We start from the raw sequence: 92860 nt of genomic DNA, 5'->3' as shown, positions 1-92860 counted from the left end.
TACGTCTCCCCGTACCGCCGCACACATGAGACGTTCCGCGCCTTCCACCTCGACCCCGAGCTGGTACGCGTGCGTGAGGAGCCCCGGCTGCGCGACCCAGCTGGGGCCCCGGGAGAACGACAGGGGGAACAGAATGAGGCAATGATGACGGGTCTGGAACGGATCACCCCATGGTGGGACCGTAGGTTGGTGGCAGGTCTCAGCGTCGTGGCCGTCGCGTCGGCGGCCGTCGCCGGCATCACAGCACTGCCTGAAGTGAGCGTGCTGAAGGTGTCGGCGATCACCAGCGGGCTGTGCCTGATGATCTGGATCGCGCGCGTGCACGTGGTGCCGACCGCGTCCGTGAGCGACTCCGTCCTGAAGGTTCGCAACCTCCACCACACCTACGAGATCCCCTGGCAGCTGCTGACGGGCATCGACTGGGAACCCCGGACGGGCGTGCTCTCCGTCGGGCTGGTCGATGGCCGGAGGGTGCGCGTCGAGGCGTTCAGCCGCTGGCCGTCGTTCGGACGTCACCGGAAGGTGATCGAGACCCTGGAGGAGGGGCGCAGGAGGGCGGAAGGTTCCGCACCCGAGGATCTGCATGAGGCCGAGTCATCGGGGATAACGGAGTTCCTCCTGGCCATCCCTTTGGCGGTCACCCTGGTGGCGCTCGTAGTCGAGGGCATCATCGCGCTCTTGTGACGTACCTGTGTTTACAGGGAGCCGTGCTTGACGCCGCTGACGAACGGCTGCCAGGCCGTTCCGGTCAGGAGCAGGACGGGGCCGGTGGGGTTCTTGCTGTCGCGGACGGGGACGGTGCTGGGGAAGTCGTCGGTGACTTCGAGGCACTCACCCCCCTGTTGGCCGTCGCTGTAGGAGGACTTGCGCCAGCGGGCGGTGCTCAGGTCCCGGGTGACTCGCATGACTCGTATGTCTCCAACATTGTCTCGATCAGCGCTGCGGACTTCTGCGGAGAGAGGGCACAGGCCTTCTTCAGATCGTACTCTCGCGCGTACCGCGTGACGGCTTCCCGGTCGTCGATGATTTCTCCGTACCCAACACCCTCCTGGTACATGGTGGTTGAGTTGTCCGGGAGGGTCAGCAAAATGAGGGTGCCGCTCATCAGGAAGCACACGTCCGCCTCGAACGGGCTTACCTGGATGGTCGTGTGCCGTGTGTGGACCAGTGGCAGCAGCGCCGCGAGTTGCCCGCGCATCGCCGAGGGGCCGCCTACAACTTGTCGCAGCGCCGCTTCCCCGATGATCCACCAGAAGTCTGGTGAGCAGTCCCGCCGCAGGATCTCCTGGCGGCCCAGGCGGTCAGCCACCAGGCCGTCGATCTCCTTGGGACCCATCCCCGGTTCCCCTGCGGTGAACATCGCGCGCATGTATTCCTCGGTCTGAAGCAGCCCAGGGATGATGCTCGCGCCAAAAGCCTGAATCCGCGACGCCTTGGCCTCCAGTTCCAGGCAATGATCAAACCGCCTCGGCGTATGCTCCCGCTTCACTGTTCCCCACAGCCCCTGGAACAACTCCCCCGTCCCGAAAGCCACATCCAGCTTCTCCGAGAGTGGCGGCAGCGGAAGCCGTTCCCCCGTCTCCACCCCATGCAGATGCGTCTTGCTGTAGTTCACGATGTCCGACAGCCGGTCCAACGACAGCCCGGCGGCCTGGCGTTGGCGGCGCAACTCCACCCCGTACAGGTCGCGGGCGGAGTGGGAGGGGTCGAGGTCGCGGGCGGGCTGGGTCATGGTCTGTTCCTCCCGGGACGTGGAACGAGTCGCGCCTCCAGGGTAGTTGCAGATGGTGACGGCGTGGGTGCTATGCGTTGTTCCCTGATCCGGTTCGGAACAGCGTCACCCTGGTTCACCTGTGCCGTCCGCCGGGACGCTCGGAGTGTGAACAGTGAACTGGAGAAGACCCGGCTCCCCATCGGCCAACTCGCCCTCGACGCACGGCTGGAGAGGCGCGGGGTCGTCATGGATCACCAGGACGGGTTCGTGTGGCTGCGTCCGGAGGGTGGCGGGACGGAGTGGACGGCGCGACCCGAGGACGTTCAGCCGTTGGACGTTCGTGAACAGGCGGAGGCCCTGATGTGGGCGCGCGTGGCCAATGCCAATGCCCGTAGTCGAGGGGAGGTTCTTTGATATCGGGAAGGGCCGCGGCTCCTCCGGACGGAGAGGAACCGCGGCCCTGGTCAGGCGGTGTCCGTCAGTAGGACGAGCCGCCCGCGCCCAGTGAACCCGTCGGGTGCCAGACCGTCTTCGTCTCCAGGAACGCCGTCAGCCGGTCGATCCCCGGGGTCGCCGACCAGTCGACCTCATCCACAGGCTGTGGACGGAGAACCCGCTTCAGGTTATCCGCCGCCGCGATCTCCAGCTCCTTGGCCAGAACCTCGTCCGACCCTGCCAGGTCGATCGCGTTGACGTCCTGGTGCGCGGCGAGCGGCGCGGCGAGTTCCGCCGTACGGCCGGACAGGATGTTCACGACACCGCCGGGGACGTCGGAGGTGGCCAGCACCTCGCCCAAGGACAGGGCGGGGAGCGGGGACTTCTCCGACGCGATGACGACCGCCGTGTTGCCCGTCGCGATCACCGGGGCCAGTACCGAGACCAGGCCCAGGAACGACGACTCCTGCGGGGCGACGACCACCACCACTCCCGTCGGCTCCGGCGAGGACAGGTTGAAGTACGGGCCCGCCACCGGGTTCGCGCCGCCGATCACCTGGGCGATCTTGTCGGTCCAGCCCGCGTACCAGACCCAGCGGTCGATCGTCGCGTCGACCTGGTCGGCCGCCTTGGACTTCGACAGGCCTTCCGCCTCGGCCACCTCGCGCACGAACTGCGCCTTGCGGCCCTCCAGCATCTCGGCGACGCGGTAGAGGATCTGGCCGCGGTTGTACGCCGTCGCGCCCGCCCAGCCGCCGAACGCCTTGCGCGCGGCGACCACCGCGTCACGGGCGTCCTTGCGGGACGAAAGGGGCGCGTTCGCCAGCCAGTTGCCCTTCGAGTCCGTCACCTCGTACACCCGGCCGCTCTCGGAACGCGGGAACTTCCCGCCGACGTACAGCTTGTAGGTCTTGAAGACGCTCAGGCGCTCATTACGGTCAGACATCGAGGTACGCCTCCAGGCCGTGCCGACCGCCCTCGCGGCCGAAGCCCGACTCCTTGTAGCCGCCGAACGGCGAGGTCGGGTCGAACTTGTTGAACGTGTTGGACCACACCACGCCTGCGCGCAGCTTGTTGGCCACGGCCAGGATCCGCGAGCCCTTCTCCGTCCAGATGCCCGCCGACAGGCCGTACTGGCTGTTGTTGGCCTTCGCGACCGCCTCGTCGGGGGTGCGGAAGGTCAGGACCGACAGGACCGGGCCGAAGATCTCGTCCCGTGCGATCCGGTGCGCCTGGGTGACGTTCGTGAAGAGCGTCGGGGCGAACCAGTAGCCGGAGGAGGGGAGTTCGCAGGCCGGGGACCAGCGTTCGGCGCCCTCCGCCTCGCCCTGGTCCACCAGGGAGGTGATCCTCGCCAGCTGTTCGGCCGAGTTGATCGCGCCGATGTCCGTGTTCTTGTCCAGCGGGTCGCCGAGGCGGAGCGTCGACAGGCGGCGCTTCAGGGAGTCCAGCAGCTCTTCCTGGATCGACTCCTGGAGCAGCAGGCGGCTGCCCGCGCAGCAGACCTGGCCCTGGTTGAAGAAGATGCCGTTGACGATGCCTTCCACCGCCTGGTCGATCGGGGCGTCGTCGAAGACGATGTTCGCGCCCTTGCCGCCCAGTTCGAGGGTGACCTTCTTCTTCGTGCCCGCCACCTGCCGGGCGATCGCCTTGCCGACCGCTGTGGAGCCGGTGAAGGCCACCTTGTTGACGTCGGGGTGCTCGACGAGGGCGGCGCCCGTGTCGCCGTATCCCGGAAGGATGTTGACGACGCCCTTGGGCAGGCCCGCCTGGCGGCAGATGTCCGCGAAGAAGAGGGCCGAGAGGGGGGTGGTCTCCGCCGGCTTCAGGACGACCGTGTTGCCCGTCGCCAGTGCCGGGGCGATCTTCCACGCCAGCATGAGGAGGGGGAAGTTCCAGGGGATGACCTGGCCCGCCACGCCCAGCGGACGCGGGTTCGCGCCGAAGCCGGCGTGGTCGAGCTTGTCGGCCCAGCCCGCGTAGTAGAAGAAGTGGGCCGCCACCAGGGGGAGGTCGGCGTCCCTCGTCTCCTTGATGGGCTTGCCGTTGTCCAGGGTCTCCAGGACGGCCAGTTCGCGGCTGCGTTCCTGGATGATCCGGGCGATGCGGAACAGGTACTTGGCGCGCTCGGAGCCCGGCAGCGCGGACCACTTCTCGAAGGCCTTGCGGGCGGCCTTCACCGCGCGGTCGACGTCCGCCTCGCCCGCCTGGGCGATCTCGGACAGCACTTCTTCGGTGCTGGGGCTGACGGTCTTGAAGACCTTGCCGTCCGCCGCCTCCACGAACTCGCCGTCGATGAACAGGCCGTAGGAGGGGGCGATGTCGACGACCGAGCGGGACTCGGGCGCCGGGGCGTACTCGAAAGCAGATGCGGATGCCATGGTGATCAGTCCACCGTCACGTAGTCGGGGCCGGAGTAGCGGCCGGTGGCCAGCTTCTGACGCTGCATCAGCAGGTCGTTCAGGAGCGAGGAGGCGCCGAAGCGGAACCAGTGGTTGTCCAGCCAGTCCTCGCCCACGGTCTCGTTGACCAGGACCAGGAACTTGATCGCGTCCTTGGTGGTGCGGATGCCGCCGGCCGGCTTCACGCCCACCTGGATGCCGGTCTGCGCGCGGAAGTCGCGCACGGCCTCCAGCATCAGCAGGGTGTTGGCGGGGGTGGCGTTGACCGCGACCTTGCCCGTGGACGTCTTGATGAAGTCCGCGCCCGCCAGCATGCCGAGCCAGCTCGCGCGCCGGATGTTGTCGTACGTCGACAGCTCGCCGGTCTCGAAGATGACCTTGAGGCGGGCGCTGGTCCCGCAGGCCTCCTTCACGGCGACGATCTCGTCGTACACCTTCATGTAGTGGCCCGCGAGGAACGCCCCGCGGTCGATGACCATGTCGATCTCGTCGGCGCCCGCGGCGACGGCGTCGCGCACGTCGGCCAGCTTCACGGAGAGGGCGGCGCGGCCCGCCGGGAAGGCAGTGGCGACCGAGGCGACCTTCACGGTCGAACCGGCGACGGCCTCCTTGGCGGCGGCCACCATGTCGGGATAGACACAGACGGCCGCGGTCGCGGGGGTCGTACGGTCGGTCGGGTCGGGGTGGACCGCCTTGGCGCCGAGCGCCCGGACCTTGCCCGGGGTGTCCGCGCCTTCCAGCGTCGTCAGGTCGACCATCGAGATGGCGAGGTCGATGGCGTACGCCTTGGCGGTCGTCTTGATGGAACGGGTACCGAGCGAGGCGGCGCGCGCCTCCAGGCCGACCGCGTCGACGCCGGGCAGCCCGTGGAGGAAGCGACGCAGCGTGCTGTCGGACGCGGTGACATCCGTAAGAGCGTGTGCGGTGGGTGCAGTGGTGGGCATGGTCACAAGCCGAGCATATCTACGCGCGTAGCTGCTGTACACCCCAGCTGCTCATCTTCGATAGCGGCACCGCGTATGAGCGTGGGCGGTACCGCGTATGAGCGTCGGCGCCGCCGTCGTGCACAATCGGGCCCATGACGACCAAGGACCGGATCTACCGCTCACCCGCCGGCATCGCCGGAGGCGTCCTGCTGCTGGCCATCGTCCTGTGGCTCGGCATCGACGCCCTGGTCCAGGGCGAGGACCGTACGCCCTGGCTGGCGCTCGCCTCGATGATCCTGGTGATCCCGGCGGTCGTCGCCTTCACCGTGCGCCCCGCCGTCTTCGCCAACGAGGACCGGGTGCGCATCCGCAACCCGTTCCGGCTGATCGTCCTGCCCTGGGGCCAGGCCGCGGCGCTCCGCTCCGGTTACTCCAACGAGATCGTCACCGAGTCCGGCGCCAAGTTCCAGCTGTGGGCCGTACCGGTCTCGCTGCGCGCCCGCAAGAAGGCGGCGCGGCGGACGGCGAGGGCCGAGCGCGGGGGCGGTCGCGGGGCCGGCCGCGCGGGAGGCATCGGAGGGCTCGGGTTCGCCGGTGCCGTCGACCCCGACGAGGGTCCCGCGCGCGCCGAGACCGACAAGGTCATGGACGACCTGCGCGAACTGATGGAGAGCCGGGGCCAGGCGGAGAGCGCGCAGGGCGAGGTGACCGTGCGCTGGGCGTACGAGATCTTCGGGCCGATGGTGGCGGGTGCGCTGCTGCTGGTGATCCTCATCGCGACGGGCTGACGGGCGGCCCTTTTCACAGCTTGGGCCGTCATCATCGGCCCTCACCTCGGTGGAAACGGACCCGAGGACCGCTACCACATACGTGGTCCGAGTGTCTGGGAAACGATGAGTACGAACCCACAGCGGCCCTTGCCGCTGCCCGCGTCCGCGATACCCGACGGCTGCCTTCCCTGGGACGGTGAACAGGCCCGGCGCTGGGCGCAGGCCGCGCCCGCGCGCTGGGTGCCGGTGCGGTTCGACGTGGGTGTGCAGGGCGTGGTGGTCGTGGGCGGGCTGGTGGGCGCGCTCCTGCTGACCCGGCACGCCGATGTGGAGCCGTGGGCCGCCGCCGTGCTCGCGCTGCACGGAGTGTGGCTGGTGATGCGGCCCGAGGTGGTGCGCGTCTCGGTGCCCGTTCTGCTGTTCGTGGGCCCTGCCCAGCAGCCGATGGCCTGGACTGTGAGTGTGCCCGCGCTGGCTGTCCTGCTGCTCGTCTGGGTGGCCGCCATGGCGCGGCTGCTCGCGCGGCGGCGGCAGCGCGAGGCCGCCCTCGCCGCCACCGGCGGGATCACCGCCCCTCTCCCCGACAAGGGCAAGACGTTCCGGCGCGGCAAGCTCCTCGTCTGCCTCGGGGCCGCTGTCGCCGCCGCCGGTGCCGTCATGGTCGTGACACTGCACGGGCAGGTGCCGCTGACGGCCGGTTCCTTCGTGATCGGGCTCGGCCTCACCGCCGTCCTCTCCGGGCTCATCGGCCGAGGGCGCGCCGCCGCCCTGCGCCGCGCCCCCGTCCCCGTTCTGCGCGTCCTGGTCCGGGAGAACACGGACGTCGACGCCGAGGTCTACGCCGCCGACGACCTGGGCGCGCTGCGGCCCCTGTTCACCGTCTCGACGTCCGAGCTGGACGACGAGGGCGAGGGCTTCTTCGAGGACGCCGACGACGAGGACGACGAGGACGACGACTTCGACGAGGAGGCCGCCGAGGCGGAGATGCTGGCCGCCCTCGACCGCCTCGAGAACGAGGAACCCGGCCCCCTCCGCGAGGCCGTCCTCTACGGGCTGCCCTACGACGGCGCCGAGATCCTCCTGGTGAGCGCCGACGAGGAGCCGGGCGAACCGCCCCTGATAGAGCGCTCGCAGGCGCCCGTACGGCCGCTGTCGGACCGGTTCGGGCAGCGCCGGATCGTCGGGGAGAAGCGGGCCGGGACCCGTAAGGAGGCGTACCGGGAGCTGGGCCGGCTGGCAGCCGAGGCGGCGGTCGCCGACCTCCGGTCCGGGGCCGGGGCCGGGGCCGGGTCCGGGTCCGTACGGCGGTGGCGTGCGGGGTGGCTGGACCGGCTCACCGCGGTGGTGCTGGTCTTCTGGTTCGTCCCGATGTTCGCGGGCGAGAGCGGCTGGTTCTGGCGCTACGCCCTCGGCGGCTTCATGGCACTCGTCGGCGCCCTGGTCCTCCCGGACCGGCTCGCCTGGACCGTCACCGCCGACAGCGAGGGCCTGTGGTTCAACGGGTTCCGCCGCGTCCACCACATCGCCTGGGACGACATCCGCGTCGTGCGCTGCAAGGGCACCGAGCTGAAGATCGACAGCCACCGGGCCGCCTTCCCCACCTGGACCATGTACGGCACCCGCTGGCCGAAGATGGAGCTACGGCGCGGCTGGCGCCACCCCTACGAGCGCACCGCCGCCGAGATCACCGCGATGTGGAAGGACCCGGCGCTGCGGCCCACCGTCGCGGCGAGCGAGCGGGAGCGGGGGCGCCCGATGTGGCCCGTCAGCGTGGTTCTGGCCGTCGTCTTCGCGGCGGGGCTGGTCCTTCTCCCGTAGCTCCCGTAGCTCCCGTAGCGGGAGTCACGGCGCTCCCGGCCACACCAGCGCCATGTGCGCCCCCCAGTACACCGAGCCCGCCACCGCCGCCGTCAGGACGACGAACCGGTGGCGGCGGGCCGCTGCGGACAGGCGCAGGGCCAGGGGGAGCAGGAGCGGGAAGGCGGGCAGGAGGTAGCGGGCGCGGGGGAAGTAGACGCCGCCGCTGGTCAGGACGATGAGCAGGGTCACGCCCGTGAAGACCAGCAGGGGGAGGGGCTGGCGGTCCCGTGCCGACAGCGCGAACAGGGCGGCCGCCGCGAGCAGCACCAGCGTCACCATGACCAGGAACAGGTGCGGGCTCGCGTCCCGCACCAGCAGCTGGCGGATCTCGCGCAGGGTCCGTCGGCCGCCGTCCATCTCGTTGCTCCACACCCGCTGTTCGGCGAAGTAGCCGTCCCAGCGGCCCACCCGCAGCCCCACCCAGACGATGAACCCGCACCAGCCGAGCGGGGCGAGGAGAGCGGCTGTCAGCGCGGGTGCGGAGAAGCCGCGGCGCAGGGACAGCAGGGCCGTCACGGTGACCGCGGCCGCCAGCGCGATGCCGGTCGGGCGGGTCAGGCCCGCGAGTACGGCCAGCGCCGCCGCCCAGAGCCAGCGGCGGGCCAGGAGGGCGTACAGGGACCAGGCGGCCAGCGCGGTGAACAGGGACTCGGTGTACGCCATCCACTGCACCAGGCCGACCGGGAACGCCGCCCACAGGGTGGTGAGCAGTACGCCGACCCGGCGGCCGTACAACCGGTCGCCGACAGCGAAGACGCCCCAGGCCGCGAGGAAGGAGGCGGCGACGGCGAGGCACAGGGCGGTGGTGGCGCGGGTGCCGGGGGTGACGGCCGCGACCGCCTTGACGAGGACCGGGTAGAGCGGGAAGAACGCCAGGTTGTTGCCGTTGGGGCCGACTTCGCGGGCGTAACCGTGGTCGGCGATGCCGAGGTACCACTTCGAGTCCCACTGCCGCGCCAGGACCGGCCATAGGCCGTGGTCCTGGTGGTGCGCCCAGAGGGCGAGGAACAGCAGGCCTGCCAGGCGTACGGCGGTGAAGGCGGCCAGCGCCGGGGCCGCGTGCCGCAGGGCGCGGACGGCCGGGTGGCGGGGGCCGTGCGTGGTCCCGGGTCGCCGGCTGCCCGGGATGCTGCCGCCGGGGGCGGTTTCGGGGGCGGTCCAGGACACGGGGCGGCTCCGGGGCTCGGCGGACGGGGATGTCCGTCCACCGTTTCCCGGGGAGGGGGCCGGGGTGCGCAGCGCGCGTCAACCGGCGTTGTGAAATCACCCGTTGGGGTGCCCCGGTCGGTCGGGGCACCCCAACGGCGTTCAGATGCCGGCCGCCGCCGACAGGTCCCGCTTGATCGTCGCCAGCAGGTCCGACGCCTTGGCGTGGGCCGCGGGCAGGTCGGCGTGGGTGGCGACCGGGACGACGACCTCCAGGTAGCACTTGAGCTTGGGCTCGGTGCCGCTGGGCCGGACGATGACCCGGGCGCCGTCGAGCGAGTAGCGCAGCCCGTCCGTGGGCGGCAGCTTGTCCGTGCCCCGAGTGAGGTCCTCGGCCTTGGTGATGGCCAGGCCCGCCAGCTCGGTCGGCGGCTGCTCGCGCAGGCGCCGCATGGCGTCCGCGATGACCGACAGGTCCTCGACACGCACCGAGAGCTGGTCGGTGGCGTGCAGTCCGTGCGTCACGGCGAGGTCGTCGAGGAGGTCCAGCAGGGTGCGGCCCTCCTCCTTCAGCTCGGACGCCAGCTCGGTGATGAGCAGGGCGGCGGTGATGCCGTCCTTGTCCCGTACGCCGTCGGGGTCCACGCAGTAGCCGAGGGCCTCCTCGTAGCCGTAGCGCAGGCCCTCGACACGGGCGATCCACTTGAAGCCGGTGAGGGTCTCCTCGTACGGCAGACCCGCCTTCTCGGCGATCCGGCCGAGGAGGGAGGAGGAGACGATGGACTCGGCGAAGGTGCCCCGCGCGCCGCGCCGGACGAGGTGCTGGGCGAGCAGCGCGCCGACCTCGTCGCCGCGGAGCATGCGCCAGTCGGCACCGTCCTTGACGGCGACGGCACAGCGGTCGGCGTCCGGGTCGTTGGCGATGATCAGGTCGGGGCCGGTCTCGCGGGCCTTCGCGAAGGCGAGGTCCATCGCGCCGGGCTCTTCCGGGTTGGGGAAGGCGACGGTCGGGAAGTCCGGGTCGGGCTCGGCCTGCTCGGCGACGAGGACCGGCTCCGGGAAGCCCGCGCGGGCGAAGGCGGCGAGGAGGACGTCCTTGCCGACGCCGTGCATCGCCGTGTAGACGGTGCGGGCGGTGCGGGGGGAGCCGGCGGCGAGGACGGCGTCCGTGCGGGCCAGGTAGGCGTTCAGGACGGCGTCGTCGAGGGTCTCCCAGCCGGCCTCCGGGCGGGGGACGTCGTCGAGGGAGACGATCGCGTCGATCTCCGCCGCGATCTCCGCGTCGGCGGGCGGGACGATCTGCGAGCCGTCGCCCAGGTAGACCTTGTAGCCGTTGTCGCGCGGCGGGTTGTGGCTGGCCGTGACCTCCACGCCGGCGACCGCGCCGAGGTGCCTTATGGCGTACGCCAGGACGGGGGTCGGGAGCGGGCGGGGGAGGACGACGGCGCGGAGGCCGGCGCCCGTCATCACGGCCGCGGTGTCGCGGGCGAAGTCGGCGGACTTGTACCGGGCGTCGTAGCCGACGACGACCAGGCCGCCCGCCCGGCCCTTCCCCTTGAGGTACGCGGCGAGGCCGGCCGCGGCGCGGATGACGACGCTCCGGTTCATCCGCATGGGGCCCGCGCCGAGTTCGCCGCGCAGTCCCGCCGTGCCGAACTGAAGGGTGCCGCTGAAGCGGGCGGTGAGTTCGGTGACGTCTCCGGCCTCGATGAGCTTGGCGAGTTCGTCACGGGTCTCCGCGTCGGGGTCCTCGGCCAGCCAGGTCTTGGCTCGTGCGATGAGATCGTCGTGCACGTCGGGTCAACCTCTCGTTTCGTTCGTACGGTGGCTAGGGCCTGTCCGGCGGATCAGGTCGCAGGAAATCGGCGGCGCCTCATCAGCGCCGGTGAGCGGGGTCTGGTGCGTGCAGCTGCAAGGCGGAGGAGGGAGTCGACGCGGAGCGTCGGCGAGTGACGACAACGCCGCAGATGTGCGTGCCAGACCCCGCGTCTGCGACAGGATCCGCCGGACAGGCCCTAGGGGGGCCCGGCCCCCCTGGCGGGGCGGTCAGATGCGGCCCAGCACCTGCGCCAGCAGCGCGCCCATCTGCGTCGCCGAGTCACGCCCGGCCTGAAGCACCTCTTCGTGGTTCAGCGGCTCGCCCGTCATGCCCGCCGCGAGGTTGGTCACCAGCGAGATGCCCAGCACCTCGGCGCCCGCCTCACGCGCCGCGATCGCCTCAAGCACCGTCGACATGCCCACCAGGTCCGCGCCGATCACGCGGGCCATGCGGATCTCGGCCGGCGTCTCGTAGTGCGGGCCGGGGAACTGGGCGTAGACGCCCTCCTCCAGCGTGGGGTCGATCTCCTTGCACAGGGCGCGCAGCCGCGGGGAGTACAGGTCCGTGAGGTCCACGAAGTTCGCGCCGACGATCGGGGACGTCGCCGTGAGGTTGATGTGGTCGCTGATCAGGACCGGCTGGCCGGGGCGCATGCCCTCGCGCAGGCCACCGCAGCCGTTGGTCAGCACGATCGTCTTGCAGCCCGCCGCTACGGCCGTACGGACGCCGTGCGAGACCGCCGCCACGCCGCGGCCCTCGTAGTAGTGCGTGCGGCCCAGGAAGACCAGGACGCGCTTCTGGCCGATCTTGTACGAGCGGATCTTGCCGCCGTGGCCCTCTACCGCCGGCGGCGGGAAACCGGGCAGCTCGGTGACCGGGAACTCGGCGTCGGGAGCGCCGAGGGCGTCCACGGCCGGCGCCCAGCCGGAGCCCATCACGAGGGCGACGTCGTGGGTCTCGGCGCCGGTCAGTTCGCGCAGGCGAGCGGCGGCGGCGTCAGCGGCGGCGTGCGGGTCGCCCTGGATGTCGTCCGGAAGAAGAGATGCGTTCACGCGGATGAGCGTAGCTGGTCTGGGCCTACGCGCGTAGATGACAGAGCCAACGGGATAGGGATCGTTGTCTTGTCGTTTCCAACGAGAGGTGTGACGCCCGCTACGCGGAGCGTGACCAGGGACGCTCGCGTCAGCGGGGGCTCTTGAGGGTCTTTTGTGTCAGCAGGGACGCTTGCGCAGTTCCATCACATAGTCGTGCGGCGCGCCCGCCGACTCCGCCGCGTCGGCGATCTCCCCGAGGTATCGCGCCGACGGCAAGCCGCCCTCGTACGCGTCGAGGACGTACAGCCAGACCGACTCCTCGGTCTCCAGGGTGTGCACCCGGACCCGCATCCGGCGGTAGATGCCGAGGCCGACACCCTCCCAGCGGTCCATCGACTCCTCGTCCATCGGCGCGATGTCGTACAGCGCGACGAAGACCTGCGAGAAGGGGTCCTCGACGATCGTCGCGAGCGCCCCGTCCCAGCCCATCTGCTCGCCGCCGAACGTCAGCCGCCACCCGTTCAGCCAGCCGGTCGCGCGCAGCGGCGAGTGCGGTGCGCGGCGGGTCATCAGCCGCGCGTCGAGGTTGCCGGCGTAGGCGGCGTAGAGCGACATGGGGAGAGGGTACGGCAGCGGGATCGGGCGTCACTCCCGTAACAGTGAGGTCCCGGGCGGGCCCCCCGGGCAGTAGCACCTTGAAGCGTGCGGGACAATGGAGTACGTGACTCGGATCGTGATCATCGGTGGCGGACCCGGCGGATACGAAGCCGCGCTGGTAGCGGCGCAGCTCGGCGCGGAGGTGACCGTCGTCGACTGCGACGGTCTGGGCGGAGCGTCGGTGCTGACCGACTGCGTGCCGTCGAAGACCCTTATCGCTACGGCCGAGGTGATGACCACCTTCGACTCGTCGTACGAAGAGCTCGGCATCATCGTGGCCGACGACACGCCACCCCTGGAGCAGGCGGCCCGGGTCGTGGGCGTGGACCTCGGCAAGGTCAACCGGCGAGTCAAGCGGCTCGCCCTCGCCCAGTCCCACGACATCACCGCCTCCGTCACGCGCGCCGGCGCCCGTGTGCTGCGCGGCCGTGGACGCCTTGAGGGCATGCAGGCCCTCGACGGCTCCCGCAAGGTCGTCGTCACCGCCGCCGACGGCACCGAGGAGACCCTCGTCGCCGACGCCGTCCTCCTCGCGACCGGCGGCCACCCGCGCGAGGTCCCCGACGCCCAGCCGGACGGGGAGCGCATCCTCAACTGGACCCAGGTGTACGACCTCACCGAGCTGCCGGAAGAGCTCATCGTGGTCGGTTCGGGTGTGACGGGCGCCGAGTTCGCCGGTGCCTATCAGGCGCTGGGCTCGAAGGTCACCCTCGTGTCGTCCCGTGACCGCGTGCTGCCCGGTGAGGACCCGGACGCCGCCGCCGTCCTGGAGGACGTCTTCCGGCGCCGTGGCATGAACGTCATGGCCCGCTCCCGCGCCGCCGCCGCCAAGCGGGTCGGCGACCGGGTCGAGGTCACGCTCTCCGACGGCCGCGTCATCTCCGGCACCCACTGCCTCATGGCCGTCGGCGCCATCCCCAACAGCGCCGGTCTCGGTCTTGAGGAGGCCGGGGTCAGGGTGCGCGAGTCCGGGCACATCTGGACCGACAAGGTGTCCCGTACGACGGCTCCCGGCGTCTACGCCGCCGGTGACGTGACCGGCGTCTTCGCGCTCGCGTCCGTGGCCGCCATGCAGGGCCGTATCGCCATGTACCACTTCCTGGGCGACGCGGTGGCCCCGCTGAACCTGAAGACCGTCTCGTCGAACGTCTTCACCGACCCCGAGATCGCCACCGTCGGCTACACGCAGGCCGACGTGGACGCGGGCAAGATCGACGCGCGGGTCGTCAAGCTGCCGCTCCTGCGGAACCCCCGCGCGAAGATGCAGGGCATCCGCGACGGCTTCGTCAAGATCTTCTGCCGTCCCGGCACCGGCATCGTCGTCGGCGGTGTGGTCGTCGCGCCGCGCGCTTCGGAACTGATCCATCCGATCTCGATCGCCGTCGACAACAACCTGACCGTCGAACAGATCGCGAACGCGTTCACCGTGTACCCGTCCCTTTCGGGGTCGATCGCGGAGGTCGCGCGTCAGCTCCACACCCGTAAAGAGACCGGCGAAAGCTAGGGCTTGCCGGGCGGCCGAAACCGATTCCCCGCTGGTCACGGGGAGTTGTCGACCATTCGTGCGGCATAGGCACCGGGCGTAGGCTCTATACCACTTACGGCTCTTCTGTGCGAACAACTTCTGTTATTCGGCGCATACTGCTGAAAGCAGACGGTCGTTGGGGTTACTGTCAGTTTCGTGTTCGCTGCAGAACGTCGCCAATTGATCCTCGAAATGGTGCGAGCGAACGGGGCCGTGTCGCTCCGTGAGCTCGCCCGCGTCGTCCAGACCTCCGAAGTGACCGTACGGCGGGACGTGCGCGCACTGGAGGCAGAAGGACTCCTCGACCGCCGACATGGCGGTGCGGTATTGCCGGGCGGGTTTACGCGGGAGTCCGGCTTTCCGCAGAAGTCACATCTCGCGACCGCCGAGAAGACGGCCATCGCCGACCTCGCCGCGAACTTCGTCGAAGAGGGCGAAGCGATCGTGGTCGGGGCGGGTACGACGACACAGGAGCTGGCCCGCCGGCTCGCTCGCGTACCCGGGCTGACCGTCGTCACCAACTCCCTGTTGGTGGCTCAGGCGTTGGCCCATGCCAACCGGGTGGAAGTCGTGATGACCGGCGGCACACTGCGGGGCTCCAACTACGCGCTGGTCGGCTCCGGTGCGGAGCAGTCCCTCCAGGGGCTGCGGGTGTCGCGGGCCTTCCTCTCCGGCAGCGGCCTCACCGCCGAGCGCGGGCTCTCCACGTCCAACATGCTGTCGGCGTCCGTCGACCGGGCGTTGGTGCAGGCCGCGGCGGAGGTCGTCGTGCTCGCCGATCACACCAAGCTCGGTACGGACACCATGTTCCAGACCGTGCCGACGGATGTGATCACCCGGCTGGTGACCGATGAGCCGCCCTCGCATGACGATCGTGCGGGTACGGAGTTGCAGGCGCTGGCCGATCAGGGTGTGCAGATCGCTGTGGCCGGGGCTTCGGGGGGTGATTCCGCCGTCCCCCCGCGTCAACCCCGCCGAGACGTGTCCCTCCCGGGGCCGAGGCGCGGGGTGCCCGGTACGGGACTCAGGGCGACGTCGGTTCTGAGTGAGCCGGGGGCGGGGTCGGAGCAGAGGGCTGCGGCGCGGGTTGCTGATATGCGGCGGCGTTAGGGCTTGTCGCCTATTCGTCGTGGGGGTTCTTGTTGCTGCGCGAGTGCCGGTTGTGTGTGGCTGGTCGCGCAGTTCCCCGCGCCCCTAGGTAAGTCCCCGTAGCGTCAGTCGTAGCAATCTGTCGGCCAAGTCCGGGTCTGTCGGCGTCTCCTCCGCCGCCAGTGCGATGGCGTGGGTGAGTTGTAGTAGGTCGCCGATCTCCACGTCCTTGCGTACCGCGCCCGACTCCTGAGCGCGTGTCAGCAATGCGCCGCCCGCCTCCCTGATCGGGTCGCTGCACCGGGCCAGCGCCGAGGTGTTGTCCGTCGAGACCGACATCAACGCCCTTGCCAAGCCGCGGTACTCGCTCGCCTGGGCGACCATCTCGCGGAGCCAGGTCACCAGGGCCACGCAGGGGTTCGGGTCCGTCAGGAGTTCTCGGGACCGGGCCAGAAGGCCCGCCACCGCGTCCTCGAAGACCGCGCTGAGCAGGGCGTTGCGGTTGGGGAAGTGGCGGTAGAGGGTGCCGATGCCTACGCCCGCGCGGCGGGCCACGTCCTCCAGGGACGCCTCCGCGCCGTGGGCGGCGAAGGCGGTGCGGGCCTCGGTGAGGAGGCGCTCGTAGTTGCGGCGGGCGTCGGCGCGCATGGGTCGTGCCGGCGCTGGTGTCGCCGTGGCCTCACCGTTTCCCATCGCTCCCACCTGCTTTCTCTCACGCCCCCGATGTGCTCCAAGGATGCCATCGCAAGATGTGAGACTGGGCTGCCCGCGGTGGCTGGAAGCCGTACCTTCTACTCGGGGCAGCCTTTCCCGGGCTTTCCCGTACATCTCATGACTTCTCATGGTTCTCAGGCGAGAGCAGCGCCGGGAGTGCACATGGAGATCAGTGTGACGGACGCGCGGCGCGTGCTGATGCTCGCGAGCGACCTCGAAGAGGCCGCCACCGCGCAGGAACTGAGGGTGCGGGCGCTGTCCGCGCTGATGGACATGGTCCCGTGCGACGCGGGGCAGGCGTACCGGCTCTCGGTGGACGGGAGCGGGGTGTCCGCGCTGTCGCTGCCCGAGGACTCCTTCCACGCGGACCCGATGGTGATCTACGACCATCCGCTGGACCACCCGCTCACCGAGATCATGCTGGAGACGCCCACGACCGAGGCCTGGCGGGTCAGCGATGTCGCCGGGGACCGGCAGTGGCAGCGCACCCACTGCTACAACCTGGACTTCCGGCCCTTCGGGCTGCGCCGGCATCTCGTGGCCTCGGCGGGGGCGGCGGGCGGGGCCGTCGAGGGGTACGCGCTCGTGCGCGCCGGTGCCGACTTCACCGAGGAGGACCGGGATCTGCTGGGGTTCGCTCAAGTTCAACTGGCGGCCGTGGAACGGCGGCTGGCCGAGCGGCAGCGGCTCCTCGCGCTCTGTGCCGCCGCCCTTGAGCTGGTCGGGGGTCAGGGGCGCGGGGTCGCGGCGGTCGGGGAGAGCGGCCGGCCCGAACCGCTCAACGCCGTGGCCGCCCACCTGTTGGCCCTCGTGCGCGACGATCCCCGTCTCGGAATCGGGGACTTCACCGCCCGCGATGTCGAGGTCCGGCACATTCCGCCGGCCACCGCCGGACTGCCCGTACTGATCCTGCTCCGCGATCTCGCCCAAGGGCGCGCCGTCGCCCGGCTGTTCGGGATCACCGAGCAGGAGTACCGGACCCTCCGTCACCTCGACCACGGGCGTACGGCGACCGAGACGGCCCGCTTGATGGGGCTGTCGCCGGCCACTGTGCGGGGCTATATCGCAGCCCTGCACCGCAAGTTGGAGGCCGGACACACGGCGGCGCTGCTGCGCAGGGGGCGGGACCTGGGACTGCTGGCCGACTGAGCCCGGCCCCGGCAACCCCCAGAATTGACGTGTGGTCATCAGCCGGGTCCGCTCGGTTCACTGGCCTGAGGCGCTCCGCAAGACGCGACCTCAGGGGGACTCTCATGGCCACTACGTCGTCACACCCGCCCACCACCACCGAGGCGGCGCCCGCCGGGACCGCGCGGTGGCTCGCGGGGCTCGCGGCCGTGCTGGGGCCGCTGCTGCTCGCGGCGGCGTTTCTGATCAGTCCGTACGACACCAATGCCGACGCCGACGAGATCGCCCGGGTCATCGCCGCCCACCAGGGCGCCACGGAGGCGTCCGTGTGGCTGTGGACCGTCGGGACCGTCGTCCTGGCCCCGGGTCTGATCGCCGTCGGACTGCTGGCCACCGCGCGGTCCGCCAAGCTCGGCCTGTGGGGCTCGGTCCTCTTCGGCACCGGGCTGCTCGCGATCACCGCGACCCCGTCGCTGGACACCGTCGCCCTCGGCGCGCTCGACAAGGGTGTCGACGTCGACACCCTGGCGAAGGTCGGGAAGGGCACCAACGACCTGCTCGTGGTGGGTGTGCCGATCCTCTACTTCGTCGCCGCGCACGTCATCGGCGCCATCCTGCTGGGCGTCGCGCTGCTGCGCGGCCGGGCCGTGCCGGTGTGGGCCGCCTGGCTGCTGATCCTGGCCATGCCGTTCAACGTCGCCGGCTACGCGGGCGGCATCGAACCGCTGACCGTCCTGTCGTTCGTGATGCTCGCCGTGCCCTTCGGCTACGCAGCCCTCGCCTTCGTCCGGCACGGCACGGGATGGGTCCGCAGCACCTCGTAGACCATCACCTCGGGGGAAAGGCGGAGCGCCCGGCGGACTGACTGCTCCAGTCCGCCGGGCGCTCCGGGATGTCGTACGGCCTTCTCGGGACCGCTGATCAGTCCTTGATCTCGCAGATCGCCGCGCCCGACGTGATCGACGCGCCGACCTCCGCGGACAGGCCCTTGATGGTGCCGGCCTTGTGCGCGTTGAGGGGCTGCTCCATCTTCATGGCCTCCAGGACGACGACCAGGTCGCCCTCCTTGACCTCCTGGCCCTCCTCGACGGCGATCTTGACGATCGTGCCCTGCATCGGGGAGGCGAGGGTGTCGCCGGAGGCGACGGGGCCGGACTTCTTGGCGGCGCGGCGCTTCGGCTTGGCGCCGGCGGCGAGGCCGGTGCGGGCCAGCGACATGCCGAGGGAGACCGGGAGGGAGACCTCAAGGCGCTTGCCGCCGACCTCGACGACGACCGTCTCGCGGCCCGGCTCCTCGTCCGTCTCCGTGTCCGCGGCGGCCGCGAAGGGCTTGATCTCGTTGACGAACTCGGTCTCGATCCAGCGGGTGTGGACCGTGAAGGGGTCCTCACTGCCGGTCAACTCCGGGGCGAACGCCGGGTCCTTGACGACCGCGCGGTGGAACGGGATGGCCGTCGCCATGCCCTCGACCTGGAACTCCTCCAGGGCACGCGCGGCACGCTGGAGGGCCTGCTCGCGGGTGGCGCCGGTGACGATCAGCTTGGCCAGCAGGGAGTCCCACGCCGGGCCGATGACCGAACCGGACTCGACACCGGCGTCCAGCCGGACACCCGGCCCTGACGGGGCGTCGAACGTGGTGACCGTGCCGGGGGCCGGGAGGAAGTTGCGGCCCGGGTCCTCGCCGTTGATGCGGAACTCGAAGGAGTGGCCGCGCAGTTCGGGGTCGCCGTAGCCGAGCGCCTCGCCGTCGGCGATACGGAACATCTCGCGCACGAGGTCGATGCCGGCGACCTCCTCGGTGACCGGGTGCTCCACCTGGAGACGGGTGTTGACCTCCAGGAAGGAGATCGTGCCGTCCAGGCCGACCAGGAACTCGACCGTGCCGGCGCCGACGTAGCCGGCCTCCTTGAGGATGGCCTTCGAGGAGGAGTACAGCTCGGCGACCTGGGCCTCGGAGAGGAAGGGCGCGGGGGCCTCCTCGACCAGCTTCTGGTGGCGGCGCTGGAGCGAGCAGTCACGCGTCGACACGACCACCACATTGCCGTGGCTGTCGGCCAGGCACTGCGTCTCCACATGCCGCGGCTTGTCCAGGTAACGCTCGACGAAGCACTCACCGCGACCGAACGCGGCGACGGCCTCACGGACCGCCGACTCGTAGAGCTCCGGCACCTCTTCGAGGGTGCGGGCGACCTTCAGACCACGGCCACCGCCACCGAAGGCGGCCTTGATGGCGATCGGCAGGCCGTGCTCCTCGGCGAAGGCGACGACCTCCTCGGCACCGCTCACCGGGTCCGGCGTACCGGCGACCAGCGGGGCACCGGCGCGCTGCGCGATGTGCCGGGCGGCGACCTTGTCACCGAGGTCGCGGATGGCCTGCGGCGGCGGGCCGATCCAGATCAGACCCGCGTCCAGGACCGCCTGGGCGAAGTCGGCGTTCTCCGACAGGAAGCCGTAGCCCGGATGGATGGCGTCGGCACCCGACTCGCGCGCCGCGTTCAGGACCTTCTCGATGTCCAGGTAGCTCGTCGCCGGGGTGTCACCACCCAGGGCGAACGCCTCATCCGCGGCGCGGACATGCAGAGCGTCCCGATCCGGGTCGGCGTAGACGGCCACGCTCGCGATGCCGGCATCCCGGCAGGCCCGGGCCACGCGGACAGCGATTTCGCCACGGTTGGCGATGAGCACCTTGCGCACGATTGAGGCTCCCTCCTTGAAACAAGCCGAGTTTAGGGACTGCCGACACGGCACTTCGACCCGTCCCCAGTGGTGAGCTTGCCCACACGGAGCGTGATTCGAGGCTCGCTCGACCCGCGAAATCCCTTGTCGCACCTCGGTACGCAGGACTCCTCCCGAAAACCCTAGCCCCCCTCTGTGGTCAAGGTCTCTGTGAGAGCGTGCTGCGGACCACTCCGTTTCTTTGTGGAGTCCCTACGAATGGCCCAACGATTCTTTGCTAGCGGTCGAACCCTTGTCCCGGGGTTTACCCGTTAGTAGCGTTCACGGTGTATCGAACGTACTTGGGGTAACAAGGGTTCAGCTTGAGAGTGGGTGGGGACCGGTGGTGCGCAGACCGGTGGCGTGGGTCGTTGCGGTCGTGCTCTTCGTCGAGGCGCTCGGCATCGCGGCGGTGAACTGGTTCCTGGGCGTCGTCGTCGACCGCCAGGACATGTCGCTGGCCGGCCTGGACCCCGACGCGATGTCGATCTCGTCGAAGATCGGCGGGGTCGTCTTCGGCCTCTACTTCGCCCTGTGCGGCCTGGTCGCCCTGCTCGTGGCCCTGCGCAACCGCCCGCCGGCCGGCCTCGGCCGCATCCTGCTGATCAGCGCCGCGGTGGTGCACGCCCTGCTGGGCGCGTTCGCGTGGGGGCTGCTGGGGTGGTCCGAGTTCCTGTTCATGGTCGTCGTGCTGACGCTGATAGTGCTGCTGTTGATGACGTACGACAGTCCGGCGGAGCCGGCCGACGCGGTGCCGACGTCCAAGGACCCCGAGGGGCCCAAGGAGAACGGCGGGAGTTCCAAGGAGAACGGCGGGAGCCCCGTCACGCCTCCGCCGGCGCCCACAACTCCGTGATACCGACGCCCAGTTCGGCCAGCAGCTTCCGTACGAGGGGCAGGCTGATGCCGATCACATTGCCGTGGTCGCCGTCGATGCCCTCGATGAACGGGGCCGAGCGGCCGTCCAGGGTGAACGCCCCGGCGACGTAAAGGGGTTCGCCGGAGGCGACGTACGCCGCGATCTCCGCGTCGGTCGGCTCACCGAAGCGGACGACCGTGGAGGCGACGGCGGAGACATGCCGTCCGCTGACGGTGTCCCAGACGCAGTGCCCCGTCTGCAGCGTGCCCGCGCGGCCGCGCATCGCCTTCCAGCGGGCCGTGGCCTCCTCCGGATCGGCCGGCTTGCCCAGCGCCTCGCCGTCCAGGTCGAGGACCGAGTCGCAGCCGATCACCAGCGCGCCCTTCACCTCGGGCTTCGCCGACACGACGGAGGCCTTCGCCTCGGCCAGGGCGAGTGCCAGATCGGCGGGGGTGGGGGCGCTGACGGCATCCTCGTCGACCCCGCTCACGATCACCTCGGGGGCCAGTCCGGCCTGCCGCAACAGGCCCAGCCGGGCGGGGGACTGGGAGGCGAGCACGAGTCGGCGGTGCGGCTGTCGGGTCATGGGGCCAGGGTATCGGCGGTCGTCAGCCGACGCCGAGCACGATCATCGCGAGCACCATGGCCAACGCCAGGAACAGCCCCAGTCTCCGCAGCATGTTCTGCATGTCGCGCAGTTCCTCGGGCGGTTCGTTCTCGGGGTCGGACCACAGCATGGCTCCAGGGTGCGGGGGTGACCTCGGGCGGCGCCTGAGTACGCGTACTCAACTTCAACAAAAGGGTCTGGAGTTCCGTTAGCCTGTGGGCAGCTAAAGGAACTGTGTTCCCGTTTAGGGATCCCGTTCGGAAGTCCTGCCTGAAGTCCCGCTGAGAAGGGTGTGCTGCCATGTTCACCACCGTCTGGACCGCGTCTCCCCAGCTCCCGAGCGAGGGATTCACCCCCAACTGGTCTCGGGAGGGCTTCTGGCGGCAGTCGCTGCGCCAGGTCGTCCGGCTGAGCGGAGGCGGCGGGAGGGTGCGGATACGGCTGTCCAACGCGTACGGGACGTCGGCGCTGCGGGTCGCGGGCGCGAGCGTGATGGCCTCGGGGTCGCCGGTGAGCCTCACCTTCGGGAGTGAGTGGTCGGCCGAGGTTCCGGCGCGCGGGGAGGTCGTCAGCGACGCCGCCCACCTCGCCGTCTCGGCGGGGGAGTCGGTGACGGTCACGCTCTACTTCGACGCGGCGACCGGGCCCGCGACCTTCCATGCCCAGGCGTTCACGAGCAGTTGGCGGGGGGAGGGGGACCTGCTGGCGTGCACGGGCGGGGAAGGGTTCGACGCGGTGAGCGAGTCCTGGTACTTCCTGAGCGCCGTGGAGGTGGACGCGGGCCGCACGGACGGGATCGCGCTGTTCGGGGACTCCCTCACGGACGGGTTCGGCTCCACGGTGGGCGCGGACCGGCGGTGGTCGGACGTGCTGGCCGAGCTGACCGGGCGGCCCGTGCTGAACGCCGGGATCGGCGGGAACCTGCTGCTCAACGACTCCGCGTGGTACGGGGAGAAGGGGGTTCACCGGCTGCGGCGGGATGTGCTGGAGCGGCCCGGCGTGGACACGCTGGTCGTGTTGCTCGGGCTCAACGACATTGGGTTCAGCGAGACGGACGAGCAGCCGACGTACAAGCCGGCGCCGGTGGTGGAGGCGGATGAACTCATCGCCGGATACCGGGAGTTGATACGACAGGCGCGGGGGCGGGGGGTGAAGGTCATCGGCTGCACCCTGCTGCCGTTCGGGGGGTCGGACCACTGGGGGGAGCATGCGGCGAAGGTGAGTCATGAGGTCAACGAGTGGATTCGCTGCTCGGGGGAGTACGACGCCGTAGTGGATCTGCAACGGGTGATGGCCGATCCGGGGGATCCGGACCGGCTGCGGGCGGCGTATGACTTCGGCGATCACCTGCACCCCAATGATCAGGGGTACGCGGTGATGGCCGAAGCGACGGCGCTGCGCTTGCAAGGCCGCTTGTGACTGCGGGTCCGCTGTGGCTGGTCGCGCAGTTCCCCGCGCCCCTTTCGGGGCGCTCCGGCTAGCTCGGCCAGTAAGTGCGGGCCCATGTGCTTGGCCCCGGCTGTGGCAGGCGGCGTACTGCGATGCGGGACGGGTCCGACCACCCGTCCCGCTGCTGGGGGGCGCCGGGCGGGGTGGAGGCTGCCGCCGCGGCGCGGGCTCGGACCACTGCCAGGGCGGCGGCGAGCTCCTCGGGGGTGGGGTTGCCCCGTACGACTCTGATCGTCACAGCGTCTCCTTACAGGGGGATGTTGCCGTGCTTCTTGGGGGGCAGGGACTCCCGCTTGGTACGGAGCTGGCGCAGACCCCGTACGACATGGCGGCGGGTGTCCGACGGCATGATCACCGAGTCGATGTACCCGCGCTCGGCGGCGATGTAGGGGTTGAGGAGGGTGTCCTCGTACTCCCGGATCAGCCGGGCGCGCACGGCCTCCAGGTCCTCCCCGTTGGCCTCCGCCTCGGCGATCGTGCGGCGGTGCAGGATGTTGACCGCGCCCTGGGCGCCCATGACGGCGATCTGGGCGGTCGGCCAGGCGAGGTTGATGTCGGCGCCGAGGTGCTTGGAGCCCATGACGTCGTAGGCGCCGCCGAAGGCCTTGCGGGTGATGACGGTGATGAGGGGGACGGTGGCCTCGGCGTAGGCGTAGATCAGCTTGGCGCCGCGGCGGATGATGCCGTCGTGCTCCTGGTCGACGCCGGGCAGGAAGCCGGGGACGTCGACGAAGGTGATGACGGGGATGTTGAAGGCGTCGCAGGTGCGGACGAAGCGGGCCGCCTTCTCCGACGCGGTGATGTCGAGGCAACCGGCGAACTGCATCGGCTGGTTGGCGACGATGCCGACGGGCTGGCCCTCGACGCGGCCGAAACCGGTGAGGATGTTCGGCGCGAACAGGGCCTGCGTCTCGAAGAACTCGGCGTCGTCCAGGATGTGTTCGATCACCGTGTGCATGTCGTACGGCTGGTTCGCGCTGTCCGGGACGAGCGTGTCCAGCTCGCGGTCCTCGTCCGTGAGGTCGAGGTCCGCCTCCTCCGGGAACACCGGCGCCTCGGAGAGGTTGTTGGACGGCAGGTACGACAGCAGCTGCTTGACGTACTCGATGGCGTCCTTCTCGTCCCCGGCCATGTGATGCGCCACGCCGGAGGTGGAGTTGTGGGTCCTGGCCCCGCCCAGCTCCTCGAAGCCGACGTCCTCACCGGTGACCGTCTTGATGACGTCAGGGCCGGTGATGAACATGTGCGAGGTCTGGTCGACCATGACCGTGAAGTCGGTGATCGCGGGCGAGTACACGGCACCGCCCGCGCAGGGTCCCACGACCAGGCTGATCTGCGGGATGACCCCGGAGGCGTGGGTGTTGCGGCGGAAGATCTCGCCGTACGCACCGAGGGAGGCGACGCCCTCCTGGATCCTGGCCCCACCGGAGTCATTGATCCCGATGACCGGACAGCCGGTCTTCAGCGCGAAGTCCATCACCTTGACGATCTTCTGCCCGTAGACCTCGCCAAGGGCGCCGCCGAAGACGGTGAAGTCCTGCGAGAACACCGCGACCGGACGCCCGTCGACGGTCCCGTACCCGGTGACGACCCCGTCCCCGTACGGCCGGTTCTTCTCCAGCCCGAAGTTGGTGGAGCGATGCCGTGCGAACTCGTCCAGCTCGACGAACGACCCCTCGTCAAGGAGCAGCTCGATCCGCTCACGGGCCGTCAACTTGCCCTTGGCGTGCTGCTTCTCCACTGCACGTGCGGAGCCGGCGTGCGTCGCCTCGTCGATACGACGCTGGAGATCCGCGAGCTTGCCCGCGGTGGTGTGGATGTCGATCTCTTCCGGCTCGGACATCGCGATGCGGCTCCCTGCCTGCTCAAAAGGGGGGACGGTTACTCATCCGTAGAGTAGTGGGGGGCCTGCGAAACGGCAGGCGGGGCGATGTGTTCTGAGACCAACACCACCAGGTCTGTGAGATGAAGACCACCTCCCGCATCAGGGGCCAATCGGGATCTGTCCGGCCCAACTGGCCGCGGGGCTGCTCGGCGGGAAGCATAACGAGGGCGGGGGGTGACAGCGCGGTGGCGGAGACCGGAGCAGTGGTGCATGCCCGGTACACGTTCCGGCTTCGGGTGTCCTCCACGGCTCGCTCAGCCCTGGTAGCGGAGTGGGACCGGTGTCGGTGGGTGTGGAACGCATGCGTGGCCAAGTCCAAGGCCGTCCACCTGCACAACAAGGCCGTCGGAGAGAGGCTGACGTGCGGACCGGCGCAGTTCGACAAGATGCTGACCCAAGCGCGCAAGGCGACCCCATGGCTGCGCGAGGGCTCCTCGATGCCGCAGCAGCAGATCATCCGCGACTTCGGCAAGTCCCGCGCCAAGGCCCACAAGGACATCAAGGACCGGCTGCCCCCGGCACGCAGGGCCGGGATGCCCAGGTGGAAGACGAAGCGTGAGGCACTGCCCACCCTCAACTACACCCGGCAAGGCTTCCGGTTGAAGGACGGCACGCTGCATCTGACCGGCGAGATTGCCCTGACTGTGGTGTGGTCGCGGGAACTGCCCGCGGCTCCGTCCAGCGTCCGCGTCTACCAGGATGGCATCGGCCATTGGTACGTCAGCTTTGTCGTTCCCGCTGTTGTCGAGCCGCTGCCCGCCACCGGCGCGGTGCTCGGCGTTGACTGGGGCGTGCGGGAGACGGCGACCACCACCAGCGACGTCCATGACCTCCCACATGCTGAGCATGGCAGGAAGGCCCAGCAGAAGCTGACCCGGTACGACCGGATGATGGCCCGCCGTAAGCCGAAGAAGGGCGCCGCTGACGCCGCCATCGGCGCCACCCAAGCGGGCCTTGATCGAGATGGCCCGTAAGCACGGCAGGATCGTGCACCTGGTCCACCCCGCGCACACCACGATGGACTGCGCGCAGTGCGGAGCGAGAGCCAAGCACGCACTGCCGCTGGGGATGCGCACCTACAACTGCACCGCCTGCGGAAGAGCGAGCCCACGGGACAAGAACTCCGCGCAGGTGATGCTCATCCGGGCTGGTCTCAACCCGGCTGGTGTCGAGGGCATAAGACCGCCCGGGGCGCCGCCCCGAGTGGCTGCCTGAGCCAGGAATCCCCTCCATTCGGGGAGGGGAGGATTCAAGCCTAGGGTGGCTTGCATGACGCCGAGAGATGCTTCAGACGACAGTCGTTGGTCCGACCTCGATCGTCCGCCGCTCAGTGCTGCCGCGTTGCGGCGGGGGCTGGTGCGGGACGGGGGGTTGTGGCGTGAGGTGGAGGTCGTGCAGCGGACCGGGTCCACCAACAACGATCTGGTGGGGCTTGCCGTTAAGGGGGCTGCGGGGGAAGGCGCGGTGCTCGTCGCCGAGGAGCAGACCGCCGGGCGGGGGCGGCTCGACCGGCAATGGACGGCGCCGGCTCGGTCCGGGCTCTTCTTCTCCGTGCTGCTCAAGCCCTCTGATGTGCCGGTGGCTCGGTGGGGGTGGTTGCCGTTGCTGACCGGGGTGGCTGTCGCTACGGGGCTGTCGCGGGCCGCCGGTATCGATACGGCACTCAAGTGGCCCAATGACCTGCTGGTCACTGTGGGTGGGGAAGAGCGTAAAGCCGGCGGGATCCTTGCCGAGCGGGCCGGTGAGGACGGGGTCGTGGTGGGGGTCGGGATCAACGTCACGCTGCGTGAGGACGAGCTTCCTGTGCCTCAGGCGGGGTCGTTGGTGCTGGCCGGGGCGATCACCACGGATCGGGATCCGTTGTTGCGGGCTGTGCTGCGGTCGTTGGAGGAGTGGTACGGGCGGTGGCGGTCGGCGGGGGGTGATCCGGGGGTCAGTGGGCTTCAGGAGACGTATGCGGCGGGGTGCGCGACGTTGGGGCGGGTGGTGCGGGCCGAGTTGCCGGGGGATCGGTCGATCACGGGGGAGGCGGTGGCGGTGGATGGTGACGGGCGGCTTGTGATCGCTACGGGGGAGGGGGTGCAGGAGCCGGTGGGGGCCGGGGACATCGTGCACCTGCGGCCCGCGTAGCTGCTTTTCTCGCCCCCGCCGCCCCTACCCGTCCCTCCCCCAGAGAGGGGACCCCCACCAGGGGCGCTGCCCCTTCGACCCCGGGTCCCTGGGGGCTGCGCCCCCAGACCCCGCCTTTTCGGCCCTGAAGGGGCCTCGTCCTCAAACGCCGGACGGGCTGAGATACCTGGGCCGGCGTCGAGAAGCTCAGCCCCCAGCGGGTGGGTGGGGGATCGGGACGGCAAAACCTCGTCCTCGGGTGCCGGACGGGCTGGAATTACCTGGGCCGGCAGCGAGAAGCTCAGCCCCCAGCGGGTGGGTGGGGGATCGGGACGGTGAGACCTCGGCCTCGGACGCCGGGCGGGCTGGGATTACCTGGGCCGGTGTCGAGAAGCTCTGTCGTCAGCGGGTGGGTGGGGGATGGGGGACGGCAGTCCCCCCGGAGTGAGCTACGGCACACCTGCCGTAAAGTGAAGGCCGGTCGATACCTGACCGTGGCAGATCGGAAGGGCAGCAGGCGTGACCGTCGACGACACGGGATCCGACATGGACCCGCAGTCCGCCGAACCCGGCGAGCACCCGCTCGCCGTGCGCCTCGAACAGCTCATCCTCGGTGCCGAGCGGCGGTACACGCCCTTTCAGGCGGCCCGTACGGCCGGGGTGTCCATGGAACTCGCCACCCGGTTCTGGCGGGCCATGGGCTTCGCGGACGTCGGACAGGCCAAGGCGTTCACCGAGGCGGACGTGCTCGCGCTGCGGCGGCTCGCCGGTCTCGTCGAGGCGGGGCTGCTGAGCGAGGCCATGGCCGTGCAGGTGGCCCGGTCCACCGGGCAGACCACCGCCCGCCTTGCCGAGTGGCAGATCGACTCCTTCCTCGAGGGGCTCACCGAGCCGCCCGAGCCCGGCATGACCCGTACCGAGGTGACGTACCCGATCATCGAGCTGCTCCTGCCCGAGCTGGAGGAGTTCCTCGTCTACGTGTGGCGGCGGCAGCTCGCCGCCTCCGCCGGGCGGGTCGTGCAGGCCGCCGACGACGAGGAGATGGTCGATCGGCGGCTCGCTGTCGGGTTCGCCGATCTCGTCGGCTTCACGCGGCTCACCCGGCGGATGGAGGAGGAAGAGCTCGGCGAGCTCGTCGAGGCCTTCGAGACCACCGCCGCCGACCTCGTCGCCGCGCACGGCGGGCGGCTCATCAAGACCCTCGGCGACGAAGTGCTCTACGCCGCCGACGACGCCGGCGTCGCCGCCGAGATCGCGCTCCGGCTCATCGAGACCATGGCGAACGACGAGACCATGCCCGAGCTGCGCGTCGGCATCGCCTTCGGCACGGTCACCACCCGTATGGGCGATGTCTTCGGGACCACCGTGAACCTCGCCTCCCGGCTCACCTCGATAGCTCCCCGCGACGCCGTCCTCGTCGACAGCGCCTTCGCGGAGGAACTGATCCGCACCACCGAGGCCCCCGCCTCCGAGGCGGAGGCCGCCGAGGCCGCGGCCGCCGCCGAGAAGGAGGGCGAGGAGCCGCCGACGTACCGCTTCGCGCTCCAGCCGATGTGGCAGCGGCCGGTGCGTGGGCTGGGGGTCGTCGAGCCGTGGCTGTTGACGCGCCGGTCCGGCGGCGGCAGCAGCACGCCGTAGCCGGGTCTAGCGGGCACCCAGCGGTCCCACGCACAGCCCGATGACGGGCACGCACACACCCCCAGGCTGATTCGGCGCCGGGGCGTTCGTGGTCTGACTCGGTGCGGGAGTGGGGGCCGGCTGCGGGGCCGCGCTGCTCGTCGCCGGTGCGGGGGGTGTGGTCGCGGGCGCAGGTGTGTTCGGTGCCTCGGGGATCGTCGTGGCGACGGGCACAGGAGTCCTACCGGTCGGCGGCGCCGGCAGGACGGTCGTCGGGGACGGCAGGGGTACGAGGGTGCTGCCCGCCGTCGGGGTCGCGCTCACCCCGCCCATCGCTGAGGTCGCCGACGGGCTCACCTTCGGTACCGAGCCGATCGTCGCGGCGGCGTTGGTCGCCCGGTCCGTGCCGGGGTCGTCCAGGTCCAGGCGGGGTTCCGCCTCCGTGGTACCGGTGCCGAGACCGCCGCCGAGGCCCGGCTCCGAGGCCAGTCGTACGAGGCTCAGGGCGCCGGCGGCCAGGGCGAGGCCGCCGGCCGCGAGCAGGACCTTGCGGGGGCGGGGGCGGCGGTGCCGGCCGCGGGGGGCGGTGAAGAGGCGTGGCGGTACCGGCTCGGGAACCTCGGTGATGGCTTGCTCCACCCTTGGTGCGGTGTCCGTCATCGTCGTCATCGCGCTCCCTCCCCCTGCGCTCGCGCCCCCGGTGCGCCGTGGCGGAGCGCACGCTATGCGCTCCTGTGGGCGGTGGGACCCGAGTTGGGCGGGATGTCACCCGAACGGGGAGTCGGGCGGGGATGCGGGAACCGGGAGGTGGGAATCGGGGGGTGGGAATCGGGGGGCGGTCCGGTTCGGCCTTTCGCCTTTCGGGCCGTGCTGCGATGATCGGGGCGGATGGTGTTAACCCGCGTTAACTGGAGGGTGTCATGAGCGAGGACGAGCGGTACGGGGAGTTCGTGCTGGTGCGGCGGCACGGGTACGTCGCGGAGCTCGCCCTCGACCGGCCGAAGGCCATGAACGCCGTGTCGACGGAGATGGCTCGGTCGTTGGGGGCGGCCTGTGCGGCGCTGGGGGCCGACAAGGACGTACGGGTCGTTGTGCTGACGTCCACGCATGAGCGGGCGTTCTGTGTGGGGGCAGATCTCAAGGAGCGGAACTCCTTCAGTGACGCGGATCTGGTGCGGCAGCGTCCGGTGGCTCGGGGGGCGTACACGGGGGTGCTGGAGCTGCCGGTGCCTACCGTCGCCGCGGTGCATGGGTTCGCGTTGGGGGGCGGCTTTGAGCTCGCCCTGTCGTGTGACGTGATCGTGGCCGACCGTACGGCGGTGGTGGGGTTGCCGGAGGTGTCGGTCGGGGTGATTCCGGGGGGTGGGGGGACGCAGTTGCTGCCTCGGCGGGTGGGGGCCGCTCGGGCGGCGGAGCTGATCTTCACCGCGCGGCGGGTGGAGGCGGGGGAGGCTCGGGAGTTGGGTCTTGTGGATGTGCTGGTGGAGGAGGGGCGGGACCGGGAGGAGGCGCTGGGGTTGGGGGCGCGGATCGCCGCGAACTCTCCGGTGGGGTTGCGGGCGGCGAAGAAGGCGTTGCGGGTGGGGTACGGGCTGGATCTTCGGGCTGGGCTGGAGGTCGAGGACGCGGCTTGGAGGTCGGTGGCGTTCTCGGGGGACCGGGCGGAGGGGGTACGGGCGTTCAACGAGAAGCGGACACCTGAGTGGCCCGGGGAGTGAGCCGAGCCGGCGCGGGTGGACCCACCCAGGGGCGCGGGGAACTGCGCGACCAGCCCCCACCTCGCCGCACCCCGCCACGAACCGCAACCCGCCCCCACCCCTCCCCCGCTCACCCGGCAATCCACCGCCCCCCAACACCTGTTCGGCGCATCAATGTCCCCGTTCGTCCGAAACCTCCCTAACCTGGAGTGATGGGTGAGGACAAGCGGCTCGCGGCCGTCGTCGCGTTGGCGCAGGGCATGGCCGCAGCCCACGGTTCACGTGAGGCGTGGCGGGCCGCGGCGAGCGGGGCGTGCCGGGCGCTGGACGGGAGTTTCGCCGCGCTGTCCGTGTGGGAGCGGGAGCTCGGGCGGCTCAGGGTGCTTGTCAATGTCGGGGAGCGGGCGGCTGACGAAGAAGAGTTCCCCGATGCCGAGGCCTACCCCGTCCATCAGTTCCCCGAGATCACCGAGTTCCTGCACGAGCGCTGGGCCGGCGGCGGTGAGCCCAACGCCTGGGTGGAGACGGCGGAGGGCCCGGCCGCCGGTCGTAGACCCGGGTACGTTCACCAGCGCGTCGCCGCCCTCCGCAGGAGAGGCCGCGGGTGTTGCGTCGTCGCGCCCATCGTCCTCAACGGGCGCGCCTGGGGCGAGCTGTACGTCGCCCGCCCCGCCAAGGCGCCCGTCTTCGACCGTGCCGACGCCGACTTCGCCACCGTCCTCGCCTCCGTCGTCGCCGCCGGGATCGCGCAGACCGAGCGGTTGGAGGAGGCGAGACGGCTGGCGTTCACCGACGCGCTGACCGGTCTCGCCAACCGCCGCGCCGTCGACGTACGCCTTGATGAGGCGGTCGAGAGGCACAAGCGGGAAGGGGTGGTCGTCAGTCTCGTCGTGTGTGATCTGAATGGGCTCAAGCGGGTCAATGACACTCAGGGGCATGCTGTCGGTGACCGGCTTCTCGAACGGTTCGGGTCCGTGCTCTCCCTGTGCGGGGCCATGCTGCCCGGTGCGCTCGCCGCGCGGCTCGGGGGTGACGAGTTCTGTCTGCTGGCGGTGGGGCCCAGTGCCGACGAGGTCGTGAAGGCCGCTGACGAACTCTGCCGTCGGGCCGCCGAGTTGGAGATGGGGGACGGGGTCGCCTGCGGGGTCGCGTCGACCGAGGATCCGATCGGGCCCGTACGTTCCGCCCGCCGGCTGTTCCGGCTCGCCGACGCCGCCCAGTACCGCGCCAAGGCCGAGCACGCGGACAAGCCGGTCGTCGCGGGCCGGGAGGGGCCCGACGATCCCGTCGTACGGCTGGCCGACGCGCCCTCGCACGAGGAGCGCCCGGAGCGGCGGCGGTTCCGGGGACGCCGGCTCTGAACGACGTACGCCCCCGGCCTCCGCTTCGGCGTACGCGACGGTAAGGGGTGAACCCCGACCCCACTCGTGACATCTTCGTCTTCAGTGCGTACGCTCCTGAATATGGATATGCACACTGTGGTGGTGGGGACGTCCGGGGTGACCGCGTCCGACGTTCTCGCCGTGGCGCGCGACGGCGCCCGGATCGAGCTCTCCGGCGAGGCGGTCGCGGCGCTGGCCGCCGCCCGCGAGATCGTGGACGCGCTGGCCGCGAAGCCCGACCCCGTCTACGGCGTGAGCACCGGCTTCGGCGCCCTGGCGACCCGGCACATCAGCACCGAGCTCCGTGCGCAGTTGCAGCGCAACATCGTCCGTTCGCACGCCGCCGGCATGGGGCCGCGGGTGGAGCGGGAGGTCGTACGGGCTCTGATGTTCCTGCGGCTCAAGACCGTCTGCTCGGGGCACACCGGGGTCCGGCCCGAGGTCGCGCAGACCATGGCCGACGTCCTCAACGCCGGGATCACCCCGGTCGTGCACGAGTACGGCTCCCTCGGCTGCTCCGGCGACCTCGCGCCCCTGTCCCACTGCGCGCTGACCCTCATGGGCGAGGGCGACGCCGAGGGGCCCGACGGGGTCGTACGGCCCGCCGGTGAGCTGCTCGCCGAGCACGGGATCGCCCCCGTCGAACTGCGCGAGAAGGAGGGGCTCGCCCTTCTCAACGGCACCGACGGCATGCTCGGCATGCTGGTCATGGCTCTCGCCGACCTCGACATGCTCTACAAGTCCGCCGACATCACCGCCGCGCTGTCGATGGAAGGGCTTCTGGGGACCGACAAGGTCCTCGCCCCCGAACTGCATGCCATCCGGCCGCATCCGGGGCAGGGGGCCAGTGCCGCCAACATGCTGGCCGTGCTGAAGGGTTCGCAGCTCACCGGGCATCATCAGGACGACGCGCCGCGCGTCCAGGACGCGTACTCGGTGCGGTGTGCTCCGCAGGTCGCCGGGGCCGGGCGCGACACCATGGCGCACGCGGGGCTCGTCGCCGAGCGGGAGCTGGCCTCCGCCGTCGACAATCCCGTCGTCCTGCCCGACGGGCGGGTCGAGTCCAACGGCAACTTCCATGGCGCGCCCGTCGCCTATGTGCTGGACTTCCTCGCCATCGCCGCCGCCGACCTCGCGTCCATCGCGGAGCGGCGGACGGACCGGCTGCTCGACAAGAACCGGTCGCACGGGCTGCCGCCGTTCCTCGCGGACGACGCCGGTGTGGACTCCGGGCTCATGATCGCCCAGTACACGCAGGCCGCGCTGGTGAGCGAGATGAAGCGGCTCGCGGTGCCCGCCTCCGCCGACTCCATTCCCTCCTCCGCCATGCAGGAGGACCACGTCTCCATGGGGTGGTCCGCGGCGCGCAAGCTGCGGACCGCCGTCGACAACCTGACGCGCGTGATCGCCGTCGAGCTGTACGCCGCCACGCGGGCCGTCGAGCTGCGCGAGGGGCTGGCGCCGGCACCGGCCTCGCGGGCGGTCATCGAGGCCGTGCGGAAGGCCGGGGTGCAGGGGCCGGGGCCCGACCGGTTCCTGGCGCCGGATCTGGCGGCGGCGGACGCGTTCGTGCGCGGCGGGGAGCTGGTGCGGGCGGCGGAGTCGGTGACCGGGCCGCTTCAGTAGGGCGTACGGAGAAGAAGGGCCCCGTCGGATGACGGGGCCCTTCTCTTGTACGGGTCTTATACGGGTCTCATGCCAGCCTTGTGCGGGCTTACTTGAGCTTGGCGACCTGGGCCGTGACGAGCTCGGCCGGGATCTCGGTCTTCGAGCCGTCGGTCAGGGCGGCCAGGTTGACGCTGTAGAACGTGGCCAGGGTGTTGCCCTTGCGGACCACCTCGGTGAGGAAGGTGGCCGTGCCCTCGCCGTCCATGTCGACGGTCTCGGCGAACGCCAGCGACTCGTCGCCGGCGCCGGAGGCCTTCGCCGTGGCGACCTTGGTGACCTTGGTGTTCTCGCCCTCGGCCTTGAGGCCGTAGCCGCTGGAGCAGGCCGTCACGCCGTCGGACAGGGTCTTGAGGGCCTTCTCGGCGCCGTCGGCGTCGTAGGAGGACAGGCCGACGAACGTGATCTTGACGTCGAAGGCGCTCTCGATGTCCGCGGCGTCCTTGCCGGCCGACGCGGCGGGCGCGGCGGTGACGGTGTTGCTGGCGTTCGCGTTCGTGTCGCCGGGGGCCAGCGCGGCCGTGGCCCAGGCCAGCGGGTCGCACGCGGCCTTGTCGGTCTTCACGTCGCTCTTGGACTTGGGGAGGGTGTCGTCGCCCGACTCGACCTCGTAGTCCTTGACGTCGCCCTTGGCGAGCAGCAGCTTCTCCAGCTCGGCGGAGGTCAGTGCCTTCGCGGCCGGGGCCGAGGACGCGGCGGCGGACTCCTTGGAGTCCTTGGCGCCCTTGGTGTCGTCCGAGCCCTCGTCGGAGCAGCCGGTGATGAGGGCGAGCGACAGCGCGCTCAGGGTGAGCGTGGCGGCTATACGAGCCCCCGATGATCTCTTCATGTGCGGACTATGAGGTTTTGGTCAAACGTGCGTCAAGTCGATTCAAAAACCGAGGCGTTCCCGACGTACCGAATAGACCACGAATCCGGCACCGAGCGCGAGGAAGGCGGTGCCGCCGACGACGTACGGGGTGGTGTCGAAGCTGCCGGTGTCGGCGAGTCGCGTGCCGTCCCCGGTCTGGGAGGACTCGGCGGTGGACACGGCGGTGGTCGCCCTGGCCTGCTGTGTGACCTCGGTTCTCGCCGGTTCGTCCTGGGACGCGTTGGCGGAGGGGACGAACCAGAGGGCGCCCAGGAGGGTGCCCGCGGCGGTGGCGGTCAGCAACGGACGGCGAGCGGATGACACGGAATATCGATCCCCTTGTGGCGCTGGCGAATTGGCCGTGTGGGGCGATGTTAATGAAAGGGGCGGGTCACGGGAAAGTCACGGGGACGAAGGGCCGTACTCTCCGGAACATGAGCACTGCAGAGACATCACGTTTTGTACGCCTTCGGGTGGAACTGGTTGTGGAGATCGACGACGAGGGGGCCGTGACCGGGGCCGCGTTGCAGCGGATCGCGGAGGATCCGGAGCTGCCGGCCGATGAGCAGGCGCATGCCGAGAGCGCTGTGACGGAAGACACCGCGGAGGCCCTCGCGTATCTCGTCGATCCGTTCGACCTGGTCAGCGAGGTGCCGGGGGTCGAGCTCGTGCAGGCCTCCTGGTCCAGCGAGCAGATCGACTACGACCCGGATTCGCCGGAGTGGGACCTCGACGAGGATGATGAGGCCGAGGACGCGGAAGAAGAAGTGGTCGGCTGAGCGGTCTTGGGAAAATCGTGACCCCGGACGGCAACCGCCGCCCGGGGTTTCGTCGTCTCAGGGGGCGCACGGACCGATCGCACCACCTGTCACCGTGGACGTGGTGTGCCCCACACCTTCGAAGAATGTGGAACGGGACGAACCGGTCGTAGCGTTGAGGTTTGATCGAGGGGACTCCCGTCCTGCTGGCGGGGACTCTCGGGGTTCTGGGGATTCGGCAACGATGGAGAAGCGTGTGATGACGGTCGGTAAGCGGCGCAAGGGCCTGACGGTCGCGTCCGCACTGCTCGGCGGTGTGCTGGTGCTGACGGCGTGTTCCAGCGGCAGCGACGACGCCTCCGGCGGCAGCGGCAACGACACCTCGCAGGCCAAGGCCGACGAGGCGGCCGCCAAGAAGACGTCCGAGGCGGACATCACGATCACGCCCAAGGACGGCTCGGACAACGCCTCCATCAACAACTCCGCCGCGGTCACCGTGAGCAAGGGCACGCTCACGGACGTCTCCATGACGACCGCCGACGGCACCGAGGTTTCCGGCGCGCTGTCCGCCGACAAGACCAGCTGGAAGCCCAACGCCCAGCTGGAGCGCTCGACCACCTACAAGGTCGCCGCCGAGGCCAAGGACTCCGACGGGCGGGTCGCCCACGAGAACGCCTCGTTCACCACGGTCTCCCCGACCAACAGCTTCATAGGCAACTTCACGCCGGAGAACGGTTCCACCGTCGGCGTGGGCATGCCGGTGTCGATCAACTTCGACAAGGCCATCACCAACAAGGCGGCCGTCCAGAAGGGCATCACCGTCTCCTCCTCCAGCGGCCAGGAGGTCGTCGGGCACTGGTTCAACGCCAACCGCCTCGACTTCCGCCCCGAGAAGTACTGGACCGAGAACTCCACCGTCACGCTGAAGCTCGCGCTCGACGGTGTCGAGGGCGCGGACGGCGTCTACGGCGTCCAGCAGAAGACGGTCACCTTCAAGATCGGCCGTAACCAGGTCTCCTACGTCGACGCGAAGACCAAGCAGATGAAGGTCACGCACAACGGCGAGACGGTCAAGACGATCCCGATCTCCGCCGGTTCGCCGGAGAACAAGACGTACGAAGGCATCATGGTGATGTCGGAGATGTTCAAGGAGACGCGCATGAACGGCGCGACCGTGGGCTTCACCGACAACGACGGCAAGGGCGAGTACGACATCAAGGACGTGCCGCACGCCATCCGTCTGACGAACTCCGGCACCTTCGTGCACGGCAACTACTGGGGCGCCAAGTCCATCTTCGGCAGCGTCAACACCAGCCACGGCTGCGTCGGCCTCTCCGACACCAAGGGCGCCAACGACAAGGGCACGGCGGGTTACTGGTTCTACAGCAACTCGATCATCGGTGACGTCGTGGTCGTCTCCAACACCGGCGACAAGACGGTGGCCCCGGACAACGGCCTCAACGGCTGGAACCTGAGCTGGGCGGACTGGAAGGCGGGCTCGGCGGTCTGACGCCGGGCACCTGACGTAAACCGTTCGAGGGCGGTCACCTGAACAGGTGGCCGCCCTCAACTTTCGCTTCCCGTAAGGGAGTTGCCGGTGGTGTCCGGCATGTGACGCGCCTGCGCTTACCTATGGGACGTCACGCCAGACCAAAACCGACTCTCATGTGTGGCTCACCCGGTTGCTGCCGGAAGCGTGGGCCAAGCATGTGAGGAGGTGGTGGCTCTGGTGGCTCGGCAGGTAGCGGGAGATCCCTACATAAGCTAGGGACCTCCCACCAAAGCTCCTGTTGAGCCGAAGCCCCTGTCACGGTTTTTGTACCTCTACCCGGCCGTGGCGGGGGCTTCTCCAAGGATGTACGCCGTCCGCAGCCCTCCGCAACCCCGACTCGGCCGTTGGATCTCAGTTCGACTTCAGCGCCGCGAGGAAGGGCGCCCGGGCGCCCGGCGGCACAGACGAACGGCCCGCCGGAGGTTTCCCTCCGGCGGGCCGTTCGCCTTATGTGCGGACTACTTGCCGTAGTACGCGTTGTAGATCGAGACCGTCGACTTGTTGCCCTTCTTGTCGGTGATCTTGGCGTGGAAGGAGATGGCCTTGCCCTTCTCCGGGTTCTTCACGGTGATCTTGCCGTCCTTGACCGTGACCTTCTTCCAGGTCTTGCCGTAGTCGTAGGACACGTACACCGTGAGGGACTTGAGGTTCGAGCCCTTGGCCGCGCCCTCGACGGTGAGCGGGATCTTGACCGTCTCGCCGGCCTTGACGCGGCTGTCGAGGCCCGTCTTGGCGTTGAAGCGGACCGTGGAGACCGGCAGCGAGGTGACGTCCGCGGTCTTCTTGGAGCGGAAGGTGAAGCTCGTGTCGATACGGGTCGACGCGGCCGCCACCTTGACGCTCCGCTTCACGGACGACGTCAGCTTGTACGCCGCGTCACCCGCAGGCACCGTGAACGGCTCGCCGAAGAACGGGTCCTTGCTGGAGGCGATCTTCGTGCCGTTGCGGTACAGCTCCGTCTTCACCGAGGTGAAGTCGGACGACCCGGCGTGGCCGTAGCCGTCGGCGAACACCGGCAGATAGCCGTAGAGGTAGTTGCCCTCACGGAAGACGCCGTAGTCCTTGTTGAGGTGCGGACCGAAGACCGCGGTGTTGAAGGTCTTCGAGTACTTCTTGCCCGCCTTGAAGAGCTGCGGGTCGCCCAGCGTGTAGTAGGCGTCCGAGATCGGGAAGCCGTCCGCGTCCTTGCCGGTGATCTGCGCGTAGTCGAACGTCCACTTGATCTTCTCGGTCGTCGAGACGTACACCGTGCGCGTGCTCGGCACCGCCTGCTCGATCGAGGTCCCGAAGACGACGTCCTCGGGGAAGACACCGATCGGGGTGAGCGCGCCCGTCTTGCCGGCCGCGGCCGCACCGAGGTTGTTCTTCACCGTGGCGAGCTCGGACGCCTTGAAGTGGCGGACCTTGTCGCCCTGGATCTTCTTGACCTTCGCGGTGGTGGCCACGTCGTACTCGGTGCCCGCACCCTTGGTCCACTGGCCGCTCCAGGTCTGGGTCAGACCGGTGGAGACCGCCGCGCCGAGGGGCGCCATGCGCAGGTTCTCGAAGGAGTCCACCCCGAGGCCGATGCCGATGGCCGCGGGCTCGTAGAAGTACGAGCTCATGACCGACGCCGGCTTGGCGGCGGCGTCCGGCACCGTGATGTCGGCCGACTTGGTCTTACGGGCGTCGATCGTCACCGAGACGTTCTTGGTGACGCTCAGCTTCGGCTGGACGACCCAGTCGATGCCGCCCTCCAGGTTCACCCAGTCCTTGGCGATCCACGCGTCCAGCAGGTAGTTGCCCTTGGGCAGCCGCATCTTCACGGTGCCCGACTCGTCGATCGTCACCTGGTAGATCCGGTCCGTGGCCAGGCTGGAGTAGCCGGCCAGGATCGTGTTGTAGTCGGCCGTCGGCTTCCCGTCCTTGCCGATGTGCGTGACGGTGACGTCGTACGACTCCACCTCACGGTTGACCGCCGCGGCCGTACGGACCGTCTGGCCGCCGCCCGTCGCCGTCACATACGAGGAGTAGTTGCCGTCGACCGTGCCGCCGAGCTTGCTGTTCACGGTGAAGCCGACGGAGGCCTTGCCGCCCGCCGGGACCGTCACCGAGGTGGCGGCCAGCTTGAAGAAGCCCGCCGGAGCCGCCGCGCCCTTGGGGTTGGTGGCCGTCGAGGACAGCTTCAGCGTGACGTCCTTCGTACCGAGGTTGCGGTACGTCAGCTCCTTGGTGACCGGCTTGTCATCGGTGTGCGGCCACTGCTGCGTACCGAAGCTCACCGACACCGGGTCGGCGATCACGGTCTGCTTGATGGCCTTGTCGACCTGGATCCGGCCCGAACCCTGCTCGAACGGGGTGTACTTGCCGCCCTTCGTGGAGCCCGTGAGGGCGCCCTTCAGTTCGGTGTACGTCCAGTCCGGGTGCTCCTGCTTCAGGATCGCCGCCGCGCCCGCGACATGCGGGGTCGCCATCGACGTACCGGAGATGGTGAGGTAGCCCTCCGGCTTCTCGCCGACCTCCTGGTCGATGACGCTGCCCTTGGCCGCGGCCGCCGTGATGTCCACGCCCGGCGCGGTCACGTCCGGCTTGATGGCGCCGTCGCCGATGCGCGGGCCGGTGGAGGAGAAGAAGGCGAGCTTGTCCTTGTCGTCGACGGCGCCGACGGTGAGCGCGGCGTCCGCGCTGCCCGGCGAACCGACCGACTCCGGACCGGAGTTGCCCGCCGCGATCGCGAAGAGGATGCCCTTCTCGGCGGACAGCTTGTTGACCGCCGCCTCCAGCGGGTCGATCTCCGGGGTGTCCATGCCGCCGAGGCTGAGGTTGACGACGTCGGCGCCCTGCGCGGCCGCCCACTCCATGCCGGCGAGGATGCCGGAGTCGTCACCGGAGCCGTTGTCGTCGAGGACCTTGCCGTTGAGGATCTTCGCCCCGGGCGCGACACCCTTGTACTTGCCGCCCGACTTGGCGCCGGTGCCCGCCGCGATGGACGCGACGTGCGTGCCGTGACCGAAGTGGTCGGTGGCGTCGGCGGCCGTGGAGAAGTTCTTGGCGTCGATCACCTGGTCCTTGAGGTCCGGGTGAGTGGCGTCGACACCGGTGTCCAGGACGGCGATCTTGACGCCCTTGCCGTCGTAGCCGGCCGCCCAGGCCTTCGGGGCGCCGATCTGCGGGACGGACTTGTCGAGGCTGGCCTTGCGGACACCGTCGAGCCAGACGTGCGCGACACCGGCCGCCGTCTTGTCGCCGTTGGTGACCGCGTCCCACAGGTCGGGCGCGTCGGCGGCCGGGGTCTGCACCGCGTCCGCGTTCAGCGTCTTCAGGGTCTGCCGCAGGGTGCCCGCGTCCCGGACGTCGTCCTTGGCCGCGGTGGCCGCGCCCTGGTAACCGACGATGACCTTCAGACCCTTGGCCTGCGACTTACGGGTCGCCGACTTGTTGAGCTCGGTGACGTCGAACAGCCGCTGGTCCAGCTTGCCGGAGGCGACCAGACGGACCGCGTCGGCGGGTATCACCAGGGTGTGGCCGTCCGCCTTGCGGATCTGGAAGGGTATGTGTTCCCGCCCCTTCGCCCGCTCGACACCGACAACGTTCCCCTTGGCGTCGACGGCGACCCGGTCACCCGTGATCAGGGTGATGCGGTGCTGAGCGGTGAACGGCGATGCGGACCAGCCCGCGGGCTGTGCCTGAGCCTCCGGCTTCGCCGACGCCGGGCTGGTCATGCCCGCCGCGAGAGCGACCGCTGCTGCCGTGGCAACGCTGGCAGCACAAACTCTTTTCACTTGTCTGCGCAAGTTTCCCCCTTGCAGAAGGTCCAGGTGAATTTCCCCGTTCACCCGGCCGGGGGCGGTCCCGTACGCCTGCGCGTGCACCCCCCGGAATACGCAGTATGCCGGGGGGTGATCAGGCACCTCAATAGACAGGTGACGCACAGCAAAGGACTGTTACGAGCCGGTCATATACCGGCGCGCGCACGGTCGTCGGAACGCGTTGAAACGCGTCGAAACTACGAACTCGCGTTCTCCTTGACCGTGATCTTCCCCTTGCGGATGGTCGCAAGGCGCGGGGCCTTCTTCGCGATCGCAGAGTCGTGCGTGACCATGATGAAGGTCAGCCCGAGCTCCTTCCACATGCGTTCGAGTACGTCCATGATCTCGTCGCGCATCGACTCGTCGAGGTTGCCCGTGGGCTCGTCGGCGAGCAGCACCTTGGGGTTCTTCACGAGTGCGCGGGCGATCGCGACGCGCTGCTGCTGACCTCCGGACATCTCACCGGGGAGGTGTCCGAGGCGTTCGCCGAGGCCGACGGACTTCAGCGCCTCGGCGGCCCGTTCGCGGCGCTCCTTCACCTTGACGCCGAGCGGTACGAGAGCCGTCTCGACGTTCTCCTGTGCGGTGAGCGTCGGGATGAGATTGAAGGACTGGAAGACGAAACCGATGTTCTCGCTGCGGACCTTGGTGAGCTTGGCCTCGGACAGCTTGGCCAAGTCGGTGCCGTCCAGGACGACTTCGCCGCCGGTGGGGCGGTCGAGGCCGCCGAGCATCTGGAGCAGGGTGGACTTGCCGCCGCCGGTGGGGCCCTGGATGACGAGGCGGTCCCCGTCGGCGATGGTGAGGTCGATGCCGGCGAGGGCGTCTACGGTTTCCTTGCCTCGGGTGTAGCGCTTGGTGACGCTTTTGAGTTCGTACATGGTGGGTGGCTCCTGTTGTTGGTCGGCTGCGGGCCGGCGGGGGCTTGTCGCGCCCACGCGGCGGAGCCGCAAATTGACAAGGCCCCGCGCCCCTTAAAGCCCTCGTGCGGCCGTCGGCCGAAAAAGTGATCGCTACTCGACGCGGCGCAGTGCGTCCGCCGGGCGCAGCCTCGACGCCCGCCAGCCACCGAACGCGCCCGCGATCAGGCCGCCCGCCACCGCGAGCCCCACCGCCGTCGCGATGGTCGTCACACTGACCGGAGCCGTGAGCGCGACCTCCAGGGACTGCGCTGCCTGGCGACCGGGACCGCCGCCCATGCCACCGCCGCCGGGGCCGCCGCCCATACCGCCGCCACCGCCACCGGTGCCACCGCCCAACTGGGCTTCCAGCGTCGGGCTGATCGCGGTGACGACGTACGCCCCCGCGAGTCCGAGCGCGATACCGAGCGCACCGCCGACGAGCCCGTTGACCATCGCCTCGCCGACGACCTGCCGGGTCACCCGGCCCGAACGCCAGCCGAGGGCCTTGAGCGTGCCGAACTCGCGCACGCGGCGGGACACCGCGGAGGAGGTGAGCAGACCGGCGACGAGGAACGCGGCGACGAGCACCGCGATGGACAGCCACTTGCCGACGTTCGTGGCGAGGGAGGAGGCCGTGGAGAGGGAGCCGGAGACGGTGTCCGCGAGGTCGGCGGAGGTCGTCACCGTCGTACCCGAGATGTTCTTCTGGATGGTCGACTTGACGGAGTCGATCTTCTGCGAGTCGGTCGCCTTGACGTAGATCGTGGTGACCTTGTTCTTCGAGTCGCTGAGCGTCTGCGCCTGCTGGAGCGGGATGTAGAGGTTGGCCGCCGCGTCACCGCTGCTGGCGGTGGCGATGCCGATCGCCTTGTACTTGACACTCTTGATGGTGATGGTCGAACCGACCTTGTACTTCTTCTCCTTGGCGTACGCCGAGTCGACCACGACGACCTTGGCGTTGGTCTCGGTGGTCTTGAAGGTACGGCCGCTGGTGATCTTCGAGGAGGTCAGCGGGCCGAGGGCCGGCTCGGTGACGTCGGTGCCGAAGACGGAGTAGTTGTTGACGTCGAAGTTGGCGCCGCCACCCTGTACTTCGCCCTGCGGCTGGCCGGTGCCGCCGCCCGCTCCGCCGGGGCCGCCCTGCTGGCCGCCGTTGTCGTTCTGCTGGAACTGGCCGCGGGTGAACTGACCGCTGACCTTGATGACCTGGAGGCTCAGCCCGCCCACGGCGTCGGACACGCCGGACTGCTTGCCGACCTTGGTGACGGTCGAGGTCGCCAGGGTCTGGAAGCCCTGGACCATCACACGGTCGCTGCTCTGCTCCTCGTCGGAGTCGCTGTCCTGTGCGTCGAAGTTGAAGCGCGGACGCTCGGAGCTGTTGGCGCTGGGCGCCGCGGCCGCCTTGGTGACGGTCATGTCGGTGCCCAGTCCGTACAGCGACTGGAGCACCTTGTCCTGGGCCTTGCCCATGCCGGACGACACGGAACTGACCACGATGACCAGCGCGATACCGAGCGCCAGCCCGGAGGCGACGACGAGGGCCGCCTTTCTGCGGCGGCGCAGCTCGCGCCTCAGGTAGGTGAAGAACATGCCCGCAAGGTAGGGACGGCGCGTGATGACTGGATAAGCCTGAAATAAGAGAACGATGAGAAGGCTGTACGTGGGCCAGGGGCGAGCCCGGATGAGGCTGTCAGCGGGGGTGCGCGTAATGCCCTCAGGGGGATCGGGAACGGGGTCGGTATGGGCAGTTCCGTCAGTCAGATCGTGATCGCGGTACTTGGCATCGGCGGCACCCTCGCCTCCGGCCTCCTCACCCAGCGCAGCGCCAACCGGGCGAGGGACCGCGAGTGGCAGCACACCCGCCAACTCCAGTCCGACGAACGCGAACACGCCGCGCGCCAGACCCGCCTGGAGGCGAGACGTACCTGCTACGGCACCCTCAACGCCGGCACCAGGGACCTCCTCAACGTGATGACGAAAATCCTCCACGCCCTGGAACGCGACGAGGTCACCGACGACCTCCGCGCCGACCTCGACCGGGCCCGCCGCGACCACCGCCTCCGCCACGCCGAGGCCACGATGCAGCTCCCCGACCCCGTGATGGCGGCGGCCAGCACCGCCAACCGCCACCTCGGCGACCTCTACGGCCTCCTCATGCGCCTCGACACGGGCACGGCGGAACAGGGCGAGGACACGGCGTCGGCGCGGGAGCGGATGAACACCGTGTGGGACGCGCTGTGGACCATGCGCCATGTGATGCGCGTGGATCTCGGGATCACGGACGCCGAGTGAGGGCAGGCTGGGGGCCGACAGGTTCTTCGGGTTCTTCGAGCGGCACTGTGAGGATGTGCGAAATGGCAAGCAACCAGGCCGGCTTGGTCTCCCGCCTGCGCGACCGTCGCTTCAACGGCTATCTGGGGGTGAAGCTCCCGCACCCCCTGGACGCCGAGGTCGAAGCCGTCGTCCTCGCTTATATGGGAGGGACCGCCGCCGGACGGGAGGGCATGCTCGATGCGGTGGGCGACCGGACTGCCGGGGTCCTGAGCGCCTACGGACAGCGCATGGCGTCGATGGCGGTTCGCACCGGGGCCCTTACCGATCTGCGGCGCGGGGTTGTCGGCGTAGGCATGGCAGAAGGGCGACTTCAGGACTACCGCGACAACCTGTTCGTGCTCTCCGCCATCAATGACAGCGCCTCTCTGATCGGCACTTCACTCGGCAAGGTCATCGACGGTCTGAAGGATCTCCTGCCACCTGCCGGGCTGGCGGCTCTCCGCGCATTCGATCGGCGCGTAGAGAGGGACAAGTCGCTCGAAGCCTTCGGGCTCGGACGGTCAGGCACCGGAGAGAGCTTCCTCTACGTTTGAACCGCACTTCCGTGCTTGTGTGGGGGCATGACGGCTCACACGGTGGAATACATCCGGTACCGCATCCCTGAAGACCGTTCGGCGGAGTTTCTCGCCGCCTATACGCGGGCCGCCGCGCAGCTCGCGGTGGCGCCGCAGTGTGTGGACTATGAACTGGCGCGCTGTGAGGAGGACTTCGCGCACTACGTCCTGCGTATCACCTGGACCTCTACCGAGGATCATCTGGAAGGGTTCCGGGAGTCGGAGCTGTTTCCCGACTTCCTCGCCGAGATCCGGCCGTACATCGCCGACATCGAGGAGATGCGGCACTACAAGCCGACGACGGTGCGGGGGGAGGGGGCGGCCGTGCCGACGTTGTATGCGTGGGCGGGCGGGGCCGAGGCCTTCGGGCGGTTGACGTCCGTGTTCTACGAGAAGGTGGTCAAGGACGAGCTGCTGGCTCCCGTCTTTGACGGGCTCGCGCCCGAGCATGCCCAGCATGTCGCGCTGTGGCTCGTCGAGGTGTTCGGTGGGCCGCCCGGGTACTCCGAGACGCAGGGCGGGCACGGGCACATGGTCGCCAAGCACATGGGGCGGGGGATCACCGAGGCGCAGCGCCGTCGGTGGGTGAATCTGATCCAGGACGCCGCCGACGAGGCCGGTCTTCCGACCGACGCCGAGTTCCGGTCGGCGTTCCTCGCGTATGTGGAGTGGGGTACGCGGCTCGCCGTGTACTTCTCCGGGCCGGACGCCAAGCCGCCGGCCGAGCAGCCGGTGCCGCGGTGGGGGTGGGGGGCCGCACCGCCGTATCAGGGGTGACGGTCAGCCCTGCGGCGCCGCCGACCCCTTACCCGCCCTGGTCGCGTCCGTGCCCCAGCTCGCCAGCAGGCGGAGCGCCTCCGCCGAGGGGGAGTCGGGTTCCGCGTGGTAGGTGATCAGGGTCTGTTCGCTGTCGTCGGGGAGGCGGAAGGACTCGAAGTGGAGGGAGAGCTCGCCGACCAGGGGGTGGTGGAGGCGTTTGACGCCGTAGCCCTTCTCCTTGACGTCGTGGGTGGCCCACAGGCGCCTGAACTCCTCGCTCTTCACGGAGAGTTCGCCCACCAGCGCGGACAGCCGCGGGTCGTCGGGGTGGCAGCCGGCGTCCATGCGGAGGAAGCTGACGATGTCGGTGGCCTTCTGGTCCCACTCCACGAACAGGTCCCGGTATTCCGGGCGGAGGAAGACCATCCGGGCCCAGTTGCGGTCCTGCGGCGGGAGTTGGGACCAGTCGCCGAAGACCGCCGCGGCCATCCGGTTCCACGCGAGGATGTCCGAGCGCCGGCCGCCGATGTACGCGGGGATGCCGTCCATCGCGTCCAGCAGGTGCAGCAGCGGGCCCCGGGCCTGCTGGCTGCGCCCGGCCGGCTTCTTCTTGTGCTGCTTCGGCTTCGCGAGGTGCGTGAGGTGGGCGTGCTCGGCGTCCGTGAGGCGCAGGGCGCGGGCGATCGAGTCGAGGATCTCCGCGGAGACGTTCCGGCCGTTGCCCTGTTCGAGACGCGTGTAGTACGCCACCGAGACGCCCGCCAGCTGCGCCAGCTCCTCGCGCCGCAGCCCCGGGACCCGGCGGTGCCGCCCGAAGACCGGCAGCCCCACGTCCTCAGGGCGCAGCCGGGCCCGCCGGGTGCGCAGAAACTCGCTGAGCTCGGCACGCCGGTCCAGAGCACCGCCGGGCGTGGGCTCCTGTACGGGTTCGGGGCGTTGGTCCATGCCTCAAGTATTCACGGTCGTACGCTCACCATCCTGACCCCGCCAGTAGTAGGAACAGTGGACGTAGGCAGAGGCGTGACCTGGGTGAACGGCCCCGGCTCCGGCAAGCTGGTCGTCGTACCCGGTCAGAAGGCGGCCGGGTGCGACACCACGCTAGGAGAACCCCGGCATGACCACCGTTGCTGCGTACGCCGACCCCGCCGCGAAGGCTCCGCTGGAGCGCACCACCATCGAGCGACGCCCGGTCGGCGAGTACGACGTCCTGATCGACATCAAGTTCGCCGGTATCTGTCACTCCGACATCCACCAGGCCCGCGAGGGCTGGGGCACCGCCATCTTCCCGATGGTCCCCGGCCACGAGATCGCGGGCATCGTCTCCGAGGTCGGCCCCGGCGTCACCAAGTACGCCGTCGGCGACCGGGTGGGCGTCGGCTGCATGGTCGACTCCTGCCGCGAGTGCGACAACTGCAAGGCCGGCCTCCAGCAGTACTGCACGGGCGGCGGCATGACCGGCACGTACAACGCCGTCGGCAAGGACGGCGAGCCCACGTACGGCGGCTACTCCGAGAAGATCGTCGTGGACGAGAACTACGTCGTCCGCATCCCGGAGGGCCTCTCCCTCGACGAGGCCGCGCCGCTCCTGTGCGCCGGCATCACCACGTACTCCCCGCTCAAGCACTGGAACGCCGGTCCCGGCAAGAAGGTCGCCATCCTCGGCATGGGCGGCCTCGGCCACATGGGCGTCAAGATCGCGCACGCGCTGGGCGCCGAGGTCACCGTCCTCTCCCAGTCGCTGCGCAAGAAGGACGACGGCCTGAAGCTGGGCGCCGACCACTACTACGCCACCAGCGACGAGGAGACCTTCAAGGAGCTCGCGGGCACCTTCGACCTCATCCTGTCCACGGTCTCCGCGCCCCTGAACCTCGACGCCTACCTCTCCCTGCTCAAGACGGACGGTGCCTTCGTCAACGTCGGCGCCCCCGAGGAGCCCGTCAAGCTCAACCTCTTCTCCGTCATCGGCGGCCGCAAGACCCTCGCCGGCTCCGGCATCGGCGGCATCCCGGAGACCCAGGAGATGCTGGACTTCTGCGCCGAGCACGGGTTCGGCGCCGAGATCGAGCTGATCCGCGCCGACGAGATCAACGAGGCGTACGAGCGGGTGCTGGCGAGCGATGTCCGGTACCGGTTCGTGATCGACACGGCGACGATCTGACGCCGACGCCATAAAGCCTGTCCAGCTGGACAGGCCCTGTCACCGAGGGCCCCGGAGCCGCACTGCTCCGGGGCCCTCAGCGTGCCGTCTCCGTGCGGCGGCCCAGCAGCCACAGGAGGTACGGGCCGCCGACGAGGGCCGTGAGGGCGCCGACCGGGATCTCCAGGGGCGGTACGAGGGTGCGGGCCGCGAGGTCGGCGGTGACGAGGATGACGGAGCCTGTCAACGCCGTGTTGAGCAAGGGGAGTTGGGGGGTTCTGGTGAGTCTTCGGGCGAGTTGAGGGGCGGTGAGGGCGATGAAGCCGATGGGGCCGGCGGCTCCGGTCGCGGTGGCGGCGAGGGTGACGCCGAGGACGGTGAGGGCCAGGCGTGTCCGGTCCACCCGTACGCCGAGTGCGGCGGCGGTGTCCGGGGCCAGGCCGAGGGGGCGTATCGCGCGGCTCGCCCAGGTGAGGGCGGGGAGGGACAGGAGGAGTACGGCGGCCAGGGGCCCCGCCTGTTCGTAGCCGCGGCCGTTCAGGCTTCCGGTCAGCCACAGCTTGATCTGCTCGGCCGCCTCCAGCTCGCTGTCCGTGAGGTAGAGCTGGACGACGGCCGACAGCGCCACCCCGATTCCTACGCCGGTGAGGACGAAGCGGCTGGGCTGCATGCCGTGGCGCCAGGCGAGGGCGTAGACGAGCGCGGCGGCCGCGAGTCCGCCGGTGACGGAGATGAGGGGGAGGGAGCCGGGGGTGGTGACGGCCCCGGTGGCCAGGGCCAGCACGGTCGCGGCGGCGGCGCCGTGTCCGACGCCGATCACGTCGGGGCTGGCCAGGGGGTTGCGGGTGACGGTCTGGATCAGGGCTCCCGACAGTCCCAGGGCGGCTCCGACCAGGGCGCCGAGGACGATACGGGGGACGCGGAGTTCTCCTACGACCAGTTCGTGCGGTCCTGTTCCGGTGCGCAGGGTGTGCCAGACCTCGGCGGGGGAGACGTACGTCTGGCCGAGGCAGGCGGAGGCGAGCATGGCTGTCGCCAGGAGCAGGAGGAGTACGACGGCCACGGCGGCGGAGCGGCGGTGGAGGACGAGGGACGTGGTGGGGGTGGGCCGGAGCACGGTCCGTGTCGTCATACGACCGCGCCTCTCCGTCGTACGAGAACCACCAGCACCGGCACCCCGACCAGTGCCGTCATGACCCCGGCCGGTACCTCCGCGGGGGCCCGCACCACCCGGCCCGCCACGTCGGCGCCGAGCAGCAGTGCGGCTCCGAGCAGGGCGGACAGGGGCAGTACGGCGCGATGGCCGCCGCGGACCAGGCGGCGGGCCAGGTGCGGTACCGCGAGGCCGACGAAGGCGATGGGGCCCGCCGCGGCGACCGCCGCCGCCGTCAGCAGCGTCGCGCCGAGTGCCGCGGAGGCCCGTACGAGATGCACTCGGTGGCCCAGCGCGCGGGCCGTCTCGTCGCCGAGGGCCAGGGCGTCGAGGCCGCGTGCGCAGGCCAGTACCAGGACGGCCCCCGTGCACAGGAACGGCAGCATGCGTACGACGGTGTCGGCGTCGCGGCCGCTCAGGGCGCCCACCTGCCAGAAGCGGAACTGGTCGAGGGTGGCTGAGCTGGAGGTGAGGACGACGGTCGTGCCGCCGGCTGTCATCGCCGAGAACGCCGTGCCGGCCAGGGCCAGTTTCACGGGGGAGGCGCCGTCCCGGCCGCGGGCGGCGATGGCGTACACCAGGCAGGCGGCCGTGATGGCTCCGGCGAAGGCGTACCAGACGTAGCCGGAGAAGCCGTTCGCGAGGCCGAGGGCGATGGCGATGACGACGCCGGCCGCCGCGCCCTGGCTCAGGCCGAGGATGCCGGGGTCGGCGAGGGGGTTGCGGGTGACGCCCTGGAGCGCGGCGCCCGCGAGGCCGAGCGCGGCGCCCGCCGTCAGGCCGACCTCGGTGCGGGGGAGGCGCAGGGAGCGTACGACCAGGGCGTCGGGGGAGCCGCCGGCGTGGAGGAGGGCGTCGAGGACGGCGGACGGGGGGATCGGGCGGGTGCCGACGGCGAGGCTGAGGAGCGCCGCGGCGGCGACCGCGAGGACGGCCGCCGGCCAGGCGAGTCGGGCGGTTCGGGTGGTCACTTGCCGATGTGCTCGGCGAGTTGTCGTACGACGAGGCGCGCGGCGGTGGGGCCCGCGTTGAGGTACCAGGGGTCGTCGTCGACCTGCACGGCGTGGCCCGCCTTCACGGCCTTCATGGACTTCCAGAGCGGGCCGGCGAGGATGCTCGCGGCGTCGGTCTTCTTCGCGTCGCCCTGGACGGAGTAGAAGATCCAGTCGCCGTCGGCGGTGTCGACGCTCTCCGGGCCGATGTCCTCCGAAATGGCGTTGAACCGCTGGGACTCGGGGCGGGAGAGGCCCATGTCGACGGCGATCGAGCCGGTGAAGGAGGAGACGCCGAACATACGGGTGCGGTCGGGGGTGAAGCGGACCATGGAGACGGTGGGGGCGGTGTCGGTCGCCTCGCCGTCGATCACGTCACCCTTTTTCTTGGCGTCGGCAACGATGTCATCCAGCAGGGACTGGGCCGCCTGTCCCTTGCCGACCGCGTCTCCGACCAGCAGCAGATCGCGCTTCCAGTTGATGCCGTTGCCGGCGGTGATGACCGTGGGGGCGATCTTCGACAGCTTGGGGTAGAGGTCGCCGAGGGAGTCGTTGGCGAGGATCAGGTCGGGCTTCGCGGCGGCGAGGGATTCGAGGTTGGGGGCCTGGCGGGTGCCCGCGTCGGTCATGGCGGCGAGCTTCGCCTTGTCGGCCGGGAAGGCGTCGGCGAGGTAGTCGGGGACCAGGCCGGCGTTGTCGGCGCGGGTGGTGGCGGTGGGGACGACGCCGAGGGTGAGCAGGTCGTCGAGCTGGCCGGTGCTGAGGACGGCTATCTTCTTCGGCTCGGTCTTCAGGGTGGTCTCGCCCTTGAAGTGGGTGACCGTGCGGGGGAAGGTGCCGTCGGTGTCCTGGTCGGAGCCCATGCCGTCGGTGAGGGTGCTGGGGGCGGCGGAGGGGCCTTGGTCTCCCGAGGCGCCGATGACGTTGTTGCGCGAGCTGTCCTGCTTCTTCGCACTGTCACTGCCACTGTCAGTGGAGGAGCAGCCGACGAGCAGCCCTCCGATGACGGTGGTGGCCAGGAGGGCCTTGATTCTCAGTGCGCGCACGACTGCTCCGGTGGGGGTGCTGTGGGGGGTGTTGCTAAGGCAAGCCTCACCTTATCTGGTGCCGGAGTATGTTGGACCGTGAGGAGGCCCACGATGACCGTCGAGCTGAACCACACGATCGTCTCCGCACACGACAAGCACGCGTCGGCCCAGTTCCTCGCCGACCTCCTGGGACTGAAGGTCAGCCCCCAGTACGGCCCGTTCATCCCGGTGGAGATCCCCAACGGCGTGACCCTCGACTACATGGACACCACCGACCCCATCACCCCGCAGCACTACGCCTTCCTGGTCTCGGAGACCGACTTCGACACGATCTTCGCCCGCGTCCAGGCGCGGGGTCTGACGTACTGGGCGGACCCCTTCCACCGCCACGAGGGCGCCATCAACCACAACGACGGTGGTCGGGGAACCTACTTCGACGACCCGAACGGCCACCGACTGGAGATCCTGACCAGGCCGTACGGCAGCGGGAGTTGAGGTCGGGCGTCAGGCGTCACACGTCGGCGACGCGGTACACCGTCGACCGGCGGGCATGGAAACCGAGCCGCTCGTAGAGCCGGTTCGCCGCTTCCCGGTCCGGCCGTGACGTCAGGTCGACGGTCCGGGCACCCGCCTCGCGGGCGATCCGCAGGGCCTCCTGGATGAGGAGCCCGGCGATGCCCCGGCCGCGCGCGGCATCGTCCACGACGACGTCCTCCACGCGCCCGCGCAGGCCGGACGGCAGCGGCACCAGCACGAGGGTCAGGGTGCCGACGATCCCCTCGGCGGCGCGGGCGACGAGCACGGTGTTCACGTCGCTCGTGACCAGCCGCTCGACGGCGCCCCGGTCGAGCGGATTCGCCGTCGCCGAGAGCTGGGGTAGCAACCGGGCGAAGGCGTCCAGGAGTTCCTGGCTTGCCTGATGTGCGATCTCTACGCGGACGTCCATGCCGGGAGCCTCCGCAGTGATGGGCGCGCTTGTCAAAGACCGCCCTGGGTGGGGGCCTGACCGAATCGGCGCGAGGTGAACTGCAAGGCCCCCGATCCCGTAATGGCCCTGCTCGAACGCGGCTGACGATCTACGCTGCTGCCCGATGCCGAGGTGGGGAACGGGTGGTGCGGGTGGGGGCGATGGTGGGTCGGTGGGCTTGGGGTGGGGTTTCGGTCGGGGTGGTCTCGGGGGTGTTGGTGCTGGCCGGGTGTGGGTCCGGGGGTGACTCCTCGGCCGAGGTGGCCGTGGTGAAGGCGGAGCCGTTGAGTGCGGCGGAGCTTGAGAAGGCGACGGTCGCCTCCTCGGACCTCGCCGGGTACGGCATCGAGAAGGTGCTGTCCGCCACGGCGGCGTCGCGGCGTACCGCTGATCCGGCCGAATGCACGCCCGTCGCCCAGGCGTTGGGGGGAAGCAGTGGGTACGACGCTGTCGCGCGGGTGGGGCGGATGGTCTCCTCGAAGGAGGACAGCGGGTCCGGGGCGCACATGATTCTCTCGTCGCACAGGGACCAGGACGCCGCGAAGGTGATCGCCGAACTCCGTTCCGCCGCTGAGGAGTGCGAGGCCTTCGAGGACGTCACGGCGGAATTCGCCTACGAGGACGTCGAGTTGCGGGACGACCCCGGATACGGTGACGAGTCCGTCTCCGTGCGGCTCACCCAAGTCGTGCCGGACACCGGGGACGAGGAGCCCATCCGGGTTCCCTACACCGTGCTGGCCGTGCGGCAGGGGGCCACCGTCGCCATGTTCACCGAGTTCAACCGGCCGCGTGGGGCGGAGGGTTCGGAGCCGGCCGTCGTGCCGGAGGCGATCGTCGAGGCGCAGGTGAAGAAGCTGACGGACGCCGGGTGAGCGTGATGGGCGGTCGGCGGGGTCAGGGCGCGGCCGGGCCGGTGATGGGGTTGCCCTCGGCGTCGTAGGGCCAGACGTTGGGGACGCAGCCCTTGAGGCCCTTGATCTGCTGCATCATCGCCGGGGCGGGCTTGCCGGGGCCGGGGCAGGTGACGTGGTTGTGGCCGAGGAAGTGGCCTACCTCGTGGTTGATGATCAGGCCGCGGTAGGTGCGGACGTCGTCGGCGTAGTACTTCGTGGCCAGCTCCCAGCGCTTGAGGTTGACCATGACGTTCGTACCCACGCTGCAGTTGTACTCGCCCCCGGTGTCCAGCCCCTGCGTCGCGCAGATCCGGTCGACGGTGCCCGGGGTCGCGACCTTGACGACGAAGTCGGCGGCCCCGGACGAGATCCGCTGGAAGGAGTGGATGCCGTCCGCCGTCCAGCCCCGGGGGTCGGCCAGGATCGCGTCCACCTGTTCGGCCACGTCGGAGGTGGAGAGGGCGAGGCCCGTCTCGACCTCGACGCGGTAGCGGCGCAGGGACTTTCCGGCGCCGACCTTGGGGCTCCCGCCGGACGCGGTGACGAAGGTGCCGGGGCCGTTCGCGGGGATGGTGGGCGTGGAGGTGGAGGAGGGGGAGGAAGAGGGGGACGGGCTGTGGGTGGGGGTCTGGGAGGGAGAGGGGGAGGTGGAGGGGGAAGAGGCGGGGGCGGGTTTGGCGCGCTGGGTGGAGCTGGTCGCGGACGGGGTCTTCCTCTCCCCGGCCCCCGTCTTCTCCCCGGCCTCCGTCTCCGTCTTCACCGGCGACGACGAACGGTCCACGGCCACGAACCCCGCCGCGCCCAGCACGGCCAGCGCGGCCAGGCCCGCCCAGACACGCCCTCGTGGGTGACGGCGGCTGCGGGTGCGCCTACGACCACCGCTACGACGGGATCGGGAGGCTTTTGCTTTGTGCGCGGTCATGGTGGGACAGGTTGTGACCGCCATGTGATCGGACCTGGCCCAGATGATAACGAGACGATAACGAAGGGGCCGATGGAGGCCAGTGTGATCATCCGGTAACAGATTCCCGAACGGACGTATGAAATCCGGATACTGAGCCCATGCCACGAGTTCTGCTCATCGAAGACGACCGCGCCGTACGCGAAGGGGTCGCCCTGGCGCTGCGCCGTCAGGGCCATGAGGTCGCCGCCGCCGCGAGCGGGGAGGACGGCATGGCGCACCTCACCACCTTCCGGCCCGACGTCGTCGTCCTCGATCTGATGCTCCCCGGCATGACCGGCCTCGACGTGTGCCGTGGCATCCGTTCCGTCGACCAGACCCTGCCCATCGTCATGGCGACCGCGCGCGGCGACGACGTCGACATCGTGGTGGGACTGGAGGCGGGCGCCGACGACTACGTCGTCAAGCCGGTGAAAGCCCATGTGCTGAACGCCCGTATCCGGGCCGTACTGCGCCGGGCCGGCGGGACGAACGGAACGGGTGGGGTCGGTGGAGTGGGTGGCGTGGGTGGAGGGGACGGTGGATTGCCCCGGATCGACACCCACGGCGACCTGGCCATCGACCGCGCCGGGCTGACCGTCACCCTCGCCGGTACGCCGGTCGCGCTCGCCCCCTCCGAACTCCGGCTCCTGCTGACCCTCTCCGCCTCGCCGGGGCAGGTCTTCAGCAGACAGCAGCTGCTGGAGGCGGTCTGGGAGCACAGCTATCACGGGGACGCCCGGCTGGTGGACGCCTGCGTCAAGCGACTGCGCGCGAAGATGGGGGATCCGCCGCGCGATCCCCGCTACATCCAGACCGTGCGCGGCTTCGGTTATCGGTTCGCGTCGCGGTGAGGGGTGTACGGCGGCCGGGGTCGGGGATGGGGATGGGGCCGGGGGCACGTACGGGGATGCGGCTGCGGCTTTCGGGGCGGGGGCTTTCGGGGCGAGGGTTGCGCAAGCGGCTCGGGATCCGGATTCCCGTACGTGGCCTGCGGATACGGCTTGTCGTCGCGTTCGGGCTCGTCGCCGTTCTCGCCACCACGACGACCGGCGCCCTGACCTTCAGGGAGGCCCGCAACGGCGTCCTCAAGCAGAGCCAGGACACGGTGATCGCCCAACTCCGGGGCCAGGTCGGCAGGTTGGCGCCCGACCTGAGCTATCCCCCGAGCCGGCCGGCCCTGCGCCAGTTCGCGAGGGACGTGGCGGGCGCCGAGGCGTCGGGGACGTGGCGGGTCATGGTCACGTACGACGACATCGCCGAAACCTCGGTCCCGGGCGACCCGTTCGATGAACTGACGCCGGACGTGCGCGCGGCCGTCGACTCCAAGATGGCCACCGTGTTCCAGCGGGTGCGCCATGACGGACGTACGTCCCTGGTCGTCGGCATGTCGATCCTCTTCGCCGCACCGCCCGGCGGCGCGCCCGTGCAGACCGGGATCCATGTCTTCCTCACCGTGCCGCAGACGAGCGAACAGGCCGCAGTGGACGCCCTGGTCACCGCCGTGGAGCGGGCGACCGTCCCGGCTCTCGGTGTCGCCGTCCTCCTCGCCCTCCTCGCCGCGCGGGGCGTACTGCGGCCGGTCCGGGCCCTGCGCGGCGCGACCCGCAGCATCGCCGAGGGGCATCTCGACACCCGGCTCGACGTCAACGGCTCCGACGAACTCGCCGATCTCTCCCACACGTTCAACGAGACCGCCGCCGCGCTGGAGAAGTCCGTCGCCGAACTGCGCGCCATGGAGGCACGGGCCCGGCGTTTCGTCGCGGACGTCTCCCATGAACTGCGCACCCCGCTCGCCGCGATGTCGGCCGTCACCGACGTCCTCGACGAGGAAGCCGCCCACCTCGACACCGACACGGCCACCGCGGTACGGCTCATCAGCGAGGAGACCGTCAAACTCGCCCGTCTCGTCGAGGACTTGATGGAGATCTCCCGCTTCGACGCGGGCGCGGCGGAACTGCACCTCGACGAGATCGACCTCGCCGAGTCGATACGCCGCACGATCGCGTCCCGCGGGTGGGCGGACGCGGTGGAGACGGAACTGCCGGGGCCGGACGAGCTTCGGGGGCGGGTGGATCCTCGGCGGCTGGATGTGGTCGTGGCGAATCTGGTGGGGAACGCGTTGCGGCATGGGGGGCGGCCGGTGCGGGTGCGGTTGGTGGGGAGTGGCGGGGATTCGGAGGTGGGGTCGGAAGTGGGCTCGATGGCGGGGTCGGCGGTGAGGTCCGTGGTCATCGAGGTGGCGGACAGCGGGCCCGGGATTCCCGAGGACGTGCTGCCGTACGTCTTCGAGCGGTTCTACAAGTCGGACAGCGCGCGGACCCGTACCGAGGGCAGCGGGCTGGGGCTGGCGATCACCGAGGAGAACGTACGGATGCACGGCGGCACGATCCGCGCGGCGAACCGGCCGGCGGGCGGCGCCGTGTTCACCGTAGAACTACCGCTGAGACGTGATGAGTTGACGTCGGAAGGGGTGTCGTGAGACGGGTATCGAGGCGCCCGAGGCGGGTGTGGGTGCGGGTGCTTCGGGTCGGGGCGCTGGCGATCGTGGTGGGGTGTGCGCTCACCTCCTGTGACATCCCCGCGACCGGGGTGGTGGAGGCGGGCGGGCCCGCGAGCGGGGTCCCGGCGACCACGCCGGTCTACTTCGTGCGGGACGGGGCGCTGGTCGTCGTACCGCGGACCGTTGCCCAGGCCGGTGATCTCACGGCGGCCGTCGAGACGCTGTTCCAGGGGCCGACCTCGCAGGAGCGGCGGAAGGGTCTGGGCACGCTGCTGCCCCCACTGCGCCCGGACATATGGAATTCGGCGACGGTCTTGCCGACCCCGGCGGAGGCGGTGGACTCGGCGGAGCCGACGGGGTCGGGGGAGCCGACGGAGTCCGCCAAGGGGGTGGAGGTGACCGGGTGGGACGGTCGGGTGTCGGTCGAGCTTCCCTGGTACGGGTCGTTGTCGTCCCTCGCGGTGCGTCAGGTGATCTGCACCGCCGCGCGGGCGTATCTGCTCAGCCGGCAGGATCTGGACTCGACGACCGTCACGGTGAACGACACGAGGGGGCAGATCGCGAAGGGAACCGACGAGCACTGCCCCGATCTGTAGCGTGCGCAGGTCATTTGGGCGGGCGGCGGGTCCACAGGGTCAGGTCGCTGCTGGTGGCTACGGCGAGGGTCTGTCCGGAGGGGGAGAAGCCGGTCGCGCGGAGTTCGGAGTAGTGGGAGTGGAAGACATGCCACCACCGCTCGCCGTGCGGACCGGGGTGCGGCAGTCCGCTGCCGTGGGAGAGCAGCACCCGCTCGTTGGGCCAGGCCGGGGCGACGACGTCGACGGACCAGCCGTCACCGCTGGTGGAGTTGAGCCCCCCACCGAACAGCCCCGCGACGGCGACCCTGGTGCCGGCCAGCGGCCCCGGCCCCGGGTACGTCAGCTCGGGCGCCGCCCCTTCCGGTCCGTCCTCGGGATAGGGATCGGCGTCCGGCTCCCGGGCGACCCGCTCCCCGGTGACGGCGTCGAAGAGGCCGATCCCGTTGTGGGACACGACCATCACCAGATCATGACCGGTACCGGGGTGCGACCCGAACCCGATCCCGAGGAGACCGCCGACCGGTGCGCAGGGTGCGAAGACCGGCCGCCAGGGTGCGGGGGCGGGCAGTACGGGGACGGCCAGGAGCCGTTCGCGGAGGGCTTGTTGGTAGGGGGAGAGGGCAGCGGGCGTTTTGTCGGTCACGCTTCCATGATCCCTGGGCCTTCGGGCGATCGTTCGGCACGATGGTCCGATGCCGCAGCTGATCAGTCCTGACGTGTCCGTGCAGGTGTCGTTCGTCGAAGCCATGGCCGAGTTCCGGGCCGAGGGGCGGGGCGGTCCCGGTGACGAGTCCGCGGAGGGCCGGTTCCTTCGGGAACACTCCGCCGCGCAGCACGACCCGCTCGCGTTCGCGGCGTACGTCGAGACCGTCCGAGCCGCCCAGGCCCGCGACGACGTCCCGGGCGCCGATGTCCCCCGTACCGACCTCTGGTTCGTCGAGGGCGCTACCTACCTGGGCAGACTCATGATCCGCCATGCCCTGACGCCCGAGTTGGCGGAGTGCGGCGGCCACATCGGCTACAACGTGCGCCCCTCCGCCCGGCTCCGCGGTCATGCCGCCGCGATGCTCCGGGCGGCACTTCCCGTGGCACGCGATCTGGGCGTCACCTCCGCACTGCTCACCTGTGACGCGGACAACCATGCGTCGAGGAAGGTGATCGAGGCGTGCGGAGGTGTCTTCGAGGACGAACGCGCCGGAGTGCTGCGTTTCTGGCTTGCCACGGCGCCTGGCGCTTAGCCGATCGGTCGCTCAGATGCTTACGCGCTTGGGCATTTCGAGGTTCAGGAAGTGGGCATTTCGGGGTTCAGGAAGTGCCCAGCAGTGCCCTGATGGCGAGGATTACCGGTGCTCCCGTTTCTCCGATGACCGTGGCGATTCCGGCGATTCCTCGGAGGAGTTTGTTGAAGCGTTCCTCGGAAGGGCCCTCGTTGAGTTCTTCGACGGAGGCGTCGACCTCGGCTCGGTCGCTCTCGTCGAGATGCGGCCTCAGCTTCTGGATTTCCCTCAGCAGTTCGTCGATCGCGCGGGTGTCGGGCTCCGGGCCCCGCACGTTCTTGCCGCCGGCCACGATGTCTCCGGAGCCGGTGTGCTCGGCCTTGCCGATGCTGCCGGCGCCGTACTGCTGGATGTGGTCGCCGCTCATGACGCCACGATGTTGCCGGAGCCGTTGTGGGTCGCCTTGCCGACGCTTCCGGCGCCGTACTGCTGGATGAGGTCTCCCTGCACGGCGTGCTGCACGTTGTACGTCACCTGGGCGATGTCCGGGTGGCCGATGGCCTTGGTGATCTCGATGACGAGGTGCTCGATCTCGGCGGGGTCGGTGGACCACACGGCGTCGCGCTGCGTACCGGAGGTGTTGAGGACCAGGCCGTACAGGGTCGGCTTGCCGAGGGCGTTGACCAGCCGCCAGACCAGCAGTGCCTCCACCGCGAGCCAGATCAGCGTGCCCGGGGTTCCGCCGCCGGCGGCCATGAAGGAGCCGAACACCAGGAGGATGAGCGTCCGTACGATGAATTTCTTCCAGGCGGCTTTCTTGTCGACTTCCAGCCTGCGTTGTCCGACGTGCGAAATGTTGCGCAGCGGATAGGCCTCGCCGGCCACCCATAGAACGCCTTCGTTCACCCGGACCTGAACCGCTGAGTGTTGTGGTGCCACGGTCATCCCCCTCTGCCTGATATCGACCAGTTCGATATCGGCCTTTCTGGCGTCGGCACAAACAGGCCGACAAGCCGCGACCGTAAGCGGAAGGACAACAACTCCGTGCGCGATGACCGCTTTTAGCTCAAATTGATCAGTCTGAGGTTCATTGCGGTACGGCTTACTTCGCGGAATTTACTGGAGGTGCGCGAGCAGCTCCTCCGCGGTGGGGTAGGGGCGTTCCTGCGGCAGCAGTCGCGTGGCGGATGGAGACTGTCCACGGGGGCTGGAGGCGCAGGTCCGGTGCCCCGGCCTTCCTTCGTGCCCCAGCCGCAGCGACGCACCATCTGGTGCGCCTCTACGCCGCCGGGAAGCGGCCCTCCTGCGTGGCGGGCAGGCCGAGGGCCGGGGAGTACGCCTGACAGACGGTGATCGTGGATTCCGAATGGACCGCACCGATCACGGATCCTGTGTCGCGGTTCTTCCATGGCGTACAGCGCGCATTCCCTGGCATACAGCGTGCGGGCCTGGAATCGCCCGGCACCCTCGTACGTTGAGGGGGGTGGGCCCGCCGTGCCGGTGGTGTGGGGGCGGACGTGGCCCGAGTGATCGAGCAGACTGGAGATGGAGGCCGTGATGGCTGGGCAGACGCAGAGGGCCGTGCTGGCGGGCGGGTGCTTCTGGGGCATGGAGGAGCTGATCCGCCGCCTCCCGGGCGTGACGGCGACCCGGGTCGGCTACACCGGCGGGGATGTGCCGAACGCGACGTACCGCAATCACGGCACGCACGCGGAGGCCATCGAGATCCTCTACGACCCCGCGCAGACCGATTACCGCGCGCTCCTGGAGTTCTTCTTCCAGATCCACGACCCGAGCACCAAGAACCGCCAGGGCAACGACATCGGCCTCAGCTACCGCTCGGCGATCTACTACGTCGACGACGAGCAGAAGCGCATCGCCGAGGACACGATCGCGGACGTCGACGCCTCCGGCCTGTGGCCCGGCAAGGTCGTCACCGAGGTGGAGCCGGTCGGCCCCTTCTGGGAGGCCGAGTCCGAGCACCAGGACTACCTCCAGCGCTACCCCGACGGCTACACCTGCCACTTCCCGCGGCCGGGCTGGCGACTGCCCGCCCGCACCGAGGGCTGAGCCCGACACAGCCGGGGGACCTGAGACACCTCACCCACCTCACCGTGCGTCGCGCAGCTGAAGCAGATACGCCGCGGTCAGCGCGACGGCACGGTCCTCGTCCCGGGACAGCTCCTTGAGGGCACGGGAAGCCGTGCTCCCGGGGATGTCCGCCAGCGCCTGGGTCAGTCGTACGCGGGCGGGTGCCTCCGTGGTGGGGTGGGCCCGGGCGAGACGGTCGACGAGCCCGTCGGCGATCCGGTCCGCCGTCGCGGTCTCGCCCGCCAGCAGGCTCAGCGCATCGGCCGCCTCGGTGTCGTTCCTTCCCGCTACGACCATGTCGAGAAGCCCCGGTACGGCTTCGGCCACGCCACGCGTCCCCAACGCCAGTGCCGCGTGGCCGCGCACCACCGCATCGGGGCCGGCGAGGGCGTCCCGCAGCCGGGCGGTGGCTTCGGCGCCGGGCATCTCGGCGAGGGACCGGACGGCACGCTCGCGCACAGCGGCCACGGGGGAGCCGAGGCTCTCCGCGAGCAGCGCGGTCGCGGTCGCCGCGGCGGTCGCCGTACCGCTCCTGTTCCCGCCCCTGCCCCTGTCTGTGCCTCCGTCCCTGCCCCTGCCCCCGTCGCCTTCGCTGTCCGCGTTGACGGCTCGCACGAGCGCCCAGCGCAGGGCCCCTGCGACATTCGGCTCCGCCTCCCTGAGTACCGCTTCGACCAGGGCCTCCACCGGTACGGGGATCTCGTCGGCCGAGGAAAGGGCCGCGCGCTGGCGGGCGGCGGCGCTCTGCGACCCCAGTGCCTGGAGGACGGCGACGACCTGGAGGACGTCCTCCCATCCGGTGGGTTCCGCGGCGCCGATCCGGCGGAGCCGGGTGAGCAGCTCGGTCTCGGCCGCGATGCGTTCCCGTGTCTGACGGATGAGGTCGTCGACGAGCACCGAGGGCTCGAAACCGGGGTCGTCGAGCGCGCGCCCGATCTCCCGCAACGTCAGTCCCAGCGACCTCAGGCTCTCGATGTGGAAGATCCGCCGGATGTCGTCACCGGAGTACTCCCGGTACCCGGAGCCCGTACGCCCCGAGGGCCGCAGCAGCCCGAGCGACTCGTAGTGCCGGAGCATGCGCGCACTGACCCCGGACCGCCGGGCGACCTCACCGATCAACACGTGCTGTGGTCCCTCCTGCCGGTCTGACCTACGGGTCCTTCTCGCCTCGCCTCGCCGCTGCTACCGCTACCGCTACCGCTGCCCGTCCGGGCCGGACCCGCCGAGGGCCACCACGCGCTTCGCCTCCTCGACCGCGGACTCGAACCCGGCGTCCGGGTCGCGCAGCAGCCGCTCCGTGGCGATCGCGTGCGTACGCACCCCCGCGTCACGGACCGCCGTCGCGGTACGCAGCACCGGCACAGCCGCCTCGCCCAACGCGACCAGCGCCCGGCTCAGACTCAGCTGCGTCTCCCGCGCCCCGCGCCCCAGCAGCGTGGCGAGCGCCTCGGCCAACCCGCCCTCCTCGCCCTCCGGCACCAGCACGACCGCGGCCCGCCAAGCACTCCGCGCCACCTCGTCGTCCGCGTCGGCGAGCAGGTCCGGCGTGATCACCGGCCACGCCCTCCGATCCCCGATCTTGGACAACGTATGCAAGGCCTGACTCCGCGCCTGCGCCCGCTCCGAACGCACTTCGCCCAACAGCACGGGCAGCGTCACGGACACCGGGTGGCGCGTCAGCGCCCAGGTCAGCATGTCCCGGACGAAGAACTCGGGCTCCACCGCACACCGGTCGACGAGCGCCCCGACGAACCGCGGATCCGGCGCCGAACCGACCTCCAGAGCGGCCCGCAGCCGCACGGACGAACGGCCGTCCTCCAGCCCTCGCAGCGCCCGGCTCACATCGGCTTCCTGTCCCGTCATGGTCACCGAGACCACCTCCTCGACAGGAAGTGAAGGCCTTGTCACCGTGTCAAGGTCAAAAAGCGAGGGGCCGAGAGGTGCGGCACCGGCGGCTCCGGCGGCACCGGGCACGGTCTCCCGGCACCACCGCCCGTTCCGCAGCGGACCCCGCTCAGTGCGGGAGCGTCGCCGGGCTGCCGCCGTTCGCCTCGTAGCCCGCGACCGCCAGCGCGCGGTAGACCGCGAACTCGGCGGCCGGGTCGGGGGAGAGGGTCCAGGGGAGGGCGCCCACGTGGCCGTCGATGTGTATGAGCTGGTTCATGGCCTCCGCCCAGCGCTCGCCGCGGACCAGGAAGAAGACCAGCATGTGCCGTACGTGCGCGAGCATCGGGTCGTCCGGGCGGGCGGAGTGCACGGCGTGCAGGGCGCCGTGGATCGCCTTGGTGACGACCTCGCTCTGGTAGAAGCCGCTGACCAGGTTCACCTCGGGCAGGTGCTCGAAGACCCCGAACATCGGCATCGACGCCAGCAACGAACCCTGCGGAGCGCGGGCCGCCGCGGCCTCCGCGAAGGACATCGCCAGCTCACGCGAGCCGTGCCACTTCTCGCACCAGTAGTGCAGTGCCGCCAGGTGCGCTCCCATGTGCGCCGGGGCGCGGTCCAGGATCTTGAGCCACAGCTGCTCGAACTCGGCCCGGGGATAGGCCAGTCCACGGGCCACCGACAGCTCGACGATGTACGGGATCGGGTCACCGGGGGCCAGCAGCGCCGCCTCGCCGCACGCCGCCCTCGCCTCCTCCATGATGATCCGGAACTCGTCCGTGCCCGGCGACGAGGTCCGCCACGCCTGCTGCACCAGGAACTCCGCGTGCACGGCCGCGCCGCCTGCGTCCTTGGGCTGCTCGGCCCGCCACACCCGCAGCCACTGGCCGCCCGGCGACTCGCTCACCCCGCCCGGCCGCTGCTTCAGCTCCAGCGAGGCCGCGCCCGCGAAGGCCTGCACACGCTGCCAGCGCAGTTCGCCCGTGGTCTCGGTGCCGGCCAGCAGCTGGGAGGCCGCCCGGTAGTCCTGGGTGCGCTGCACCAGGTCCAGGACGTCCAGCAGGTCCTGGTCGGGGCCGGGCATGCGGACGTCCAGCTCCTCCTGCCGTGCGAAGCCGTACTCCGCGGGGTCCGCGGCGTCCGGGTGGCCCGGCGGGACCTGCTCGATCATGCCCCGCCTGCGCCGCAGGACCGGCAGCAGCACGAAGCCGAACATGACCACTGCCATCAGGACCCAGAGAATTTCCATGCCTCAAGCGTTCCAGACGCCTCCGACAATTGGCCAACCCGGTCCCCGGCCTGTGGATAACTCCGCTTCCCGAGCCGCGGGCCCGAGCCCCGGGCACCTGGGGAAAACCCTTCTCGAGCCTCGCTGTACGACGCCTGCCCCGCGAGCGGACTACGCTCGGTCCTCATGAGCGACAGGCACATCAGTCAGCACTTCGAGACGCTCGCCATCCACGCGGGCAACACGGCGGACCCCCTCACCGGTGCGGTCGTCCCGCCGATCTACCAGGTCTCGACCTACAAGCAGGACGGCGTCGGCGGTCTGCGCGGCGGCTACGAGTACAGCCGCAGCGCCAACCCCACCCGCACCGCCCTGGAAGAGAACCTCGCCGCCCTGGAGGGCGGCCGCCGCGGCCTCGCGTTCGCGTCCGGACTGGCGGCCGAGGACTGCCTGTTGCGTACGCTCCTCAGCCCCGGCGACCACGTGGTCATCCCCAACGACGCGTACGGCGGCACGTTCCGCCTCTTCGCGAAGGTCGTCGCCCGCTGGGGCGTCGAGTGGTCGGTGGCCGACACCAGCGACCCCGCCGCCGTACGGGCCGCCATCACCCCCAAGACCAAGGCCGTGTGGGTGGAGACCCCCTCCAACCCGCTGCTCGGCATCACCGACATCGCCGCCGTCGCGCAGATCGCCCGGGACGCGGGCGCGCGGCTCGTCGTCGACAACACCTTCGCCACGCCGTATCTGCAGCAGCCGCTGTCGCTCGGCGCGGACGTCGTGGTGCACTCCCTGACCAAGTACATGGGCGGGCACTCCGACGTGGTGGGCGGCGCGCTGGTCACCGCCGACGAGGCGCTCGGCGAGGAGCTGGCGTACCACCAGAACGCGATGGGCGCGGTCGCCGGGCCCTTCGACTCCTGGCTGGTGCTGCGCGGCACGAAGACGCTGTCGGTGCGCATGGACCGGCACAGCGAGAACGCCACCAAGGTCGCCGACATGCTGACCCGGCACGCGCGCGTGACGAAGGTCCTCTACCCGGGCCTGGAGGACCACCCCGGTCACGAGGTCGCCGCCAAGCAGATGCGGGCGTTCGGCGGCATGGTCTCCTTCCAGGTCGACGGCGGCGAGGAGGCGGCCGTCGAGGTCTGCAACCGCGCCAAGGTGTTCACGCTGGGCGAGTCCCTCGGCGGCGTCGAGTCGCTGATCGAGCACCCCGGCCGGATGACGCACGCGTCCGTCGCCGGCTCGGCCCTGGAGGTCCCCGCCGACCTCGTACGGCTGTCCGTGGGCATCGAGAACGTCGACGACCTGCTGGAGGACCTCCAGCAGGCCCTCGGCTAGGTCGTCGGCCAGGTCGTCGCGACAGGCCTCGGCCAGGTCGCCACGGGCCTGTCACCAGCCGGTCAGGGGTGGAGTCGTCTCCGACGGCGGCTCCACCCACGGGCGGGCCGTCACCGCCCACACCACGAACGCCACGCTCGCCGCGAACAGCACGAACCACATCAGCCGTAGCGCCGCCCGTCTGCGCCGCAGCATGCGGCTGCCCCGGCGCACCACCTCGGTATGAAGATCCGGCGGCACCGACGGCGACACCTGCTCCATGAGATGGCGTACGGCGGCTTCCCGTTCGGGCCGGTTCACGGCCGGCTCCGTCCGCAGGCGGACCGGGCTGTCCTCATGACGCGGCCACCTTCGCTCCCCTCACCGCCGGCGCGGGCCCGCGCGGCGGATGCAGCAGCGTCGCCGTCGCCCGGTCGCAGATCGTGTGGACACGTTCCGTCGGCAGGCCCAGGAGCGCCGCCGTCTGTTCCTCGGCGACGCCCTCGTAGAGCCGCAGCACGACCACCAGGCGTTCCTGCGGGCCCAGCGAGGCCAGCGGACTCGTGGCGTGCGGACGGGCGCCGCCCAGGCCGCCGTACTGGTGCCAGGCGCCGCGGGCGAAGCGGGTGGCCAGATACTGGCGGGTGCGGTCGTAGGGGTCCTCGCCGCGCAGCCGGTCCCAGCACGCGTACGTGTGGGCGAGCGAGAGCGTCAGCAGGCGCCGCGCGCGCGGGTTGTCGTCCGGCGCCTCCGCCGTCAGCAGGGTCGCGGCATGCAGCAGCCGCCCGGCCGCGCCCGCGACGAACGACTCGAACTCCCGGGCCCGGCGGGCGTCCTGGGAAGCCTGCCGTTGTCGCACCACGCCTCCCCCTGAGGGCGACCCATGAGATGGCGGGACCCTCGCCGCGTACGGGATACGCAACCGTGTGCGAGTCGGGACCCGGTCTCATATGAGGCCAGGGGTGGCCTTTCGGTCAAGAGCCGCGCACCCGTCAAGGGCCGTGAACGCGGAGATCAGGTGCGGCACACGCGCGTGGAGGCCGCTCAGGACGCCGGCGACGGCTCCGCGCCCGGCAGCCCCTGGGCGGCCATCCGGGAGGAGAGCGCGGTGTTGAAGCGCGTGAGGAGCGTGCAGAAGGCCTCGCGCTCCTCCGGCGCCCAGTCGTGGGTCAGCTCGGCCATCAACTGACGACGGGAGGAGCGCACTTCCTCCAGCCGCGACAGCCCGCGCGGGGACAGCTGAAGCACCACGGCCCGGCCGTCCTCCGGGTGCGAGGTCCGCTTGACCAGCCCCGTGTCCACGAGCGGAGCCACCTGCCGGGTGACCGTCGACGAGTCGATGCCCATGCTCGCGGCGAGCGCCTTGACGCCCATCGGGCCCTCCTTGTCGAGGCGGTTGAGCAGCAGATATGCGGCGCGGTCCATGGAGTTGCGCACCTGCCCGACTCCGCCGAGCCGGGTCTGTTCGGCACGGCGGGCGAAGACCGCCACTTCGTGCTGCAGCGTGTCGAGGAGACCGGTGTCACCGACGGTCGTCATGTCCATCGACATTTCAGGTGTTGTGGGCATGGCCGGGGGCTCACTTCATATAAGGGGTGCTGGGTTGGGGGACAGGGTACGCGGCCGGAAGGCGGGCCGTACCGGCGCTGCGCAAACAGGTCTCGGGGGTTGGTCACACCAGCGCCGCACGACTGTGAACTGCGAGACTTGTGTCATGAGCTACGCCACGGCTGACTCCTTGCACTCCCTTCGGCCCGTCACTCTCGACGACGTACGCGGCGCCCAGAAGATGCTCACGGGCGTGGCACGGGTGACCGCCATGGAGGGCAGCCGGCACCTGACCCAGCTGGTCGGGGCGCCGGTGCACTTCAAGTGCGAGAACCTCCAGCGCACGGGGTCGTTCAAACTGCGCGGCGCGTACGTGCGGATCGCCGGGCTGCTGCCCGAGGAGCGGGCCGCCGGGGTCGTCGCCGCGAGCGCGGGCAACCACGCGCAGGGCGTCGCGCTGGCATCGGCCCTGCTCGGCGTGCGTTCCACGGTCTTCATGCCGAACGGCGCCCCGCTGCCGAAGATCAGCGCCACCCGGGAGTACGGCGCCGAGGTCCGCCTGCACGGACAGGTGGTCGACGAGACGCTGTCCGCCGCGCAGGAGTACGCGGAGCGGACCGGTGCGGTGTTCATCCACCCCTTCGACCACCCCGACATCATCGCCGGTCAGGGCACGGTCGGCCTGGAGATCCTGGAACAGTGCCCGGAGGTGCGCACGATCGTCCTCGGGATCGGCGGCGGCGGTCTCGCGGCCGGTGTGGCGATCGCGGTGAAGTCGCTCAGGCCCGATGTGCGGATCGTGGGCGTCCAGGCGGCGGGCGCGGCGGCGTACCCGCCCTCGCTGGCGGCCGGACGTCCGGTGTCGATCGCGAACCCGGCGACGATGGCCGACGGCATGAAGGTCGGCCGGCCCGGAGACGTCCCGTTCGAAATCATTGGCGAGCTCGTCGACGAGGTGCGTACGGTGACCGAGGACGAGCTCTCCGCCGCGCTGCTGCTGAGCCTGGAGCGGGCCAAGCTGGTCGTCGAACCCGCCGGGGCCAGCCCGGTGGCGGCCCTGCTGAGCGACCCGGGCGCCTTCGAGGGGCCGGTCGTCGCGGTGCTGTCCGGCGGGAACGTCGACCCGGTGCTGCTGCAACGGGTGCTGCGCCACGGCATGGCCGCGCAGGGGCGCTACCTGGCCGTACGGCTCCGGCTGACGGACCGGCCCGGTGCCCTCGCCACGCTCCTCGGGGTGTTGTCAGTGGTGGACGCTAACGTCCTCGATGTGAGTCACGTACGGACCGATCCCCGGCTCGGGCTCACGGAGGCGGAGGTGGAGCTGCACCTGGAGACCAAGGGTCCGGAGCACTGCGCCGAGGTCGGCCAGGCCCTGCGGAACGCGGGCTACACGGTCATCGACTGAGGCGCCGGGCACCGAACTCCCAGCTCAGGGGCTTCTCCCTCACTCGTTCGAGTAAGTCCGTCGAAAAACGCGATACATCGCGTTATGGTGTGTCGGGCGGAGCGAGCCGCACAAACCTAGGCTTTTCGAAGAATCCCCGAAGACGTGGAGACTCATATGCCAGGCGCCATCTATGCCGAAGGCCTGGTGAAGACCTTCGGTGACGTAAGGGCTCTGGACGGCGTCGACCTCGACGTGCCGGAGGGCACCGTGCTGGGCCTGCTCGGGCCGAACGGCGCGGGCAAGACGACGACCGTGCGCTGTCTGACGACCCTGCTGCGGCCCGACAGCGGCAAAGCCGTCGTCGCGGGCCTCGATGTGCTCAAACATCCCAACGAGGTACGGCGCTCGATCGGCCTGTCCGGTCAGTTCGCCGCGGTCGACGAATATCTGACGGGCCGCGAGAACCTCCAGATGGTCGGCCAGCTCTACCAGATGAAGGCCAAGGACGCGAAGGTCCGGGCCGGTGAACTGCTCGACCAGTTCAACCTCGCGGACGCCGCCGACCGGCCCGCGAAGACCTACTCCGGAGGCATGCGCCGCCGTCTCGACCTCGCGGCCGCCCTCGTCGTCTCCCCGCCCGTGATGTTCATGGACGAACCGACGACCGGCCTCGACCCGCGCAACCGCCAGCAGCTGTGGGAGGTCATCAAGCAGCTCGTCTCCGGCGGCACGACCCTGCTGCTGACCACCCAGTACCTCGAAGAGGCCGACCACCTCGCGCACGACATCGCGGTCGTCGACCACGGCCGCGTCATCGCCCGCGGCACCTCCGACCAGCTCAAGGCCCGCACCGGCGGCGAGCGCGTCGAGGTCGTGGTGCACGAGCGCGAGCACATCGCGACCGCCCGGGAGGTGCTCGCCGGCTTCGGCAAGGGCGAGACCACCGTCGAGGAGCACACCCGCCAGCTCACCGTGCCCGTCACCGGCGGCGCGAAGCTCCTCGCCGAGGTCATCCGCGAGCTCGACGTGCGCGGCATCGAGATAGACGACATCGGCCTGCGCCGCCCCACCCTCGACGACGTCTTCCTCTCGCTGACCGGCCATGTGGCGGAGATCAAGGAGACGGAGAACGGCGAGGCGACCGAACCCAAGGGGCGAGGCCACAAGAAGGAGGCAGCCAAGTGAGCGCCGTCACCGACGCCGCGCGCGTCGCACCGAAGGAGCAGGCGAAGTGAGTGCAGTGAACGACTCCATGGTCATCGCCCGCCGGAACTTGGTGCGGATGGGTCGGATTCCCGAGATGATCGTGTTTGGCCTGCTTCAGCCCATCATGTTCGTGGTGCTGTTCACCTATGTCTTCGGCGGCTCGATCCAGGTTGGTTCGTCCACCTCGGCCCAGGCCTACCGCGAGTTCCTGATGGCGGGCATCTTCGCGCAGACCGTCACCTTCGCCACCGCAGGTGCCGGAGCGGGCATCGCTGACGACATGCACAAGGGCCTCATCGACCGCTTCCGCTCCCTGCCGATGGCACGTGGCGCGGTGCTGACGGGCCGCACCATCGCTGACTCGGCACAGACGGCGCTCACTCTGGTGGTCCTGGCGGTCGTCGCTGTGCTCGTCGGCTGGCGTACACACGAGAACTTCGGGAAGGTGCTCGCTGGATTTGGCCTGCTCCTGCTCCTCGGCTACGCCTTCTCCTGGATCGGCGCGCTCATCGGCCTGTCCGTGCGCACTCCCGAGGCGGCGACCTCGGGCGGCCTCATCTGGCTGTTCCCGCTGACGTTCATCTCCAACGCCTTCGTAGACGCGAACCAGATGCCGACCTTCCTGCGGCACATCGCCGAGTGGAACCCCTTCAGCGCGACGGTCCAGGCGTGCCGCGAGCTGTTCGGCAACCTCCCCCCGGGCTTCAAGACGCCAGATGCCTGGCCCATGCAGCACCCGGTGTGGGCGTCACTGATCTGGTCGGTCGCAATCATCCTCTTCTTCCGCACGCTCGCGGTCCGGAAGTACCGCCGGGCGGACGGTTGACAGAGACGCCCACTCAGAAGCGCGACCCGAAGGCGTCCTGAAACGCTTTTGGATCTTCGAAGCCTCGGCCGTTCGTGATCGCCGCCCTCTCGCGCTCACGCCCGTCCCGAAGGACACTCATAGGCAAAGGAGTTGTCACCGGAGGGGGACCGGACATGCGGGACAGCCATCGGGTGGACGCCGAGCGGCTGTTGGCACGGGCCGTGGAGGAGGAGGTGCGGCGCTCCGGCGGGCGTACCGACGGGCCGGTGCTGATGGCGCGGGGGCGTGGGGCGCTGGACGCCATGGCGCAGAGTGCGGCGGAGGAGTACGAGGCGTATACCCGCGCGTTGGACGAGGCGGCGGCCGGTTCGCTGACGTTCGGGCAGCGGTACGCGAAGGAGGGCGGCGGAACTCCGCTGATGGTGGCGGGAGTCGCCGCGGTGACGGCCGCCGTCGCCGACCTGGTGCTCGGCGCCGGCACGGGGACCGCGCTGGGCGCGGGAGCGGCCGTCGGTGTCGTGGGCGCGGCGGCGACCGTCGTGAAGGTCGCCGGTTCGCATCTGCCGGCCGCGCACCATCGCGCGGGCGCGGTGGGCCAGCCGGGCGGCCCGGAGCAGTTGCGGCTGGCGTGGCTGACGGCCCTTGAGGTGCGCGGTATCCGGCCGTTCCTGGACCAGCAGCGGGTGTCGAGCGCCTCGACGGGGCCGAAGAAGACGGGGCCGCGGCTGAAGGGCGCCGACAAGAGCGCGGCGGCGCGCGGCCGGAATCTGTTGGCGCAGTCGTTCGGTCAACTCCCGGAGCCGGTGGCCGCGTTCGCGGGGCGGCGGCAGGAGCTGGGGCGGATCCGGCAGTGGGTGCAGGCGGCGCGGGCCAGCACGGAGACCCGGTCCACCGTCGTCGTCCTGCACGGCGCTTCGGGCAGTGGCCGTACCGCTCTCGCGCTGCACGCGGCGCACGATCTCAAGGACTACTTCCGTGGCGCGTGCGTCGTGGATCTGCGCGGCGACAGCCCGGAGGAGCCGCCGCTGTCGACCCGGGACGCGCTGCTGCATCTGCTGAACCGGCTGGGCGCGCCGCGCGAGCAGCTCCTGTTCCGTGAGCGCTCGTCACCGGATCAGCAGGTCAAGCGGCTGGGCGAGCTGTATCACCAGCATCTGGCGGGCCTGCCGGTGACGATCGTCCTGGACGACGCCTCGGACCCGGAGCAGGTCCGCACGCTCGTCCCCGAACGCTCGGACAGCCTGGTCCTGGTCACCGCCCGCACCTCCCTGGACCTGCCCGCCGATCTGCCGGCCTGGGTGCACCAGCTGCCGGTCGAGTCGCTGGACGCGGCGGGCGCGGAGGAGCTGCTCGGCGCCTCGGCGCAGGACACTACGGGCCCGTACGACGCCGAATCGGCGGACCGGATCCGGGAGTTGTGCGGCGGGCTGCCGCTGGCGCTGCGGATCGCGGGCTCGTCCCTCGGCCCCCGCTCGCCGCGCGCACTCGCCTCGGACCTGGGCGCGTACGGCCCGGTCGAGCCGGTGGAGCGGGTGCTGTGGCTGCGCTACACCGACCAGGCGGACACCGCCCGCCGGCTGCTGCGGCGTCTCGCGCTCGCCGGCCGGGCGTCCCTGGGCGCGGCGGCGGCAGCGGCGCTCCTCGCCACCGATCAGGCGGAGGCGACTCGCCAGTTGGTGGCCCTCTCCCGGGCGGGTCTGCTCGACCATGTCCGCGGCGACCGTTACCGGCTGCACGACCTGGTCCGCGCGTTCGCCCAGGCCCGTCTCCTGGACGAGGAGGAACCGGCCGAGCGCAACTCCGCGCAGGAACGTCTCATCGTGAACTACGCGGAGCTGGCGGATTCCGTCCTGCGCCTGGTCGACGGCAACATGTCGACCCGCTCCGACCGTTTCAGCCCGCACGGCTTCACCTCGCTGGACGAGGCGCTGCGCTGGCTGGACGACGAGTCGAGCTTCATCACCTCGACCCTGCGGCACGCGGAGGGCGTGAACCAGGGCGCGGTCCTCAACCTCCTGGGCGCCCTGTGCGACTACTGCCTCCTGCGCGGCGACCTCTACCGCCTGGGCGAGATCAGTGAACTGGCGCAGGCGGTGGACGAGGGCCTGCTGCTGCGGTCGGTCCAGTGGCGTACGGGCATCGCGGCCCGCCAGCTGGGCGAGCTGGACAAGGCCCGCACCACCCTGACCTCGGTCGTCGACCTGTACATGGAGGCCCATCACGACGCGGGCGCGGCCCGCGCGCTGTGCTCCCTGGGCATCACCCTCCACCACCAGGGCAACCTGACGGAGGCGGCGACGAAACTCCAGGAGGCCCTGGACCTCCAGGCTGCGCCCGAACTGGCCACGGACCGCGCCTGGACCATGCACGCCCTCGCGGCGGTGGAACGCGACCGGGCGCACGTCGCGGAGGCCATGGACCTGCTCACCCAGTCCCTGGTCCTGCACCGCGCGGGCGAGTCCGTGCACGGCGAGGCCTGGGCCCACTTCCAGCTCGGCCAGCTGGGCCTGCGCATGGGCGACGTCCCACGCGCCGAGGCCGAACTCCGCACCGCCCTCGACCTGTACGGCCGCACCCGCGACGCCCGCGGCGAGGCCTGGGCCATGACCCAGCTGGCCCGCGCCCGCCTGGTCGCCGGCGACCCCTCCCCGGCGGTGGACGGCCTGCGCCAGGCGGCCTCCCGGCACCGCGACAACGAGGACGCGCGCGGTGAGGCGTGGACGGTGTACTACCTGGGCCAGGCGCTGGAGGAGACGGGGAATCTGGATCTGGCCGTGAGGGAGCTGGAACGCTCGCGCACGATGTTCTCCCGCATGCGAGACGTCTACGGCCTCGCCTGCGCCCGCCACCACTCGGCCCGCGTCACCCGCGACCAGCGCGCCGCCCAGACGGGCTCGCTCCGCAACTCGGGCTTCGCCCGCCAGCTCCTGGTCGACGCCCGCGCGGACTTCCAGCGCATCGGCGTGAGCCACGGCGAGGCCTGGACCTGCCTGGAACTGGCGGTGGTGGACGCCGGCAACACCCGCACCCAGCAGGCCCTGACCCTCTGCGACGAGGCCCTCACCCTCTTCACGTCCTACGGCGACCGCCGCGGCGAGGACTGGGCCCGCTTCCTCCGCTCCACCCTCCTCCCCTACGCCGCACCCGGCGGCGTAGAGGTCGGCACAGCGGTGGCCCAGGAGGAACTCTCCCAACTCTCCCGCACGAGCCACCCCCTACGCGACGAGAAGCTCGACGACTACGTCGAGGCCTACCAGCTCCTCCTGGAACGCGGAGTGAACTTGGAGGCAGGCTGGCAGGCCTGGCGCCTGGGGATGGTGCCGAACCGGCATGCGCGGGAGGTGATGGGGGTGGCGGTGGTGCCGGCCAGGAACTGACCGCCCGCCGCCCCCGCGCGTCAGCTCCGGCCGGCTTTGGGCTCGGCGGCGGGCGCCTCGGACCCGGCCTCCGGGTCCGGGGCCTCCTCGAAGTCGACCTTGCGCATCTGCTTGCTCATGGACTTCATCAGGCCCCACACCGCCAGCGCCATCACCGCGAAGACGATGAAGCCGAGGACACCGGGGGTGACCTTGTCCTCGTCCACCTCCTTCGCGAGGGTCGCGAAGTGCGTCATTGCCAGGCTCACGCTTGCGCTCATGTCAGGCATTGTCCCTCAGGGCTATCGGACGCCCGCGAAGAGGTCGTCCTCGGGGAGGGAGGTATCGACGAGGGACTTCGCGAGCTCGTACTCCTCCGTCGGCCAGACCTCCTTCTGGATCTCCATCGGGACCTTGAACCAGCCGCCGTCGGGGTCGATCTGGGTGGCGTGCGCGATCAGGGCCTTGTCGCGGATCTCGTAGAACTCGGCGCACGGGATGTGTGTGGTCAGGGTGCGCTCGGTGCGCTCGATCTCGCTCCAGCGCTTGAGCCACTCCCCGTAGGGCGACTCCAGGCCGCGCTCCAGCATCGCGTTGTGCAGGGCTTCGGTGCGCTGCCGGTTGAAGCCCTGGTTGTAGTAGAGCTTCCGCGGCTGGTACGCCGGGCCGAACTCCGCCTCCGGGTACTTCTCGGCGTCCGCCGCGCCCTCGAAGGCCACCATGGAGATCTTGTGGGTCATGATGTGGTCGGGGTGCGGGTAGCCGCCGTTCTCGTCGTACGTCGTGATGACCTGCGGACGGAACGCGCGGATCTTGCGCACCAGCTCACCGGCCGCCTTGTCGACGTCCTCCAGGGCGAAGCAGCCCTCGGGGAGCGGGGGCAGCGGGTCGCCCTCGGGCAGGCCGGAGTCGACGAAGCCGAGCCACTCCTGGCTGACGCCGAGGATCTCGCGGGCTTCGTCCATCTCCTTCTTGCGTACCTCGTGGATGTGCTCCTCGATGTACTTGTCGCCCTGAAGCTTCGGATTGAGGATGGAGCCGCGCTCCCCGCCCGTGCAGGTCACGACCAGCACGTCCACCCCCTCGGACACGTACTTCGCCATGGTGGCCGCGCCCTTGCTCGACTCGTCGTCGGGGTGGGCGTGGACGGCCATCAGTCGCAGCTGGTCAGTCAAGACTCAATCCTCAGTAAGTCGGCGCCCTGGTGTGAAGGTGGGCGATCGGCGCTTCTATAGTGACCGAATCGGGGGGCGAATAATTCCGGGGTCCGGAGGACGATCATGAGTACGGCGAGCACCAAGCTGCCCGAGGGCCGTTACGGCCGTTCCTCGGACGAGCGTGCCGACCGCAAGCTCAAGATCGCCGGTGCCGTTCTCGGAGCCCTGCTGCTCGCCCTGATCGGCTATTTCGGCTGGTACTACGTCGGCCAGAACAAGATCAGCGCCGAGGTGATCACTTTCGAGCAGGGGCAGGATTCCGTGAAGGTGCACCTGGAGGTCCGCAAGGACGCCGGCGCCTCCGGCTACTGCACGGTCCGTTCCCAGGCGGAGAACGGTGCCGAGGTCGGCCGGGCCGACTTCCACTTCGACGGGGACGCCACCCGTATCGACAAGGTCGTCACCCTGCGCACGACGTCACCGGGCACGACGGCCGAGCTCCTCGGCTGCCACGCTGACTGAGGTCACTCTCATTACGTAGGCGATGACCTGCGTTGACGTGATTCTGATGGCTTATGTCCTCCCCCTTGGGCCGCTGAATTGTTAGGCTCGTGGTTTCGCCCATCCGTGAAGGAACATTCTTCTGGGTAGGGCGATGCTTTGTATTCCCAGTACCTACGAGGAGCACCTGTGACCCAGACCAGCGAAGACGTCACCTGGCTTACGCAGGAGGCGTACACCAAGCTCAAGGAAGAGCTGGCGTACCTGTCTGGTCCCGCGCGCGAGGAAGTCACCGCGAAGATCGCGGCCGCGCGCGAGGAGGGCGACCTGCGCGAGAACGGCGGGTACCACGCGGCCAAGGAAGAGCAGGGCAAGCAGGAGCTCCGCATCCGCCAGCTGACCCAGCTCCTGGAGAAGGCCAAGGTCGGCGAGGCCCCCGCGTCCGCGGACGGTGCGGTGGCGCCCGGCATGGTCGTGACGATCGCCTTCGACGGCGACGAGGACGACACGACGACCTTCCTGCTGGCCTCCCGCGAATACGCGAGCACGGAGATCGAGACCTACTCGCCCCAGTCCCCGCTGGGCTCCGGCGTGATCGGCCACAAGGTCGGCGAGGACGCGCAGTACGAGCTGCCGAACGGCCGGAAGGCCTCCGTGAGGATCCTCAAGGCCGAGCCCTACAGCGGCTGAGCCAAGTTTTGCCGTGTTTCATCGGCAGGCCCTGACAGGCCCCCGGCGTCTTTGCGACGCCGGGGGTTTTGTCATGCCGCCTCTGTCCCGAACGTCGCCGTCATGGGTGGCAGCACGTACAGGGGCGGCGCGGCAATGCCCTCGTAGGGCGTCAGTGCCACCAGCGCACGCTCGTACTCCCCGGAGCCCCACCAATGCTGTGCGCGCCGGTACAGGGCCGCCCAGCCCCGTCCCCCGATCCGCTCCGAGCGGTCATAGTCCTTCCAGTTCTTCCCGGAACGAATCTTGTCCAGCATCGCCTCAAATCCGCCCCGGACGTCTTTCCAATGGCGGCTGGGGGAGACGATGTCCTCGACCGCGCGCCACTGCTCGTCTGTGATCTCGGCAGGGACGGTCACGCCGGTCTCTCGGTGCCACTCGGCGATCGGGTCTGTAACCCCTTTGTGGCGAGGCTCGCCCTTGCCGGTGATCTGCACACGCACGTCAAGCAGGTCCAACAGGTCCTGCTTCTGCTCGAATGTGAAGTCGTCCAGCCAGCCGTCAGTCTTCTCGATCTTGGTGAGCATGTTCCGGGCGCGATCTCCCTGCCCCTCAACCTCGCGCAGCCACTCGGCGACGCGCTCATGGTCGGCAACAAGATCGGCTTCCTGTTGCTTCAGCTCCGCCTTCATTTCTTCGACAAGCCTGGCGTCGTCATCGCCGTCCTGGTCATTGACGGAGGCGAGGAGGAGGGCGATCTTACGCTTGCGGCTGCCACGCTTCCTTTCGATCTGGGCGTCCAGCTCCGCCAGCCGGCGGCGATAGGACTCAGCACGCTGGGGCACGGTCCCCAAGGACTTCTCGACCAGCCTGCGCAGCTTGCCCTTGTCGGACATGAGCTTCTTGACCTCAGCCCAGACCGCCGCGTCCACCTCGCCTACCGGGATCTCCCAGCAATCTTCGTGATGTTCGTTCACCGGGTTGCCCTGCCGACCTGCCATGCAGCGGTAGTAGCGCCCGTGTTCGCCGGTATCGGCACCGGTCCTGTGCGCTCCGCACACGCTGAAGAGTCGGTTGGAGAGCAGGTACTTGCTGTGCCTGCCCTTCACCCGGGCGCCTCGGGCGAGGGCACCCTTCAACTCCTCGGCTCGCTCATCCGCCAGGGCTTTGGGGAGGTCGATACGGAAGGTGGTGGTGATCTCCTCGCCGTCCTCGTTCTCTCCGGCAAAGGCGAAATCCACGTAGCCCTTGAGGGCAGCCATTACTCGGTTGACGAGATTTCCACCCTCCCATTCCTTGCCCCGGCGTGTTCGGTACCCGAGGGCGTTGAGGTGGCGGGCGCCGTCCTCCCGAGTCACGGGCTCCGGCGAATCGATCATGAAGTCTGCGAACTTCTCGACCTGCTCGACCTCTGCGGGGTTGAGCGCGGGATTCCCGTCCGCGTCGAGCCTGTAGCCGAAAGGGGGCTCACCCAAGGGCCAGCCCCCAAGCGCAGCCTTCTGCAACCGCCCACCCGACGTACGCTCCAGGATCAATGCATGTTCCAGCTCTGCCAGGTATGCGAGCAGGGAGAGTTGAGTGCCGAACATGTCGTCTTCGGAGTCGATTCGGCCGTCAGCGGTGGCCACGCGCACACCTTTGTCGGTTACGTCGTAGACCCAACGGTGGATGTCCGTCATGGTGCGCCCGATGCGGTCCAGCTTGCCAAAGACGACCAAGTCCAGACGGTCGCCGAAAGTGTCGGCAGTTAGGCGGTCGAGGTCTTCGCGACTGGCAAGGTTGCCCGACACGCCTCCGTCCACGTAGATGCCAACGACGGTGTGGGGCACGTTACGCAGGGCGTACGCGAGCCAGGCCCGACACTGCTCCTCTTGGGCACTCAGCCCGTAGCCGTCCAGTTGCTGCGGTGTCGACACCCGCAGGTAGATGGCAGCCCGAAGAGGGCTCTGGACGGTACACGCAGGGGTACGCTTGGCCATGGTCAGTCCTCCGCGACTGGCAAGTGACCCCGGTGGCAGGCCCTAATCTCCCACCGGGGTTGCGTTGTTTTTGCACACGATAACTCGTGAGGCGGCCTTGTGGCCTGGCATCGCTCACTCAACTCCCATGCGGTGATTGGTAGTTGACTGAAAGTGCAGAAGAAAAGGCGGAGCCGGTCAATTCCGGCCTCACGCGTTCATGCCCCGGCCGGTATCCCGGGGCTGTCACACGAAGGCCATGGGCGCCGTGGCGCATGGGCGGGGCGGGGGCTGGTGCGCAAGGATGGAGTACATGCCGAACCGACTGGCCCATGAGACGTCCCCGTACCTCCTCCAGCACGCCGACAACCCCGTCGACTGGTGGCCCTGGTCGGAAGCGGCCTTCGCGGAGGCGCGCGCGACCAACAAACCGGTCCTGCTCAGCGTTGGCTACAGCAGCTGCCACTGGTGCCATGTCATGGCGCACGAGTCCTTCGAGGACCAGGAGACCGCCGACCTCCTGAACGCCGCCTTCGTCAACATCAAGGTCGACCGCGAGGAACGCCCCGACGTCGACGCCGTCTACATGGAGGCCGTCCAGGCCGCCACCGGTCAGGGCGGCTGGCCCATGACCGTGTTCCTCACCCCCGACGCCGAGCCCTTCTACTTCGGCACGTACTTTCCGCCCGAGCCCCGGCACGGGATGCCGTCCTTCCGGCAGGTCGTCCAGGGAGTCCAGCAGGCCTGGACAGACCGGCGCGACGAGGTCGCCGAGGTGGCCGGGAAGATCGTGCGGGATCTCGCCGGGCGGGAGATCGGTTACGGCGACACGCAGGCACCCGGCGAGGAGGAGCTCGCCAAGGCGCTGCTCGGGCTGACGCGGGAGTACGACCCGCAGCGCGGCGGATTTGGCGGGGCGCCGAAGTTCCCGCCCTCCATGGTGATCGAGTTCCTGTTGCGGCAGTACGCGCGGACCGGCTCCGACGGTGCGTTGCAGATGGCGCAGGACACCTGCGAGCGAATGGCCCGCGGCGGGATCTACGACCAGCTCGGCGGCGGGTTCGCCCGGTACTCCGTCGATCGGGAGTGGGTGATCCCGCACTTCGAGAAGATGCTCTATGACAACGCCCTGCTCTGCCGCGTCTACGCCCACCTCTGGCGCACCACCGGCTCCGAACTCGCCCGCCGAGTAGCCCTGGAGACGGCCGACTTCATGGTCCGCGAACTCCGCACCAACGAGGGCGGGTTCGCCTCCGCGCTCGACGCCGACAGCGAGGACGAGAGCGGCAGGCATGTCGAGGGGGCGTACTACGTGTGGACGCCCGCGCAGCTCGCCGAGGTTCTCGGGGCGGAGGACGCCGAGCTGGCCGCTCACTACTTCGGTGTCACCGAGGAGGGGACCTTCGAGGAAGGGGCCTCCGTTCTTCAACTTCCTCAGCATGAGGGCGTGTTCGATGCCGAGAAGATCGAGGGCATCAAAGGCCGGCTCCTGGACGCCCGTTCCCGGCGGCACGCCCCCGGGCGGGACGACAAGGTCGTCGCGGCCTGGAACGGGCTCGCGATCGCCGCGCTGGCCGAGACCGGTGCCTATTTCGAGCGGCCGGATCTGGTGGAGGCCGCGGTCGGGGCGGCCGATCTGCTGGTGCGGCTGCATCTGGATGAGCAGGCGCGGATCGCCCGTACCAGCAAGGACGGTCATGTCGGCGCCAATGCAGGGGTGTTGGAGGACTATGGCGATGTCGCCGAGGGGTTTCTCGCCCTTGCCTCCGTCACCGGAGAAGGCGTCTGGCTGGAGTTCGCCGGGTTCCTGCTCGACCACGTTCTCGTGCGGTTCGTCGACGAGGAGTCGGGGGCGCTGTTCGACACCGCGTCCGATGCCGAGCGGCTGATCCGGCGGCCGCAGGATCCGACCGACAATGCCGCGCCCTCGGGGTGGACCGCCGCCGCCGGGGCGTTGCTCTCCTATGCCGCTCAGACCGGGGCCGAGCCTCATCGGGCCGCCGCCGAAAGGGCACTTGGGGTCGTGAAGGCGCTCGGGCCGCGGGTGCCGCGGTTCATCGGGTGGGGGCTCGCCGTCGCGGAGGCGTTGCTGGACGGGCCGCGGGAGGTCGCGATCGTCGGGCCTGCCATTGACGACCCAGTCACAAAGGCCTTGCACCGTACGGCACTTCTGGGCACCGCCCCTGGTGCCGTCGTCGCCGTGGGGGCCACGGGGAGTGACGAACTGCCGCTGCTCGCCGACCGGCCTCTCGTCGGGGGTGAACCGACCGCGTACGTCTGCCGTAACTTCACGTGTGACGCTCCGACGACCGACGTGGAGCGGCTGCGAGCCGCGCTGAACAGCTGAGACGGGTGCCGCGTCCGGTACCGGGCGCGGCGCAAGTCCCCACACGCGTCGGAAACATACTATTTATCGGAACAGGTCCCGCTGTTCACAGATCACCCATAACCTCTCCACAGTGCTGCGACGGGAGTGACTCACCGTCGTGACAGGGGGTTTTGGGATCTGGGGGGATCTGTTGCTGACGTCTGTCCTCATCGCTGCCGTATCGCTGGCCCTGTTCTGGATGGCGGCCTTCACCTTGTGGTGGCAGATGCACGCGTGGCGTACGCCCGAGGTGCTCGCCTCCACCCGGTTCAGCCGGCCCGACGGGGGTGAGCAGCTGTCGTTCTCGCTGCTGCTGCCCGCTCGGCATGAACAGGCCGTGCTGGACCACACCATCCAGCGGTTGCTGGAGTCCACTCACGCCGACTTCGAGATCATCGTGATCGTGGGGCACGACGACCCCGAGACCACGGCGGTGGCCGAGGCGGCCGCCGCTCGTGACGCGCGGGTCCGGGTCGTCGTCGACACCCATGAGAAGAAGAACAAGCCGAAGGCCATGAACACGGCTTTGCCGCACTGCCGCGGCGATGTCGTCGGGGTCTTCGACGCCGAGGACCAGGTCCATCCGGAGCTGCTCGCGCATGTCGACCACGCGTTCCGGTCCACCGGGGCGGATGTCGTGCAGGGCGGCGTGCAGCTCATCAACTTCCACTCCAGCTGGTACTCGCTGCGCAACTGCCTGGAGTATTTCTTCTGGTTCCGGTCGCGGCTGCATCTGCACGCGCAGAAGGGGTTCATCCCGCTCGGCGGGAACACCGTCTTCGTGCGGACCGACACCCTGAAGGAGGCCGGGGGCTGGGATCCCGAGTGCCTCGCCGAGGACTGCGATCTCGGGGTGCGGCTGTCGTCCGTCGGCAAGAAGGTCGTCGTCGCGTACGACTCCGACATGGTGACCCGGGAGGAGACGCCGGGCTCGCTGATGTCATTGCTGAAGCAGCGCACCCGGTGGAACCAGGGCTTCCTCCAGGTCTACCGGAAGAAGGACTGGAAGCAACTCCCGGGTTTCGGGCAGCGGTTGCTCGCGCGGTACACGTTGATGACGCCGTTCCTCCAGGCCTTCTCCGGTGTGATCATTCCGCTCAACGCGGCGGTCGCGCTCTTCCTGGACGTGCCCGTCGGGATCGCGTTCCTCACCTTCCTGCCGGCCGTGACCGCCCTGGTCACCTTTGTCTTCGAGGTCGTCGGACTGCACGACTTCGGCAAGCAGTACGGCCTTCGTGTCCGCTTCGTCCACTACCTCAAGCTCATCGTGGGCGGCCCCTTCTACCAGGTGCTCCTTGCCGGGGCCGCCGTCCGCGCCGTATGGCGTGAGCAACGCGGCCGCAACGACTGGGAGTTGACGAGCCACGTCGGCGCGCATCTGACCGCGGCCGAAGCCATCCGAGAGGACGTCCCTGCGTGACCTCCACCCTTCCCGCGGTGACCACTCCGAAGGTCCCCGCGCAGCGCCGACCTGTGCCTGAAACCGGTTCGACCCCTCGAACGAACCCGCCGAAGCGCCTGCTTTCCTCCCGCCCCGACCTCCTCCTCTGCGGTGCGCTCCTGGTCGCGATCCTCACCGTCCAGGGCTGGAACATCGCCGACTACCCGACCCTCAGCGACGACGAGGGCACCTATCTCGCCCAGGCCTGGGCCGTCCAGGAGGGCCGGGGCCTCGCCCACTACACCTACTGGTACGACCACCCGCCGCTCGGCTGGATCCAGATAGCCCTGCTGACCTGGATACCGAAGCTGTTCGGCGCCTCGATGACCGTCGGCCCGATGCGCGCGACCATGCTGCTGATCAGCGGGATCAGCGCGGTCCTCGTGTACGTCCTCGGTCGCCGGCTCGCTCTGCCGCGCTGGGCCGCCGGGCTCGGCATGGCCCTGTTCGGGCTCTCCCCGCTCTCCGTCGTCCTCCAGCGGGAGATCTTCCTCGACAACCTCGCGGTGATGTGGACGCTCCTGGCGTTCACGCTCGCCGCCTCCCCGAGCCGCCACCTCTGGCACCACTTCGGCGCGGGCATCGCCGCCGCGACGGCCGTCCTCACCAAGGAGACGATGCTCGTCGTCCTGCCCGCCCTGTTCCTGACCATGTGGCGGCACAGCCACAAGGACACCCGCAAGTTCGCCCTCACCGGCGCGGTCACCGCGTGCGCGCTGATCGGCTTCGCGTACCCCCTCTTCGCCCTGCTCAAGGGCGAGTTGCTGCCGGGCGGCGGCCATGTGTCGCTGTGGGACGGGGTCAAGTACCAGATGACCAGGCCCGGTTCGGGCTTCATCCTCGACTCGGGCTCCGGCTCGAACGGCGTCCTGCGGTCGTGGCTCTACTACGACCGTGTCCTGCCCCTCGCCGGACTCGCCGGCGCCCTCCTGCTGTTGGCCACCTGGCGCTGGTCGGTCACCGCCCGCGCCCTCGCCGGACCCGCCCTCACCGTCGCGATCCTCGCCGCGCTCGCCCTGCGCCCCGGCGGCTATCTGCCCGCGATGTACGTCATCCAGGCGCTGCCCTTCCTCGCGCTGGTCATCGCCGGCGGCACCGCGTCCGTCGCGCACGCCGTACTGCGCCGCAACCGGCTTCCGCGGAGCGGCCGTTACGCCCTCGCCGCCGTCCTCGCGATCGCCGCCGGGGCGTACGTCGTCCCGCGCTGGTACGACGGTGACCGCACCGCCGTCACCGCCGACGCCAACGCCCCCTACCGGGCCGCCTCGAAGTGGCTGACCACCGAGGTGGCCGAGCCGGAGGAGACGCGGGTACTCGTGGACGACGCGCTCTGGCTGGACCTGGTGCACGCCGGGTACCGGCCCGGGCTCGGCGTCATCTGGTTCTACAAGGCCGACCTCGACCCGGCGGTCACCAAGACGATGCCGCGCGGCTGGAAGGACCTCGACTACGTCGTGGCCTCGCCGACGGTGCGGCGCGACGCGGCCGACCTGCCGAACGTCAAGGCGGCCATCCAGCACTCGACGCCGGTCGCCGTGTTCGGCGCCGGCGCGGACCGTATCGAGATCCGGCAGATCGTCGCGGCCTCCGGAGGCGACCGATGACCCACGAGTACACCGCTCCCGTCCCGGACATCCGGGCGACCGAGGTTCCCGAGCCCGGCGCCGTCACCATCGTCGTACCGACCTACAACGAGTCCGCGAACGTCCGTGAACTCCTGCACCAGATCACCGAGTCGGTGCCGAACCGGCTGCCCTGCGAGGTCGTCTTCGTGGACGACTCCACCGACGACACACCCGAAGTCATCCATGAGGCCGCCAAGGACTGTCCGTTCCCGGTGACCGTGCTGCACCGGGAGGAGCCGACCGGCGGGCTCGGCGGGGCGGTCGTCGAGGGGATGCGGGCGGCCGGGTCGGACTGGATCGTCGTCATGGACGGCGACTGCCAGCATCCGCCGTCCCTGGTACCGGAGTTGGTGGCGACGGGGGAGCGGACCAACGCCGGGCTCGTCGTCGCCTCCCGGTACATCAAGGGCGGCAGCCGGGCCGGGCTCGCGGGCAGTTACCGCGTGGCGGTGTCCCGGGCGGCGACCTGGCTGACCAAGTCGCTGTTCCCGCGCAGACTGCACCGCATCAGCGACCCGATGAGCGGGTTCTTCGCGATCCGGCGCAGCGACATCGACGCGGCGGTGCTGCAACCGCTCGGCTACAAGATCCTGCTGGAGCTGGCGGTGCGCAGCCGCCCCCGGACCGTCACCGAGATCCCGTTCGTGTTCCAGGAGCGGTTCGCCGGGGAGTCCAAGTCCACGGCACAGGAGGGGCGGCGCTTTCTGCGCCATCTCGCCGGGCTGCGTACGGCGGGGCCGCTGGCCCGGCTGGTGGTGTTCGGGCTGATCGGGCTCACCGGGTTCGTGCCGAACCTGGTCGCGCTGTGGGCGCTGACGAAGGCGGGGGTGCACTATCTGCCCGCCGAGATCGTCGCCAACCAGTTCGGCGTGGCCTGGAACTTCCTGCTCATCGAGCGGGTGCTCTTCCGGGACCGGCGCCGGCACCGGCACTGGGCCGACCGCACGGTCCGCTTCGCCCTGCTCGCCAACGCCGACCTGGTGCTGCGGATCCCGCTGATCGCGCTGCTCGTGGCGCACTTCGGGCTGTCGGCGGTGCCCGCCACGGCGCTGGCCCTCGTCATCACGTTCGTTCTGCGCTTCGCCGGGACCGAGGCGCTGGTCTACCTCCCACGTCGCAGAAGCCGCACCGCATGAACCACAGGGAGCCGCACGGCATGACACACAGACGCAGAACCGCCCTGCTGGGGGTGGGCGCCCTCACCGCGGGGCTCCTCCTCGGCACCTCCGAGCCCGCCTCCGCCGCCAACCTCATCAAGAACCCCGGTTTCGAGACGGCCGGCACCGACGGCATGCCGTACTGCTGGGAGAAGTCCGGCTGGGGCGACAACGACTTCACCTTCACCACGACCTCCGACGCCCACTCCGGCACCAAGGCCATGAAGGTCGAGCTGACCCGCCGTGTCGAGGGCGACCGCAAGGCGCTGATCACCGAGTCGACGGAGTGCGCGCCGGCGGTCAGCGCGGGCAAGCAGTACGACCTGAGCCTCTGGTACAAGACGACGACCCCCGACGCGGCGGTCACCCTCTTCCGGCACGACACCACGGCGGGCTGGCAGTACTGGACGGACCTGAAGACCCTGGAGATGGCCGGGAGCTGGACGCAGGCGAGCGTCCGCACCCCCGAGGTCCCCACCGGCACCGACCGCATCACCTGGGGCGTCTCCGTCTACGGCACCGGCTCCGCGACCACCGACGACTACACGATGGAGCAGGTCGCCGACCCGCTCCCGCCCGCCACCTGCACCGGCACCGCCGACCAGTGCGCCAACGGCCGCTGGGACGTCCTGCCCACGCAGAACCCCGTCCGCTCCATGCACTCCGTCGTCCTCAACAACGGCAAGGTGCTCCTCATCGCGGGCTCCGGCAACAGCGAGGAGCAGTTCAACGCGGGCACCTTCACCTCGGCCGTCTACGACCCGGCCAACGGCACCTACAAGGTCATCCCCACCCCGAAGGACATGTTCTGCTCCGGGCACGTCCAGCTCCAGGACGGGCGGGTGCTGGTGATGAGCGGGAACAAGGCGTACCCGGTCGTCGGCGGGCACGGCTACGAGGGGTACAAGGACTCGTACATCTTCGACCCGGTCACCGAGACGTACAGCAAGACGAACGACATGAACGACGGCCACTGGTATCCGTCGGCGACGGTCCTCGGCAACGGTGACGTCATCTCGTTCGGCGGGCTGCGCGAGGACTCCACCGGATCGGTGACGGCCGAGTACTGGTCGGACGCCGAGCAGAAGTGGCTGGAGCTCTGGAAGGTCAACCAGACCTGGTCGTACTGGGGTCTGTACCCGTCGATGATCCTGATGCAGGACGGGCGGCTCTTCTACTCGGGCAGTCATGTCTTCGGCAACAACATCCCGGGCACCGGCAGCGCGATCTACGACTACGGCGCCAACACCGTCACCCAGATCCCGGGGCTTCAGAACAAGGACGAGCGCGACCAGTCGGCGAGCGTGCTGCTGCCTCCGGCGCAGGACCAGAAGGTCCTCACGATCGGCGGCGGCAACATCGACTCCAACCCGGACGCCAACCGGCTGACCGACGTCATCGACCTCAAGCAGGCCAACCCGGCCTACACGGCGGGCCCGTTGATCCCGCAGGGCACGGTCGACCTCGGCAACGGCAAGCAGGCCGAGACCGGCAGCCAGGGCAAGATGTACGTCTCCGCCGTCCTCCTGCCCGACGGCAAGGTCCTGGAGACCGGCGGCGCGCTGCACAACCGCGCCAACCCGGTCTACGAGTCCTCGATCTACGACCCGGACACCGGCACCTTCGACCCGGTCGCCGCCGATCCGGAGGCGCGCGGCTACCACTCCTCGGCGTTCCTGCTGCCCGACGGCCGGGTGATGGCGACCGGCGACAACCCGGGCAACGGCACCTGGAACCACAACGTGTCGATCTACACCCCGCCCTATCTCCTCAAGGGCACCCGGCCGACGATCACTTCGGTCATCGATACCGAGTGGACCTACGGCGACACCCAGCGCATCACCGTCGACCGGCCCATCGCCAAGGCCGAGTTGATCCGCCCGGCCGCGGTGACGCACTCCTCCGACCCGAACCAGCGGTTCGTGGACCTGCCGCTGTCCGTGGACGGCAACAACGTCGACCTCAACGTGACGAGCAACCCCAACCTGGCCCCGCCCGGCTGGTACATGCTCTTCGCGGTCGACGCCAACGGGGTCCCCTCGGTCGCCAAGTGGGTCCATCTGCAAGGGCCTTCGGCACTGAGCGCGACCTCTGAGGAAGCCGCCTCGGCGCACGTCCACTCCTTCGCCGACTCCTTGGAGGGCACGGTCACCGAGTCCGGCAAGCAGCGGACCTCGCAGAAGGTCAGCACCACGATCTCCGGCTGCGACCGGCACTACGGCTCGATCAACGTCTGTGTGCCGACCGACTTCCCGCCGGGCGTGAAGGCCACCACCAAGGCCCGCTGCGACTGGCTGAAGAAGAACGACTACGGCCGCCTCAAGGTCAACGGCAAGGACGACCCGCTGCGCCTCGACCCCAGCAAGGACGGCATCGCCTGCGGAAAGGCCGACTTGAGGAAGGGCTGACCGGCACCCCGCTAACCGGCGAACTCCGCCAGGGCGCGCTCCACGATGGCCTCCAGCTGTTCGTGGTGCGCGCCCTTCCAGTACGCGCGCCCGCAGTCCGTGCACTGCGCGAACACGTCGTACGACGCGTGCGTGCCGCCCTCCAGCTGGTCGGCCACCTCTTCCTTCGTGGCCTGTCTGAGCAGCCCGTTGCAGGCGGTGCAGCGCGTCCAGGGCCGTAGCTCGGGCCGGAACCGGTCGAGGATGTCGCGGAGTTGCTCCTCGGGGCGGGTGCTGTACACATACGCGCCCGCCCACAGCTCGCGGCGGCGCAGCAGGCCCCGGTCGCGGCTGAGCAGGACCCGCTGCTGGACGGCGGAGCGGGTGGCGAGGGCCGGGTCGCCGATGTCCGTCGACTCGTACGAGGTGTCCACGCCGAGCAGCCGCATCCGGCGGGCGAGGGTGCCGAGATGGACGTCGAGGAGGAAGCGGAGCGGGGCGCCGGGCACCCGCTGGGGGCGCTCCACGTCCCGTACGGACACGGAGTCGCCGGCCGTGGGGACGTACGACACCGGGACCGCGCGGCCGTCCACGACGAGCGTGCCGACCTCGGTCAGGGGGACGCCGAGGGACTCGACGACATGGCCGAGGGTCGAGACGCCGTCGGTGGTGACCGCGCTGGTGCCGTGCCGGCGTTCGTGCGGGACGAACAGGGCCAGCCTGGGGGCGAATTCGACGTGGATCTCCGGTCCGTTCACCTGATCAGGATGTCACGGGCGGGCCCTTCGGCCTCAGGTGTTTTTCACGGGGAGGCCGTGTTCGATGACGTCCAGGGTGCGGTCGAGGAGGTCGCGCAGGTCGTCCTGGAAGTCGTGCTCCGCCCAGTACTGGGAGATCTCCGCGAGGGCGCCGATGAGGGACATCGTGTAGACGCGGGCCTCCAGGCTGTCCCGGTCCACGCCGGTGCGCCGGGCGATGCCCTCGGCGAGCATCCGGCCGGTGACCGACATGCTCTCCAGCATCCGGGAGCGCACCGCCGGGACCTGGACCAGGAGGTGGGCCCGGAGCCGGGTGGCCTCGGCGTCGTCCTCAAGCCCTGCGGTGATGGCCAGCTTCATGACGTGCCGCAGGGAGTCCATCCACGGCTCGTCGGCGGGCCGCTTGCGCAGTTCCTCCATCAGGATCGGGTCGTACTCGTCCGTGAGGACGATGTCCTCCTTGGTCGGGAAGTAGCGGAAGACCGTGGACGGCGACACCTCGGCGCGCTCGGCGATCTGCTCGACGGTGGTGGCGTCGTAGCCCTGTTCCTTGATCAGGGCGTAGGTCGCGGTGCGGATCGCCATCCGGGTCTTGATCTTCTTCCGTTCACGAAGTCCCAGCTGAGGGGTGTCCGTGGCGGGAGAGGTGCGTGCGGGTGTCATGAGGTCATTGTCGGGCATCGGCCTCCTCGGCAACCATGTCCGGGGCGTCCGCGCTCTCCTCGGCCGTCCGCGCGCCCGGCAGGAACGCGGCCGCCAACAGCGCCGCTACGAGGGCGGCGGCGCCGCACACCAGCATGACGACGCCCATGCCGTGGACGTAGGCGCTGTTCGCGGAGGCCAGCAGTTCCGTCGAGCCGGTCCTCGCGGCGACGAGGTGGGCGGCTACCACGGACTCCCCGGCGGTGTCGGCGGCCCGGGCGGGCAGCCCGGTGACGTCGAGCCGGTCCCGGAAGGTGCTCGCGAGGAGGCTGCCGAGCAGGGCGATGCCGATCGCGCCGCCGACCTGGCGCAGCGTCATGAGCAGCCCGGAGCCGCTGCCGGCGCGGTCGCGGGGGAGGGCGCCGAGGGCGCCGGCCATGGCGGGCATGAGGGAGAAGCCGAAGCCGACGCCGGTGAGGGTGAGCCACAGGGCGGTGAAGCCGTAGCCGGAGTCGGCCGTCGTCCGGCTGGCGAGGAGCGCGGCGAAGGCGAGGACGACGAGGCCGGCGCTGACCGTGGCGCGGGCGCCGAAGCGGGTCGCGGCCTGCGGGGCGGTGCGGGAGGCGAGCAGTATGCCGCCCATCATCGGCAGCAGCCGTACGCCGGTGCCGAGGGCGTCGTTGCCGAGGACCGCCTGGAGGTAGGGCGGGAGCACGAACAGCAGGCCGGAGAGGACGAACATCACCAGGGTCGCGGCGACGGTGTTGAAGAGGAAGCCGCGGTGGGCGAGCAGGGTCATGTCGAGCATGGGGCGCTCGGCCCGGCGCTCCCGCAGCACCAGGGCGGCGATGAGGGCGACGGACGCGGTGAGCATGCCGACGACCAGGGGGTCGCCCCAGCCGCGGGTGGGCGCCTCGATGATCGCGTAGACGAGGGCGCCTAGGCCGGTCGCGGTGAGCGCGGTGGCGAGGGTGTCGACCTCGGGGGAGGCGGGGTCGCGGGTCTCGGGGAGCAGGAAGACGCAGGCGGCGATGCCGAGGGCGGCCATCGGGACGTTGACGAGGAAGACCGAGCCCCACCAGAAGTGGTTGAGCAGCCAGCCGCCGATGATCGGGCCGAGCGGCAGTCCGAGCGCCGAGGCGGCGGAGACGATCGCGGTGGCCTTGGGCTGCTCGTCGCGGCTGAACAGCGTGGGCAGTACGGAGAGCGCGAGCGGGGTGACGAGCGCGGCGCCGACTCCCATGAGGGCGCGGGCGGCGATGACCCAGTTCACGTCCCCGGCGAGCGCGCCGGCCAGCGAGCCGCCCAGGAAGATCACGAGGCCGGTGATCAGCATCTTGCGGCGGCCGAAGCGGTCGCCGAGGAGTCCCGCGGGGAGCATCAGCGCGGCGAAGACGACGACGTACGCGTCCGCCATCCACTGCTGCCGGCCGGTGGAGGCGCCGAGGTCGGCGGCCATCGTGGGCAGGGCGACGTTGAGGATCGTGGTGTCGAAACCGAGGGTGAGCATGCTCGCGACGAGGGCCGCCAGGGCCCACCAGCGGCGGGGGTCTGGAGTGACAGTGTCCATGAAATGAGAGTAGCTCTCAAAATAGGGTTACTGTCAATCGGTATCGACTGCTGAAAGGGAAGCGGCATGCAAAAAGGGCCACGGCTCGAAGCCGTGGCCCTGAAGAGCGGTGGGTGCCGCTACGCGTGCTGGTACGCCACCAGCGAGATCCCGACGTAGTGGACGACGAACGCCGCCAGCGTGAGCGAGTGGAAGACCTCGTGGAATCCGAAGAAGCGCGGGGAGGGGTTGGGGCGCTTGATGCCGTAGATCACGCCGCCCGCGCTGTAGAGCAGACCGCCGACGATCACCAGGACCAGGACCGCGATGCCGCCGGTGCGCATGAAGTCGGGCAGGAAGAAGACCGCCGCCCAGCCCATCGCGATGTAGCAGGGGGTGTAGAGCCAGCGCGGGGCGCCCACCCAGAAGACCCGGAAGAGGATCCCGGCGAGCGCGGCACCCCAGATGCCCCACAGCAGCCACTGCCCCTTCGCGCCGGGCAGCAGCAGCATCGTCAGCGGGGTGTAGGTGCCCGCGATGATCAGGAAGATATTGGCGTGATCCAGCCTGCGCAGGACGCCGTCCATGCGCGGGCTCCAGTTGCCCCGGTGGTAGAGGGCGCTGACGCCGAACAGCAGGCAGGCGGTCAGGGCGAAGATCCCGCAGGCGATACGGCCCCGGGTCGAGTCGGCGAGGGCGGTGAGCACCAGGCCCGCGATGAGTACGGCCGGGAACATGCCTAGATGCAGCCAGCCCCTGAGCTTGGGCTTGATCTCTTGCGACAGGGTGAGCGCGACGGGACCGCGGCCGGCGGCCGGCGAGTCCAGAGGCGCGTCGGAGGCGGACGCAGTCATGTCCGGCATCGTACCTACGGAACCGTAAGTTGCAGATGAGTGCGGGATGAATCCGGGCCGAGAGTGGCCATCATCTCACGGGAGTTGACGCCGGGCGTCCCCCCGTCAAGGAACCTTCAAGTGAATCCAACATGCACGCAAAGCGGCGCTCTGAAAACACTCCGTCACGTGGCAATCCTCACTCCGCTCACCTGTGATGCCCTCTGGACAGATGGGCGCGCACGTCGGATGATCAAATGAGTGCGGTCGGCACCGGATGAGCGCCAAGGTCACCACCGAAAAGGTGCGAACAGCATCCGGGTCGCAGCCCCCACGGGGCCTCCAAAACAAAAAACCCCTCATCTAGGAGCAATCGTGGCGCGCGACATCGCGGCTCCCCCCGTCATCCCCACCCAGCACAAGGAACTGATCTCGTGGGTGAACGAGATCGCCGAACTGACCCAGCCGGACAGCGTGGTCTGGTGTGACGGATCCGAGGCCGAGTACGAGCGCCTCAGCGAAGAGCTCGTGGCGAAGGGCACCTTCAAGAAGCTCGACCCGATCAAGCGCCCCAACTCCTACTACGCGGCCTCCGACCCGACCGACGTCGCGCGCGTCGAGGACCGCACCTTCATCTGCTCCGAGAAGGAGGAGGACGCGGGCCCGACCAACCACTGGAAGGCCCCCGCCGAGATGCGGGAGATCTTCCAGGGCGAGAACGGCGTCTTCCGCGGCTCCATGAAGGGCCGGACGATGTACGTCGTCCCGTTCTGCATGGGCCCCCTCGGCTCGGACCTCTCCGCGATCGGCGTCGAGATCACCGACTCGGCGTACGTTGCCGTCTCCATGCGCACCATGACCCGCATGGGTCAGCCGGTCCTGGACGAGCTCGGCACCGACGGCTTCTTCGTCAAGGCCGTGCACACCCTCGGCGCCCCCCTCGCGGAGGGCGAGGCGGACGTCCCGTGGCCCTGCAACTCCACCAAGTACATCTCGCACTTCCCCGAGAGCCGCGAGATCTGGTCCTACGGCTCCGGCTACGGCGGCAACGCCCTGCTCGGCAAGAAGTGCTACGCCCTGCGCATCGCCTCCGTCATGGCCCGCGACGAGGGCTGGCTCGCCGAGCACATGCTGATCCTCAAGCTCACCCCGCCGCAGGGCGAGCCCAAGTACGTCGCCGCCGCCTTCCCGAGCGCCTGCGGCAAGACCAACCTCGCCATGCTGGAGCCCACGATCTCCGGCTGGACGGTCGAGACGATCGGCGACGACATCGCTTGGATGCGCTTCGGCGAGGACGGCCGCCTGTACGCCATCAACCCCGAGGCCGGCTTCTTCGGCGTCGCCCCCGGCACCGGTGAGCACACCAACGCCAACGCGATGAAGACGCTGTGGGGCAACTCGGTCTTCACCAACGTGGCGCTGACCGACGACAACGACATCTGGTGGGAGGGCATGACGGAGGAGACTCCGGCCCACCTCACCGACTGGAAGGGCAACGACTGGACTCCGGACTCGGAGACCCCGGCCGCCCACCCCAACGCCCGCTTCACCGTGCCCGCCTCGCAGTGCCCGATCATCGCGCACGAGTGGGAGGACCCCAAGGGCGTGCCGATCTCGGCGATCCTCTTCGGCGGCCGCCGCGCCAGCGCCGTACCGCTGGTGACGGAGTCCTTCGACTGGAACCACGGCGTCTTCCTCGGCGCCAACGTGGCCTCCGAGAAGACCGCCGCCGCCGAGGGCAAGGTCGGCGAGCTGCGCCGCGACCCCTTCGCCATGCTGCCGTTCTGCGGCTACAACATGGGCGACTACATGGGCCACTGGGTCGACGTCGCCAAGGACAAGGACCAGTCGAAGCTCCCGAAGATCTACTACGTCAACTGGTTCCGCAAGAACGACGAGGGCAAGTTCGTCTGGCCCGGCTTCGGCGAGAACAGCCGTGTCCTGAAGTGGATCGTCGAGCGCCTCGACGGCAAGGCCGAGGGCGTCGAGACCCCCATCGGCGTGCTCCCCGCCAAGGGCGCGCTGGACACCAAGGGCCTCGAACTCTCCGAGTCCGACCTCGACTTCCTCCTCACCGTCGACAAGGAGGTCTGGCGCGAGGAGGCCGCCCTGGTCCCCGAGCACCTCAACACCTTCGGCGAACACACGCCGAAGGAACTGTGGGACGAGTACCGGGCGCTCGTGGAGCGCCTGGGCTGAGCCCATGCATTGAAGACTCCGCGGCCGGTTTGGATGTGCCCTGACCAGCGATCGTCACGACCGGCCGCGGTGTGAGCAGACGAGGCTCCGCACAATGGCGTGCGGGGTCCTGGGCCTGTCGTCGTCTTCCCGTCCGCCCCGATGGGAACACAACGACAGGCCTTCGTCTTTTTCGGTCATCACCTCTGTGCGGGACGGGATTTCGCGGGACACTCGGGACATCCTGCAACGAACCCCGAAATGAGGTGAGCGGGGTGCGCACACCCGTCAGCGACCCCTTGAAGGTGGGGCCGTACCGCATCGTCGGGCGGCTCGGCTCCGGCGGCATGGGCTGGGTGTATCTCGGGCGCTCGCCCGCCGGGCGCGAGGTGGCGGTGAAGGTGGTGCGCCCCGAGCTGGCGGCCGAATCCGAGTTCCGGGAACGCTTCGCGCGCGAGGTCGCCGCCGCCCGGGTCGTCAGCGGCGCCTACACCGCGGCGGTGATCGACGCCGACACCGAGGCCGAACTGCCCTGGCTGGCCACGATGTACGTGCCCGGCCCCTCCCTCGCGGAAGCCGTCCGCACGGACGGGCCGCTGCCCGAGGACCAGGTACGGCGGCTCGGCGCGTTCCTCGTCGAGGCGTTGCAGGCGGTGCACGCGGCGGGGGTCGTGCACCGGGACCTCAAGCCGTCCAATGTGCTGCTGGCCTCCGACGGACCCCGCGTCATCGACTTCGGGATCTCCCGGGTCGACGGGGCACCCGGACTCACCAGGGTCGGACTCGTCGTCGGCACCCCGCCCTTCATGTCCCCGGAGCAGATGCAGGGCGCGCAGGTCGGACCGGAGACCGATGTCTTCTCCCTCGGCGGGGTCCTCGTCCACGCGCTGACCGGCCATCCGCCGCACGGCATGAGGGAGGCCGTGCGCTACCAGGTCGTCTTCGGCGAACCGGACCTGGACGGCGTACCGCCCGGAATGCGGCCGCTGATCTCGCAGTGCCTCGCCAAGCGGCCCGGCGACCGGCCCCGGCTCACGGAACTGCTGGCCGAACTCCTCGAAGAGACCCCGCAGTCACCGTCCTGGCCGCCGCCCAAGGTGCGGCGGACCATCGAGGTCCGGGTGAGCGAGCTGAACGCCCGACGCAAGGCCGGCACCAGTGTCTCGGTGCCGTCCTGTCTGATGCTGCACGCCCAGGCCCTGCTGGACGCCGGGCTCACCGACGCGATGGTCGCCCGGGCGGTGGACCGTGGCACCGCCTGAGCACTCGACCGGTCCGGTCCATGAAATCGGCATGTACTGGCGGCAGTTGGTGCACAGCTGGGGGGCGGGGCGGAATCTCCATATCGTGACCGACACCGATTCCGTTTCCCTGCAATTCGATCTGGAGGAAACGGGCCGCATGCTCACGGTCAGATTCATGACCACCAAACGGCTGCTCGTCGCCTTCGTCACCGACGGGAATTATCTGCGCCACGATCAACTGGCCGTCGCCGCGGCCGCGTCGAACGCGTGGAACACCGAACAGCTGAATCCCATGCTCTCCGTGTGGGACGTGCGGGGGCCGCGGCCCTGTCTCGCCGGGGTGTGCGATCTGCCGCTGACCTGCCGGGTCACACAGGCGGACTTCGATGCTTTGGCCAGCGATTGGGTGGAACGGGCGCGGCAGATGTTCACACGTTGTCATGAGGTGTTCCAGCT

86 protein-coding genes and 3 pseudogenes (1 of these 89 running past the window's edge) are annotated in these 92860 nt (G+C 69.9%); 45 read left to right on the top strand and 44 right to left on the bottom strand.

Features of this window, described 5'->3' with window-relative positions; translation table 11 throughout:
- Together ABZ928_RS35425 and ABZ928_RS35420 are read left to right on the top strand one after the other, a co-directional pair.
- Positions 1-96 (top strand): annotated as a pseudogene (locus tag ABZ928_RS35425) (histidine phosphatase family protein); the annotation flags it as partial.
- Positions 97-189: 93 nt separating this feature from the next.
- The gene (locus ABZ928_RS35420) at positions 190-684 is read left to right on the top strand and encodes a hypothetical protein (protein ID WP_361527998.1); all 495 of its coding nucleotides are present in this window, start codon (positions 190-192) and stop codon (positions 682-684) included.
- Positions 685-695: 11 nt separating this feature from the next.
- Here ABZ928_RS35420 and ABZ928_RS35415 read toward each other — a convergent pair whose 3' ends face one another.
- Together ABZ928_RS35415 and ABZ928_RS35410 are read right to left on the bottom strand one after the other, a co-directional pair.
- Entirely contained in the window at positions 696-905 is a 210-nt protein-coding gene (locus ABZ928_RS35415; RefSeq protein WP_361527966.1) for a DUF397 domain-containing protein, read from the bottom strand.
- On the bottom strand, positions 884-1732 hold the full coding sequence (locus ABZ928_RS35410) for a helix-turn-helix transcriptional regulator (RefSeq protein ID WP_361527964.1): 849 nt from the start codon (positions 1730-1732) through the stop codon (positions 884-886). Before ABZ928_RS35410 ends, ABZ928_RS35415 begins: the two co-directional genes overlap by 22 nt.
- 147 nt (positions 1733-1879) lie before the next feature.
- Between ABZ928_RS35410 and ABZ928_RS35405 the strand changes: the two genes are divergently transcribed.
- The gene (locus ABZ928_RS35405; protein WP_361527962.1) at positions 1880-2128 is read left to right on the top strand and encodes a hypothetical protein; all 249 of its coding nucleotides are present in this window, start codon (positions 1880-1882) and stop codon (positions 2126-2128) included.
- Positions 2129-2192: 64 nt separating this feature from the next.
- On the opposite strand, the gene ABZ928_RS35400 is transcribed toward ABZ928_RS35405, so the two are convergent.
- Genes ABZ928_RS35400 through deoC form a run of 3 tightly spaced genes read right to left on the bottom strand, consistent with a single transcriptional unit; the run spans position 2193 to position 5495 of the window.
- Positions 2193-3095, bottom strand: a complete 903-nt coding sequence (locus ABZ928_RS35400) for an aldehyde dehydrogenase family protein (protein ID WP_361527960.1) — start codon at positions 3093-3095, stop codon at positions 2193-2195.
- Positions 3088-4530 carry an aldehyde dehydrogenase family protein gene (locus tag ABZ928_RS35395; RefSeq protein ID WP_361527958.1) on the bottom strand — a complete coding sequence of 481 codons (1443 nt, stop codon included), beginning with the start codon at positions 4528-4530 and terminating at the stop codon, positions 3088-3090. The genes ABZ928_RS35400 and ABZ928_RS35395 overlap by 8 nt, the downstream gene beginning before the upstream one ends.
- A 5-nt stretch (positions 4531-4535) precedes the next feature.
- Entirely contained in the window at positions 4536-5495 is a 960-nt protein-coding gene (deoC, locus tag ABZ928_RS35390) for a deoxyribose-phosphate aldolase (RefSeq protein WP_361527956.1), read from the bottom strand.
- 134 nt (positions 5496-5629) lie between these two features.
- Here deoC and ABZ928_RS35385 point away from each other — a divergent pair, with 134 nt between their 5' ends.
- Positions 5630-6265, top strand: a complete 636-nt coding sequence (locus tag ABZ928_RS35385) for a PH domain-containing protein (RefSeq protein WP_361527954.1) — start codon at positions 5630-5632, stop codon at positions 6263-6265.
- Positions 6266-6370: 105 nt separating this feature from the next.
- The gene (locus ABZ928_RS35380) at positions 6371-8065 is read left to right on the top strand and encodes a hypothetical protein (protein WP_361527952.1); all 1695 of its coding nucleotides are present in this window, start codon (positions 6371-6373) and stop codon (positions 8063-8065) included.
- Between the two features lie 24 nt (positions 8066-8089).
- On the opposite strand, the gene ABZ928_RS35375 is transcribed toward ABZ928_RS35380, so the two are convergent.
- The 4 genes from ABZ928_RS35375 to ABZ928_RS35360 form a co-directional block, all read right to left on the bottom strand.
- The gene (locus ABZ928_RS35375) at positions 8090-9235 is read right to left on the bottom strand and encodes a hypothetical protein (protein ID WP_361527996.1); all 1146 of its coding nucleotides are present in this window, start codon (positions 9233-9235) and stop codon (positions 8090-8092) included.
- A 180-nt stretch (positions 9236-9415) separates the two neighbouring features.
- Positions 9416-11047: a phospho-sugar mutase gene (locus tag ABZ928_RS35370; RefSeq protein ID WP_361527950.1), complete on the bottom strand. Its 1632-nt coding sequence runs from the start codon at positions 11045-11047 to the stop codon at positions 9416-9418.
- Between the two features lie 252 nt (positions 11048-11299).
- On the bottom strand, positions 11300-12124 hold the full coding sequence (locus ABZ928_RS35365; RefSeq protein ID WP_361527948.1) for a purine-nucleoside phosphorylase: 825 nt from the start codon (positions 12122-12124) through the stop codon (positions 11300-11302).
- A gap of 159 nt (positions 12125-12283) precedes the next feature.
- Positions 12284-12721 (bottom strand): gamma-glutamylcyclotransferase, encoded by a 438-nt coding sequence (locus tag ABZ928_RS35360; RefSeq protein WP_361527946.1) that lies wholly within the window; start codon positions 12719-12721, stop codon positions 12284-12286.
- Positions 12722-12818: 97 nt separating this feature from the next.
- On the opposite strand from ABZ928_RS35360, the gene ABZ928_RS35355 reads away from it, so the two are divergent.
- Both ABZ928_RS35355 and ABZ928_RS35350 read left to right on the top strand, forming a co-directional pair.
- On the top strand, positions 12819-14267 hold the full coding sequence (locus tag ABZ928_RS35355) for an NAD(P)H-quinone dehydrogenase (protein WP_361527944.1): 1449 nt from the start codon (positions 12819-12821) through the stop codon (positions 14265-14267).
- A 177-nt stretch (positions 14268-14444) separates the two neighbouring features.
- Positions 14445-15398 carry a DeoR/GlpR family DNA-binding transcription regulator gene (locus ABZ928_RS35350; RefSeq protein ID WP_361527942.1) on the top strand — a complete coding sequence of 318 codons (954 nt, stop codon included), beginning with the start codon at positions 14445-14447 and terminating at the stop codon, positions 15396-15398.
- Between the two features lie 84 nt (positions 15399-15482).
- On the opposite strand, the gene ABZ928_RS35345 is transcribed toward ABZ928_RS35350, so the two are convergent.
- Entirely contained in the window at positions 15483-16025 is a 543-nt protein-coding gene (locus ABZ928_RS35345) for a helix-turn-helix domain-containing protein (RefSeq protein WP_361527994.1), read from the bottom strand.
- 228 nt (positions 16026-16253) lie between these two features.
- Here ABZ928_RS35345 and ABZ928_RS35340 point away from each other — a divergent pair, with 228 nt between their 5' ends.
- Complete coding sequence (locus ABZ928_RS35340; protein ID WP_361527940.1) at positions 16254-17240, top strand: helix-turn-helix transcriptional regulator; 987 nt, start codon at positions 16254-16256, stop codon at positions 17238-17240.
- Positions 17241-17344: 104 nt separating this feature from the next.
- Positions 17345-18043, top strand: coding sequence for a hypothetical protein (locus tag ABZ928_RS35335; protein WP_361527938.1), 699 nt, complete (start codon positions 17345-17347; stop codon positions 18041-18043).
- Between the two features lie 97 nt (positions 18044-18140).
- Here ABZ928_RS35335 and ABZ928_RS35330 read toward each other — a convergent pair whose 3' ends face one another.
- Positions 18141-19913, bottom strand: coding sequence for a biotin carboxylase N-terminal domain-containing protein (locus ABZ928_RS35330; RefSeq protein ID WP_361527936.1), 1773 nt, complete (start codon positions 19911-19913; stop codon positions 18141-18143).
- 364 nt (positions 19914-20277) lie between these two features.
- Here ABZ928_RS35330 and ABZ928_RS35325 point away from each other — a divergent pair, with 364 nt between their 5' ends.
- On the top strand, positions 20278-20790 hold the full coding sequence (locus ABZ928_RS35325; protein ID WP_361527934.1) for a hypothetical protein: 513 nt from the start codon (positions 20278-20280) through the stop codon (positions 20788-20790).
- On the opposite strand, the gene ABZ928_RS35320 is transcribed toward ABZ928_RS35325, so the two are convergent.
- Together ABZ928_RS35320 and ABZ928_RS35315 are read right to left on the bottom strand one after the other, a co-directional pair.
- Positions 20759-21379, bottom strand: a complete 621-nt coding sequence (locus tag ABZ928_RS35320) for a nucleoside triphosphate pyrophosphatase (RefSeq protein WP_361527932.1) — start codon at positions 21377-21379, stop codon at positions 20759-20761. The genes ABZ928_RS35325 and ABZ928_RS35320 overlap by 32 nt on opposite strands.
- Before the next feature lie 22 nt (positions 21380-21401).
- The gene (locus ABZ928_RS35315) at positions 21402-21530 is read right to left on the bottom strand and encodes a hypothetical protein (RefSeq protein WP_361527930.1); all 129 of its coding nucleotides are present in this window, start codon (positions 21528-21530) and stop codon (positions 21402-21404) included.
- 170 nt (positions 21531-21700) lie between these two features.
- Here ABZ928_RS35315 and ABZ928_RS35310 point away from each other — a divergent pair, with 170 nt between their 5' ends.
- Positions 21701-22819: an SGNH/GDSL hydrolase family protein gene (locus tag ABZ928_RS35310; RefSeq protein WP_361527928.1), complete on the top strand. Its 1119-nt coding sequence runs from the start codon at positions 21701-21703 to the stop codon at positions 22817-22819.
- A 58-nt stretch (positions 22820-22877) separates the two neighbouring features.
- Here the strand turns inward: ABZ928_RS35310 and ABZ928_RS35305 are convergent, their stop codons facing one another.
- Together ABZ928_RS35305 and ABZ928_RS35300 are read right to left on the bottom strand one after the other, a co-directional pair.
- The gene (locus ABZ928_RS35305) at positions 22878-23087 is read right to left on the bottom strand and encodes an acyl-CoA carboxylase epsilon subunit (RefSeq protein ID WP_361527926.1); all 210 of its coding nucleotides are present in this window, start codon (positions 23085-23087) and stop codon (positions 22878-22880) included.
- Positions 23088-23096: 9 nt separating this feature from the next.
- Positions 23097-24692, bottom strand: coding sequence for an acyl-CoA carboxylase subunit beta (locus ABZ928_RS35300; RefSeq protein ID WP_361527924.1), 1596 nt, complete (start codon positions 24690-24692; stop codon positions 23097-23099).
- 227 nt (positions 24693-24919) lie between these two features.
- Here ABZ928_RS35300 and ABZ928_RS35295 point away from each other — a divergent pair.
- The 3 genes and pseudogenes from ABZ928_RS35295 to ABZ928_RS35285 all read left to right on the top strand — a co-directional run bounded on the left by ABZ928_RS35295 (position 24920) and on the right by ABZ928_RS35285 (position 28481).
- Positions 24920-25949: pseudogene (locus ABZ928_RS35295) on the top strand (transposase).
- Positions 25950-26003: 54 nt separating this feature from the next.
- Positions 26004-26864 carry a biotin--[acetyl-CoA-carboxylase] ligase gene (locus tag ABZ928_RS35290; protein WP_361527922.1) on the top strand — a complete coding sequence of 287 codons (861 nt, stop codon included), beginning with the start codon at positions 26004-26006 and terminating at the stop codon, positions 26862-26864.
- Positions 26865-27362: 498 nt separating this feature from the next.
- Entirely contained in the window at positions 27363-28481 is a 1119-nt protein-coding gene (locus ABZ928_RS35285; RefSeq protein ID WP_361527920.1) for an adenylate/guanylate cyclase domain-containing protein, read from the top strand.
- A 6-nt stretch (positions 28482-28487) separates the two neighbouring features.
- On the opposite strand, the gene ABZ928_RS35280 is transcribed toward ABZ928_RS35285, so the two are convergent.
- Entirely contained in the window at positions 28488-29129 is a 642-nt protein-coding gene (locus ABZ928_RS35280) for a hypothetical protein (protein ID WP_361527918.1), read from the bottom strand.
- A gap of 251 nt (positions 29130-29380) precedes the next feature.
- Between ABZ928_RS35280 and ABZ928_RS35275 the strand changes: the two genes are divergently transcribed.
- From ABZ928_RS35275 to hutH, 3 genes are all read left to right on the top strand, one after another.
- Positions 29381-30178: an enoyl-CoA hydratase-related protein gene (locus ABZ928_RS35275; RefSeq protein ID WP_361527916.1), complete on the top strand. Its 798-nt coding sequence runs from the start codon at positions 29381-29383 to the stop codon at positions 30176-30178.
- Between the two features lie 191 nt (positions 30179-30369).
- Positions 30370-31518 (top strand): sensor domain-containing diguanylate cyclase, encoded by a 1149-nt coding sequence (locus ABZ928_RS35270; protein ID WP_361527914.1) that lies wholly within the window; start codon positions 30370-30372, stop codon positions 31516-31518.
- A gap of 108 nt (positions 31519-31626) precedes the next feature.
- Positions 31627-33165 carry a histidine ammonia-lyase gene (gene hutH, locus ABZ928_RS35265; RefSeq protein ID WP_361527992.1) on the top strand — a complete coding sequence of 513 codons (1539 nt, stop codon included), beginning with the start codon at positions 31627-31629 and terminating at the stop codon, positions 33163-33165.
- A gap of 88 nt (positions 33166-33253) precedes the next feature.
- On the opposite strand, the gene ABZ928_RS35260 is transcribed toward hutH, so the two are convergent.
- Complete coding sequence (locus tag ABZ928_RS35260; RefSeq protein WP_361527912.1) at positions 33254-34033, bottom strand: hypothetical protein; 780 nt, start codon at positions 34031-34033, stop codon at positions 33254-33256.
- 42 nt (positions 34034-34075) lie between these two features.
- Positions 34076-34378 carry an LPXTG cell wall anchor domain-containing protein gene (locus tag ABZ928_RS35255; protein WP_361527910.1) on the bottom strand — a complete coding sequence of 101 codons (303 nt, stop codon included), beginning with the start codon at positions 34376-34378 and terminating at the stop codon, positions 34076-34078.
- Between the two features lie 110 nt (positions 34379-34488).
- Between ABZ928_RS35255 and ABZ928_RS35250 the strand changes: the two genes are divergently transcribed.
- Together ABZ928_RS35250 and ABZ928_RS35245 are read left to right on the top strand one after the other, a co-directional pair.
- Complete coding sequence (locus ABZ928_RS35250) at positions 34489-34833, top strand: hypothetical protein (protein WP_361527908.1); 345 nt, start codon at positions 34489-34491, stop codon at positions 34831-34833.
- A 223-nt stretch (positions 34834-35056) separates the two neighbouring features.
- Positions 35057-36322, top strand: coding sequence for an Ig-like domain-containing protein (locus ABZ928_RS35245; RefSeq protein WP_361527906.1), 1266 nt, complete (start codon positions 35057-35059; stop codon positions 36320-36322).
- Positions 36323-36822: 500 nt separating this feature from the next.
- Here the strand turns inward: ABZ928_RS35245 and ABZ928_RS35240 are convergent, their stop codons facing one another.
- The 3 genes from ABZ928_RS35240 to ABZ928_RS35230 all read right to left on the bottom strand — a co-directional run bounded on the left by ABZ928_RS35240 (position 36823) and on the right by ABZ928_RS35230 (position 42644).
- Positions 36823-40065 carry a S8 family peptidase gene (locus ABZ928_RS35240; RefSeq protein ID WP_361527904.1) on the bottom strand — a complete coding sequence of 1081 codons (3243 nt, stop codon included), beginning with the start codon at positions 40063-40065 and terminating at the stop codon, positions 36823-36825.
- A gap of 284 nt (positions 40066-40349) precedes the next feature.
- The gene (locus ABZ928_RS35235) at positions 40350-41033 is read right to left on the bottom strand and encodes an ABC transporter ATP-binding protein (protein ID WP_361527902.1); all 684 of its coding nucleotides are present in this window, start codon (positions 41031-41033) and stop codon (positions 40350-40352) included.
- Between the two features lie 132 nt (positions 41034-41165).
- Positions 41166-42644, bottom strand: coding sequence for an ABC transporter permease (locus ABZ928_RS35230; RefSeq protein WP_361527900.1), 1479 nt, complete (start codon positions 42642-42644; stop codon positions 41166-41168).
- Positions 42645-42794: 150 nt separating this feature from the next.
- Between ABZ928_RS35230 and ABZ928_RS35225 the strand changes: the two genes are divergently transcribed.
- From ABZ928_RS35225 to ABZ928_RS35215, 3 genes are all read left to right on the top strand, one after another.
- Positions 42795-43346: a hypothetical protein gene (locus ABZ928_RS35225; RefSeq protein WP_361527898.1), complete on the top strand. Its 552-nt coding sequence runs from the start codon at positions 42795-42797 to the stop codon at positions 43344-43346.
- A gap of 62 nt (positions 43347-43408) precedes the next feature.
- Entirely contained in the window at positions 43409-43921 is a 513-nt protein-coding gene (locus ABZ928_RS35220; protein WP_361527896.1) for a hypothetical protein, read from the top strand.
- A gap of 27 nt (positions 43922-43948) precedes the next feature.
- Positions 43949-44719 (top strand): antibiotic biosynthesis monooxygenase, encoded by a 771-nt coding sequence (locus ABZ928_RS35215; protein WP_361527894.1) that lies wholly within the window; start codon positions 43949-43951, stop codon positions 44717-44719.
- Positions 44720-44722: 3 nt separating this feature from the next.
- On the opposite strand, the gene ABZ928_RS35210 is transcribed toward ABZ928_RS35215, so the two are convergent.
- Positions 44723-45646, bottom strand: coding sequence for a helix-turn-helix transcriptional regulator (locus ABZ928_RS35210; RefSeq protein WP_361527892.1), 924 nt, complete (start codon positions 45644-45646; stop codon positions 44723-44725).
- A gap of 169 nt (positions 45647-45815) precedes the next feature.
- On the opposite strand from ABZ928_RS35210, the gene ABZ928_RS35205 reads away from it, so the two are divergent.
- Positions 45816-46859, top strand: a complete 1044-nt coding sequence (locus ABZ928_RS35205; RefSeq protein WP_361527890.1) for an NAD(P)-dependent alcohol dehydrogenase — start codon at positions 45816-45818, stop codon at positions 46857-46859.
- 76 nt (positions 46860-46935) lie between these two features.
- Here ABZ928_RS35205 and ABZ928_RS35200 read toward each other — a convergent pair whose 3' ends face one another.
- The 3 genes from ABZ928_RS35200 to ABZ928_RS35190 are packed head-to-tail and all read right to left on the bottom strand — an operon-like array spanning position 46936 to position 50029.
- A complete protein-coding gene (locus tag ABZ928_RS35200) occupies positions 46936-47970 on the bottom strand; it encodes an iron ABC transporter permease (RefSeq protein WP_361527888.1) in 1035 nt (344 codons plus the stop codon).
- The gene (locus tag ABZ928_RS35195) at positions 47967-48962 is read right to left on the bottom strand and encodes an iron ABC transporter permease (protein ID WP_361527886.1); all 996 of its coding nucleotides are present in this window, start codon (positions 48960-48962) and stop codon (positions 47967-47969) included. Before ABZ928_RS35195 ends, ABZ928_RS35200 begins: the two co-directional genes overlap by 4 nt.
- Entirely contained in the window at positions 48959-50029 is a 1071-nt protein-coding gene (locus ABZ928_RS35190; protein WP_361527884.1) for an iron-siderophore ABC transporter substrate-binding protein, read from the bottom strand. The genes ABZ928_RS35195 and ABZ928_RS35190 overlap by 4 nt, the downstream gene beginning before the upstream one ends.
- 93 nt (positions 50030-50122) lie before the next feature.
- Between ABZ928_RS35190 and ABZ928_RS35185 the strand changes: the two genes are divergently transcribed.
- Entirely contained in the window at positions 50123-50506 is a 384-nt protein-coding gene (locus ABZ928_RS35185) for a VOC family protein (protein WP_361527882.1), read from the top strand.
- Between the two features lie 16 nt (positions 50507-50522).
- Here the strand turns inward: ABZ928_RS35185 and ABZ928_RS35180 are convergent, their stop codons facing one another.
- Positions 50523-50957 (bottom strand): GNAT family N-acetyltransferase, encoded by a 435-nt coding sequence (locus tag ABZ928_RS35180; protein ID WP_361527880.1) that lies wholly within the window; start codon positions 50955-50957, stop codon positions 50523-50525.
- Positions 50958-51262: 305 nt separating this feature from the next.
- Between ABZ928_RS35180 and ABZ928_RS35175 the strand changes: the two genes are divergently transcribed.
- On the top strand, positions 51263-51850 hold the full coding sequence (locus ABZ928_RS35175; protein ID WP_361527878.1) for a hypothetical protein: 588 nt from the start codon (positions 51263-51265) through the stop codon (positions 51848-51850).
- Positions 51851-51872: 22 nt separating this feature from the next.
- Here the strand turns inward: ABZ928_RS35175 and ABZ928_RS35170 are convergent, their stop codons facing one another.
- Positions 51873-52793 carry a DUF3152 domain-containing protein gene (locus ABZ928_RS35170; RefSeq protein ID WP_361527876.1) on the bottom strand — a complete coding sequence of 307 codons (921 nt, stop codon included), beginning with the start codon at positions 52791-52793 and terminating at the stop codon, positions 51873-51875.
- A gap of 140 nt (positions 52794-52933) precedes the next feature.
- Between ABZ928_RS35170 and ABZ928_RS35165 the strand changes: the two genes are divergently transcribed.
- Genes ABZ928_RS35165 through ABZ928_RS35155 form a run of 3 tightly spaced genes read left to right on the top strand, consistent with a single transcriptional unit; the run spans position 52934 to position 55910 of the window.
- Complete coding sequence (locus ABZ928_RS35165) at positions 52934-53665, top strand: response regulator transcription factor (protein WP_361527874.1); 732 nt, start codon at positions 52934-52936, stop codon at positions 53663-53665.
- A 56-nt stretch (positions 53666-53721) separates the two neighbouring features.
- Positions 53722-55293 carry a HAMP domain-containing sensor histidine kinase gene (locus ABZ928_RS35160; protein ID WP_361527872.1) on the top strand — a complete coding sequence of 524 codons (1572 nt, stop codon included), beginning with the start codon at positions 53722-53724 and terminating at the stop codon, positions 55291-55293.
- A 32-nt stretch (positions 55294-55325) separates the two neighbouring features.
- Positions 55326-55910, top strand: coding sequence for a hypothetical protein (locus ABZ928_RS35155; protein ID WP_361527870.1), 585 nt, complete (start codon positions 55326-55328; stop codon positions 55908-55910).
- Between the two features lie 10 nt (positions 55911-55920).
- Here ABZ928_RS35155 and ABZ928_RS35150 read toward each other — a convergent pair whose 3' ends face one another.
- Entirely contained in the window at positions 55921-56535 is a 615-nt protein-coding gene (locus ABZ928_RS35150) for a hypothetical protein (RefSeq protein WP_361527868.1), read from the bottom strand.
- A gap of 49 nt (positions 56536-56584) precedes the next feature.
- On the opposite strand from ABZ928_RS35150, the gene ABZ928_RS35145 reads away from it, so the two are divergent.
- Positions 56585-57130, top strand: a complete 546-nt coding sequence (locus tag ABZ928_RS35145; protein ID WP_361527867.1) for a GNAT family N-acetyltransferase — start codon at positions 56585-56587, stop codon at positions 57128-57130.
- Between the two features lie 67 nt (positions 57131-57197).
- Here ABZ928_RS35145 and ABZ928_RS35140 read toward each other — a convergent pair whose 3' ends face one another.
- The 3 genes and pseudogenes from ABZ928_RS35140 to ABZ928_RS35130 all read right to left on the bottom strand — a co-directional run.
- Positions 57198-57536, bottom strand: a complete 339-nt coding sequence (locus ABZ928_RS35140) for a hypothetical protein (RefSeq protein ID WP_361527865.1) — start codon at positions 57534-57536, stop codon at positions 57198-57200.
- A complete protein-coding gene (locus tag ABZ928_RS35135) occupies positions 57533-58054 on the bottom strand; it encodes a DUF6232 family protein (protein WP_361527863.1) in 522 nt (173 codons plus the stop codon). The genes ABZ928_RS35140 and ABZ928_RS35135 overlap by 4 nt, the downstream gene beginning before the upstream one ends.
- 337 nt (positions 58055-58391) lie before the next feature.
- Positions 58392-58518: pseudogene (locus ABZ928_RS35130) on the bottom strand (DUF4291 domain-containing protein); the annotation flags it as partial.
- Positions 58519-58666: 148 nt separating this feature from the next.
- On the opposite strand from ABZ928_RS35130, the gene msrA reads away from it, so the two are divergent.
- Positions 58667-59179, top strand: a complete 513-nt coding sequence (gene msrA, locus ABZ928_RS35125; RefSeq protein ID WP_361527861.1) for a peptide-methionine (S)-S-oxide reductase MsrA — start codon at positions 58667-58669, stop codon at positions 59177-59179.
- Between the two features lie 39 nt (positions 59180-59218).
- On the opposite strand, the gene ABZ928_RS35120 is transcribed toward msrA, so the two are convergent.
- The 3 genes from ABZ928_RS35120 to ABZ928_RS35110 all read right to left on the bottom strand — a co-directional run bounded on the left by ABZ928_RS35120 (position 59219) and on the right by ABZ928_RS35110 (position 62333).
- Positions 59219-60322, bottom strand: a complete 1104-nt coding sequence (locus ABZ928_RS35120) for a MerR family transcriptional regulator (protein WP_361527860.1) — start codon at positions 60320-60322, stop codon at positions 59219-59221.
- Between the two features lie 72 nt (positions 60323-60394).
- The gene (locus ABZ928_RS35115) at positions 60395-61063 is read right to left on the bottom strand and encodes a HEAT repeat domain-containing protein (protein ID WP_361527858.1); all 669 of its coding nucleotides are present in this window, start codon (positions 61061-61063) and stop codon (positions 60395-60397) included.
- 151 nt (positions 61064-61214) lie between these two features.
- Positions 61215-62333: a hypothetical protein gene (locus tag ABZ928_RS35110; protein WP_361527856.1), complete on the bottom strand. Its 1119-nt coding sequence runs from the start codon at positions 62331-62333 to the stop codon at positions 61215-61217.
- Between the two features lie 165 nt (positions 62334-62498).
- Here ABZ928_RS35110 and ABZ928_RS35105 point away from each other — a divergent pair, with 165 nt between their 5' ends.
- Positions 62499-63653 carry a cystathionine gamma-synthase gene (locus tag ABZ928_RS35105; protein WP_361527854.1) on the top strand — a complete coding sequence of 385 codons (1155 nt, stop codon included), beginning with the start codon at positions 62499-62501 and terminating at the stop codon, positions 63651-63653.
- A 51-nt stretch (positions 63654-63704) separates the two neighbouring features.
- On the opposite strand, the gene ABZ928_RS35100 is transcribed toward ABZ928_RS35105, so the two are convergent.
- From ABZ928_RS35100 to ABZ928_RS35090, 3 genes are all read right to left on the bottom strand, one after another.
- A complete protein-coding gene (locus ABZ928_RS35100; protein ID WP_361527852.1) occupies positions 63705-63953 on the bottom strand; it encodes a hypothetical protein in 249 nt (82 codons plus the stop codon).
- 34 nt (positions 63954-63987) lie between these two features.
- Positions 63988-64491, bottom strand: coding sequence for a sigma factor-like helix-turn-helix DNA-binding protein (locus ABZ928_RS35095; RefSeq protein ID WP_361527850.1), 504 nt, complete (start codon positions 64489-64491; stop codon positions 63988-63990).
- 185 nt (positions 64492-64676) lie between these two features.
- Positions 64677-65183, bottom strand: coding sequence for a MarR family transcriptional regulator (locus tag ABZ928_RS35090; RefSeq protein ID WP_361527990.1), 507 nt, complete (start codon positions 65181-65183; stop codon positions 64677-64679).
- Positions 65184-65346: 163 nt separating this feature from the next.
- Here ABZ928_RS35090 and ilvA point away from each other — a divergent pair, with 163 nt between their 5' ends.
- The 4 genes from ilvA to ABZ928_RS35070 all read left to right on the top strand — a co-directional run bounded on the left by ilvA (position 65347) and on the right by ABZ928_RS35070 (position 71958).
- Positions 65347-66585 carry a threonine ammonia-lyase gene (ilvA, locus tag ABZ928_RS35085; RefSeq protein WP_361527848.1) on the top strand — a complete coding sequence of 413 codons (1239 nt, stop codon included), beginning with the start codon at positions 65347-65349 and terminating at the stop codon, positions 66583-66585.
- A 156-nt stretch (positions 66586-66741) separates the two neighbouring features.
- Positions 66742-67752 (top strand): ATP-binding cassette domain-containing protein, encoded by a 1011-nt coding sequence (locus ABZ928_RS35080; protein WP_361527846.1) that lies wholly within the window; start codon positions 66742-66744, stop codon positions 67750-67752.
- Between the two features lie 67 nt (positions 67753-67819).
- A complete protein-coding gene (locus ABZ928_RS35075; RefSeq protein ID WP_361527988.1) occupies positions 67820-68599 on the top strand; it encodes an ABC transporter permease in 780 nt (259 codons plus the stop codon).
- 155 nt (positions 68600-68754) lie between these two features.
- A complete protein-coding gene (locus ABZ928_RS35070; protein ID WP_361527844.1) occupies positions 68755-71958 on the top strand; it encodes a tetratricopeptide repeat protein in 3204 nt (1067 codons plus the stop codon).
- 20 nt (positions 71959-71978) lie between these two features.
- On the opposite strand, the gene ABZ928_RS35065 is transcribed toward ABZ928_RS35070, so the two are convergent.
- Positions 71979-72227, bottom strand: a complete 249-nt coding sequence (locus tag ABZ928_RS35065) for a hypothetical protein (RefSeq protein WP_361527842.1) — start codon at positions 72225-72227, stop codon at positions 71979-71981.
- Between the two features lie 12 nt (positions 72228-72239).
- The gene (gene mca, locus ABZ928_RS35060; protein WP_361527841.1) at positions 72240-73112 is read right to left on the bottom strand and encodes a mycothiol conjugate amidase Mca; all 873 of its coding nucleotides are present in this window, start codon (positions 73110-73112) and stop codon (positions 72240-72242) included.
- Positions 73113-73217: 105 nt separating this feature from the next.
- Here mca and ABZ928_RS35055 point away from each other — a divergent pair, with 105 nt between their 5' ends.
- Together ABZ928_RS35055 and greA are read left to right on the top strand one after the other, a co-directional pair.
- Positions 73218-73616: a DUF4307 domain-containing protein gene (locus tag ABZ928_RS35055; protein WP_361527839.1), complete on the top strand. Its 399-nt coding sequence runs from the start codon at positions 73218-73220 to the stop codon at positions 73614-73616.
- Positions 73617-73784: 168 nt separating this feature from the next.
- Positions 73785-74285 (top strand): transcription elongation factor GreA, encoded by a 501-nt coding sequence (greA, locus tag ABZ928_RS35050; protein WP_361527837.1) that lies wholly within the window; start codon positions 73785-73787, stop codon positions 74283-74285.
- 71 nt (positions 74286-74356) lie between these two features.
- On the opposite strand, the gene ABZ928_RS35045 is transcribed toward greA, so the two are convergent.
- Entirely contained in the window at positions 74357-76243 is a 1887-nt protein-coding gene (locus tag ABZ928_RS35045) for a recombinase family protein (RefSeq protein ID WP_361527835.1), read from the bottom strand.
- Positions 76244-76535: 292 nt separating this feature from the next.
- On the opposite strand from ABZ928_RS35045, the gene ABZ928_RS35040 reads away from it, so the two are divergent.
- The 5 genes from ABZ928_RS35040 (at position 76536) to ABZ928_RS35020 (ending at position 85221) form a co-directional block, all read left to right on the top strand.
- Entirely contained in the window at positions 76536-78569 is a 2034-nt protein-coding gene (locus ABZ928_RS35040) for a thioredoxin domain-containing protein (protein WP_361527833.1), read from the top strand.
- A 172-nt stretch (positions 78570-78741) separates the two neighbouring features.
- Positions 78742-80010 (top strand): glycosyltransferase, encoded by a 1269-nt coding sequence (locus ABZ928_RS35035; protein WP_361527831.1) that lies wholly within the window; start codon positions 78742-78744, stop codon positions 80008-80010.
- The gene (locus tag ABZ928_RS35030; RefSeq protein WP_361527829.1) at positions 80007-81635 is read left to right on the top strand and encodes a phospholipid carrier-dependent glycosyltransferase; all 1629 of its coding nucleotides are present in this window, start codon (positions 80007-80009) and stop codon (positions 81633-81635) included. The genes ABZ928_RS35035 and ABZ928_RS35030 overlap by 4 nt, the downstream gene beginning before the upstream one ends.
- Positions 81632-82792 (top strand): glycosyltransferase family 2 protein, encoded by a 1161-nt coding sequence (locus tag ABZ928_RS35025; protein WP_361527827.1) that lies wholly within the window; start codon positions 81632-81634, stop codon positions 82790-82792. The genes ABZ928_RS35030 and ABZ928_RS35025 overlap by 4 nt, the downstream gene beginning before the upstream one ends.
- Before the next feature lie 20 nt (positions 82793-82812).
- Positions 82813-85221, top strand: coding sequence for a galactose oxidase-like domain-containing protein (locus tag ABZ928_RS35020; protein WP_361527825.1), 2409 nt, complete (start codon positions 82813-82815; stop codon positions 85219-85221).
- A gap of 11 nt (positions 85222-85232) precedes the next feature.
- Here the strand turns inward: ABZ928_RS35020 and ABZ928_RS35015 are convergent, their stop codons facing one another.
- The 4 genes from ABZ928_RS35015 to ABZ928_RS35000 form a co-directional block, all read right to left on the bottom strand.
- Positions 85233-85958: a Mut7-C RNAse domain-containing protein gene (locus tag ABZ928_RS35015; protein ID WP_361527823.1), complete on the bottom strand. Its 726-nt coding sequence runs from the start codon at positions 85956-85958 to the stop codon at positions 85233-85235.
- A 33-nt stretch (positions 85959-85991) separates the two neighbouring features.
- The gene (locus tag ABZ928_RS35010) at positions 85992-86621 is read right to left on the bottom strand and encodes a TetR family transcriptional regulator (protein ID WP_361527821.1); all 630 of its coding nucleotides are present in this window, start codon (positions 86619-86621) and stop codon (positions 85992-85994) included.
- A gap of 4 nt (positions 86622-86625) precedes the next feature.
- Positions 86626-88170: a DHA2 family efflux MFS transporter permease subunit gene (locus ABZ928_RS35005; RefSeq protein ID WP_361527819.1), complete on the bottom strand. Its 1545-nt coding sequence runs from the start codon at positions 88168-88170 to the stop codon at positions 86626-86628.
- 119 nt (positions 88171-88289) lie between these two features.
- Complete coding sequence (locus ABZ928_RS35000; RefSeq protein WP_361527817.1) at positions 88290-89003, bottom strand: hemolysin III family protein; 714 nt, start codon at positions 89001-89003, stop codon at positions 88290-88292.
- A gap of 354 nt (positions 89004-89357) precedes the next feature.
- Here ABZ928_RS35000 and ABZ928_RS34995 point away from each other — a divergent pair, with 354 nt between their 5' ends.
- From ABZ928_RS34995 to ABZ928_RS34985, 3 genes are all read left to right on the top strand, one after another.
- Positions 89358-91181 carry a phosphoenolpyruvate carboxykinase (GTP) gene (locus ABZ928_RS34995; protein WP_361527815.1) on the top strand — a complete coding sequence of 608 codons (1824 nt, stop codon included), beginning with the start codon at positions 89358-89360 and terminating at the stop codon, positions 91179-91181.
- A gap of 254 nt (positions 91182-91435) precedes the next feature.
- A complete protein-coding gene (locus ABZ928_RS34990; protein ID WP_361527813.1) occupies positions 91436-92422 on the top strand; it encodes a serine/threonine-protein kinase in 987 nt (328 codons plus the stop codon).
- 85 nt (positions 92423-92507) lie between these two features.
- Positions 92508-92860, top strand: the 5' portion of a protein-coding gene (locus ABZ928_RS34985) for a hypothetical protein (protein ID WP_361527811.1). It continues 4 nt past the right edge of the window; the window shows 353 of its 357 coding nt (coding positions 1-353); its start codon is at positions 92508-92510; its stop codon lies beyond the right edge, outside the window.

Origin of the sequence: Streptomyces sp. NPDC046909 (assembly GCF_040644695.1) — a bacterium.
GTDB lineage: Bacteria > Actinomycetota > Actinomycetes > Streptomycetales > Streptomycetaceae > Streptomyces.
Note: the sequence above shows the minus strand (reverse complement) of the source record. Positions and strands in the feature narration are given on the sequence as shown.

Excerpts from the sequence above, each read along its gene's own strand:
- ABZ928_RS35380 (WP_361527952.1), top strand. The coding sequence starts at position 6,371 with ATGAGTACGAACCCACAGCGGCCCTTGCCGCTGCCCGCGTCCGCGATA.
- ABZ928_RS35210 (WP_361527892.1), bottom strand. The coding sequence starts at position 45,646 with ATGGACCAACGCCCCGAACCCGTACAGGAGCCCACGCCCGGCGGTGCT.
- ABZ928_RS35355 (WP_361527944.1), top strand. The coding sequence starts at position 12,819 with ATGGAGTACGTGACTCGGATCGTGATCATCGGTGGCGGACCCGGCGGA.
- ABZ928_RS35165 (WP_361527874.1), top strand. The coding sequence starts at position 52,934 with ATGCCACGAGTTCTGCTCATCGAAGACGACCGCGCCGTACGCGAAGGG.
- ABZ928_RS35230 (WP_361527900.1), bottom strand. The coding sequence starts at position 42,644 with ATGTTCTTCACCTACCTGAGGCGCGAGCTGCGCCGCCGCAGAAAGGCG.
- ABZ928_RS35200 (WP_361527888.1), bottom strand. The coding sequence starts at position 47,970 with ATGACGACACGGACCGTGCTCCGGCCCACCCCCACCACGTCCCTCGTC.
- ABZ928_RS35110 (WP_361527856.1), bottom strand. The coding sequence starts at position 62,333 with ATGGAAATTCTCTGGGTCCTGATGGCAGTGGTCATGTTCGGCTTCGTG.
- ABZ928_RS35240 (WP_361527904.1), bottom strand. The coding sequence starts at position 40,065 with ATGACCAGCCCGGCGTCGGCGAAGCCGGAGGCTCAGGCACAGCCCGCG.
- ABZ928_RS35250 (WP_361527908.1), top strand. The coding sequence starts at position 34,489 with ATGAGCACTGCAGAGACATCACGTTTTGTACGCCTTCGGGTGGAACTG.
- deoC (WP_361527956.1), bottom strand. The coding sequence starts at position 5,495 with ATGCCCACCACTGCACCCACCGCACACGCTCTTACGGATGTCACCGCG.
- ABZ928_RS35070 (WP_361527844.1), top strand. The coding sequence starts at position 68,755 with ATGCGGGACAGCCATCGGGTGGACGCCGAGCGGCTGTTGGCACGGGCC.
- ABZ928_RS35360 (WP_361527946.1), bottom strand. The coding sequence starts at position 12,721 with ATGTCGCTCTACGCCGCCTACGCCGGCAACCTCGACGCGCGGCTGATG.
- ABZ928_RS35310 (WP_361527928.1), top strand. The coding sequence starts at position 21,701 with ATGTTCACCACCGTCTGGACCGCGTCTCCCCAGCTCCCGAGCGAGGGA.
- ABZ928_RS35000 (WP_361527817.1), bottom strand. The coding sequence starts at position 89,003 with ATGACTGCGTCCGCCTCCGACGCGCCTCTGGACTCGCCGGCCGCCGGC.
- ABZ928_RS35340 (WP_361527940.1), top strand. The coding sequence starts at position 16,254 with ATGGAGATCAGTGTGACGGACGCGCGGCGCGTGCTGATGCTCGCGAGC.
- ABZ928_RS35275 (WP_361527916.1), top strand. The coding sequence starts at position 29,381 with ATGAGCGAGGACGAGCGGTACGGGGAGTTCGTGCTGGTGCGGCGGCAC.
- ABZ928_RS35080 (WP_361527846.1), top strand. The coding sequence starts at position 66,742 with ATGCCAGGCGCCATCTATGCCGAAGGCCTGGTGAAGACCTTCGGTGAC.
- ABZ928_RS35105 (WP_361527854.1), top strand. The coding sequence starts at position 62,499 with ATGAGCGACAGGCACATCAGTCAGCACTTCGAGACGCTCGCCATCCAC.
- ABZ928_RS35020 (WP_361527825.1), top strand. The coding sequence starts at position 82,813 with ATGACACACAGACGCAGAACCGCCCTGCTGGGGGTGGGCGCCCTCACC.
- ABZ928_RS35290 (WP_361527922.1), top strand. The coding sequence starts at position 26,004 with ATGACGCCGAGAGATGCTTCAGACGACAGTCGTTGGTCCGACCTCGAT.
- ABZ928_RS35010 (WP_361527821.1), bottom strand. The coding sequence starts at position 86,621 with ATGACACCCGCACGCACCTCTCCCGCCACGGACACCCCTCAGCTGGGA.
- ABZ928_RS35345 (WP_361527994.1), bottom strand. The coding sequence starts at position 16,025 with ATGCGCGCCGACGCCCGCCGCAACTACGAGCGCCTCCTCACCGAGGCC.
- ABZ928_RS35415 (WP_361527966.1), bottom strand. The coding sequence starts at position 905 with ATGCGAGTCACCCGGGACCTGAGCACCGCCCGCTGGCGCAAGTCCTCC.
- ABZ928_RS35245 (WP_361527906.1), top strand. The coding sequence starts at position 35,057 with ATGGAGAAGCGTGTGATGACGGTCGGTAAGCGGCGCAAGGGCCTGACG.
- ABZ928_RS35140 (WP_361527865.1), bottom strand. The coding sequence starts at position 57,536 with ATGAGCGGCGACCACATCCAGCAGTACGGCGCCGGCAGCATCGGCAAG.
- ABZ928_RS35065 (WP_361527842.1), bottom strand. The coding sequence starts at position 72,227 with ATGCCTGACATGAGCGCAAGCGTGAGCCTGGCAATGACGCACTTCGCG.
- ABZ928_RS35180 (WP_361527880.1), bottom strand. The coding sequence starts at position 50,957 with ATGGACGTCCGCGTAGAGATCGCACATCAGGCAAGCCAGGAACTCCTG.
- ABZ928_RS35235 (WP_361527902.1), bottom strand. The coding sequence starts at position 41,033 with ATGTACGAACTCAAAAGCGTCACCAAGCGCTACACCCGAGGCAAGGAA.
- ABZ928_RS35055 (WP_361527839.1), top strand. The coding sequence starts at position 73,218 with ATGAGTACGGCGAGCACCAAGCTGCCCGAGGGCCGTTACGGCCGTTCC.
- ABZ928_RS35270 (WP_361527914.1), top strand. The coding sequence starts at position 30,370 with ATGGGTGAGGACAAGCGGCTCGCGGCCGTCGTCGCGTTGGCGCAGGGC.
- ABZ928_RS35170 (WP_361527876.1), bottom strand. The coding sequence starts at position 52,793 with ATGACCGCGCACAAAGCAAAAGCCTCCCGATCCCGTCGTAGCGGTGGT.
- ABZ928_RS35300 (WP_361527924.1), bottom strand. The coding sequence starts at position 24,692 with ATGTCCGAGCCGGAAGAGATCGACATCCACACCACCGCGGGCAAGCTC.
- ABZ928_RS35185 (WP_361527882.1), top strand. The coding sequence starts at position 50,123 with ATGACCGTCGAGCTGAACCACACGATCGTCTCCGCACACGACAAGCAC.
- ABZ928_RS35160 (WP_361527872.1), top strand. The coding sequence starts at position 53,722 with ATGCGGCTGCGGCTTTCGGGGCGGGGGCTTTCGGGGCGAGGGTTGCGC.
- ABZ928_RS35400 (WP_361527960.1), bottom strand. The coding sequence starts at position 3,095 with ATGTCTGACCGTAATGAGCGCCTGAGCGTCTTCAAGACCTACAAGCTG.
- ABZ928_RS35135 (WP_361527863.1), bottom strand. The coding sequence starts at position 58,054 with ATGACCGTGGCACCACAACACTCAGCGGTTCAGGTCCGGGTGAACGAA.
- ABZ928_RS35205 (WP_361527890.1), top strand. The coding sequence starts at position 45,816 with ATGACCACCGTTGCTGCGTACGCCGACCCCGCCGCGAAGGCTCCGCTG.
- ABZ928_RS35220 (WP_361527896.1), top strand. The coding sequence starts at position 43,409 with ATGGCAAGCAACCAGGCCGGCTTGGTCTCCCGCCTGCGCGACCGTCGC.
- msrA (WP_361527861.1), top strand. The coding sequence starts at position 58,667 with ATGGCTGGGCAGACGCAGAGGGCCGTGCTGGCGGGCGGGTGCTTCTGG.
- ABZ928_RS35025 (WP_361527827.1), top strand. The coding sequence starts at position 81,632 with ATGACCCACGAGTACACCGCTCCCGTCCCGGACATCCGGGCGACCGAG.
- ABZ928_RS35005 (WP_361527819.1), bottom strand. The coding sequence starts at position 88,170 with ATGGACACTGTCACTCCAGACCCCCGCCGCTGGTGGGCCCTGGCGGCC.
- ABZ928_RS35115 (WP_361527858.1), bottom strand. The coding sequence starts at position 61,063 with ATGACGGGACAGGAAGCCGATGTGAGCCGGGCGCTGCGAGGGCTGGAG.
- ABZ928_RS35215 (WP_361527894.1), top strand. The coding sequence starts at position 43,949 with ATGACGGCTCACACGGTGGAATACATCCGGTACCGCATCCCTGAAGAC.
- ilvA (WP_361527848.1), top strand. The coding sequence starts at position 65,347 with ATGAGCTACGCCACGGCTGACTCCTTGCACTCCCTTCGGCCCGTCACT.
- ABZ928_RS35385 (WP_361527954.1), top strand. The coding sequence starts at position 5,630 with ATGACGACCAAGGACCGGATCTACCGCTCACCCGCCGGCATCGCCGGA.
- ABZ928_RS35410 (WP_361527964.1), bottom strand. The coding sequence starts at position 1,732 with ATGACCCAGCCCGCCCGCGACCTCGACCCCTCCCACTCCGCCCGCGAC.
- ABZ928_RS35335 (WP_361527938.1), top strand. The coding sequence starts at position 17,345 with ATGGCCACTACGTCGTCACACCCGCCCACCACCACCGAGGCGGCGCCC.
- ABZ928_RS35145 (WP_361527867.1), top strand. The coding sequence starts at position 56,585 with ATGCCGCAGCTGATCAGTCCTGACGTGTCCGTGCAGGTGTCGTTCGTC.
- ABZ928_RS35395 (WP_361527958.1), bottom strand. The coding sequence starts at position 4,530 with ATGGCATCCGCATCTGCTTTCGAGTACGCCCCGGCGCCCGAGTCCCGC.
- ABZ928_RS35075 (WP_361527988.1), top strand. The coding sequence starts at position 67,820 with ATGGTCATCGCCCGCCGGAACTTGGTGCGGATGGGTCGGATTCCCGAG.
- ABZ928_RS35320 (WP_361527932.1), bottom strand. The coding sequence starts at position 21,379 with ATGACCCGACAGCCGCACCGCCGACTCGTGCTCGCCTCCCAGTCCCCC.
- ABZ928_RS35040 (WP_361527833.1), top strand. The coding sequence starts at position 76,536 with ATGCCGAACCGACTGGCCCATGAGACGTCCCCGTACCTCCTCCAGCAC.
- hutH (WP_361527992.1), top strand. The coding sequence starts at position 31,627 with ATGCACACTGTGGTGGTGGGGACGTCCGGGGTGACCGCGTCCGACGTT.
- ABZ928_RS35090 (WP_361527990.1), bottom strand. The coding sequence starts at position 65,183 with ATGTCGATGGACATGACGACCGTCGGTGACACCGGTCTCCTCGACACG.
- ABZ928_RS35315 (WP_361527930.1), bottom strand. The coding sequence starts at position 21,530 with ATGCTGTGGTCCGACCCCGAGAACGAACCGCCCGAGGAACTGCGCGAC.
- ABZ928_RS35225 (WP_361527898.1), top strand. The coding sequence starts at position 42,795 with ATGGGCAGTTCCGTCAGTCAGATCGTGATCGCGGTACTTGGCATCGGC.
- ABZ928_RS35280 (WP_361527918.1), bottom strand. The coding sequence starts at position 29,129 with ATGACGACGATGACGGACACCGCACCAAGGGTGGAGCAAGCCATCACC.
- ABZ928_RS35045 (WP_361527835.1), bottom strand. The coding sequence starts at position 76,243 with ATGGCCAAGCGTACCCCTGCGTGTACCGTCCAGAGCCCTCTTCGGGCT.
- ABZ928_RS35260 (WP_361527912.1), bottom strand. The coding sequence starts at position 34,033 with ATGAAGAGATCATCGGGGGCTCGTATAGCCGCCACGCTCACCCTGAGC.